Annotated in this window: 95 protein-coding genes, 1 tRNA gene and 3 pseudogenes (1 of these 99 only partly in view); 54 read left to right on the forward strand and 45 right to left on the reverse strand. The window is 71.0% G+C overall.

The genetic code is table 11. The annotated features are described in order from the left end of the window. Positions 1–945: the 5' portion of a M20/M25/M40 family metallo-hydrolase gene (locus tag J2Z30_RS27790; protein WP_044577785.1), read on the reverse strand. Its footprint begins 393 nt before the window's first position; the window shows 945 of its 1,338 coding nt (coding positions 1–945); its start codon is at positions 943–945; its stop codon lies beyond the left edge, outside the window. Positions 946–1,187: 242 nt separating this feature from the next. Between J2Z30_RS27790 and J2Z30_RS27795 the strand changes: the two genes are divergently transcribed. After that, a tRNA-Leu gene (locus tag J2Z30_RS27795) sits at positions 1,188–1,272 on the forward strand. On the opposite strand, the gene J2Z30_RS27800 is transcribed toward J2Z30_RS27795, so the two are convergent. Next, positions 1,254–2,969 (reverse strand): recombinase family protein, encoded by a 1,716-nt coding sequence (locus J2Z30_RS27800; RefSeq protein ID WP_209468868.1) that lies wholly within the window; start codon positions 2,967–2,969, stop codon positions 1,254–1,256. The two genes, J2Z30_RS27795 and J2Z30_RS27800, sit on opposite strands and share 19 nt — an antisense overlap. Positions 2,970–3,111: 142 nt before the next feature. On the opposite strand from J2Z30_RS27800, the gene J2Z30_RS27805 reads away from it, so the two are divergent. Beyond that, positions 3,112–3,501: a hypothetical protein gene (locus tag J2Z30_RS27805; RefSeq protein ID WP_044577778.1), complete on the forward strand. Its 390-nt coding sequence runs from the start codon at positions 3,112–3,114 to the stop codon at positions 3,499–3,501. Here the strand turns inward: J2Z30_RS27805 and J2Z30_RS27810 are convergent. Both J2Z30_RS27810 and J2Z30_RS27815 read right to left on the reverse strand, forming a co-directional pair. Next, positions 3,468–4,430, reverse strand: a complete 963-nt coding sequence (locus J2Z30_RS27810; RefSeq protein ID WP_044577776.1) for a TRM11 family SAM-dependent methyltransferase — start codon at positions 4,428–4,430, stop codon at positions 3,468–3,470. The genes J2Z30_RS27805 and J2Z30_RS27810 overlap by 34 nt on opposite strands. Before the next feature lie 15 nt (positions 4,431–4,445). Continuing rightward, complete coding sequence (locus J2Z30_RS27815; protein WP_308280089.1) at positions 4,446–4,982, reverse strand: hypothetical protein; 537 nt, start codon at positions 4,980–4,982, stop codon at positions 4,446–4,448. Positions 4,983–5,553: 571 nt separating this feature from the next. Between J2Z30_RS27815 and J2Z30_RS27820 the strand changes: the two genes are divergently transcribed. Both J2Z30_RS27820 and J2Z30_RS27825 read left to right on the forward strand, forming a co-directional pair. After that, positions 5,554–5,706: a hypothetical protein gene (locus tag J2Z30_RS27820; RefSeq protein ID WP_209468869.1), complete on the forward strand. Its 153-nt coding sequence runs from the start codon at positions 5,554–5,556 to the stop codon at positions 5,704–5,706. A gap of 320 nt (positions 5,707–6,026) precedes the next feature. Then, complete coding sequence (locus J2Z30_RS27825) at positions 6,027–6,803, forward strand: hypothetical protein (RefSeq protein ID WP_044577772.1); 777 nt, start codon at positions 6,027–6,029, stop codon at positions 6,801–6,803. Positions 6,804–6,859: 56 nt separating this feature from the next. Here the strand turns inward: J2Z30_RS27825 and J2Z30_RS27830 are convergent, their stop codons facing one another. Together J2Z30_RS27830 and J2Z30_RS27835 are read right to left on the reverse strand one after the other, a co-directional pair. After that, the gene (locus J2Z30_RS27830; RefSeq protein WP_245388522.1) at positions 6,860–9,076 is read right to left on the reverse strand and encodes a GmrSD restriction endonuclease domain-containing protein; all 2,217 of its coding nucleotides are present in this window, start codon (positions 9,074–9,076) and stop codon (positions 6,860–6,862) included. A 189-nt stretch (positions 9,077–9,265) separates the two neighbouring features. Further along, a complete protein-coding gene (locus tag J2Z30_RS27835) occupies positions 9,266–9,718 on the reverse strand; it encodes an ASCH domain-containing protein (RefSeq protein WP_044577770.1) in 453 nt (150 codons plus the stop codon). A 523-nt stretch (positions 9,719–10,241) separates the two neighbouring features. Here J2Z30_RS27835 and J2Z30_RS27840 point away from each other — a divergent pair. Further along, positions 10,242–10,754, forward strand: coding sequence for a hypothetical protein (locus J2Z30_RS27840; RefSeq protein ID WP_044577766.1), 513 nt, complete (start codon positions 10,242–10,244; stop codon positions 10,752–10,754). A gap of 463 nt (positions 10,755–11,217) precedes the next feature. On the opposite strand, the gene J2Z30_RS27845 is transcribed toward J2Z30_RS27840, so the two are convergent. Then, positions 11,218–13,746 carry a hypothetical protein gene (locus J2Z30_RS27845; RefSeq protein ID WP_052701656.1) on the reverse strand — a complete coding sequence of 843 codons (2,529 nt, stop codon included), beginning with the start codon at positions 13,744–13,746 and terminating at the stop codon, positions 11,218–11,220. Between the two features lie 568 nt (positions 13,747–14,314). Here J2Z30_RS27845 and J2Z30_RS27850 point away from each other — a divergent pair. Further along, a complete protein-coding gene (locus J2Z30_RS27850; RefSeq protein ID WP_044577765.1) occupies positions 14,315–14,545 on the forward strand; it encodes a hypothetical protein in 231 nt (76 codons plus the stop codon). Positions 14,546–14,551: 6 nt separating this feature from the next. Here J2Z30_RS27850 and J2Z30_RS49915 read toward each other — a convergent pair whose 3' ends face one another. Both J2Z30_RS49915 and J2Z30_RS27865 read right to left on the reverse strand, forming a co-directional pair. Continuing rightward, positions 14,552–15,349 carry a site-specific integrase gene (locus J2Z30_RS49915; RefSeq protein WP_245388523.1) on the reverse strand — a complete coding sequence of 266 codons (798 nt, stop codon included), beginning with the start codon at positions 15,347–15,349 and terminating at the stop codon, positions 14,552–14,554. Positions 15,350–15,681: 332 nt separating this feature from the next. Next, positions 15,682–18,522 carry a CHAT domain-containing protein gene (locus J2Z30_RS27865; RefSeq protein ID WP_209468871.1) on the reverse strand — a complete coding sequence of 947 codons (2,841 nt, stop codon included), beginning with the start codon at positions 18,520–18,522 and terminating at the stop codon, positions 15,682–15,684. Positions 18,523–18,683: 161 nt separating this feature from the next. Here J2Z30_RS27865 and J2Z30_RS27870 point away from each other — a divergent pair, with 161 nt between their 5' ends. Further along, positions 18,684–19,445 (forward strand): DUF6338 family protein, encoded by a 762-nt coding sequence (locus J2Z30_RS27870; protein ID WP_044577762.1) that lies wholly within the window; start codon positions 18,684–18,686, stop codon positions 19,443–19,445. 113 nt (positions 19,446–19,558) lie between these two features. Here the strand turns inward: J2Z30_RS27870 and J2Z30_RS27875 are convergent, their stop codons facing one another. The 3 genes and pseudogenes from J2Z30_RS27875 to J2Z30_RS27885 form a co-directional block, all read right to left on the reverse strand. Beyond that, entirely contained in the window at positions 19,559–21,835 is a 2,277-nt protein-coding gene (locus J2Z30_RS27875; RefSeq protein ID WP_044577761.1) for a GmrSD restriction endonuclease domain-containing protein, read from the reverse strand. Between the two features lie 469 nt (positions 21,836–22,304). After that, a pseudogene (locus J2Z30_RS27880) lies at positions 22,305–23,680 on the reverse strand (IS1380 family transposase). Positions 23,681–23,835: 155 nt separating this feature from the next. Then, positions 23,836–24,450, reverse strand: coding sequence for a serine integrase family protein (locus J2Z30_RS27885; RefSeq protein ID WP_052701655.1), 615 nt, complete (start codon positions 24,448–24,450; stop codon positions 23,836–23,838). Positions 24,451–25,007: 557 nt separating this feature from the next. Between J2Z30_RS27885 and J2Z30_RS27890 the strand changes: the two genes are divergently transcribed. Beyond that, positions 25,008–25,820, forward strand: a complete 813-nt coding sequence (locus J2Z30_RS27890; RefSeq protein ID WP_052701654.1) for a hypothetical protein — start codon at positions 25,008–25,010, stop codon at positions 25,818–25,820. Here the strand turns inward: J2Z30_RS27890 and J2Z30_RS27895 are convergent. Together J2Z30_RS27895 and J2Z30_RS27900 are read right to left on the reverse strand one after the other, a co-directional pair. Further along, positions 25,802–26,344: a hypothetical protein gene (locus J2Z30_RS27895; protein WP_052701653.1), complete on the reverse strand. Its 543-nt coding sequence runs from the start codon at positions 26,342–26,344 to the stop codon at positions 25,802–25,804. The two genes, J2Z30_RS27890 and J2Z30_RS27895, sit on opposite strands and share 19 nt — an antisense overlap. A 176-nt stretch (positions 26,345–26,520) precedes the next feature. Continuing rightward, positions 26,521–27,264, reverse strand: a complete 744-nt coding sequence (locus tag J2Z30_RS27900; RefSeq protein WP_044582146.1) for a UPF0158 family protein — start codon at positions 27,262–27,264, stop codon at positions 26,521–26,523. A gap of 153 nt (positions 27,265–27,417) precedes the next feature. Between J2Z30_RS27900 and J2Z30_RS27905 the strand changes: the two genes are divergently transcribed. Then, on the forward strand, positions 27,418–28,548 hold the full coding sequence (locus J2Z30_RS27905) for a hypothetical protein (RefSeq protein WP_044577759.1): 1,131 nt from the start codon (positions 27,418–27,420) through the stop codon (positions 28,546–28,548). Positions 28,549–28,967: 419 nt separating this feature from the next. Here the strand turns inward: J2Z30_RS27905 and J2Z30_RS27910 are convergent, their stop codons facing one another. Both J2Z30_RS27910 and J2Z30_RS27915 read right to left on the reverse strand, forming a co-directional pair. Further along, the gene (locus J2Z30_RS27910) at positions 28,968–29,879 is read right to left on the reverse strand and encodes an SMP-30/gluconolactonase/LRE family protein (RefSeq protein WP_044577757.1); all 912 of its coding nucleotides are present in this window, start codon (positions 29,877–29,879) and stop codon (positions 28,968–28,970) included. 37 nt (positions 29,880–29,916) lie between these two features. Next, positions 29,917–30,429: a cupin domain-containing protein gene (locus J2Z30_RS27915; RefSeq protein ID WP_044577756.1), complete on the reverse strand. Its 513-nt coding sequence runs from the start codon at positions 30,427–30,429 to the stop codon at positions 29,917–29,919. 194 nt (positions 30,430–30,623) lie between these two features. Here J2Z30_RS27915 and J2Z30_RS27920 point away from each other — a divergent pair, with 194 nt between their 5' ends. The 7 genes from J2Z30_RS27920 (at position 30,624) to J2Z30_RS27950 (ending at position 38,139) form a co-directional block, all read left to right on the forward strand. After that, on the forward strand, positions 30,624–31,643 hold the full coding sequence (locus J2Z30_RS27920) for a helix-turn-helix transcriptional regulator (RefSeq protein WP_044577755.1): 1,020 nt from the start codon (positions 30,624–30,626) through the stop codon (positions 31,641–31,643). 201 nt (positions 31,644–31,844) lie between these two features. Next, positions 31,845–32,894 (forward strand): methyltransferase, encoded by a 1,050-nt coding sequence (locus J2Z30_RS27925; RefSeq protein ID WP_209468872.1) that lies wholly within the window; start codon positions 31,845–31,847, stop codon positions 32,892–32,894. Positions 32,895–33,376: 482 nt separating this feature from the next. After that, entirely contained in the window at positions 33,377–33,574 is a 198-nt protein-coding gene (locus J2Z30_RS27930; RefSeq protein WP_078956987.1) for a hypothetical protein, read from the forward strand. Continuing rightward, complete coding sequence (gene kdpF / locus J2Z30_RS27935; protein WP_010351568.1) at positions 33,571–33,660, forward strand: K(+)-transporting ATPase subunit F; 90 nt, start codon at positions 33,571–33,573, stop codon at positions 33,658–33,660. Before J2Z30_RS27930 ends, kdpF begins: the two co-directional genes overlap by 4 nt. 8 nt (positions 33,661–33,668) lie before the next feature. Further along, a complete protein-coding gene (gene kdpA, locus J2Z30_RS27940; RefSeq protein WP_044577751.1) occupies positions 33,669–35,330 on the forward strand; it encodes a potassium-transporting ATPase subunit KdpA in 1,662 nt (553 codons plus the stop codon). Next, entirely contained in the window at positions 35,330–37,465 is a 2,136-nt protein-coding gene (gene kdpB, locus J2Z30_RS27945; RefSeq protein ID WP_107073392.1) for a potassium-transporting ATPase subunit KdpB, read from the forward strand. Before kdpA ends, kdpB begins: the two co-directional genes overlap by 1 nt. A 5-nt stretch (positions 37,466–37,470) precedes the next feature. Next, complete coding sequence (locus tag J2Z30_RS27950; RefSeq protein WP_044577749.1) at positions 37,471–38,139, forward strand: potassium-transporting ATPase subunit C; 669 nt, start codon at positions 37,471–37,473, stop codon at positions 38,137–38,139. Positions 38,140–38,287: 148 nt separating this feature from the next. Here the strand turns inward: J2Z30_RS27950 and J2Z30_RS27955 are convergent, their stop codons facing one another. Genes J2Z30_RS27955 through J2Z30_RS27965 form a run of 3 tightly spaced genes read right to left on the reverse strand, consistent with a single transcriptional unit; the run spans position 38,288 to position 39,809 of the window. Then, positions 38,288–39,109 carry a hypothetical protein gene (locus tag J2Z30_RS27955; RefSeq protein ID WP_044577747.1) on the reverse strand — a complete coding sequence of 274 codons (822 nt, stop codon included), beginning with the start codon at positions 39,107–39,109 and terminating at the stop codon, positions 38,288–38,290. Beyond that, positions 39,106–39,654, reverse strand: a complete 549-nt coding sequence (locus J2Z30_RS27960; RefSeq protein ID WP_078956986.1) for a sigma-70 family RNA polymerase sigma factor — start codon at positions 39,652–39,654, stop codon at positions 39,106–39,108. The genes J2Z30_RS27955 and J2Z30_RS27960 overlap by 4 nt, the downstream gene beginning before the upstream one ends. Further along, entirely contained in the window at positions 39,651–39,809 is a 159-nt protein-coding gene (locus tag J2Z30_RS27965; protein ID WP_167396636.1) for a hypothetical protein, read from the reverse strand. Before J2Z30_RS27965 ends, J2Z30_RS27960 begins: the two co-directional genes overlap by 4 nt. A 395-nt stretch (positions 39,810–40,204) precedes the next feature. Here J2Z30_RS27965 and J2Z30_RS27970 point away from each other — a divergent pair, with 395 nt between their 5' ends. Next, a complete protein-coding gene (locus J2Z30_RS27970) occupies positions 40,205–40,489 on the forward strand; it encodes a hypothetical protein (RefSeq protein WP_209468873.1) in 285 nt (94 codons plus the stop codon). Between the two features lie 10 nt (positions 40,490–40,499). Here J2Z30_RS27970 and J2Z30_RS27975 read toward each other — a convergent pair whose 3' ends face one another. After that, on the reverse strand, positions 40,500–41,339 hold the full coding sequence (locus tag J2Z30_RS27975; RefSeq protein ID WP_044582143.1) for a helix-turn-helix transcriptional regulator: 840 nt from the start codon (positions 41,337–41,339) through the stop codon (positions 40,500–40,502). A gap of 103 nt (positions 41,340–41,442) precedes the next feature. On the opposite strand from J2Z30_RS27975, the gene J2Z30_RS27980 reads away from it, so the two are divergent. Continuing rightward, the gene (locus J2Z30_RS27980) at positions 41,443–42,150 is read left to right on the forward strand and encodes an SDR family oxidoreductase (protein ID WP_044577745.1); all 708 of its coding nucleotides are present in this window, start codon (positions 41,443–41,445) and stop codon (positions 42,148–42,150) included. 85 nt (positions 42,151–42,235) lie between these two features. On the opposite strand, the gene J2Z30_RS27985 is transcribed toward J2Z30_RS27980, so the two are convergent. After that, on the reverse strand, positions 42,236–42,994 hold the full coding sequence (locus J2Z30_RS27985) for a CDP-alcohol phosphatidyltransferase family protein (protein WP_044577743.1): 759 nt from the start codon (positions 42,992–42,994) through the stop codon (positions 42,236–42,238). A gap of 118 nt (positions 42,995–43,112) precedes the next feature. On the opposite strand from J2Z30_RS27985, the gene J2Z30_RS27990 reads away from it, so the two are divergent. The 5 genes and pseudogenes from J2Z30_RS27990 to J2Z30_RS49920 form a co-directional block, all read left to right on the forward strand. Continuing rightward, positions 43,113–44,111 carry a zinc-dependent alcohol dehydrogenase gene (locus J2Z30_RS27990; protein ID WP_044577741.1) on the forward strand — a complete coding sequence of 333 codons (999 nt, stop codon included), beginning with the start codon at positions 43,113–43,115 and terminating at the stop codon, positions 44,109–44,111. 78 nt (positions 44,112–44,189) lie between these two features. Then, positions 44,190–44,588, forward strand: coding sequence for a 6-pyruvoyl trahydropterin synthase family protein (locus tag J2Z30_RS27995; RefSeq protein WP_044577739.1), 399 nt, complete (start codon positions 44,190–44,192; stop codon positions 44,586–44,588). Then, positions 44,585–45,691 (forward strand): glycosyltransferase family 4 protein, encoded by a 1,107-nt coding sequence (locus J2Z30_RS28000; protein ID WP_052701652.1) that lies wholly within the window; start codon positions 44,585–44,587, stop codon positions 45,689–45,691. Before J2Z30_RS27995 ends, J2Z30_RS28000 begins: the two co-directional genes overlap by 4 nt. Further along, on the forward strand, positions 45,619–46,524 hold the full coding sequence (locus J2Z30_RS28005) for a class I SAM-dependent methyltransferase (protein WP_372453316.1): 906 nt from the start codon (positions 45,619–45,621) through the stop codon (positions 46,522–46,524). Before J2Z30_RS28000 ends, J2Z30_RS28005 begins: the two co-directional genes overlap by 73 nt. Before the next feature lie 56 nt (positions 46,525–46,580). Continuing rightward, a pseudogene (locus J2Z30_RS49920) lies at positions 46,581–47,354 on the forward strand (lysylphosphatidylglycerol synthase transmembrane domain-containing protein); the annotation flags it as partial. Positions 47,355–47,633: 279 nt separating this feature from the next. Here the strand turns inward: J2Z30_RS49920 and J2Z30_RS49925 are convergent. Together J2Z30_RS49925 and J2Z30_RS28015 are read right to left on the reverse strand one after the other, a co-directional pair. After that, positions 47,634–48,269 (reverse strand): annotated as a pseudogene (locus tag J2Z30_RS49925) (RibD family protein); the annotation flags it as partial. Next, positions 48,269–49,018, reverse strand: a complete 750-nt coding sequence (locus J2Z30_RS28015; protein ID WP_044577730.1) for a creatininase family protein — start codon at positions 49,016–49,018, stop codon at positions 48,269–48,271. The pseudogene J2Z30_RS49925 and the gene J2Z30_RS28015, both read right to left, overlap by 1 nt. Positions 49,019–49,115: 97 nt before the next feature. On the opposite strand from J2Z30_RS28015, the gene ribA reads away from it, so the two are divergent. The 7 genes from ribA (at position 49,116) to J2Z30_RS28045 (ending at position 57,312) form a co-directional block, all read left to right on the forward strand. Further along, entirely contained in the window at positions 49,116–49,772 is a 657-nt protein-coding gene (ribA, locus tag J2Z30_RS28020; RefSeq protein WP_037950114.1) for a GTP cyclohydrolase II, read from the forward strand. Positions 49,773–49,952: 180 nt separating this feature from the next. Further along, the gene (locus J2Z30_RS28025; protein WP_020872527.1) at positions 49,953–50,459 is read left to right on the forward strand and encodes a (2Fe-2S)-binding protein; all 507 of its coding nucleotides are present in this window, start codon (positions 49,953–49,955) and stop codon (positions 50,457–50,459) included. Then, positions 50,456–51,445, forward strand: a complete 990-nt coding sequence (locus tag J2Z30_RS28030; RefSeq protein WP_044577724.1) for an FAD binding domain-containing protein — start codon at positions 50,456–50,458, stop codon at positions 51,443–51,445. Before J2Z30_RS28025 ends, J2Z30_RS28030 begins: the two co-directional genes overlap by 4 nt. Further along, complete coding sequence (locus J2Z30_RS28035) at positions 51,442–53,574, forward strand: xanthine dehydrogenase family protein molybdopterin-binding subunit (RefSeq protein ID WP_044577722.1); 2,133 nt, start codon at positions 51,442–51,444, stop codon at positions 53,572–53,574. The genes J2Z30_RS28030 and J2Z30_RS28035 overlap by 4 nt, the downstream gene beginning before the upstream one ends. Before the next feature lie 2 nt (positions 53,575–53,576). Then, positions 53,577–54,491, forward strand: a complete 915-nt coding sequence (locus tag J2Z30_RS28040; protein ID WP_044577720.1) for an NAD(P)H-binding protein — start codon at positions 53,577–53,579, stop codon at positions 54,489–54,491. A 74-nt stretch (positions 54,492–54,565) separates the two neighbouring features. After that, positions 54,566–54,700: a hypothetical protein gene (locus J2Z30_RS51060; RefSeq protein ID WP_281062767.1), complete on the forward strand. Its 135-nt coding sequence runs from the start codon at positions 54,566–54,568 to the stop codon at positions 54,698–54,700. 65 nt (positions 54,701–54,765) lie between these two features. Then, on the forward strand, positions 54,766–57,312 hold the full coding sequence (locus J2Z30_RS28045) for a SpoIIE family protein phosphatase (protein ID WP_044577718.1): 2,547 nt from the start codon (positions 54,766–54,768) through the stop codon (positions 57,310–57,312). 52 nt (positions 57,313–57,364) lie between these two features. Here J2Z30_RS28045 and J2Z30_RS28050 read toward each other — a convergent pair whose 3' ends face one another. Beyond that, positions 57,365–58,237: a Rossmann-fold NAD(P)-binding domain-containing protein gene (locus J2Z30_RS28050; protein ID WP_063790993.1), complete on the reverse strand. Its 873-nt coding sequence runs from the start codon at positions 58,235–58,237 to the stop codon at positions 57,365–57,367. Between the two features lie 81 nt (positions 58,238–58,318). Between J2Z30_RS28050 and J2Z30_RS28055 the strand changes: the two genes are divergently transcribed. Beyond that, complete coding sequence (locus tag J2Z30_RS28055) at positions 58,319–59,260, forward strand: AraC family transcriptional regulator (protein WP_044577714.1); 942 nt, start codon at positions 58,319–58,321, stop codon at positions 59,258–59,260. A 452-nt stretch (positions 59,261–59,712) separates the two neighbouring features. Here J2Z30_RS28055 and J2Z30_RS28060 read toward each other — a convergent pair whose 3' ends face one another. After that, positions 59,713–60,903 (reverse strand): glycosyltransferase, encoded by a 1,191-nt coding sequence (locus J2Z30_RS28060; protein ID WP_044577713.1) that lies wholly within the window; start codon positions 60,901–60,903, stop codon positions 59,713–59,715. A 277-nt stretch (positions 60,904–61,180) separates the two neighbouring features. Here J2Z30_RS28060 and J2Z30_RS28065 point away from each other — a divergent pair, with 277 nt between their 5' ends. Beyond that, entirely contained in the window at positions 61,181–63,070 is a 1,890-nt protein-coding gene (locus J2Z30_RS28065) for a glycosyltransferase family 2 protein (RefSeq protein WP_044577711.1), read from the forward strand. Positions 63,071–63,203: 133 nt separating this feature from the next. Here J2Z30_RS28065 and J2Z30_RS28070 read toward each other — a convergent pair whose 3' ends face one another. From J2Z30_RS28070 to J2Z30_RS28085, 4 genes are all read right to left on the reverse strand, one after another. Further along, the gene (locus J2Z30_RS28070; protein ID WP_044577709.1) at positions 63,204–64,220 is read right to left on the reverse strand and encodes a glycoside hydrolase family 6 protein; all 1,017 of its coding nucleotides are present in this window, start codon (positions 64,218–64,220) and stop codon (positions 63,204–63,206) included. A gap of 31 nt (positions 64,221–64,251) precedes the next feature. Next, positions 64,252–64,935, reverse strand: coding sequence for a cytochrome b/b6 domain-containing protein (locus J2Z30_RS28075; protein WP_372453317.1), 684 nt, complete (start codon positions 64,933–64,935; stop codon positions 64,252–64,254). Next, positions 64,919–65,653 carry a molybdopterin-dependent oxidoreductase gene (locus tag J2Z30_RS28080; protein ID WP_044577707.1) on the reverse strand — a complete coding sequence of 245 codons (735 nt, stop codon included), beginning with the start codon at positions 65,651–65,653 and terminating at the stop codon, positions 64,919–64,921. The genes J2Z30_RS28075 and J2Z30_RS28080 overlap by 17 nt, the downstream gene beginning before the upstream one ends. Before the next feature lie 162 nt (positions 65,654–65,815). After that, the gene (locus J2Z30_RS28085; protein ID WP_044577705.1) at positions 65,816–67,471 is read right to left on the reverse strand and encodes an FAD-binding dehydrogenase; all 1,656 of its coding nucleotides are present in this window, start codon (positions 67,469–67,471) and stop codon (positions 65,816–65,818) included. 323 nt (positions 67,472–67,794) lie between these two features. Between J2Z30_RS28085 and J2Z30_RS28090 the strand changes: the two genes are divergently transcribed. The 4 genes from J2Z30_RS28090 (at position 67,795) to J2Z30_RS28105 (ending at position 69,925) form a co-directional block, all read left to right on the forward strand. Then, positions 67,795–68,547: a hypothetical protein gene (locus tag J2Z30_RS28090; protein WP_209468874.1), complete on the forward strand. Its 753-nt coding sequence runs from the start codon at positions 67,795–67,797 to the stop codon at positions 68,545–68,547. A 29-nt stretch (positions 68,548–68,576) separates the two neighbouring features. After that, a complete protein-coding gene (locus tag J2Z30_RS28095; protein ID WP_044582142.1) occupies positions 68,577–69,113 on the forward strand; it encodes an NUDIX domain-containing protein in 537 nt (178 codons plus the stop codon). A 77-nt stretch (positions 69,114–69,190) separates the two neighbouring features. Then, the gene (locus J2Z30_RS28100; protein ID WP_044582141.1) at positions 69,191–69,562 is read left to right on the forward strand and encodes a YidH family protein; all 372 of its coding nucleotides are present in this window, start codon (positions 69,191–69,193) and stop codon (positions 69,560–69,562) included. Between the two features lie 18 nt (positions 69,563–69,580). Next, positions 69,581–69,925, forward strand: coding sequence for a DUF202 domain-containing protein (locus J2Z30_RS28105; protein WP_044577702.1), 345 nt, complete (start codon positions 69,581–69,583; stop codon positions 69,923–69,925). 434 nt (positions 69,926–70,359) lie between these two features. On the opposite strand, the gene J2Z30_RS28110 is transcribed toward J2Z30_RS28105, so the two are convergent. Further along, positions 70,360–71,286, reverse strand: coding sequence for an NADP-dependent oxidoreductase (locus tag J2Z30_RS28110; RefSeq protein ID WP_044577700.1), 927 nt, complete (start codon positions 71,284–71,286; stop codon positions 70,360–70,362). Between the two features lie 217 nt (positions 71,287–71,503). Further along, positions 71,504–72,157: an NADPH-dependent F420 reductase gene (locus J2Z30_RS28115; RefSeq protein ID WP_044577698.1), complete on the reverse strand. Its 654-nt coding sequence runs from the start codon at positions 72,155–72,157 to the stop codon at positions 71,504–71,506. 119 nt (positions 72,158–72,276) lie between these two features. On the opposite strand from J2Z30_RS28115, the gene J2Z30_RS28120 reads away from it, so the two are divergent. From J2Z30_RS28120 to J2Z30_RS28130, 3 genes are all read left to right on the forward strand, one after another. Then, the gene (locus J2Z30_RS28120; protein ID WP_044577696.1) at positions 72,277–72,669 is read left to right on the forward strand and encodes a winged helix-turn-helix transcriptional regulator; all 393 of its coding nucleotides are present in this window, start codon (positions 72,277–72,279) and stop codon (positions 72,667–72,669) included. Between the two features lie 276 nt (positions 72,670–72,945). Further along, the gene (locus tag J2Z30_RS28125) at positions 72,946–73,968 is read left to right on the forward strand and encodes a phosphotransferase family protein (protein ID WP_044577695.1); all 1,023 of its coding nucleotides are present in this window, start codon (positions 72,946–72,948) and stop codon (positions 73,966–73,968) included. A gap of 7 nt (positions 73,969–73,975) precedes the next feature. After that, complete coding sequence (locus tag J2Z30_RS28130) at positions 73,976–75,190, forward strand: acyl-CoA dehydrogenase family protein (protein WP_044577693.1); 1,215 nt, start codon at positions 73,976–73,978, stop codon at positions 75,188–75,190. A gap of 114 nt (positions 75,191–75,304) precedes the next feature. On the opposite strand, the gene J2Z30_RS28135 is transcribed toward J2Z30_RS28130, so the two are convergent. From J2Z30_RS28135 to J2Z30_RS28150, 4 genes are all read right to left on the reverse strand, one after another. Beyond that, positions 75,305–75,898: a TetR/AcrR family transcriptional regulator gene (locus tag J2Z30_RS28135; RefSeq protein ID WP_044582140.1), complete on the reverse strand. Its 594-nt coding sequence runs from the start codon at positions 75,896–75,898 to the stop codon at positions 75,305–75,307. 30 nt (positions 75,899–75,928) lie between these two features. Then, positions 75,929–77,572 carry a class I adenylate-forming enzyme family protein gene (locus tag J2Z30_RS28140; RefSeq protein ID WP_044577691.1) on the reverse strand — a complete coding sequence of 548 codons (1,644 nt, stop codon included), beginning with the start codon at positions 77,570–77,572 and terminating at the stop codon, positions 75,929–75,931. A 99-nt stretch (positions 77,573–77,671) separates the two neighbouring features. Next, entirely contained in the window at positions 77,672–78,454 is a 783-nt protein-coding gene (locus J2Z30_RS28145) for an SDR family oxidoreductase (RefSeq protein WP_044577690.1), read from the reverse strand. Between the two features lie 175 nt (positions 78,455–78,629). After that, entirely contained in the window at positions 78,630–79,670 is a 1,041-nt protein-coding gene (locus tag J2Z30_RS28150; protein ID WP_044577688.1) for a LysR family transcriptional regulator, read from the reverse strand. A gap of 299 nt (positions 79,671–79,969) precedes the next feature. Between J2Z30_RS28150 and J2Z30_RS28155 the strand changes: the two genes are divergently transcribed. Then, on the forward strand, positions 79,970–81,283 hold the full coding sequence (locus tag J2Z30_RS28155; RefSeq protein ID WP_044577686.1) for a hypothetical protein: 1,314 nt from the start codon (positions 79,970–79,972) through the stop codon (positions 81,281–81,283). A 52-nt stretch (positions 81,284–81,335) separates the two neighbouring features. Here the strand turns inward: J2Z30_RS28155 and J2Z30_RS28160 are convergent, their stop codons facing one another. Beyond that, the gene (locus J2Z30_RS28160) at positions 81,336–84,170 is read right to left on the reverse strand and encodes a penicillin acylase family protein (RefSeq protein WP_044577684.1); all 2,835 of its coding nucleotides are present in this window, start codon (positions 84,168–84,170) and stop codon (positions 81,336–81,338) included. Positions 84,171–84,370: 200 nt separating this feature from the next. Here J2Z30_RS28160 and J2Z30_RS28165 point away from each other — a divergent pair, with 200 nt between their 5' ends. Together J2Z30_RS28165 and J2Z30_RS28170 are read left to right on the forward strand one after the other, a co-directional pair. Beyond that, positions 84,371–84,982, forward strand: coding sequence for a hypothetical protein (locus tag J2Z30_RS28165; RefSeq protein ID WP_044577683.1), 612 nt, complete (start codon positions 84,371–84,373; stop codon positions 84,980–84,982). Positions 84,983–85,355: 373 nt separating this feature from the next. Then, a complete protein-coding gene (locus J2Z30_RS28170) occupies positions 85,356–85,817 on the forward strand; it encodes a MaoC family dehydratase (RefSeq protein ID WP_044577681.1) in 462 nt (153 codons plus the stop codon). On the opposite strand, the gene J2Z30_RS28175 is transcribed toward J2Z30_RS28170, so the two are convergent. From J2Z30_RS28175 to J2Z30_RS28185, 3 genes are all read right to left on the reverse strand, one after another. After that, the gene (locus tag J2Z30_RS28175) at positions 85,808–86,443 is read right to left on the reverse strand and encodes a TetR/AcrR family transcriptional regulator (protein ID WP_044577679.1); all 636 of its coding nucleotides are present in this window, start codon (positions 86,441–86,443) and stop codon (positions 85,808–85,810) included. The genes J2Z30_RS28170 and J2Z30_RS28175 overlap by 10 nt on opposite strands. A 62-nt stretch (positions 86,444–86,505) precedes the next feature. After that, positions 86,506–88,638: an aminodeoxychorismate synthase component I gene (gene pabB / locus J2Z30_RS28180; RefSeq protein WP_044577677.1), complete on the reverse strand. Its 2,133-nt coding sequence runs from the start codon at positions 88,636–88,638 to the stop codon at positions 86,506–86,508. Between the two features lie 44 nt (positions 88,639–88,682). Continuing rightward, positions 88,683–89,867 carry a 3-deoxy-7-phosphoheptulonate synthase gene (locus J2Z30_RS28185; protein WP_044577676.1) on the reverse strand — a complete coding sequence of 395 codons (1,185 nt, stop codon included), beginning with the start codon at positions 89,865–89,867 and terminating at the stop codon, positions 88,683–88,685. Between the two features lie 750 nt (positions 89,868–90,617). On the opposite strand from J2Z30_RS28185, the gene ispH reads away from it, so the two are divergent. The 8 genes from ispH (at position 90,618) to J2Z30_RS28225 (ending at position 101,242) form a co-directional block, all read left to right on the forward strand. Beyond that, positions 90,618–91,679 (forward strand): 4-hydroxy-3-methylbut-2-enyl diphosphate reductase, encoded by a 1,062-nt coding sequence (gene ispH, locus J2Z30_RS28190; protein WP_044577674.1) that lies wholly within the window; start codon positions 90,618–90,620, stop codon positions 91,677–91,679. An 11-nt stretch (positions 91,680–91,690) separates the two neighbouring features. Then, positions 91,691–92,749: a polyprenyl synthetase family protein gene (locus J2Z30_RS28195; protein ID WP_044582139.1), complete on the forward strand. Its 1,059-nt coding sequence runs from the start codon at positions 91,691–91,693 to the stop codon at positions 92,747–92,749. Positions 92,750–92,845: 96 nt separating this feature from the next. Next, positions 92,846–93,997, forward strand: a complete 1,152-nt coding sequence (gene ispG, locus J2Z30_RS28200; RefSeq protein WP_044577672.1) for a flavodoxin-dependent (E)-4-hydroxy-3-methylbut-2-enyl-diphosphate synthase — start codon at positions 92,846–92,848, stop codon at positions 93,995–93,997. A 10-nt stretch (positions 93,998–94,007) separates the two neighbouring features. Further along, entirely contained in the window at positions 94,008–95,216 is a 1,209-nt protein-coding gene (locus J2Z30_RS28205; protein WP_308280093.1) for a 4-hydroxybenzoate 3-monooxygenase, read from the forward strand. Beyond that, positions 95,213–96,181, forward strand: coding sequence for a UbiA family prenyltransferase (locus J2Z30_RS28210; RefSeq protein WP_044577670.1), 969 nt, complete (start codon positions 95,213–95,215; stop codon positions 96,179–96,181). Before J2Z30_RS28205 ends, J2Z30_RS28210 begins: the two co-directional genes overlap by 4 nt. Before the next feature lie 276 nt (positions 96,182–96,457). Then, positions 96,458–98,077, forward strand: a complete 1,620-nt coding sequence (locus J2Z30_RS28215) for a class I adenylate-forming enzyme family protein (RefSeq protein ID WP_044577667.1) — start codon at positions 96,458–96,460, stop codon at positions 98,075–98,077. Positions 98,078–98,151: 74 nt separating this feature from the next. Continuing rightward, positions 98,152–98,907, forward strand: coding sequence for a transmembrane-type terpene cyclase (locus tag J2Z30_RS28220; RefSeq protein ID WP_044577665.1), 756 nt, complete (start codon positions 98,152–98,154; stop codon positions 98,905–98,907). Between the two features lie 97 nt (positions 98,908–99,004). Next, positions 99,005–101,242, forward strand: a complete 2,238-nt coding sequence (locus J2Z30_RS28225; protein WP_052701651.1) for an MMPL family transporter — start codon at positions 99,005–99,007, stop codon at positions 101,240–101,242. 1,043 nt (positions 101,243–102,285) lie between these two features. On the opposite strand, the gene J2Z30_RS28230 is transcribed toward J2Z30_RS28225, so the two are convergent. Together J2Z30_RS28230 and sigJ are read right to left on the reverse strand one after the other, a co-directional pair. Further along, positions 102,286–103,068, reverse strand: coding sequence for an aminotransferase class IV family protein (locus tag J2Z30_RS28230; RefSeq protein WP_044577663.1), 783 nt, complete (start codon positions 103,066–103,068; stop codon positions 102,286–102,288). Continuing rightward, entirely contained in the window at positions 103,065–104,018 is a 954-nt protein-coding gene (gene sigJ, locus J2Z30_RS28235) for an RNA polymerase sigma factor SigJ (protein ID WP_078956981.1), read from the reverse strand. Before sigJ ends, J2Z30_RS28230 begins: the two co-directional genes overlap by 4 nt. Before the next feature lie 51 nt (positions 104,019–104,069). Between sigJ and J2Z30_RS28240 the strand changes: the two genes are divergently transcribed. Further along, positions 104,070–104,588, forward strand: a complete 519-nt coding sequence (locus J2Z30_RS28240; protein ID WP_044577660.1) for a DUF402 domain-containing protein — start codon at positions 104,070–104,072, stop codon at positions 104,586–104,588. Positions 104,589–104,606: 18 nt separating this feature from the next. Here the strand turns inward: J2Z30_RS28240 and J2Z30_RS28245 are convergent, their stop codons facing one another. The 4 genes from J2Z30_RS28245 to J2Z30_RS28260 form a co-directional block, all read right to left on the reverse strand. Then, positions 104,607–105,905 (reverse strand): MFS transporter, encoded by a 1,299-nt coding sequence (locus tag J2Z30_RS28245; RefSeq protein ID WP_044577658.1) that lies wholly within the window; start codon positions 105,903–105,905, stop codon positions 104,607–104,609. A 3-nt stretch (positions 105,906–105,908) separates the two neighbouring features. Beyond that, positions 105,909–107,381: a CitMHS family transporter gene (locus tag J2Z30_RS28250; RefSeq protein WP_044577656.1), complete on the reverse strand. Its 1,473-nt coding sequence runs from the start codon at positions 107,379–107,381 to the stop codon at positions 105,909–105,911. Positions 107,382–107,502: 121 nt separating this feature from the next. Further along, the gene (locus tag J2Z30_RS28255; protein ID WP_044577655.1) at positions 107,503–109,731 is read right to left on the reverse strand and encodes a molybdopterin oxidoreductase family protein; all 2,229 of its coding nucleotides are present in this window, start codon (positions 109,729–109,731) and stop codon (positions 107,503–107,505) included. Between the two features lie 131 nt (positions 109,732–109,862). After that, complete coding sequence (locus J2Z30_RS28260; protein WP_044577653.1) at positions 109,863–110,564, reverse strand: TetR/AcrR family transcriptional regulator; 702 nt, start codon at positions 110,562–110,564, stop codon at positions 109,863–109,865. An 86-nt stretch (positions 110,565–110,650) separates the two neighbouring features. On the opposite strand from J2Z30_RS28260, the gene hmgA reads away from it, so the two are divergent. From hmgA to J2Z30_RS28275, 3 genes are all read left to right on the forward strand, one after another. Continuing rightward, positions 110,651–112,072, forward strand: a complete 1,422-nt coding sequence (gene hmgA, locus J2Z30_RS28265; RefSeq protein WP_245388525.1) for a homogentisate 1,2-dioxygenase — start codon at positions 110,651–110,653, stop codon at positions 112,070–112,072. A 39-nt stretch (positions 112,073–112,111) separates the two neighbouring features. After that, a complete protein-coding gene (locus J2Z30_RS28270) occupies positions 112,112–112,861 on the forward strand; it encodes a GntR family transcriptional regulator (RefSeq protein ID WP_044577651.1) in 750 nt (249 codons plus the stop codon). Positions 112,862–113,211: 350 nt separating this feature from the next. Next, positions 113,212–114,420 (forward strand): type ISP restriction/modification enzyme, encoded by a 1,209-nt coding sequence (locus J2Z30_RS28275; RefSeq protein WP_044577649.1) that lies wholly within the window; start codon positions 113,212–113,214, stop codon positions 114,418–114,420. Positions 114,421–114,626: the final 206 nt, after the last annotated feature.

A 114,626-nucleotide genomic window follows, 5' to 3' on the forward strand; every position in this document is an offset into this window, starting at 1 on the left:
CTGCCCCGGAATGACGTTCACCTTGTAGCCAGCGCCGAGCATGGTCGGGGCGGCGGTGTTCTGGAGCGTGGCCCCGATGATCTTCGCGATGCCGCCCAGCTTGGCGAGCGTTTCGTCCATGTTCTCCGGGTCGAGCGGGGTGCCGAGCGCGTCGGACAGCTCGTCCAGGAAGGACCGTACGGTCTTGGTGACCCGCACCGGGAACTTGTGCCGCCCGAGCCGCCCGACCGCCTCGGTCAGCTCGGTGATGGCGTTGTCGTTGTTGGTCATCGAGCCGTGACCCGCGGTGCCGTCCACCGTGAGCCGCATCCAGTGCATGCCCTTCTGCGCGGTCTCGATCAGATAGAGCCGCAGCTGCTCGTTGACGGTGAAGGAGAAGCCGCCGACCTCGCCGATCGCCTCCGTCACGCCCTCGAAGAGCTCGGGGTGGTTGTTGACCAGGTGCTTGGCCCCGTAGACCCCGCCCGCCTCCTCATCGGCGAGGAAGGCCAGCACGATGTCACGCGGGGGCTTGCGGCCGCTGCGCAGCCGGTCCCGGACGACCGCGAGCGTCATCGCGTCCATGTCCTTCATGTCCACCGCGCCCCGGCCCCAGACGCAGTCGTCCACGATCTCGCCGGAGAAGGGGTGATGGGTCCAGTCCTCGGCGTTGGCCGGTACGACGTCGGTGTGGCCGTGGATGAGCAGCGCGGGACGGGACGGATCCTCCCCCTCGATCCGTGCCACGGTCGACGCCCTGCCCTTGTGCGACTCGAAGATCTTGGGCTCGAGCCCCACCTCGGCCAGCTTCTCGGCAACGTACTCGGCGGCCGCGCGCTCACCGGGGCCGGAGTGGTCGCCATAGTTACTGGTGTCGATCCGGATCAGGTCACGGCAGAGGTCGACCACCTCGTCCTCGCCCTTGACCGTCCCGGTCGTCGTCGCGCCCGAAAGCGACTCACTCACGATGCCTCCTCGTCGTTGCGCTGCCGCGGAACGCCCAGCCACGGACCCCGCGGCAGGGGTCACCCGCCCATCCTCCTCCGCTCGCCCGCCCAGCCCAAGGCGGCAATACCGCCGTCATGCCCCCGTCACACAGCCCGCCCACCCGGCTACCCGGGGGCACGACCGGCCGTGATCGAGCACGTCCCGATGTTTGCTATGGTTTTCCATGTCGGAGCGGCTGCGGGCCGACCGGCAGACACCTGGTCCGGGTGGCGGAATGGCAGACGCGCTAGCTTGAGGTGCTAGTGCCCTTTATCGGGCGTGGGGGTTCAAGTCCCCCCTCGGACACGTACCATTTCCCCACGGTTGTTCGTCGACCGTGGGGAGTTGTCGTTCTTCGGGTCGAGCGTGACCTCGGCGCGCACGGTCGCTTGCGCTGGAGCGTAGGTGAGCCGGAGCCCCAGCAGCCGGTAGATCTCGGCCTTGTCCTCGGCCTCGGCCTGCTGGATGACGGCGGCCAGGTCGCTGATAGACCGGACGAGCCGGGCGATCTCATCGCGGGACATCCGGGCGCCCGCCCCCTTCGACGACGAGTGCAGCTCAGCTTCGGCTCTGACCCGGCGGGCCTGCGTCTCGGCGATCCACTGTGTGACGAGGGTGGGGTCGGCGCCTGCTTCGAGGGCGGCCCGGTGGGTGGCCAGCTTGGCATCGCAGTCGGCGATGACCGCGCGGGCGGCCGTGACAGCGGCGGACTCTGGTTCGGGTGCCGCTGCGGTCGTCGCCATGAGGTCGATCGTGTCGTCGAGCCGGTGCGGCAGGAACACTGTCGCCAGCCAGTTGTCGAGTGGCACGGTGATCCAGCTCTCGCGGAGGTAGATGTTGCGGGGGTGGTGGACGCGGTTGGCCAGGGCGTATTCCTCGGGGAAGCGGCAGCGGTAGTAGGCGTCGCCGTGGGACCACTGTCCTTGCATCCGCCGTGTGCAGATACCGCAGGTGATGCGTCCGCGGTACAGGTAGGGGTTGCGGGTGCGGTGCTTCTGGTGAGTGGTGCCGGGGCGCGAGCGGACCGCGAAAAGGTCCTGGACGCGCGCGAAGACGTCATCGTCGACCAGCGGAGTGTGGACGGTCTTCTTCGAGACGATCCACTTGTCCTGGCTGTTCCAGCGCATGGCGGTGGTGTAGCCGAGGGTGACGTCGTGGATATCGAGCAGTGCCTCGTGCTTGTGCTGACGGTTCCAGACCTGGCGGCCGGTGTAGCGGGGATTGCCGAGGATTGCGCGGACGGCGCTTTTGGCCCAGGCGCGCGTATCGCGGTGGGGATTGCGGGCCCGGTCGTGGGCAGAAGGGCTGGGGATACCGTCGCGGGTCAGATCCTCGGCGATCGCGAAGATGCCATGCCCGCTGAGGAACTCGGTGAAGATCCTGGCCACGACCGGGGCGGTGTCCGGGTCCGGTTCGAGGCCGTGCAGACGTTTGCCATCGGCTGCCTTACCAGGGTTGGGGTGCGGGCCGAGGTCGCTGAGCCGGTATCCGTACGGAGGTCTGCCGCCGAGATAGCGGCCTTCCATCAGGGCCTGGGAGGCCATGGCGGAGTGCACGCGGACCTTGATGCGATTGCGCTCGCCCTTCGACATGCCGCCGAAGACCGACATGATCAGGTCGTGGGCCTCGTTGTCCGGATCGATGGAACCGCCGACCTCCGGCACCCACAGCGGCACGCCATAGTGGACGAAGAGTGGGAAGGTGTTGCCGAATTGACTGCCGTAGAAGGCCCGCTGGGGCTCACCGATGACCACCGCGTCGAACCCACGGCGCATATCGGCGAGTGCGGCCAGCAGCGCTGCCGCCCGGGGGCGGCGTTTCCAGGGCAGAGCACGGGTCTGGCCGACATCGAAGTACTCGGCAACGATCTCCCCACCCGCGGGTTCGATCAGTGCCTGGGCCCGGTTCAGCTGCCATAGGCGCGAGGCTTCCGGCTCTTGCTGGTCCTCAGTGGAGACGCGTCCGCAGAAGGCGAACAGCAGCTTGCGGCCGGCGGTGTGCACGGGTGCTGGCGTGAGTTGGTCTTTTCGGAGCCATGGGAGTGGGCGGTTGTCATCAGCCATCGGGGGACTCTTTCGGTCCTTGGCGGTCCTGGTGGTCCACCACCGATAGCTCGGCCTTCTGAAGAGAGCCAGCCCGCCCGGCGTGTCGGGTGAGCATCCGCAACAGGACCTCAGCGACTGGCCGGGTCAGCGTCGGGCCATCCGGCGGGAGAACCATCTGGAAGGCGTCCGGGGGCGTTTCGCCGCCGTTTTGGGGATCACGATGGCGCGAGCATCGGCGGGCTCGACCGCCGACAATCTGGGAGTCGAGCCCGTGATCTCGCATGCAGGGGCCAGTGCCGCCGCCAGTGCTGGGGTGGGGCGGGGCAATGCGGCCGCCGTGGGCGGCCTGGGCGCCGAGGTCCAGACCGCCCGCCCCGGAACAGACACTGCCGGTCTGGAGGTCGTCATCATGGCAGTGTTCATCACGGTGCGCGTCGCCATCCGGCTCGTACCGGTTCACCCTCTGCTCCGCTTGTCCGTCCGGCGGTAGTGGCAACGACCTGTCGTCTGCCGAGTGGGGCGCTGGGAGCCGCCGGTACACGCTGTCGGCCGGGGCACACCGAGCTGTGCCGCAGAGGGGTCGGGGCGGGTGAAGACCAATACGTCCTCGTGCTGAACGAGGTGGAGAGGGATGCCCTGGCGGCGGGCGTCGCGGACGTTCTTCATTTGAAAGAAGGAGGGACGGGCGATGAGTCGGCTGTCGCGGATGCCGGCCAGGAGGGCGACGCAGCGCTCGGAGGGAATCAGCCCGGCGGCGCCTCCGGCGGCGAGGACTGCGGAGGGAAGATCGATGAGTTCGCCGCGTGCCCGCCAGGGCCGGGTGGTGACGACGGCCGTGCCACCCGGGCGCAGCATGGTGCGACATTGGGTGAGGATCTGAGTGAAGGCATCCAGGAGCTGGTCGGTGGAGACGTGGGCGAGGTTGTGTGGGTCGTGGCTGTAGCGGTAGTCCTTTTTGACCACGCCGTGTTGTCCGGTTTCGCGGCTGGAGCGGACCTGGCCGTGGACGGAGGGTCCGTACGGGGGTGAGGTGACGACCAGCGCGACCGTGCCGTGGTGGTCGGTTTCGATGAGCTGGGTGAGCTGACGGGCGTCACCGCGCACCACGTGGCCGCTGGTCTGTCCGACGTGCCGCGCGGTGCGGGCGACGTTGACGCGAGCGAGCCTGGCCCAGCGGGATTCGTACTCGACTCCGAGGGCGTTGCGCCCGAGGTGGAGGGCTTCGACCAGGGTGGTGCCGATGCCGCACATCGGGTCCAGGACCAGCTCACCGGGTTTGGTGTAGGTGCGGATAGCGTGGGCGGCGATCGCGGGCAGCATCTTGGCGGGGTGCGCGTTCGAGCCGGACACGTAGCGGTCAGCGCGCTGGGCGGGGGCGGAGGTGGGGGCGGTGTTCCACACCGATTTCCGGACAGACATGGCGTACCCCTTTGTCTACGCGCTGGCGATGGCGGACAGGACGAGCAGGTCGGAGTGGACGAGACCGGGCGGAGCGCCCTCGATCGGCGTGGACTCGATGCGGTTGCCGCTGGGGCGTCCGTGGACGATCACGATGTGCTGTAGGTAGCGGAACCCGGCGGTTCGCGCCGAGGCGATCAGAGGTCCGAGGGGGTCGGTCAGGCGTCCGGCGTCGCGCCGCTGGCGTGCGGCGAGCAGCAGGAGTCCGTCGCCGGGGAGGAGGCGGTGGGCACGGTGGAAGAATCCCGGCCAGCCGTTCTCCATCCCTCCGGGCATGTCGTCAGAGCCTCGGAGTGGCTCGTCACCGGGGGCCGGAAGGGCGTCGGGGTGCAGTTCGGCGAGGAGCACCGGCCCCCTGCTCTCGGGAGCGGTGGAGTAGGTGACACATCGGGTGCGGGCGTCCATGCCCGGTCCGGTGTCGTGGACGCGGATCGTGATCAGGGGTGCGGGCGCATGCCCGGGACGGCAGGAGAACTCGGCGCGGATCTTGTCGATCGCCCATGTGGGCAGCACGCCATCCGGGGCAGGGACGTGGCTCGGGTCGTCCGGGGCGGGGAGCCAGATGGTGGTTGGCAGCGGACGAGAGGTGCTGTGGCTACTGGGTGTGCTTCGGCAGTTGTAAGGCTGGCGCATCGGCTGGCGGCACCGGGGATGAGATCCGGCCGTCTGGTGCTGACGTGATCAATAGAGATTCCGGAGATGGCTCTTTGCCATCTCCCGCAGCCTCTTCGGCCTCCTAAGCGCCGTGGCCGTTGCGCCAATGCTGGAGCTTCGAGGGTCGATGGCGCACTTGAAATCCCAGGTCGTTGCAGGTGCGAGCCAGTCACGAGCCATCGGTGAGCCACCTCGACCGGGCTCCATCGCCCCGCGCCGGCGAAGCGTGGGCGTGGGCCATCAGGACAGTGCACGCCGCCTCGGCTGATCCCTCCATCGCCACCTCTGCCCCTGTCGTCGCACATCGCTGTGATGTACACCACAGGGATTGCGTGAGGAACTCGCGTAATGACTCCGGCGCCGCGCTCTCTCCCTGTCAGACACCGCCGAAACCCACGTGCGGACCGCACTGCCGGGAGGGCTATCACTCATGGACGGTCAGATGAACCAGCGGACGGTTCTGTTGCTGCTGGCGGGCGGCGGCTCTGTATACGTCGCATTCGAACATCCTTCCTTCGGCACCGCCCTCTTGGTCGGCGTCGGCGTGGTGACACTGCTGCACCTTCTGCTGAAGGACCACTGACCCGTGTCGCCGGTTGGGCTGATCCTCTGCATCGCCCCACAGGATCAGCCGTCGTGGCCAGGCGGACCGCCGGTGGCTCGCGCTAACGCCTGTACTGGCCAGGAAGACGCCTTCAAGATCTTTTAGTTCGATTCGCACTGAGGTGGCATGGGCGCCGGCCCTGCTCATAGCAGGCGGGCCAGACATGGGCCATCGCACACGGCGGACCATAGGGCTGCTTATTGCTCGGCAGTGACCTGCAGGTGGTCCAGCGATGGCGCGGTGGGGTGAAAGGGCTGGCGGCGGAAGTTGTCCGAACCTCTTCTCGCAGGAGTCGCGCCATGCATCACCGCCCCGTACGCCGTCCGCACACTGTCCGGCTCTCGCCGCTGGAGGAGCTGGAGCAGTCTTTCCTCGCGCTCGCCCGTACCGCCAGGCCACTGACCATGCCCGCACACCTGGTGTGTGACGATCCGTCGGAGGAGGCGTGGCCGGTGGATCAGATCCGTGTCCGGCTGGCTCACCCCAGCACCCGGCCCGAACTGCGGGCACGCACGTGGAGTGAGGTCGTGCGTCGCGCGCACGAGCTCGGTGAGCCATGGCCGGTGGTGGCGGTGGCCATGACGGTTCCGGTGTTGCGCCGGATGCTGTCCCGCCTGGCCCGCCCGGCTCATCTGGAGCGTCAGGAAGTCGAGCAGGAAGCTCTCGCCGCGGTAGCTGTCGCCCTTGCGGGGGTGGATGCAAGTGATCCGGGGGTGGACCGGGAGTTGTTCGCGGCTGCGGACCGCGCGGTTCACCGCCTGGTCTACGCGGCTCGTCGTCGCGGGGAGCGGGAGGCGGGTGAGCCGATGGTCCATCTGGGGCGGCTCCGTGCCCGCGCAACCGTCGAGGACCTGGAGGGCTTGACGGTGTCGGATGAGTACCAGGTGTTGGCTCGTGCCGTGCGGGCCCGGGTGGTGGACGTGGCCGAGGCGCAGCTGATCGCCCGCACACGGCTGCAGGGCGAGTCGATGGGGACGCTTGCCGGTGAGCGTGGGGTGAGCATGCGTCAGCTGTACCGGCATCGCACCGCCGCCGAACAGCGCCTGACTTCTCACTTGCGTCATCGGGCCCGGTAGGGAGCCATGCGGGGGACGTCCGGGGCCGGGGTGTCAATGCTCCGGTCCCGGATTCTCTATCGATGGGCAGACGAGGGGAGGAGCGTGCGTACCGCCTCCACCGTTTCGGGGGAGTCGTCCGCAGTGAGCTGGCGGATGAACCGGTCTGCGCGTGTCTCCTCGCCCTGGCCGGCTGTCGCGGTGTCCTGTGTGGTGTCTTCGCCGTCCGTCTGGTCCTCGTCGGCGCCGGCGATCAGCAGGGCGAGATCGTCGGAGGTGAGGCGCTGCGCCAGATCGGCGGCTCCAGAGATCGTGAAGCGGATGCCGTCGGCGGCCAGTCGGGCGCGGATGTCGCCGCCGGTGTCCTGGGGCGCCCAGCGGAAGCCGTCGGAGACCTTTCCGTCGGAGGTGAGTACCCGGTACGCGTTGGCCACGGCGCACGTGTTGGCCAGATGGGTGCCTACTGCCTGGGCGCCGGAGCCGAGGAACGCGGCGAGGTCGCCGTAGGAGGTCCATGTGCCGTGCGGCAGCGCCGCGAGCACCTGGTGGGCCAGATGCCAGTCCCGGCTGCGCTCGGCTCGGCCGACTCCGCGCAGTGGGGCCGGCCACAGTCCGATCGCGCGCTCGGCGAGCTCGTCGGCGCGGGCCAGGATCTCCGTGGCTCCCCAGCGCTCGGTGGCGGCGATACGGCGGTTCATCTCCAGGTGGCTGCCCTGTAGCAAGCCCTGCTTGCGTTCGAAGGGGTGATTGGACAGCTCGGAGTTGACCGCGGTGAGGGTCAGGTTCCCGAGGATGTGCTGCAGCCGGGCGTGCTGGTCCTCCGTGCTCTCCGAGTCGGCCGCGTCCTCGCGCAGCATGTCCAGCCACTCGTCACCGGGCGACTGCGGCATGACGTGCTCGATGGTGAGCTGAGCGGCGGCGAAGTCCACCGGTTCGGGGTGCTCGTAGCTCTCCTCCAGCCGCTCCAGGACCATCCTGCGCTGGTGCCAGCGCCCGTACTGGTAGAAGGGAGCCGTGCGGACCTTCTCGCGCAGTTCGTCGTCGTCGGGCCAGAAGCGGTTGTCCGCGGAGAGGAGCTGGTGCAGGCCCTGGTCGACCGGCACGTCGAGCGGGAGCTGACCGGGCACGGCCTGGAAGATCCGGTTGAGGTTGTTCGTCGGCACCCGGCAGATCATCCGGCGGACCAGGAAGCTCTCGATGTACGACATGGCGCGGGCCGTGGCGGGGGAGTCGAGCTCCCCGCGCTCGCGCCGGTCGAGCAGCAGCATCAGCGCGGGGTAGGTGACCTGGGCCTGCCAGGCGTCCAGGCGGTGCAGATGGGCGCGGACCGATGCGTCAGGCTCCTCTTCGGGGTGGAGCATCCGGCGGAAGAGAGTGCCGTGGCGGTGCAGTTCCTTGATGTACGCCTCGATCTCCGGCTCGCCCACCTCCCCGTGCTCGAATCGCTGCTGCTGAGCGGTGTACAGGTCCTGGCGGCGGACCCGGTCGTCCCCGTCGAGCACCAGTTGAAGCCACATGAGCTGTTCCAGCTCGTCGTTGCTCAGGCTGTCCTGCAGCGGTAGCCAGTAGGTCTCGTAGACGTGCTCGCCACGAGTGGGCAGCCGCATGAAGAGGTAGTTGCGCAGCAGGTCCGCCTGGCTGAGCTTGAGTCCGGTGTTGTTGAGAGATTCGAAGATGCGGTGCACGTTGTCGCCGCGCTCGGCGGTCACCGCCACCAGTGTGAGCCGGGAGGTGATGGCCTGCTCGATGCGGAACACGTCCTGAGGGGCGGCAGGGTCTTCTGCCTCGACGAGCTTGCGGCGGAAGAAGCCGTACGCCGCCGCGACGCCGCCGCCAGCGACCTGGTCCGTGACCGCACCGCGGATGTGAGCGGCAAACTGTGTCCGGTCGGCCTGGGTCGGCAGCAGCCGGAGGTGGTCGTTGCCATTCTTGCGCTTGTTGATCAGGTATTCCTCATCGATGCGCTCGGCCTCTTCAGGCTGGTCCTTGGCAATGTGGTCACGGATCGCGGCAAGGGCGAGGGCGAGTGTCGTCAGCCGCTGCTGACCGTCGACGACGAGCCAGCGGGGGAACGTGGCCTCGTTCTGCGGGGACGGGGCGAGCACGACCGAGCCGAGGAAGTGCGTGTTGGCCTTCCCACCGGACTCCAGCAGCTCGGCCTGTTCCAGAATGTCGCTCCACAGCTGCCTCAGATGCTTCTCCGTCCAGGAATACGTCCGCTGGTAGAGCGGCACCTGGAACTGCTGGGCGCGTCCCTGCACGAGGTCGGCTAACAGCGTCTCCTTGGCTTGCATAGTGGCCCCCACTGGTGCTCGATGCGGTCGAAGCGTGCGGGAAAACCTTATGGCCTCGCACCGACAGACGTGGAGTTCGAAGCAGCCCGGGGAGTGCGCGGTGGGCGGCCCGGGCGCTCGGCCGTCGGGTCAGCCCTTGTCCAGACACGCGTACACCACAGTGTCCCGGACAGCCCCTTGGCTTCCTGATCAGGCAGAGCCGGAGTCGATGACCCGCTGGAGGAGTTCGGCACCTGCTGCGCCGGCGCTTGCGATGGACTTGAGTTCTTCCACGTTCAGATATCGGTAACTCTGCGGGACGGTAAAGGACGGGCACGCTCGGCGTAGCGTGGTGAGCGGCACGGGAGCGGGCAGTTTGCTCGGGGGATCGAGGAAGAGCGCCGACAATGCGCCGGCCCCGGCCGCGTACTGGTCGTATTCGCGCCGGGTGATTCCGGATCGGGTGGCGACGCTCTTCCAGAGGTGGCCTGGTTCAGCGGTGACGATGGTGTCGACGCGGACGGTGGCGACCAGTGCCATCTCGGGTGCGGAGGCGTAGAGCACCACGAGGGTTCCCGGCGGGAAGGCGACCCGACGCCGACGCAGCTCGACGGTCTTGGTGCCGTCGAGAGTCGCCGAGGCGAAGCGCGGGTGGATCGACATCAGGACCGGTTTCCTCGATGGCGGTGTCACGGTCTGGCGTGCCCTTCCTCATACACGGCGCGGAACAGTCGCGGGCTGATCCGGAAGTTCGACCGCAGGGACAACTTATGCCCCTGCGCCTCGGCGAGGTGCCGGAGACGAGCCAAAGGCACAGGGCGCGACAACAATTGTGTATCGGAGAAGCGGAGTGCCATCACGCGTCCCTCGTGGCGGAGTGCGATGTTCCTGACCTGTGCTCGGTCGAAGACTCCGAGGTGGCGGAAGCGGTCGTACAACGCGTCCGCTTCGTTGACCAAAACCTCATCGAGGCGCGAACAGGCGAAAGCGCGCCAGTTCACAGAATCTGAGACTCGGTAGAGCTCGAACCGGACCGAGCGGCCGCATTGCGTCAGGAGACGCATGGGTTCGGGGCCAACTCGCGTTAGGTTACAGGCAGATCAGCCCAGGGGGTCTGGAGCGATTGGCGGCGTCTGTGGGCCTTTGCCCCCATGGCTGCCCGGCTGAAGTCAAGGGGGTCCGTGGCATGAAGTACAAGAACGAAGCTCAGATCATGAAGGCGCTTGGGATCGAGTCCTGGAGGAACCTCTCCAAAGATAAGATGGTCAGGTTCGCAGCCATGATGCCCAACATGGACACCGAGGTGGCTCTCAAGATCGTCGAACAGTTCCCCGCGTTCAAGAACTTCGCCAAGGATGCTGTGAGTGCCATCGAGAGAGCGCACCAGTCTACGTTCTCAGCCAACAACCAAAGTCAGGAGCGTGTCCACCGGGCCTGGCAGGAGGTCAGGGACATCCTCAAGGGCGAACTCGGCAAAGACGACCTGGGCCGGGAAGAGAAGAAGTTTCTGATCGAGCAGATCCAGGAAACTGCAAGGATGCAATCTCAAAAGGACAGCGAGAACAAGCAGTTCTTGGATGGGGCGCTCAAAAAGGTGCTGGTCGGCGCTACCGCCGCAGTCGCCCTCGGTGTGGCTTTCGTCGGCGGCAGAGTGATGGCCGAGTCCAAGGACAGTACCGAGAGCTCCCAGGACGCCTGAACTGGGCTCGGTCACCGGGGCAGCTTGGCGGTTCGTTCAGGGGGAACCGAATGGGCTTGCCGGCCTCTTCCAGGAGCCCGGCCCGCAGCAGGACCAGGCGCCGCGTCCCCGTTGGTCGGCAGGTCCCGCAGCATGGCCTCGGGCAGCCGCTCAGCTCCCTCGGCCTCGCGCGCGCCAGGGCAAGGCGGGCCATCTCGGCGACCTTGCGGCGCCATCCCGCGGTCATCCCGTGCTCGGCCTCGATCACCTCAAGCACCAGACGGGCCTGTTCCCATCTGTCGACCGGCCGACCGACGATCGCGCTGACCGTGGCGTCGTCCAGCGCTCGGGGCACGGTGAGGAGCGGTATCTGACCGCGGACCTGTGCCTCGAGGCCGTTGCGGGCGGGCGGTGTTCGCGGAGCAGGAACGAGGGGGCGGTCCCTCGACCGTGCCGAGGGCCCGCCCGTACCCGATCTGACCGGTCAGACCTTGAGGATCAGCGCTTCCACCTGTTCGAGCGTCGTCACGCTGGCTTGCGCCGCGGCCCGGGCCTTCGACAGCTTCTCCATCCACTCGATCCGCCGCTCGGCCGGGAGCGACTCCTCCTCAAGCTGGACACGCAGGCGGTGCGCCTCCTCGAAGTCCGTCATCAGGGCGTGGGAGGCGTCCACCGCCTTCTGGTAATTCCCCTCGGCGAGTTCGACCCGCGCCGGCAGTTCCCGGCGCAGCTTGGCGAGCTGGTCGCGCGGGTCGGGGGCCGCCTCGCCGTGCGCGATGGGCGGGGCGTCGGCGTCCGCGGTGTTCCCGGCGCCCGCAGGTGCGTCGGCGGAGTTTGCGGACGCGGTCGGCGCAGGGGTACCGAGGCTCACGGGGAACAGCTCGTCGAACCACGCCTTGTCGGCGACGTAACGGGTGGGCCGGCCCTCGGTGTCAGGGGCGATCACCATCCCCGCAGTGATCGCCGTCCGGTCTGCCTCGGCCCAATGCTGCTCGCCGTAACAGATCAGGGGCGTGCCATCGTCCGGCTCGGGCGGCCGCGGCGCATCCGGGTGCTTCAGCACTGCCTTCGCGAACGCGAGCAGAAGGGCCCGGCTGACACCTGGCGCGCCCACCGTGTACGCCAGTGTCAAGGCGGCGAGGGCGCTCTTGGGGGTGCGGCGCACTCCCTTGCGCCCATCGCTGGCCTCGCTGCCCTGCCCCGGGGTGATGAACGGCTGCGGAGCGTGGATCAGCGCCGGTGTCATCCGCCGGACCAGGGCGGTCCAGGCGGTCGCGTCACCGGCCTCCGCCCCGAGGAGCAGCTCCGTGAGTGGCCTCGGATCTTGTCCGGCGCCCTCCTTGGTCTCCGTGGTGCCGAAGAGGCCGAGAGCGGAGAGGATGTTGCCCCGGTGCACGAACAGCTGCGCGACGGCGGCGGACCACAGACGCATACGCCCTTCGGCTGCCTTCGCCCGGATTTGGCTCCACGCCGGCTCCTGCAGCGTCCCCCTGACGACCGGCCAGAACCGTCCGGTGTCGCGCACGGTGCGCCCGTTCGCCTGCTGCGGCGCCTCGGGCGGAATCCCGGGGAACACCAGGGCGGTGATGGCCTGCACCGCGATGTCACGCAGCACGACCGGGGAGACGTCGGCGCCCGCGGGCACGAGCGGCTCCAGCGGATCGAGCGGCCCGTTGACCGTCAGCGCGTCGCGCACCCCCGTCAGATCGAGGAGGTCCGCCCCGCGCGCGTCGGGGAACGCCTCAGCGAGCGCGTCCGCGAGGAGGGACTCCCTGGCGTAGGCGTCGACCAGCGTCGCGAACAGGGCGATCAGCCGCGCGTCCTCGTCGTAGGGCTGGATGCCGCGCAGGTGGTCGTTGACGTTCAGGGCCCGCAGGACGTGTTCCAGGGCCTCGGGATTCGTGCACCCGATCACGATCTCCGCGGACACCGTGGCGATCTTCGCCGCCCGGAGCGACGGGTCGGTCGCCTCCGTCTCCGGCTTCGCACCATCCCGGTTGAGCCGGGCAGAGAGGCGGTTCAGGATCTCCCGCAGACTCAGCAGCAGGGGCTCGGGGCCGTCCTTCTTGTCCTTCGGCAGGGGCACGAGAGACTGCGGCATGCCCATGACCAGGTGCTCCGGACGTACCCGGAAGACATCCAACCGGGCCAGCGCACGGTTGTTCCCCGTCACCGCAGCCAGCCGCCACGGCTTCGACACCGTGCCGTCGGCGTGGGTGATCTGCCACTGCTGCAGGACGTTCATGCCCTTGGAAAGCTGGCCCGCGTCCGCGAGGGACTCGGCCAGGTCGTACCCGCGCTTCGTGCCGGCGCGCTTCAGGTTATCGGCGGCGTACCGCTGCATGTGCACGGCCACCGCGTACGGCTGCTCGGCGAGGGTGAGCGCCGCCTTCGGCTGCCCGTCCTCATGGACGGCGCGCACCACCGGGCGCGGCCGCCGGTGGCCCAGCGCGGCGAGCAGAGCGTGCTTCTCGGCCTCAAGCTCGTGCAGGTGACGGATGGCGTCCTGATGCTTCTGTGTGGCCGCCGCCAACGCCTGCGACGCGTACGTGTCGTCCCCGGGCGCCCGGCGCAGCGCCTCCCGCTCCTTCTCGGCGGACTTCGCGCCCTTCGCGGCGTCCTGGAGCGCTAGCTCGACGGCGACGAGGTCCTTGACGCGTTGGCTGGCCTCCGGGGCGGGCGACGACCAGCAGCTGGCCGTGCGGTCGTTGAGGTCCCACGGAACCACCGCGGCGCCGTGGACATCGCAGGTCAGCAGGAGCACCTGTTCGTCGCCGGCCTTCGCGGGCCGGCAGACGGTGGGCTTGAGGACCTTCCTGCCGCGCTGGGTGGCGATCAGGGCCTTGATCTCGGTGTCCGGGAGCGCGGCGGCCAGACCCTCGAGGATCGCCTGCCGCGGAGGCGGTACGACCTCGTAGTCCGCGCAGGTGTTCTCGATTGCGTCCGCCAGACGGTCGGCCCAGAGGGCGTTGCCGATCTGCGGGTAGATGTCGTCGGACCGTTTCACGGCCATGGTGTCGTCCTTCCACCCGGGGCATCCCGGGCGAGCACAGAAACTCCCGACCATCGGGAGCGTGTCACGCGCCCGAGTGCCGAAGCCTCGTGCCGACGAGGAATCGGGCCGACACCGTGAGGGTGTGCGGCGGTCCTCGCCCCGTACGGTCCACCGGCCAGCGTCCGAAGAACGATCAGCCCCAACAGCGCCTCGGTGGCGCCTGGACCTCTCGCAGCTTGCTCCTGCTCCGCCGGAGGCGGCATGAGGCGGACGCCGGTGATGAGCCACCGACGTGCAGCACGGAATTTGCCACTGTCCGCGACACAACCACCACCCAGAGCCGTTGAGTTCACCCAATCAGGTGAGCGGCCGCCGCAACCAGACTGCGGGACGCCTGGGTTGAGGTAGCCGTGCGGCGGTGGGCGACGGGGTGCCTGGTTCTGGCCCCGATGTGGTCCGGCCGGCTCTACGGTGCACTGGTGAGCAATGAGACGCCGCTCACGGGTGCGGGCGAACTCCCGAAATCGACGAGGACCTGGGGAAGGCCCTGACCGCGCGGGGCGCGTCGGGCATACGGGCGCTGGGGATGCTGCGGGACGCGTACCGGGTCCTGACCGGCTCGCTGATGGAACGGCCGGACAAGGTTGCCGCAGCGTGTGTGCGCAGTGCGGCGGACGCGCTGCTGAGCCTGCCCGGCGCCCCTGACCCGCCAGACCTGAGGCGCGCGGCGAAGGACCTGCTGGCCGCGGTCGAGGCCTTCCCGCCACCCGCCCTCCACACCCCCAGCTCCGGTGCCCCGGTAGGTCCCGCCCCGTAGCGTGGTCTACCGGGGCAGCTTCGCGGTGCGTTCAGGGTGGGCCGCGGTGATGTACCGCATGGCGGTCTGCGAGAAGATGCCGAACAGGCGCATCAGGTGGAGCGGGTCGTCGACCTCGAACGCCTCATCGCGGATTCGGTCTTGCCGCAGCGCCGGCATCGTGAGTCCGGTGGGCCGGAAGATGTTGGTGAACGTGGTGCCGATGAGCGAGTGAGTGGTGTCTACCGCAGTCCATCGGTTGATCAGCAGATGCGGGTTGGTGGTTACCGGCCAGCGGCGGTGACGTTCACGCAGCCACGCGGAGGCGCAACGGTAGGTGAGTTCGTCCAGGTAGATGATGTGGCGTTTGCCGGGGCGCCGGACGATGAGGCGCTCACGGGACAGGTCGAGGTCGGTGAGTAGCAGGTGGCGCATGTCGGTGCCGCTGAGCGCGTGAACGCAGACCAGCACCATCACGAAGCGTTGGAATTCCCCGTGGCTGAGGACGCTGGCCAGCCGGTCCGAGGGCACGGAAGGTGGGGGCTTGTTGATCCCTGCGAAGACGAGGCCGCGGGTGGGATCGCGGAAGATCACACCTTCTTGCCGAAGGGCCCGGAAGACGTTCCGAAGGACGATGTGGATCGAGCGGGCCGGCGTCCCCTTGCGGGTGGCGATGGCGCGCTTGACGTCGTCCTGAGTGATCTCGCGCAGGCTCTCGGTACCGTCCGCGAGCCACCCCTTGAGGATCGGGTCCAGGACATGCCAGTAGCGGGCGATGCTCCGGTAGCTGCGGCCGGTGTGCTCCCACTTGCCCTCTCCGCGCACGCCCCTGGGGACGCACTACTGGTGATCTCTCCAGGGGAGCGGGCGGACCTGATCGTCGGCTTCCGCGGCCTGCGGGGGTCTCAGCGCACGCTCGCCAACGGCGCCCCGATCCGCTTCTCCGACGGAACCCCGGCCACCCCCACCGCTGACACCATTCCTTCAACTGCGCATCAGCCGACCCCTGGATCAGAACGGAAAGGTCGCCGTACATGGTCGACAAGCCGCCGACGCGCACCCGCGGCCTGCTACCGCTGGCGGGGCGGTTCACATTTCCGGTGTGGGCAGCTCCGAGCTTGACCGCATGCCGAAGGGGAGCGGTATGGAGATGCGGCTCAGGCAACCCCGGTGATCTTGAATGCAGCCCAGAACAGCGGGTTGTCGGCGACCTGTTGGTCAAGGTGGCTTCGCCAGTCCGGAAGCATCGCGTCGATTGCTGATTCGGCGGCGCACACCGGACCTGCCTCCGAGGACACTCGCCACCGGTGCTCACGTAGGTAGCGGATGGTGTCGGCGTAAGCGGTGTTGGAGTCCGAGCCGACGCCGAGGTGTGCGTGAAGCACAGCGGAGAACAGGACGCCTTGCAGGTCAGTGATGTCCCACAGAGTGGAGATCACTGCTCTTGCGCCGCGGGCAAGAAACGCGGACTCGATGCTGCGCAAGGTCTGCACAGTACGACCGGTGCCTTCGTGTGTGCCCGTTCTGCAAGCGTTCAGGATGACCAGGTCGACACTGGAGAAGGCCCCGTCTGCGAGGACCCCGCTGGAAGTAAGCATTGCCGTCCCCAGTGAACCGCCGTGCAGAGCGAGTCCGGCAGCCCAGCGATTCGGATGTGTGAGGCCGTGTGCCGCGATGTGGACGATCCGAGCCATGGGCATCATGTGTAGAGCGCGGTCCGGGGTCGCCTCCTCCTGCGTGAGAACTTCCACTCTGTCGTGGAGACCGGCGATCACGTCGGCTTCGCACAGTGGCCCGCCGATCAGCTCGATGCCGGGGAGGTGACCACCGCCGTGTGCCACCACCAACACCTCGACCACGGCCGCATGCCGCTGGGAACTCTCGATAGCGGACACGAGTCGAGCCGTAGGGGCGTAGACCACCTGCGTGAAAGCATCGAACAAGGTTGAGGTGCGCGCGCTGTCAAGCGGCGCTGCGTGGAGAGGCAGTAGCTCTAGCGGGGCCGTGGGGCTGAGCACCAACCGGCGGACTTCATGGGGCGTAACCGTCTCGATGATGGCTTGTGCCGGCCCACCGCACTCGGCGACCAACTGCTCCAGATAGTCGTGCCACGCACGTCGCGGCTGATCCGGTACTTGCCGTGTCCATTCATCAACCGCGCTGGCAAGAGGTCCGAGGGGGAACTCCTCGCACGTAACCAGATCGAAGTGTGAGTGGCCCGCACTAGTCCGGCAGACCGCGAGCTGAAGTGTTCCGTACCGGTTGATGAGGTGGACGAACGCCGTTTGTTCATCCATCAAGGGCCTGCCGGAATGGCCACTCGACCTCGCCATGCCGTTCCCTCTCCCCGTGGCCGCCCGAAGGAGTTCCAGAGTGCGCTGCCTGCCCTCGACAGCGGCCTTCAACTCCGCGCCCACCTCCAATGAGATTTCCCCGTCGAGCAGACCAGCAGCATGCCGAGCACGTACCCGGGCGAGGTGGCGTGCGGATGTCATGAAGGATTGGTACTCAGCGCCGTCGGACTCCAGGGCTAGCTCGTCATGAATGTCCTCGCCCTTCGCCGTTTCGCAGATCTGGAAGGCGACCTCTGCGGCCTGATCGTGGCCCTCAAAGGCGATCCTCTGGTTTATCATCTGCGTCTCGTCCCCGACCAGTCGGCGGAGCGCCGCTATCGCGGCTTCCTTGGACCGGGCGCGCACCTCTTCCGGCAGACCGAGTCGGATGCTGCCCACGGCCCTGAGCTCACCGTCGCCGACAAGCCGGACGATGCTGAGGCGGGCGTAACCAACGGTCGCAAGATGCAGCAGTTCCCAAGCGTGCTCCACCCAGGAGAGGGAGTAGGTGTACGGAGCCCGGAACGGAGGGTCGGGGTCGGCTGGAAGCGTGGGGAACTCGAACCACAACCTCAGACCGTCACCGTAGTCCTCGACTCCGATGCCATACCGTGTTGGCGGCTTCATCAACTCCCGCACGGCCGCGATATGCGTTTCCGTCTCCACTGTGGCCAGCCAGACGGGGTGAGGACCTGCCTGTCTGTGGAGAAAGCGGGTTCCGCATGTAATGATTTCCTCGGCCATCCAGTCGGGTACCGAGGAGTTCCGGGCGACGGAATCCGGTTGCCACAACAAGGCGTCATCTGATATCAGTTCGGCTCGATGCATGCCCCAGCCCGCCCGAAGGCACTCCCCTCCGTATCGTTCATCCTCTGTCATGGGCACGATCAGCTTGAGCTCATGTGCTGTGAGGTGAGATGCCAGCTGACCCATCTGGGCATCCCACGCGTCGAGGTCCTTGCGTAAACCCGTCAAGAGTTCTGGTGAGAGGTCCCTGACCCGATGCACGGTGTCTTCCAGTCCAACGCGGTGGTGCCAGCGCTTCACGACCTCCGTGAGATCCGGCCTGTCTGCCAGCCCCGGCCTTGTGCTCAGAAAAGCATCAGGGAGGGTGATCTTCATCAAGCCTCTGGTGACGAAGAACTGCGCGCACGCCGTCGCCGTTCCGGTGGCGGACTCGTGCAGGAGATCCGGGGGCAGGAAGGCGAAGGGATCCTCAGCGTTGTCCAGGACGGTGTCGACAAGGCGGTCGTCCTCAAGGGACCAGACCGCCGTGAGTGCGCCGCGGACCTTCTCCGGTGAGTGTGTCGAGAGCCGTCGTCCCGCCCACAACTCGATCAGCAAGGCATGCAGTCCGCCCACGTCCCACCACCGTTCCCACGGCACGCCACCACTGCGAACCGTGTGCAGGACAGGCATGACGAGGTCACGGGCCACCATCGATCCGGGTACCTCTGAGAGGACGAGGCCAGCCGATTGGAGCCGATCACCGATGGTCTGCGGAGAGTTGCATCCGATGTCGTCCGCGGCGATGCGGGACAGTACGGTGGCAAGCGCCAGTTGGTCATCCGCGACCCACGAGGGGAACATGTCGGAACGGCATGTCTCGGGCCTGAGTTTGTGGCAGACCCGCGCTGTGAGGCCGTCGACCCATGTGGTGCGCATGCGAAGCAGATGGTCCCGCATCAGTCGTCCCGGCCTCCCCGACAGTGAGCAATCGCCACGCCAGTATGTCCGGGGTACCCGCAAGTCATCGCAGGATCAGGGGACATCAGGCCATCAGGTCGCCAGGATCCTGCACCCGCTGTTCGGAAGGGCATACGACGATGCCGCACGCGCCTACCACGGTCACCCAGGTCGTGATCGTTCTTCTTCTGGTACTCCCCGGCATGACCTACCAGTTCGTCCGCGAACGCGCCCGTGGGCCGGTCCCGGGCCACAGAGACCTCGGAGAGCGCATACTCCGAGCAGTGACCGCGGGTATCGCTCTCGACACCCTTTACGCCCTGCTCGCCGGCCCGTGGTTGGTGCATCTCGTCTACGACCGCCGCCGGGGCTGGCTGACCGGCACGGCCGACAACCCTCGCATCGCCGCACTGACAGCGACAACCCTGTTGATCGTGGTGCCGGCCGCTGCCGCCTGGCTCACCTCATGGCTGGGCTCGCGAGGAAGCCGGTCCACCTACGACCCGATCCCCACAGCATGGGACAAGGTCTTTCAGCGTCGGAGCCACTGTCTGGTACGTGCCCGTCTGAAGAGTGGCCTCTGGGTGGGCGGGTATTACGGGGAGAAGTCCTATACCTCCGGCTACCCGGAAGCCGCAGACCTGTATCTGCAGACCACATGGGCCGTGTCCAGCGCCGGATTGTTCGAACGTCCGCTGCCGCGTTCCGGCGGGATCTATATTCGGATGGATGACGTGGAGTTCCTCGACTTCGTCGAGGTACCTCCTGCGGCCGAACAGGGAGACACGGCAGGTGACCGAGACACGACCGCAGTTGGACCCCAACGGGAAGAGGGGGTACCGGCCCGTCGGCAGCCGGCCCGAGCCGACGCAGGTTCCGCCGACGCCGCCCCCGGCCGCTGAGCCGGACACCAGCACCGGCACGGCCGACGAAGAGTGACGCGCGCGGACCATTGTGTGTTCAAGCTGGTCGACGAGGAGGCCGGGAAGGCGGACCGGACTTGCCATCAGGAAGCTCATCCCCAGTGTTCCTCCTGATAGCGCAGGAGGTCATCGCCGTGGAGTTGCTTGGTGGCGTTGCCAACCCGGACCCAGAAGTCGGTGGCGTCGTTGCCACCCTTGGCGGGCTTGGCGAACACCGGCCTACCTGCCGCGGCAACGCTGATCTGACAGACGACATTGCCAGAAATTTCGGGGAAGCGTACGCGGACGGTGGTCGCTGTCGGGGTCGACAGGCTGCTGTCGAGGAGTTGGCGTACGAAGAGCTCGTACCCGTCGACGCTGGCCTGTGACTCCAGAGTGGCGAGATCGTTCTCGATGCCGAGGACAGTCCCGTCGTCGGCGACGCCGATATACAGGTTTCCGCCCTCGCCATTCAGGAAGCCGCAGACGGCCTTGACGATATTGTGCCGGAGGGACTTGTCGGCCTGCCGGGTGTGCACGTTCCAGCGGGCGCTTGCCTTGAACTCGGTGCCCTGGGACTCGCCGGCGGCGATCATGTCGGCCGGGGTGGGTGGGACGTACGCAGGGCGTTCTCCCGTGAGGGTTTCGAACGCTTCCCTCACGACCTTGGCGATTAGCTGGCGCCGCCGTTCCAGGAAGGTGAAATAGTCGAGCTGCTCCCAGCCGACCGGAAGCGCGTGCCACCGTACCTGCCGCTCGAGCGCCTCCGGGTCCATCCCGTCCGTGATTCTCGGCCAGTAGTCATGTGGTGCGTCGGTGTTGGACTGCTCGTCTGCTGGCCACGTCACGTAGGCCATGTTGGCGATGGCATTGACTTGGCGCCGGTCGGTGATACCCAGTCTGGCGAGTGTCTTGCGGTGGAACAGGTTGTCCCGGTCGACAGCCTTGGCGGGTTTTACCGAGGGGTCCAGCAGATCACGGATTCGTTGGTCGCCGAGGAGGATTTCGGCGTCAAGGATGTTGAGCGCCGCCTGGTAGGCGAACAGCACCGGTGAGCGCGACGAGGATGTGTCCAACCGGTTCGGCAGGGAGATGTTCCAATAGTCGCCGGTGAAGTTCGCTGCGATGATCCGGTCGAGTTCTACGGTGAAGGCACGGCCGTCACCTGGCGGCAGACTGCCAATGCGTCCCAGGTCGAACTCCATCTGTGACTCTGGTGAGTTGGAGTACCGGCCGGTGGTGTGCGCCATGAAGAACCACCGGCCGATCACGGGACGGAGTTCATCGGCCGTCAGCCCGAAATCGTGGCGTCCGATCAGCCAGATCGTGTAGCTGTACAGCAGGGCGTTGTCGGAGGTGATCATCTTGCGGCTGCGGAAACCAGCCGCCGTGACGCACTGGAAGAACTCGTGCCAGCTGGTCAGGTCCAGGACCTTCGTGTGTGCCTGGGCGAGCCGGTCGAACTGCTCCTGCCGTCGAGCGGCGGTGACCTTGCCGGTTTCGAGGTCCTTTCCTCGCAGGACGCTATAGACGTGCTGCAGCCGGGCGCGCCGGAAAGCGACAGCGACGGCTACGCGCAGCAGTTGGTCCGGGCTGGGATCCAGAAAGGCGTTCCGAGGGCTCGGACCGGGGAGTCCTGCGATCACCGCGCTGCGGCTGAAGTCTTCGAGCTGGCGGCGCCCTTTCTCCCAATGCACTGACATCAGGGTGAGGATGAAGTCGGACTGGTTGAGCTTCACGCCTTCGGAGTTGATGCGTACGAAGATGTCGGCGACCTGCTCCTCGTTGGCCGAAGCGCCCAGCTCCACAACCTGGAAGCGAAACTCGTGCAGGTCCCGGACCCTGTCTATGCGTTCTTCGAGCTCATCCTTGGCAGCGTCCGACAAAGGCTGTCCGCTGGCCTGTTCGAGCCGTTGGAAGAACTGCCGGATGGTGGGCTTGTAACCACCTCGGGCCCAGAGCGCGGTGATGTCCGGAATGAAGTGAGCGTCACGCTCGATCGCCGCGTCCGTGACCTCGAACGTTTGGTCCTCCGGGTGGAACGCGATGCGAACGTTGATCTCGTCGAAAGACTTAGTGACGATCTTACGCCCGGTGAGGACAGCGAACAGGGCGGTGAGTCGCTGCTGCCCGTCAACGACCAACAGCTGGGGTGTTCGACCGCCGGCTTCCGTCCCGATCTGCCGCGTCCCCACCTCAGCGCCGGTCTCCCAGAACATCAGGGTGCCGATTGGGTAACCCCGATACATCGAGTCGAAGAGATCACGGGTCTTCGCTGCGGACCAGACGAACGGGCGTTGGATGTCGGGGAGCCCGATACGGCCGCCTTCGATGTTCTCGATCAGGTGCCGGAGCGTGTAACCAGTGTCTCGATACAAAGTAGGTGGCACAGCCGGGGACTCCTAACGTTCGAGGGCAACTGGTCGGCGGGAGCGGTCAGAGCGTGGGAACGGCATCAGGTTTCTACCACGCGGACACGCTACAACGCAGGGCCAATGACCCTCGCCACAAGAAGGAATGCATGGGGGCGGGACTCAACTAGAGCGTGTTTAAAGTGCCATGGCGATGAGCCTCGCCGGAGGGCATCGTCGTGCCCAACGTGGTTTCGTCGAGAGACCCTCGCACGGCACGTTTCGCGCGGACCGCGGTACCGAAACGACAAACGCAGCAACAAGCGCCTCATGTCGACACCGGTTAACCTCGATCTTTCGTGACGGTCTGCCGACGGAGTTGGCAGACCGTTTCGCGCTCTGTGTCTGATGGTGGGCAGGTCGACTGCCCGTCTGTCGCGTCGGGTGGGCGCCGGGTTCCACGGCTCCGGTTTGGTGTTGCTGTTCGCAGGGGTGGGAAAGGTGCTGGTCAGCCGGGATTCGGGAGGGCGTGGAGCCGGTCCAGGGCATCCGTGATTACGTCGGTCCAGGGCCAGTGCTCCGCGAGGCGGAGGTAGCGGCGGCGGCCGGTGGTGAAGAGCTGGGCGGCGGTGGAGAACAACCGAAGCCGCAGGCGGCGGGGCTCCCAGAGCCGGGCCCTGCCCGTGAGGGTGAGCAGGGGCATCCAGGCGAGCAGGTCGAGGGCGATCTGGACGATCTCCAGCCAGATCTGGTTCTGCGCAGTGTCGTGGAGAGGGAGATTGCGCAGGCCGGTGGCGCGGGCGGCGCGGATGCGGTCCTCGGCCCGGGCCCGCTGCCAGTGGCGCAGTTCGAGGGCGGCGATCGCCTCGCCGGCGGTGTTGGTGGCGAAGCACGTCAGGCGCATGCCGTCGGCGTCGGTGAAGCGCAGTTGGGCGCCGGGGTGGGGCCGTTCCTTGCGCACGATCAGCCGCAGCCCTTTCGGCCAGCCGGTCAGGCAGTCGCCGGCGAGTTCGGCGATCCAGGCGCCCTCGCGGATGTCGCCGTCGGGTTCGGCGGCCGGTGTCCAGGCCGAGGCCGGGACCTTCAGGACGGCCTGGTGGATGGCGTCGGTGATAGTCATGCCGACCGAGTACGACAGCCACCTTCCGCGCCGGGCGAGCCAGGCGACGAACTCGTGGGTGCCGCCGCCGGAGTCGGTGCGGATCAGCGTCTGACGCCCCCGCCGCAACCGTTTCGGCAGCTGGGCCAGGGCCAGTTGTGTGGCTTCGATGTGGTCCGCGGCGGTGTTGGAACCCGCGTTTCCGGGCCGAAGCAGGCCCACGACCGGCTCACCGGACCCGCCCCGGCCGTGGTCGACGAACCCCTCAGCGGGTGGTGCCCGAACGTCTTCTTCCAGGTCGCGGCGGCGTCCTGCTTCTCGGAGTGCGCCAGGACGAGGACGCCGTCGATGTCCACGATCACCTGCCCGTCCGCGTCCGGCGCCCCATCACCGGCCAACTTCCAGACGTGTTGGCGTACTTCGGCGCGTGCGGTGCGCAGCGCGGCCAGGACCCGTTGTCCGCCCGACGCCAGCTTGCTGACCAGCCGGGAGACCGTGGGGTCGGAGGCCACCGGCCCGAACACGGCCGGCTCGGCCCGCAGCATGCCGACATCAGCCAGGCAGTCCCCGCCCAGCGCGACCGCGAGCGCGACGTCCAGCAGGACCTTGCCCGGATCGTGCACCGTCCGCGGTTTGCGCCACGGCACGAGCGCCGCCGATAGCGCCGCGTCCAGACCGGACTTGCGGACCGTCTCGACCAGCAGCACCGCCCCGGCCTGCGAAACCACTCCGCGACCGCCGCCCTCGACGCGGACACGCGGGTAGGACCCGATACGCTTCTTCACCTGGAAAGTGCCTCCGGCGGTGGCGGGAACAAGGACCTCAGCAATCCTCATTCTCGCTGTTCAGAGGCACTTTCCGCTTTCTTGATCACGAGCTGGACAGCCGCCTCGTGAAAGCGCGAGGTTAACGATCACGTGCGATGAGGACTGGAGCGCGCCTAGATACAACTTCCCTTCTGCTGCGGAATGTCGGTAATTTCCGCGAGCCACAGACGGCTCAGAGCACGGGTGATTCGTGCCATGCTGTGCCGGGCCAGGCGCTGAGTGAAGATCCAGGACAGGGCCGGCCCGCAGTATGGGTCGATGTCCAGACTTTGGATGCGCAGGCCGCGGCGAGCGAGTGCTCGGTTGGGGTGCGGGCCGGCGTCCGCCAGCCGGTAGCCATACGGTGGCCGACCGCCGAGGTAACGGCCCTGGTCGCGGGTCTGCACGGTCATCGCGCTGCGCATCCGGACCCGGACCCGGGCGATCTCCCATTTGGACAGGATGTCGAGCAGGATCATCAGCTCCTCCTGCCCGCCCATCTGCGGATCCACCGCGCCGCCCAGCTCCGGCACCCAGACTCCGACACCGTAGTGCTCCTCGAACAGCGGGGCCATGGTCGCGAACTGATGGCCGTAGAAGCCCCGCTCGCTGGAGCCGATGATCACCGCGTCGAACCTCCGGTCCGGGTCGCCCATCGCCGCCAGCAATGCGGCGGCCTCCGGACGACGCACCCAGGGCACGGTCCGGTTATGACCGATGTCGAAGAATTCGGCCACGATCCGCCCCATGCCCGGAAGCAAGGGCCTGGGCGCGCAGCAGCTGCCAGGCCCGCGACGTAGCGGGATCCTGGTGATCCTCGGTGGATGCCCGTCCGTAGAAGGCAAACCGAAGTTCGGGCAGCTCGGGGGCGGGGATCCGAACCGCCGCTGCCAGGGTTCGCCAGCCCAGTCCGCGAGCGAACCTTGCCCGGCCGCGGTATCAGAGGCTGGGACGGCGGGTGGCGCGTCGGCTGGCATCATCGGCACCTCCTGCTTACCGCTGGGCTCGCCCGCATGTCGACCGTGGACCGCTTGCGAGTCGCCGTCAACGGTCCGGGACAAAGGCTGACTCGAACGGGTGAAGATCGGTGTCCGTTGCTTCGGCAGCGGTGTGCTGCCTGGCCGATAGCCTCGGGCGCGCCCCCCGAGTACGGCCAGTTCGAAGTGGCTCCGTTCTTTGCTTGCGTGGCGGCCCGGTGGCTGGATCCGTGCCGGCGGGACGGCAACCGTTGTTGTGGGTGTCCAGTGGCCTATTTTCTGCCGGGTAGCGTGGCCGGGTACCGCTTCGCCGTCTGTGAGGGTGTCTGTTGCCGGTCACGTTGCCGGAGGAGGACGTGCTACGGGAGCGGGCCGCCGCGGTCCCCCTGATCGGGCAGCTGGCGGGACTGGCCGGGTGGGCCGGGAGCGAGGGCCGTGATCTGACGAAGACGGGCCAGCTGCGCCTCGCCGATGCCCGGGACCTCGTCCGCTTCCTGGACACCGGGGACCCGGTCGAGCAGGTGCGTACCAGTGCGGAACTGCCGCGTGTGAACCTGCTGTTCGCCTGGGCGAAGCAGGCCCGGCTGATCCGGGTGGCCAAGGGCCGGGTGTACGCGGTGGCCAAGGCGCGCCCGGTGCTCGCGGATCCGCTCGCGCTGTGGGAGCGGGCCTTCCAGGCGTTCTTCGAGCTGCGGGGCCCACTGCTGGGCGGCCCCGATGGGTACAACGCCACCTCGATGCTGTTCGATGTGTACCAGGATGTGCTGCCCGACATCCTCAACACTCTCTACAGCCTTCCGTACCCGATGCCCTGGCCCCGGCTCCGCGACTCGGTCCACCTCGCCTACCGGATGAGTTTCACCCTCGGCGGGGCGCCGGAACGCGAGCAGCGGGCGTGGACCTGCGCCACGTCCTGGACCTCCTGGAGCGCCTCGGCGCGATCACCCGCGAGCAGGGCATGGCCGACCCCGTCTTCCTGGACACCGCACTCGATGAGCCCCCCAGCCGGTCCGCAACTGCCCACCGGGATGCCCGCGGAACTCGCCCAGTTGCTGGGCTCCCTCCCGGCCGTCCCGGACCCGAGTGCACCGCCCGCGCGAAGGAGTTGCGTGCGGAACTGGCTTCAGGCCCTGTGGAGTTGATCCGCCTCACCGATCTGGGCACCCGCGCCGTCCGGCGGCGGCTGATCGCCCAGGGCCGTAGCGCACCGCTGGTGGGCGAGCTCACCCACGCACCGGCGGCCGGACTGCTGGGCGTGCTGGCCCAGGAGTACGACCCCGAACACGCCGAAGCCGAACTCGCCGCCCGGACCGCCGCCCACGACAGCCCCGGGCACGCCCGGCGACTGCTCCTGGAGGCCGTACGCACTACTCCTTTCCGTACTCGTGCTGCCGCTCTTCTCGACACCCTGGCCACCGCCCTGCCCGATGGCAGGGAACTGCTGCGTTCCCTGCGCGGCGACGCGGACCTGGCCCCCACCGCCCTCACGGTCCTTACCCAGCGCGGCGCCCTCGACCACGAGGACCTGACCGACACCGAGGCCGCGCTGATGGCCGCCGAGAGCCTCCTCCAACTCCTGGACTTGGGCGGCGAGCAGGGCCCTCCCGGAAGCCCTGCTCGTCCAGGGCCGCGCGGAGGCCGAGACGGCGATCGGGGCCGCACTCACCTCCGGCCACCCCGACCGGGCCGGACTCGAGGCGCTGCGCGACCTCGCCGACGGTCCCCTTCACGCCAAAGCGGCTCAGCTCGTACGGCAGAATGCGACCGGCACCCGGGCACGGCGCAGCACGACGAAGAAGCGCAAGCACCGCCGCTGACCTCGACCCGCACCCTCCCCTCTCGTCACGGCTGCCCCGGGGCGTTCGGAGTGGGCCGGGCCCGACTGGAACCCGCAGGTGGTGTGGGCCGGTAGCCGTGATCGGCGAGCCAGGTCCGGGCCCGGCCGTGCCGGCGTTCCGCGCTGAACAACCAGTAACGGCGCTGCTCAGTCGGTGAGGCGGCCAGCGCGTCCTTGAACCGGCGGAACGCTCCCCGGCCCGTGATCGTGGCACCCAAGGCGTCGACGAGGCTCCGGTCGTCGAGTGCGGCGATGAAGTCCTCCATGTCCCGGTAAGCAGCGTGTGACCTCGCGCATGCCACATGCAGCCGCCGCCCGGTGTCCTCCGGCTCTGCTTCACCCCAGGGCGCCCCGAAGTCCGCCGTCGCCGACCGGCACTCGCCGGTGTTCAGATCGACCCAGCCACCGCCCCAGGCCGGATCGCCCTCCAGCAGGCCGAAGAGTTCCTCCAGATCGACAGGCAAGGGACGCAGGAAAGGGGTAGCGCCACCGATCGCGGCGTCAAGCTGATCCGCCAGTACCTCATCGCCTTCCCAACTCCGCACCCGCAGCGCCGCCAAGCACCGGACCGCCGTTTCCACGGCCGCCGGCACACCCCGGACAACGGCGGCGGTCAGCACGTCTCCGCACTGCTGGAGCACCGGCTCCGCATCACGTGTGCGAAGCAGCGCGACAAGGGCCCTGCTGTCCGCCGCGTAGCAGGCGACGCGGAGCGCTGTCACATCGTGGTCACTCCAGGCATCGGTCATGCCCGCGCCCACGCGGCACGCCCCGCGATCCGCTCTGCCGTCGTCCTCATCATCGTCCCGTCACTGGTCATGCCGACTCATCCTACGGACGACCCGACAGCATGCGCCCCCTCTCGAGGGCGACCGCGGGCGGCCGACAGTAGGGTCCTGTGGGTGAGCGAGTACCAGTACTTCGAGTTCCAGGCCCTTGAGCGGCCGTTGAGCCGCGAGGAGCAGAAACAGCTTCGTGATCTGTCCACCCGGGCGCGGATCACCGCGACAAGCTTCACCAACACCTACCACTGGGGAAACTTCCGCGGCGAGCCGCGCCGCATGGTCGAGCGGTACTTCGACGCCCACCTGTACGTCACCAACTGGGGAACGCACCGGCTGATGCTGCGGCTGCCCAAGCAGCGCCTACCGCTGCGCACCGTCCAGCCGTACTGTCTCGACGACCACGTCGAGGGATGGAACACCCGCACGCATATCGTCCTCGACCTGACCAGCGAGGACGAAGGCGGCGACTGGGCGGAGGGCGCCGACGACTCCCTGACCGCGCTCATCGGCGTACGCGACGAACTTGCCGCAGGCGACCTGCGGTCCCTGTATCTCGCCTGGCTGTCCGCCCTCGCCGCGTGGGAACTGCAGGACGACGACGAAGAGGAGTACCAGACCGTCACCGAGCCTCCCGTCCCGGCCGGTCTCGCCGATCTCACCGCCCCGCAGCGCGCACTGGCGGACTACCTGCGCGTCGATACCGACCTGCTCTCCGCCGCCGCACAGTCCAGCCCCGCCGCCCCCGAACCCACGGCCAAGCCCACGAAGAAAGAACTCCAACGCCTGATCGCCGCCCTGCCGGCAAAGGAAAAGGACGGGTTTCTGCTCCGGCTGGCCCTGGGACAGGAACCCCAGTTGCACACCGACCTGCTGCACCGCCTGCACGGCACCGCCACCCCGGCCATCACTCCCGCCAACCGAACCGCCGCCCACCTGCTCGACGCCGCCCACGCTCGCCGCACAGAACGCCGCCGGCGCGAACAACGCCGACAGGCTGAAGCCCGCGCCCAGCACTTGACAGCCCTGGCCCACGATGCGGAGTCCGTGTGGCGACAGGTCGAGGCGCACATCGCCACCAAACAAACCAACGCCTACGACCGGGCGGTCACTCTTCTGCGTGACCTGCGCGACGCCTGCGACCACGTCGGCAGCGGAGCGGACTTCCGGCAGCGCCTCACGCGCCTGCGTGAGACGTACCAGCGCCGCCCCGGCCTCATCCACCGTCTGAACACCCATAACCTCCGATAGCAGACGGCACGGACCCTGAACTCCGGATAACGGCTCGGCACCGCCAGACGATCGCCACGAGCGTGTGCGACCCGGTAGTCTCCGATGCGCAGACGCTTCTGCGGCATCTCCGCCGAGATCGGGCGCCAATACTCCTCACGTTGCCGAGCGCCTTCGCCCGCAGCACGCGCGTGCCGACTCTTCAGGACCACGCCAAACGAGAACGCCCTGACCTGTCCTGCCGGTCTCGGGAGCCGCATCGAGGCCGACAAGGGCCGGCGGCTCTGTCAGGGGTTCGGAACCGCGGCTACGCCAGCGTCAACACCGTCGTGAGGGGGGTGAGCCGTGGGGTATTGGTCCACATACCCCCTCGGACACAGACCATATCCCCAACTTGTGCGGGTCGAGCATTGCCTCGGCCCGCACGAGCTGTTTTGTGTTCAGCGATCCGGCGCCCCAGGGACGGCAGACGGATTGGCCCTCAGCCGGATCAGCCGGGCGGGCTTGCCGTGACCGCCGCTACCGAAGCGCTCGCCCGCGGCGGTCACCCACAGAGCGTCCGGGTCCTCCGGGTCGATCGCCACAGAGGTGCTGGTCTCGACGCCCTGGTCGGCGCGGGCGATATCCGTACGCCGTCCGCCCGGAGCCAGCCGCAGCACGCTGTCGAACATGTGTGTGGCCAGATAGAGGGTTCCGTCGTCGTGCACCGCGAAATCGTCCGCGAACAAGCGCTCGGCCACGATCTCGAGGTGCCTGGTGTCGGTGGCGGCGGCCGGTACGCGCAGCAGCAGCGCACGCGCGCTGTTGGTCAGGAAGACGTAATCCCCGGCGACGGTGATCCCGTTGACGCCGGGGACGCCGACCGCCTGTTCCAGCGGCGTGAAAAGCTCGTGGTGGACCCATTGGGCGGCTCGCCGCGTGTCGAGATCGACGGCCAGTACGATGCCGAGCGCGGAGTCCGCGATCAGCAGCCGCCGGCCGTCCAGGGCCATTCCGTTGCCGAAACGGAGCTGGGGAAGGTCGCAGACGTGCTTCACCTCGCCCTGGCGCACCCGGTTGAGGCACCAGCCGGGCTCGCCTATGGTTCCGGAGATCACCCAGGCGCCGTCTCCGTCCGTGACGATCCCGGTCGGTGACGAGGGAAGTTCCGCGAAGGTGTCGCGTCGGCCGTCGACTGTGACAAGGTCGATCCGGTGGTGGGACGGCACGGTGACCAGCCAGCCGCCGGGCGGAAAGGGTGCGAGGTTCTCCACAAAAGTGCCCGGCTCCCATTCCGTGATCGTTTCGGCCGGCACCGCGGCGAACGGCACCCGTTCATGGTTCAACTGGTCGTGCAGGCTGATGTCGCTCATCGCATTCCGCCCGGCATATCCCTGAACACGTTCCCGGTCACTGATGCGCGCTGAGAAGAGCGGCCGGAATCATCTCGTCGGCGGCCAGTGGAGGCCCGAGTATGACCTGTCCGTTGGCGGCGGCTGACCTGCGCAGGGCCTCGGGGGTCACGGCCCAGCCGGGCGGCTTGGGCCGGGATCGGTCCCAGCCCGCATCGCGGAGGAAACCCTCCATGCCCGAGGGAGTGGCGATCGCGAGCATATCGACGTCATCCGAGGTGAACCGGTACGCGTGAGGGACGGCGCGGGGCAGGAAGGCGACGCCGCCCGCGTGGAGCTCGAAGCGGCGGTCAGCCGCCCAGATCAGGCCGCTGCCGCGCAGCATCACGAAAATCTCGTCTTCGTCGGGGTGCAGATGCACGGGGGAAGCCGTTGCGGTCGGCACGGTCGATCGGAACACGCTCAGATGGCCACCCGTGTGCTCGGCGTCCAGCAGAACCTCCATGGTTCCACCGCCGAGCCACTCCAGTTGGTCATGCTCGCCGACCTGGGCCACATAGGGAGAACTCACTGCGATCCTTTCGCGCTCCGGCTGATCGTCCGATGGACGCTATGCGGGCACTGCGGTTCCTGGAATCCCAGAAATCTGGGAGGCCAGGGACAGGGCCCGGTCAAGCGTCATGTCGCCGCCGCATGCGAGCGGGTGGGCCTCCAGCAGGTCCGTCATGCGGGTCTCATTCGAGGAGCAGCGCTTACACTCTCCCGGTGCGCAGGCTGCAGACCGATATCGAGGGAATATGCCGGCTCGGCCTGGACTCGCAGACGCTGCGTTCCCAGGTGATGGCCCGGCTGCGCCAGGACGTCCGCTACGACGCGTTCTGTTTCGGCACCATCGATCCGTGGACGCTGCTCGTCACCGACGACATCTCCGCAGGAATCCCGCCCGGCAACGCGGCACTCGCGTCGTACAACGAGTACCTCGAGGCCGACGTGGACAAGTTCGCCGATCTGGCGCGGACCGGACGCACGGTCGGAATTCTCAGCCACAGCGCGGGCGGTGATCCGCGCAGGAGCCTCCGCTTCCACACAGTCTTGCCGGTCATCAATGCCGAGCACGAACTGCGTGCCGTCTTCCTGGCGGACGGTGAGTGCTGGGGCGCGGTGTCCTTGTTCCGGCGGGGGGAGCAGACGGACTTCACCCCGCAGGAGGCGGCGCTGGTACGCGCGCTGTCACGGCCGGTCGCGGTAGCCCTGCGCCGCGCCTGCGTCAACACGTCGCCGACCGCGGCGCAGGGCGTGCCCGGCCCAGGCGTACTTGTGCTCGACAAGGTCGGCCGCACCGTGGTCGCCAATGAGACGGCGCGGTACTGGCTGCACGAGCTTGGCACGCTGCCCCTCCACGAGGTGGCGGCGGCGGCCCGAGCCGGGCGAGGCGAAGAGGCGTATCTGCGGGTGCGGGCCCGCACCGGACGTTGGCTGTCGTTGTGGGGTTCGACGCTGAACGGGGAGCCGGACAGTGGTGCCTCGGTCGTCATCCAGCCGACGCCCGTCTCCGACGTCACTCGAACACTGGCCCGTGCCCACGAACTGACGGCGCGGGAGCAGGAGATCCTGGAACAGGTGATCTCCGGTCGGCCGTCGATGGGAATCGCCTCCGTCCTGACGATGTCCCAGTACACCGTGCAGGACCATCTGAAATCAATTTTCGCCAAGTTCGGCGTGCGAAGCCGCGGGCAATTGGTGGCGCGTGCCCTTGGCATTCCGTCCGCAGACGGCACTGCCTGATCCGCCCGGAGGCCCCGTGATGCCCTGGCCGCGGAGGCAGACCCGTCCGGCCGGAATTAATTCCGCAATTTATCCGACCCGATGAGCCTGGCGCTCTCACCCGCCTGCCCCTAGGTTCACCAATCCAAGACTCGTGCAGCGCTCGCCAACTGGCCAGGCGCTGCTTCGCTGTTTCTCGATCGATCGATGGAAAAAATCACGATGCGAAAGACCCAACCGCAATATATGGACGGTGCCCAGGCGCCGCACGAACCGCCGCCTTCGCTGCAGATGCTTCAGTTCCTCGCGGGGTTCCAGATCTCTCAGGCGCTGTATGTGATCGCCAAGTTGGATGTCGCCTCACAACTCGAGGGCGGGCCCAAGGCGGTCGCCGAGCTGGCCGCGCGGTGCGGTGCGCGACCCGAGATGCTGCGCCGGATCGTTCGGAGCCTCGCCCCCCTCGGTGTCTTCCGTCAGCCGAGCGAGGACATGGTGGAGCTGACACCGCTTGGCGCCACTCTGTCCACTCAGCGTCCGGACTCGCTCAGGGAGGTCGCGCTGTACTGGATGGAGACGCACTACCTGCCGTTCAGCGAGATTCTGCACACCGTCCGCACCGGAGAGCCGGCCGCCCAGCATTACTTCGGGAAGCCGTTCTTCGACTGGATCGTCGCGGATCCCCGCATGGCCGAGCTGCAGAACAGGGGCATGGCCGGCCTCGTCGGCGGGATGCGCGACCGGATGTTCGACGGCTACCGGCTTCCCGCGGGTGACGTCGTCGCCGACATCGGTGGCGCCGACGGCACGATTCTGAGCCGTCTCCTTGCTTCCGAGCCCGCACGTCGAGGAATCCTCTTCGATCTACCCGAGATCCTTCCGAGCGCGCGGAAGAAGATCGAGGAGGGCGGGATGGCCGAGCGCATTGACGTCGTCGCAGGTGACTTCTTCGCCTCAGTGCCGTCAGCCGATGTCTATGTGATGGCGGCGATCCTGCACGACTGGGACGACGCCTCCTGCGTACGCATCCTCGAGTCCATCAAGGAGGCGGCGGCGCCCGGTGCACGGCTTGTCGTCATCGAAGGCGTGGTGCCGCCCGGCGACGAACCGCACGCCACCAAACTGATCGACCTGACCATGCTCGCCCTCACCACCGGGAAGGAACGCGACGCAGCCGAGTGGCAGCAGCTGTTCTCCACCGCCGGCTTCGTCCTGGACCGGATCGTTCCCACGGCGGACGACTACTCCTTCATCGAAGCGCGCCTGGGTCGGTGAGGACGACCTCGGCGAGGTCGTCCTCACCGCCTATTGAGATCAACTGAGATCAACAGCCCATAGACCCCGCATCTACGCGTACAGAACACCCACGCTCGCCTGAGCTGTCACCCTGCTCCCGCCCTGGTACTGCCTCACGGAGCCATCAGAGGCGCTACCCATGACCCAGTCGGGCGGGCATGGGCGTTTGCCCGCTCCCTGTCGGTCATCGGAACGCCCCCTTCGGTCGGGCTGGTCCGCCGGGACATTCCGCTGCAGGGTCACCGGGATCCGCGTCAGCACGGCGAACCGGCTTTCCGCCGGGCGCGGGTGTTCGTCGTTTCAGCTCCTTTCCTCTTCTTCCGCCTCTTGCGCGCCGCCCTGCGCTGCCCTGCACCGCTCTGCGCTGCCCTGCGCCGCCTCTCTGCGGCAGAACGATCGGTTCCGGCCAGCCCTTGCGGCAGTGCCCGTAAGAGCCGCGTCAAAGGCGTGCTGATCGCCGTATGGGACCCGTCAACGACGGTCGGATCCGGCCATGGGGCGGGGTTTCCTTCTTGCGTTGTCCGTTCGATCCGCTGTTCGCGGATCTCCCCCGACCTCTTCTCCAGGAGCTCGCGATGGCCGATGTGGCCTTCGTTGTCGCCACGATCGCGGTGTTCGCGCTGGTGGCCTTTGTCGCCAAAGGGGTGACGAAGCTGTGACCGTCGAAAACGTCGTCGGCCTGATCGTGGCCGTCGCCCTGCTGGGCTATCTCGTCCTCGCCCTGATCTTCCCGGAGAGGTTCTGAGAACAAGCATGAGTCCCGTATTCGCCGGCGTGCTACAGCTGCTCGCCCTCATAGGGGCGCTGGCGCTCGCCTACGTCCCCCTCGGCAACTACATGGCCAGGGTCTACGCCTCCGACAAGCACTGGCGGGTGGAGAAGTGGATCTACAAGGGCATCGGTGCCAACCCCGACACCGAGATGCGCTGGACCGCGTATCTGCGCGGGGTGCTGGCCTTCTCGGCGGCCGGGGTGCTCTTCCTCTATCTGCTGCAGCGGCTCCAGGGCAGCCTGCCCGGTTCGCCGGGGTTCTCCTCGATCGAGCCCGCGCAGGCGTTTGACACGGCCGCGTCCTTCGTCACGAACACCAACTGGCAGTCGTACGCCGGTGAGCAGGCCATGGGCCACGTCGTGCAGACCGCCGGTCTGGCCGTGCAGAACTTCGTGTCGGCCGCGGTGGGCATCGCCGTCGCGGTGGCGCTGGTGCGTGGCTTCGCGCGCTCGCGCACCGGTGAGCTCGGGAACTTCTGGGCGGATCTGGTGCGCGGGACGGTCCGCGTCCTGGTGCCGGTGGCGGCGGTCGCCGCTGTGGTGCTGGTCGCCTGCGGGGCGATCCAGAACTTCTCCGGCATTCACGAGGTGGGCCAGTTCATGGGCGGCTCGCAGCAGTGGAACGGCGGGGCCGTGGCCTCGCAGGAGGCCATCAAGGAGCTGGGCACCAACGGTGGCGGGTACTTCAACGCCAACAGCGCCCACCCGTTCGAGAACCCGACCCCGTTCACCAATCTCTTCGAGATCTTCCTGATCCTGGTCATCCCGCTGGCGCTGACCCGCACCTTCGGCGTCATGGTCGGCTCGGTCAAGCAGGGCTACGCGATCCTGGCGACCATGGTCACCATCTGGGTCGGCTTCGTCGCCCTGCTGATGTGGACCGAGTTCGCCCACCACGGCCCGGCGCTGCAGGCCGCCGGTGGTGCGATGGAGGGCAAGGAGACCCGCTTCGGGGTGGGCGCCTCGGCGCTCTTCGGGGTGTCGACCACGCTCACCTCGACCGGGGCGGTGGACTCCTTCCACTCCTCCTTCACCGGCCTGGGCGGCGGCATCACCATGCTCGGCATGATGCTGGGCGAGATCGCGCCCGGTGGTGTGGGCTCCGGCCTCTACGGGATGCTGATCATGGCGATCATCGCGGTGTTCATCGCCGGGCTGATGGTCGGCCGTACCCCCGAGTACCTGGGCAAGAAGATCGGTTCCCGCGAGATCAAGCTGGCGGCCTGCTACATCCTGGTCACCCCGGCGCTGGTGCTGATCTTCACCGCCGCCTCCGTGGCCCTGCCGACGCCGCCGAACTCGATGCGGGGCTCCGGTGCGCACGGCTTCTCCGAGGTGCTGTACGCCTTCACCTCCGCCTCGAACAACAACGGCTCGGCCTTCGCGGGCCTGAACGCGAACACCGACTGGTACAACACCACGACCGGGCTCGCGATGCTGTTCGGCCGCTTCGTGCCCATGGTCTTCGTGCTGGCGCTCGCGGGCTCGCTCGCCGGGCAGCGGCCGGTCCCGGCCACCGCGGGCACTCTGCGCACCGAGAAGCCGCTGTTCACCGGGTTGTTGGTGGGCGCGATCCTGATCATCACCGGTCTGACGTACTTCCCGGCGCTGGCGCTGGGGCCGCTGGCCGAGGGGCTGGCGTGATGACCACCCGCAGAGAAAACCACGAGGACTCCATGTCCACTGCCACTCCGACCAGGGCGCCGCACAGCGGCGCTCCCACCGGGCACGGCTCGGCCGAGGACCGTGTCGGCGCGGGTCTCTTCGACCCCAAGCAGCTGCTGCGGTCGCTGCCGGACGCCTTCCGCAAGCTGGATCCGCGGGTGATGGTGAAGTCGCCCGTGATGTTCGTCGTGCTGGTCGGGTCCGTACTGACCACCGCGTTCTCGTGTCAGGATCCGGGCGACTGGTTCGGCTGGGCGATCAGCGCCTGGCTGTGGCTGACCGTGATCTTCGCCAATCTGGCGGAGGCGGTCGCCGAGGGCCGTGGCAAGGCGCAGGCCGACACCCTGCGCAAGGCCAAGACCGACACCGTCGCGCGACGGCTGCTGGGCGACGGCTCGGAGGAGCGGATTCCGGGGACCGGGCTGACCATCGGGAACCTGGTGGTCTGCGAGGCCGGCGATGTCATCCCCGGCGACGGCGATGTCGTCGAGGGCGTCGCCTCGGTCGACGAGTCGGCGATCACCGGCGAATCGGCGCCGGTCATCCGGGAGTCCGGGGGCGACCGTTCGGCCGTGACCGGCGGGACGAAGGTGCTGTCCGACCGCATCGTCATCAGGATCACCACCAAGCCGGGCGAGACCTTCATCGACCGGATGATCAACCTGGTGGAGGGCGCAGCACGGCAGAAGACGCCCAACGAGATCGCGCTGAACATCCTGCTCGCCTCGCTGACCATCGTCTTCCTGCTCGCCTGCGCCACACTGCCGCCGTTCGCGGATTACGCGGGCACGCATCTGACGATGGTGGTGCTGGTGGCGCTGCTGGTCTGTCTGATCCCGACGACGATCGGCGCGCTGCTGTCGGCCATCGGCATCGCGGGCATGGACCGGCTGGTGCAGCGCAATGTGCTGGCGATGTCGGGCCGGGCGGTGGAGGCCGCCGGTGACGTCTCCACACTGCTGCTGGACAAGACCGGCACCATCACCCTGGGCAACCGGCAGGCGGCGGAGTTCATGCCGGTGCGCGGCACCACCGAGGCCGAGGTCGCGGACGCCGCCCAGCTGTCCTCGCTGGCCGACGAGACCCCCGAGGGCCGGTCCGTCGTCGTCCTGGCGAAGGAGGCGTACGGGCTGCGCGAGCGCCACCAGGGCGAGCTGGTGGGGGCCGAGTGGATCGAGTTCACCGCACAGACCCGGATGTCGGGTGTGGACGTCGGCGAGCGGAAGATCCGCAAGGGGGCGGCCGGTTCGGTCATCGCCTGGGTCCGGGAGCGGGACGGTACGGTCGCCGAGGACGCGGACCGGATCGTCCACCGGATCTCCGCGGCCGGTGGCACCCCGCTGCTGGTGGCGGTGCACGACGCCGAGGGGGCCCGGGTCCTGGGCGTCATCCACCTCAAGGACGTGGTCAAGGAGGGCATGCGGGAGCGGTTCGACGAGCTGCGCCGCATGGGCATCAAGACCGTCATGATCACGGGTGACAACCCGCTGACGGCCAAGGCGATCGCCGAGGAGGCGGGCGTCGACGACTTCCTCGCCGAGGCCACGCCCGAGGACAAGATGGCGCTGATCAAGCGGGAGCAGGCGGGCGGCAAGCTGGTCGCGATGACCGGTGACGGCACCAACGACGCCCCGGCGCTGGCGCAGGCGGACGTCGGGGTGGCCATGAACACCGGTACGTCGGCCGCCAAGGAGGCCGGCAACATGGTCGACCTCGACTCCAACCCGACCAAGCTGATCGAGATCGTGGAGATCGGCAAGCAGTTGCTGATCACCCGGGGCGCGCTGACCACCTTCTCCATCGCCAACGACGTCGCGAAGTACTTCGCGATCATCCCGGCGCTGTTCGCGGCGGTCTACCCGGGCCTGGACAAGCTGAACATCATGCAGCTGTCCTCGCCGGACTCGGCGATCCTGTCCGCGGTCGTCTTCAACGCGCTGATCATCATCGCGCTGGTGCCGCTCGCCCTGCGGGGCGTGCGCTACCGGCCGATGAGCGCGGACCGGATGCTGCGGCGCAACCTCGGGATCTACGGTCTCGGCGGCCTGATCACGCCCTTCGTCGGCATCAAGATCATCGACATCCTCATCTCCCTCATCCCCGGGATCGGCTGATCGCCATGAACCATTCCGTCACGAACACCGTCCGGCTGTTCGGCGCCGGGCTGCGCGCCCTGCTGATGCTGACCCTGGTCACGGGCGTCATCTACCCGCTGCTGGTCACCGGCGTCGCCCAGGGGCTGTTCCACGACAAGGCGAACGGCTCCGAGATCACGGCACACGGCAAGGTCGTCGGCTCCTCGCTGATCGGGCAGTCGTACGACCTGCCGCTGAAGAAGGGCCAGGAGACCCCGGATCCCGATCTGAAGTGGTTCCAGGGACGTCCGGCGAACGGCCTCGGCAGCAACAGCGTCAACACCCAGTACAAGCTGCTGCTGTCCGGAGCCACCAACCTCTCCGCCGACAGCAAGGACCTCCTCCGGCAGGTCCAGGACGCCAAGGCCGCGGTCGTCAGGAACAACTCGGTGCCCGGCTACACCGTCAAGCCGTCCCAGGTTCCCGCCGAGGCGGTGACGTCCTCCGGCTCCGGTCTGGACCCGGACATCTCCCCGCGGTACGCGAAGATCCAGGTCCACCGGGTCGCGGAGCGGAACGGGCTGTCCGTCGGCCAGGTGGAGAAGCTGGTCAAGGACAAGACCGAGGGCCGCACGGTCGGTTTCATCGGCGAGCCGCGGGTGAACGTCCTCGAACTGAACGTCGCGCTCAAGGATCTCGTGGCCCGGCGCTGAGGTTCGGCGCTGAGGTTCGGCGCTGAGGTTCGCGCGCCGGGGAGTTCCGCGGCCGCGGCCTTCCGAGGAGTTCCGCGACGCGGCCTTCGGGAACGGGAGCCGGTGGCCGGAGAATTCTCCGGCCACCGGCTCCCCGTGCCGTGTGCGGCTAGGCGGGGGAACCGCTGCGCGGCCGCTCCGGCAGCACGGCCCGGTCGGCGGGAGGCACGACGTCCGTGGTGGTCGTGGTGGTCGTGGTGGTCGTGAGGTCCTCGATGCGGTCGGCGAACCCCGGCTCCGGCAGCGGGAGGTCGATGTCGGGGTCGTCGGTGAAGTCGACGGCCTCGGCGACGTAGTCGATGACCGCCCTGGTGGCGGGCGGGACCTCCTGTCCCCTCTTCAGGCCGTGCAGGATGCGGAGGGCGGCGGCCATCTCATGGTCGGTGGCGGTCCAGTCCTCCACGGTGTCGGTGACCGGCGGGATGTCGTTGCCCGCCTGCTCATGCCACCACTCGAGCCATGCGTGCGCCTGGCCGTCCTCGCCCAGCGCCATGTGGTGGAGGTAGAGGCAGTACGCGGCGGCGGGGTCGCCGGCCCCGGCGGCGAACTGCCACCAGAACTGGGCGTGGTCCTCATGCCCGGCCAGCTGGAGCACGCATCCCAGGACCCGGGAGCCGGGCGGCTCGAGGATACGGCGGGTGAGGAAGTCCCGCAGCTGGGTCAGGGCGTCGGGCCGGGCGAGGATCGCCTCGCACAGGGTGTGCAGGTCCTGCGCCATCCGCTCGTCCGCGCTCGGCGCCGCGGGTCCGGCGGCCACGGCTCCGGCCGCCGCGGCGGTCCACCGGTCCTGTTGAGGGGGGCGCTCCTGGGGCGGGGTGCCGCCGGGGTTGGCGTGGCGGGCGGCGAGCCGGGCCTCGGCGGCCTCGAAGTCGATGGGAGGGGTGGGGTTGAGCAGGGCCCGCGCGAGGATGCGGTCAATGGGTGGGGTCATCGGTTGTCCTTGGCCAGGAGTTGTTGCAGACGGCGGCGGGCGTAGCGGGCGGTGGAACGGACACCGGCCTCGGTGATGCCGAGGTGGGTGGCGGTCTCGGCGACGCTGTAGCCGCGGCAGTGGAGCAGGATGACCACGTCCTGCTGGCGTTCGGGGAGCTTCTTGATCGCCTGATAGAGGTTCAGGCTCTCCTCCAGGGCGGCGATGGGGTCGACCGCGTCCTTGAGGATCGCGGTTTCGAAGGTCGCGTTGTCCAGGAGGGCGGGGCCCCGGTTGCGGGCCCTGGCGAGGTCGATGACCCGGTTCTTCATGACCTTCCAGGCGTAGGCGGCCGGGTTCTCCATGGTCAGCACCTTGGGCCAGCAGCGCAGGAGTTGTTCGAAGGCGGCGTCGACGGCCTCTTCGGCGTCCGCGTGGTTGCCGAGGTAGACCATGGCCCGGTCGATGTACGCCTTCCGGTGGAGTTGGTGGAAGGCACGGAAATCGGCGGGGAGTCCGGCGGTCATCGAGGTTATCTCGCGCGAGCGCGGGAAGTCGTTGGTCACCGCTCCCCTCCCTCCTGGTTGTTGCGATGCAGTTCCGATACGCCGACGCGGACTCCCATCGCGGCCGCGCGGCGCAGGAGGGCGATGGCGTCACTGCCGAATACCCGGGTGACGAGTACGGCGGTGACGACGTTCACCACGGTTTGAAGATTCACCGGACTTCGCTGTCCTTCTGTTCGTCGTACGAGGGTGGCCCCCACACGCCCCGCGAGTGCGCCGTGTTGCGCCCTCTGTTCAGATAGCGCGCACCAACGCCGGTTCGTGCATCGGATGAGCCTAAAATCTTACGGAACGCAGCGATCCAATTACGCAAATATGAAAATCTCATCGCCAGATTCGGGGGTACGGGGTCGACCCCGTACCACCCGCGCCGCCCTGCGCCGTCGTACGCGAGCGGCGGGCCATGGGGTGCCCGGCGGACCACGCGGCGGAGCCGCATATCGATACTTCCCCCTCCCCGCCCCTTCCCGCAGCATCGATATGCGGCTCCGCCGCGTGGCAGGGGCTCCGCCCCTGGACCCCGGACGTCGGCCAACCGACCGTCGCCGCCGTGAACACCTGCACCGGCGAGCAGATCGCAGTCGGCGCACCGGCACAGCGGATGACCGGCCGGATGACCGCGCACGTCCAGGCCGTCCCGCCGGGGCCCGGGGCTGAGCCCAAGTTCGCTCCGCCCCCGGACCCCAAGCGGCAAGGAGCCCACCGTCGCCGCGACCAGCTCACCGACCAGAACGCCTACCGCACCGCCTCGGACGCGGTCGGGGCTGGGGCGGAGCCTCAGTTGTGGGAAGGGGCGGGGAGGGGAACAGCGCGCCGTAGGCGGCACGGTCCGTAGGACGACACGCCTAGCCGGTGAGCGTCTGGGTGCCCAGCACCGTGAGCAGGGCGAGGCGTTCGGCGTCCTCGGTGTCGGGCTCGGCGGTGTAGACCACGATGCGCAGATCGCTGCCCGCCACGGTGAGCACATCGCAGTCCAGCGTCAGCGGGCCCACCCGTGGATGGTCGATGGTCTTGCGGGACGCCTCGTGGTGGCCGACGGCGCCGGAGTCCCACAGCTCGGCGAACCGCTCGCTGTTCGCGCGCAGCTCCGCGACCAGCCGCCGCAGCCGCTGGTCGGCCGGGTAGCGGGCGGCGGCCGTACGGAGGTCGGCGACCAGCGCGGCCTGGAACTCGCTCCGGGCCTCATGCGTCTGCCGGGAGCTGGTGTCCTCGCTGACGAAATGGCGCCAGACTCCGTTGCGCTCGTTGCCGCGCCACCGGGACGGATCACCCCTCAGGGCCACATACGGCGGATTGGCCATGAGCAGCGTCCAGGACGCGTCGCTCACGGCGACGGGCGTTCCGGTCAGCCGGTCCAGCAGCCGCTGGACGCTCGGGGTGATGTACGCGGGGACCGTCTCGGGCCCCGGTGGGACCAGCCCGGCCAGCCGGAAGAGGTGGGCGCGCTCGGCCGCCGACAGCCGCAGCGCCCTGGCCAGGGCCTCGACGACCTGGGTCGAGGGATGGGAGGCCCGGCCCTGTTCGAGGCGGGTGACGTAGTCGACGGAGATCCCGGCGAGCAGGGCCAGCTCCTCACGGCGCAGCCCGGCCGCGCGCCGCTGCCCACCGGCCGGCAGCCCGGCGGCCTCCGGCGGGACCCGGTCCCGCCACCGCCGTACCGCCTGTCCGAACTCCGTGGTCGCCATGGTCACCAGTCTGCACCCCGGGCCGGGGACGAGCCTGGTACCCGCGGTCCCAGGAAGACGGAGCACCTGGCTGCCCGCCCGGCCCGGACGCAGCCTGGAGGGCATGACGACAACACTCATCACCGGAGCGAACAAGGGTCTCGGCTTCGAGACCGCCCGCCGTCTGATCGCCGCGGGCCACACCGTCTATCTGGGCAGCCGGGACGCCGAGCGCGGACGCCGGGCCGCCGAGCGGCTGGGGGCGCGGCTGGTCGTCCTCGATGTCACCGATGACGCGTCCGTGGCCGCCGCCGCGAAGACCGTCGAGGCGGGCGGCGGACTGGATGTACTGATCAACAACGCCGGTATCGAGGCGCGGACGCCGGACGGCGGGGTGATCGGCGCCGCCGAGGTCACCGCCGACATGATGCGGCAGGTGTTCGAGACGAACGTCTTCGGCGTGGTGCGGGTGACCCATGCCTTCCTGCCGCTGCTGCGGCGGTCCGCCGCGCCGGTCGTGGTCAACGTCAGCAGCGGGCTGGCCTCGCTGGACCGGGTCTCCACCCCGGACACCCCCATGCACGCCTATCCGGGGGTCGCCTATCCGGCGTCGAAGGCCACGGTCAACATGGTCACCGTGCAGTACGCGAAGGCGTTCCCGGAGATGCGGATCAACGCCGTGGAGCCCGGCTACACCGCGACGGACCTCAACGCGCACACCGGTCATCAGACCGTCGAGGAGGGCGCCGAGATCATCGTTCGTATGGCGACGGTGGGCCCGGACGGCCCGACGGGAGGCTACTTCGACATCGAGGGCACCCTCCCCTGGTAGCGGGGCCCTCTCTGGTAGCGGGGTCCTCCCCTGGCAGCGGGGCCCTCCCCGGTAGGGGGCGGCGGGCCCGTCGGCGCCGCCGCGCTCACTGCGCCCGGCCGGCCCGGGTGCGCCACAGCCACCTGATGTCGCGGGCGAAGGACCAGCTGAGCAGGGTCAGGGCGAGCAGGGCGGCACCGAAGGCCACCGGATACGGGAGCACATCGGCGCCGACGACCAGCAGCAGGACGCCCTGGAGCGCGGCCACCGTCTTGCGGGCCGTGCTCGGGGGCAGCCGGCCGTTCAGCCAGGGCAGCACCCAGGCCGCGGCTACGAAGGCGTAACGCATCGCGCCGATCAGCAGCACCCAGGGGCCGAGGAAGGTGGCCACATAGATGCTGAGCACCAGGATGAGGACGGCGTCGACCTCCATGTCGAACCGCGCGCCCAGGGAGGACGAGGTGCCGGTGCGGCGCGCCACCTGTCCGTCGACCGCGTCGAGGATCAGCGCGACCGCGGTGAGCGACACCAGGGCGGTGACCGGCGTCGGGCTCTCGAAGGAGTCGGCGACCAGCGCGGTCACCCCGCCGACGAGCGTGGCCCGCGCCAGGGTGACGCGGTTGGCCGCGCCGAAGGAGGCGAGCCAGGACCGCTGCAGGGCGCGGGTGAGCACCGCCCAGGTGGCGACCGCGAAGGCCAGGCCGGTCAGCCAGCCCGCGGGTCCCAGGTCGATCGCCGTGCCGAGCAGGACGAGCAACAGCAGCTGCGCGGCCGCGCCGACGGCCGTCTCGGTGCGCAACGCGGCCGCGCCCGCGGCTGTCTCGTTGCGCAACAGCGTCGTGTTGTAGGGATTGTTCAGGGCCACCGTGCACCCTCCGGGCTGTGTGGCGGAGTGAATGGGTGCCGCGTACCGTGTTCGCGGCTTCATGGTCATCCGTACGTGGGCCACCGTCCGATTGTTCAGCCCCTCAGGAGAACGTCGTATGACGCGCACCGCCCGTGCCTTCTGGCTCCGCTCCCCCGGCCATGGCGAGATACGGGAGGTGGACCTGGACGAACCCGGGCCCGGGGACGTGGTGGTGCGCACGCTGTGCTCCGGGGTGAGCCGCGGTACGGAGACCCTGGTCTTCCGCGGTGGGGTACCGGAGAGCCAGTACTCCGCGATGCGCGCGCCGTTCCAGGACGGCGAGTTCCCGGGGCCGGTGAAGTACGGCTATCTCAATGTGGGTCTGGTCGAGGAGGGGCCGGCGGCCCTGCGGGGGCGCACCGTCTTCAGCCTGTATCCGCATCAGACCCGCTATGTGGTCCCGGCGAGCGCGGTGACCCCGGTGCCCGAGGGCCTGCCCGCGCCGCGCGCGGTGCTTGCGGGGACGGTGGAGACCGCGGTGAACGCCGCATGGGACGCCGCGCCGCTGCTGGGCGACCGGATCGCGGTGGTGGGGGCGGGGATGGTGGGTGCCTCCGTCGCGGCGGTGCTGTCCCGGTTCCCGGCCGTACGGGTGCAGCTGGTGGACGCCGAGCCGGCGCGCGCGGAGGTCGCGCGGGCGCTCGGGGTGGACTTCGCGCTCCCCGGGGAGGCGGCGGGCGACCTCGATCTGGTGGTGCACGCCAGCGCCACCGAACAGGGGCTCGCGCGCTCGCTGGAGCTCCTCGCCCCGGAGGGCACCGTGCTGGAGCTGAGCTGGTACGGGGACCGGCGGATCGGCCTGCCGCTGGGCGAGGCGTTCCACTCCCGGCGGCTGACGCTGCGCAGCAGCCAGGTGGGGACGGTGTCCCCGGCCCGGGGCGCCCGCCGCTCCTACGGCGACCGGATGGCGCTGGCGCTCGAACTGCTCGCCGACCCCGCCTTCGACGCCCTCGTCACCGGCGAATGCGGTTTCGAGGAGCTTCCCGAGGTGCTTCCGCGGCTCGCCTCGGGCGAGATTCCGGGGCTGTGCCACCGGGTTCGCTACAACGCGGAATCTGCCGTGTCATCCGTCTGAACACGGGGAACGCGACGGCCGTACTAGAAGGCGTGCCCCGGCTGAGGGCCCGACGCGCCGTATCTGGAGGGTCATCCGTTGTTCAGCATCACCGTTCGCGATCACATCATGATCGCTCACAGTTTTCGCGGCGAGGTCTTCGGACCCGCGCAGCGGCTGCACGGGGCGACGTTCCTCGTGGACGCCACCTTCCGCCGTGCCGAGTTGGACGACGACAACATCGTCGTCGACATCGGCCTGGCCACCCGTGAGCTGGGGGAGGTGTGCGGCGCGCTCAGCTATCGCAACCTCGACGACGAACCCGATTTCAAGGGGATCAACACCTCCACCGAGTTCCTCGCCAAGGTGATCGCCGACCGCCTCGCGACGCGGGTGCGCTCGGGGGCGCTGGGCGAGGGCGCCCGGGGCCTGTCCGGGATCGCCATCACACTGCATGAGTCGCATGTCGCCTGGGCGAGTTACGAGCGTGGCCTATGAGCCCGGCCGCACCGCGTACGGTGCACTTCGTGATGCCCGGCGGCGTGGCCGACCCGGCCGCGCCGAGCGGCGGCAACGTCTACGACCGGCGGATCTGCCGGGATCTGCCCGGCTCCGGCTGGCGGGTCGAGGAGCACGCCATCGCGGGCGACTGGCCCCAGCCGGGCCCGGCCGCCCGCGCCGAGCTGGCCCGGCTCCTGACCGCGCTGGCGGACGGCACGCTCGTCCTGCTCGACGGGCTGGTGGCCTGTGCGCTCCCCTACATCGTCGTTCCGCAGGCCCAGCGGCTGCGGCTGTCGGTGCTGGTGCATCTGCCGCTGAGCGACGAGACGGGGCTGGCTCCCGGCCGGGCCGAGGATCTGAGGGCGCTGGAGGGCCGGACGCTGCGCGCCGTGCGGACGGTGGTGGCCACCAGCGCCTGGGCGGCCGGGCGGCTGGTGGATCTGCACGGGCTGGTCCCGGACCGGGTCCATGTGGCGGCGCCCGGCGCCGACATCGCGCCGCTCGCCTCCTCGGGCGGCGACGGCTCGCGGCTGCTGTGCGTGGCCTCGGTGACCCCGCGCAAGGGACAGCTGCGGCTGGTCGAGGCGCTCGCGCGGATCGACGATCTGCCCTGGGCCTGCGACTGTGTGGGCTCCCTCGAACAGGATCCGGAGTACGCCGCCCGGCTCCGGGAGCTGGTCGAGAAGCTGGGCGTGGCCGACCGGGTGCATCTGCTCGGCCCGAGGACCGGCGCCGAGCTGGACGCCGGCTACGCCTCCGCCGACGCGATGGTGCTCGCCTCGTACGCCGAGACCTACGGCATGGCGGTGACCGAGGCGCTGGCCCGGGGGATCCCGGTGCTGGCCACGGCCGTCGGCGGGGTTCCGGAGGCGGTCGGGCAGGCACCCGACGGCAGGGTGCCTGGCATCCTCGTCGACCCGGACGACCCCGACGCGCTCACGGCGGCGCTGCGCCGCTGGCTGGGCGACCCCGGTGCGCGCCGCCGGCTCACCGCCGCCGCGCACGAGCGGCGCACCGCGCTGGCCGGGTGGGAGAACACCACCCGCAATCTGGCCGGTGCGCTGGAACAGCTCCGAGACGAACCGCGGAGGGCCGCGTGAAGACGACCGACGTACCGCGTTACACCCCCGACTGGCTGGAGCTGCGGGAGGGCGCCGACGCGGCGGCCCGCTCCCCCGAACTCCTCGAGGCGCTCGGCCCCCAGCTGTCCGGCCCGCCGCTGGTGATCCACGACCTGGGCTGCGGCACCGGCTCCATGGGGCGCTGGCTGGCGCCCCGGCTGAGCGGCCCGCAGCTGTGGATCCTGCACGACCGCGACCCCGATCTGCTGGACCGGGCGGCGGTGCGGATGCCCCGGGCGGCCACCGACGGCAGCCGTATCACCATCGCGACGGCGCGCGGCGACCTCTCCCGGCTGACCGCGAGCACGCTGGACGGCGCCTCGCTGGTGACGGCGTCCGCACTGCTGGACGTGCTCACCCCCGGGGAGGTGGACGGGATCGCCGCGGCCTGTGCCGAGGCGGAGTGCCCGGCGCTGCTGGCGCTGTCCGTGGTGGGGCGGGTCGAGCTCACCCCGGCCGACCCGATGGACGCGGAGATCACCGAGGCGTTCAACGCCCATCAGCGGCGCGGCGGTCTGGTGGGCCCCGACGCGATGGCGGTGGCCTCCGAGGCGTTCGCCCGGCACGGCGCGACGGTACGGACCCACGCCAGCCCCTGGGTGCTGGGCGCCGAGCACTCCGCGCTGACGGCCGCGTGGCTGCGGGGCTGGGTGGGCGCGGCCGTGGAGCACCGGCCGGAGCTCGGCGCGCACGCCGAGGCGTATCTGCGCCGCAGGCTGGCGATGGCCGCGTCGGGCGCGCTGCGGGTGGTGGTGCACCACCACGATCTGCTGGCGCTGCCCGCGCCCCGCACGCTGGGGGCGGCCGCGTGACCGGCGCGCTGCGGGCCCGGCTCGGGGCGGCCGCGGGCGTCGCCATCCTCGGGGTGGTGCTGTGGCGGCTGGGCACCGGGGCCTTCGTCGAGGGCCTGCGCACCATCGACGGGCTCACCCTGCTGGCGGCGGTCGGCCTCGGCCTGCTCACCACGGTCTTCAGCGCCTGGCGCTGGTGTCTGGTGGCACGGGGGCTGCGGATCCGGCTGCCGCTGGGCCCGGCCGTCGCCGACTACTACCGCGCGCTGTTCCTCAACGCCGCGCTGCCCGGCGGGGTGCTCGGCGATGTGCACCGCGCGGTGCGGCACGGGCGGGACGCGGGGGATGTCGGCCGCGGTGTGCGCGCGGTGGTGCTGGAACGGGTCGCGGGCCAGGTGGTGCTGATCGCGGTCGGGGTGGCGATCCTGCTGGCCCACCCGTCCCTGGCCCTGGAACACGCCGGTCGGCTGATCGGCGGGCCGACCACGGCGTGGGTACTGGCCGCGGCGTGCGTCCTGTCGCTCCTCGCGGTGGTGGCCGTCCGGCGCCGCCGCGCGGCGCCGGTGGCCGGGCGGCGGCGGGGCGCGGTCCGCGGCGCGCTCCTCGAGGCGCGCCGCGGGCTGCTGGCCCGGGGCAGCTGGCCGGGGGTGGTGATCTCCTCGGTGGTGGTGCTGGCCGGGCATCTGACGACGTTCGTCCTGGCCGCGCGGGTGGCGGGGTCAGACGCCCCGCTGACCGAGCTGGTGCCCCTGATAGTGCTCGCCCTGATCGCCATGGCCCTGCCGCTGAACGTCGGCGGCTGGGGCCCCCGCGAGGGCGTGACCGCCTGGGCCTTCGGCGCCGCGGGCCTGGGTGCGAGCCAGGGGCTGACCGTGGCCGTGGTCTACGGGGTGCTCACCTTCGCCGCGAGCCTCCCCGGTGTCGTGGTGCTGGCCGTCCAGTGGTGCGGCCGGCTGCGCGGCCGACAGGTCGAGTTCGAAGAGGGTGTCCTCGCCGAGGGTGCCGCGGCGGACCGGCGGGCGGAGCGCGTCCCGCATGACCGTCGTCCCGTCGAAGCGCAGCCCGGGGATTCCGTCGCCGAGCAGGACGGGGGCCACGGTGACGTAGAGCCGGTGCAGCGCCCCCGCGTGCAGGAAGCGCGAGACGGTGACCCCGCCGCCCTCGACGAGTATCCGGCCGAGTCCGCGCCGCCGAAGCGCCCGCACCAGGTGGTGGGGGGCAAAGGCGTCCGGGTCGTCGAGCGTCAGCACGTCCACGCCGTCCGGCGGCGCCGGCCGGTGCTCACCGGTGGTGCCCACCACCCACAGGGTCGGAGCTGAGCCATCGGTGAACACCCGTCGGTCGAGCGGCACCCGTCCGCGCGGATCGAGAACGACCCGCACCGGGTGGGCGCCCGCGCAGGCGCGCACGGTCAGCTGGGGGTCGTCCGCGACGGCGGTGCCGGCCCCGACGACCACCGCGTCGGCGAGGGCGCGCAGCCGGTGGAGATGGCGGCGGTCCTCCTCGCCGGTGACGTAGTCGGCGTCGCCGGTGCGGGTGGCGATGAAGCCGTCCAGGCTCTGGCCGAGCTGAGCGATGGTCAGCCGCGGCCCGGCCAGGCACAGCGGGAGATAGCGGTCGACCAGGAGCCGGGCCTCCGGCGAGGCGGCCTCGCTCCACCGCCACCGGCCGTCCGGGCCCCGGACCAGACCGGCGGCCCCGGTGTCCGCCTCGGTCCGGACGGAGCGCAGCCGCTCCCAAGCCTCTTCCGTCTCCAGGAAGGTCATCACGCCTCCTTCTCGGCACCGACCAGGGAAAGATACTCGGCGAAGCAGTCGACGAGCCCGGCCAGGAGTTCCTTTCCCTTATCCGCGGATGCCCTGGACGGACGGCCGACGACCCCGGACCCGGTATAGGCGGACATACCGAGGGTGAGCAGATGTTTCCGATCGTCGGATATCCAGTCGGAGGTTTCATGACCGGACCGTACGAGTTCCGGATGGGCATGCAGGAGGATCGATGTCTCCAGTTCGCCCGCGTGCATATCGCTGTTGGCCGGGGTGCGTACTCCGGCGCGTGTCCTTGCGGTCTCCCAGTCGGCCGATCCAGGGAATAGCGCCATGCGGAAGTCAGTGCCCGCGGATTCCTGAACGATGTTGCGCAGCACGTAATTTCCGCCGTGTCCGTTCACCAGAATCAGACCGCGTATACCCGAGCGCCTGAGTGAGTCCGCGATATCGCGGACGACGGCGTAGAGGGTGGCCGCGGATATCGACACCGTCCCTGGCCAGGCGGCGTGTTCATGGGAGCAGGAGACCGTCACCGGGGGCAGTTGGAGCACCGGGTACGCGGCCGCGATCTCGGCCGCGACCGTGCAGGCGATGACCGTGTCGGTCACCAGTGGGAGAAATGCGCCGTGTTGTTCGAAGCTGCCTACGGGAAGAACGGCGACATCGGCCCGGTCGGCCCGCACTTCCTCCGTCGTCCGTGTCGGCAGCACCATGCCAGTCTGCGGGCGCGTTCCCGAACCGCTCATATCTCGTGGACCTTTCATGTGTCGTCCGGACAGCTTGTTGCTGCGGCTTTCTCATTCTCCTGTACAAGGGCGGTGGTTTTCCAGATAAGATCGGGACATGACAGAAAGTGATGGCGTGTTCGATGTCGACACCCGCACCTCGGGTGTCGAACGAGTGGTGAATGTCCGGCTGGCCACGAAGCATGGCGACTTTCTCGCGATCGGCTATCGGGACCTCGTGCGCGGTGATGAACAAATAGCGCTGGTATACGGCGATGTCGGCGGTGAGGAAGCGCTTACCCGGCTGCATTCCGAGTGCCTCACCGGAGACGCGTTCGGCTCCCGTCACTGCGAGTGCGGCGACCAGCTGTCCGCCGCGCTGAAGGCGATCGTGGCCGAAGGCCGGGGCGTTCTGGTGTATCTGAGAGGCCATGAGGGGCGCGGGATCGGGCTGCTCGCCAAGCTCCAGGCGATGAAGCTCCAGTCCGAGGGGCTGGACACCGTCGAGGCCAACCTCGCCCTCGGCCTGCCGGCGGACGCTCGCGACTACAAGGTGGCGGCGGATGTACTGCACGACCTCGAGGTGCGCTCCGTGCGGCTGCTGTCCAACAACCCCCAGAAGCGGGACGCGCTGCTGCGGCACGGCGTCCGGGTCAGCGAGCAGGTGCCGCTGCTGATGACTCCGCACAAGGAGAACCTCCCGTATCTGCTCACCAAGCGGGACCGCATGGACCACTATCTGCCCCATCTGGAAGCCGTGATCCAGCGCACCTGAAGGAGGCCCTGGCCCCGGGCCGCGGCCTGGTCCACCGGTGTCGGCCGGGCGTGGGCCGCGGCCCGTATCGGTACGGAGTTTCGGCGTGACCATACCGCCGAACGGGCGATCAGTACGCATATGTCCGAGAATGGGGGTGCCGCGTGACGTTCCGAAGGACGACGATCAAGGGTAGGGACCATGGACCTCGAGATCGAGCTCCGGGTGGACGGGACCGAGCACCGCCTCACCGTCGACACCCGTACGACGCTGCTGGACGCCCTGCGCGAACAGCTGGGGAACACCAGCCCCAAGAAGGGCTGCGACCACGGACAGTGCGGCGCCTGCACCCTGCTGCTCGACGGCCGCCGGATCCTCGGCTGCCTCGCACTGGCCGTCGCCCACCAGGGCGCGGACATCGTCACGGCGGCCGGGCTCACCGACGGTGAGCTGCATCCGCTCCAGCGGTCGTTCATCGCCCATGACGCCTTCCAGTGCGGCTACTGCACACCCGGTCAGATCGTCTCGGCGGCCGGGATGCTCCAGGAGGCCGGGAACGGCTGGCCCAGCGCCGTGTCCAAGGACCCGGGCGCCACCGACGTGGTGCTCGACGACGAGGAGATCGCCGAGCGGATGAGCGGCAATCTGTGCCGCTGCGCCGCGTACGCGAACATCGTCCCGGCGATCGCGGAGGTGGCGCACCGATGAGGCCCTTTCGCTACGAACGCGCCGATGAGGTGCCGGCGGCCGTCGCCACCCTGGTGAAGGAGCCCGAGGCGGCCTATCTGGCCGGGGGCACCAATCTGGTCGATCTGATGCGTCTTGAGGTGACGACCCCGGAGGTGCTGATCGACGTCCGGCGGCTCACCTCGGACCGGATCGAGGAGCTGCCCGACGGGGGTCTGCGGATCGGGGCGGCGGTGCCCAACAGCGATCTGGCCGCCGACCCGCGGGTCCGGCGGCGCTATCCGGTGCTCTCCCAGGCACTGCTCTCGGGCGCCTCTGGCCAGCTGCGCAACCTCGCCACCACCGGCGGCAATCTGCTGCAGCGCACCCGCTGCCCGTACTTCCAGAACGTCACCACCCCCTGCAACAAGCGCATACCGGGCTCGGGCTGCTCGGCCGTCAATGGCTACCAGCGCGATATGGCGATCCTGGGCGCCTCCCCCGCCTGTGTGGCCACCCACCCCTCCGACATGGCCGTCGCGCTGGCCGCGCTGGACGCGGTGGTGACGGTGGCCGGCCCGGTCGCCGAGCGGCGGATCCCGCTGGCCCAGCTGCACCGGCTGCCGGAGGACGCCCCCGACCGCGACACGGTCCTGGAGCGCGGTGAGCTGATCACCGGGGTGGAGCTGCCGCCCCCGCACGCCGCGACCCGCTCCCGCTACCGCAAGGTGCGCGACCGCGCCTCGTACGCCTTCGCGCTGGTCTCCGTCGCCGCCGCGCTGGAGGTCACCGACGGGACGGTACGGGATGCGCGCATCGCGCTGGGCGGCGTGGCGCACAAGCCCTGGCGTGCCATCACGGCCGAGGCGGTGCTGCGCGGCGCGCCCGCCACGCGGGAGAGCTTCGTGGACGCGGCCGCCGCCGAGCTAGCCGCGGCGCGGCCGCTGCCGGGCAACGCCTTCAAGGTCCCGCTCGCCCGCAACACGATGGTCAGCACCCTGCTGGAACTGCTGGAGCAGGCGCGATGAGCGACGTCACGGCACGCCCCCGCGCCATCGGCGTCCCGATGGACCGTATCGACGGTGTGCAGAAGGTCACCGGCACCGCCACCTACGCCTATGAATGGCCTCTCGACCAGCCCGTCTATCTGTATCCGCTGCAGTCCACGATCGCCGCCGGGCGGGTCACCGGGGTGGACAGCGCGCTCGCGGAGGCGGAGCCGGGGGTGCTGGCGGTGCTCAGCCATCTCAACGCGCCCACGCTGACCCGGCCCGAGGATCCGGAGCTCGCGGTGCTGCAGTCCGACGAGGTCGCCTGGCGCGGCCAGTTCATCGGGGCGGTGGTGGCCGAGAGCCTGGAGACCGCGCGCCGCGCGGCGGGGCTCGTCCGCGTGGACTACGAGGGCCGCGCCCCCGATGTGGAACTGCGCGCCGACCGCGGCGACCTCTACTCCCCGGTGCACGCCGCGACCTTCGGCTCGGGCGGCGGAGAGCTCCAGGACGGCTCGCCCGCCGACAGTGTGCTGGGGGACGTCGATACGGCGCTCGCGGCCTCGCCGACCATGGTGGACGTCACGTACTCCACGCCGATGTACCACAACAACCCGATGGAGCCGCACACCGCCGTGGTCACCTGGCTGGACGGTGAGCTGATCGTGCGCTGCTCCACCCAGGGCGCCTCCATGAGCCAGGCCCTGATCTCCGGGGTGCTGGGTCTCGAGCCGGGACGGGTGCGGGTGATCTCCCCGCATGTCGGGGGCGCGTTCGGCTCGAAGGTCTACCCCCACTCGTACGCCGTGCTCGCCGCGATGGCGGCCCGGATGGTCCGGCGGCCGGTCAAGTTCTCCCTGACCCGGCAGCAGATGTTCGCCCTGGTCGGCTACCGCCCGGCGTCGATCCAGCGGATCCGGCTGGGCGCCGGCCGGGACGGCAGGCTGACCGCGCTCTGCCACGAGGTGATCGAGCAGACCGCCAAGGCCAAGGGGTACGCGGAGCAGGTGGCCGTCTGCTCCCGGTTGATGTACGCGGCGCCGCACCGGCGCACCACCCACCGGCTGGCCCCGCTGGATGTCCCGGTGCCGACGATCATGCGGGCGCCGGGCGAGGCGCAGGGGATGTACGCGCTGGAGTCGGCCATCGACGAGATGGCGATCGCCTGCGGTCTGGACCCGGTGGAGTTCCGGATCCGCAACGAGCCGGAGGTGCATCCGGAGTCCGGGCTGCCGTTCTCCAGCCGCCATCTGACGGCCTGTCTGCGCGAGGGCGCCCGCCGGGCCGGCTGGGACCACCGCGACCCGGTTCCCCGGTCGGGGCGCGAGGGCCGCTGGCTGGTGGGCACCGGCGTGGCCGCCTCGACGTACCCCTCCCCCCGCTTCCCCGGGAACGCGGCCACGATCCGGCTCGCCCCGGACGGCCACTACACGGTCCGGATCGCCGCCGCCGACCTGGGCACCGGCACCTGGACGGCGCTCACCCAGATCGCCGCGGACGCGCTGAGCGTCCCGGTCGGGCAGGTGGAGATGCGGATCGGGGACACGGCGCTGCCGGCCGCGTCGGTCGCCGGGTTCTCGGCGGGCATCAACAGCTGGGGCACCGCGATCTGGGAGGCGGCGGACCGGCTGCGGGCCCGGTTGCAGGCCGAGCACGGCGGTATCGCGCCGCCGGAGGGGCTGGAGGTCACCGCCGAGCTGCCCGGTGGCAATCCGGAGGCCGAGCGCTATGCGATGCACAGCTTCGGCGCCCAGTTCGCCGAGGTACGGGTGGACGAGGACACCGGCGAGGTGCGGGTGGCGCGGCTGCTGGGAATGTTCGACGTGGGCCGGGTCATCAACCCCAAGACGGCCCGCTCCCAGCTGATCGGCGGAATGACCCAGGGCATCTCGATGGCGCTGTACGAACACAGCGTGCTGGACCCGCGGTTCGGCCATGTGGTCAACCAGGACTTCGCCCAGTACCACATCGCCTCCGCCGCCGATGTGCACGCGGTCGAGGCCCACTGGGTGGACGAGTCCGATCCGTACACCAACCCCATGGGGGCCAAGGGCCTCGGCGAGGTGGGCATCACGGGCACCGCGGCGGCCATCGCCAACGCCGTGCACCACGCCACCGGTGTCCGGATCCGCGAACTGCCCATCACTCTCGACAAGTTGGTGTCCTAGCCATGTCCGATCCACCGATCCTGGTGACCGGCGCCGCGGGCAGTGTCGGGGCCGTCGGCCGCACCGTGGTGGAGGAGCTGCGCCGCCGTGAGCTGCCCGTGCGCGCCATGGTCCACCGCGAGGACGAGCGGGCCGAGGCCCTCCGCGCCACGGGCGCGGAGGTGGTGGCGGGCGATCTGACCCGCGCCCCGGACGTGGCCCGCGTGCTGGACGGCTGTGGGCGGATGTACTTCGGCATGAGCGTGTCGCCGAAGTATCTGGAGGCCACGATGACCACGGCGGCGGTCGCCCGCGACTACGCTCGGCTGGACGCGCTGGTCAACATGTCGCAGATGACGGTCTCCCAGATGGACCTCACCAGCACCTCGGAGTCGACGCAGCAGCGGGAGCACTGGCTGGCCGAGCAGGCGCTCAACTGGTCCGGGCTGCCCGTCACCCATCTCCGGCCCACCGTCTTCCTGGAGAACCCGCTCTTCTCGGTCTTCGTCTACCGCTCCATCGCCGAGGAGGGCACGATCCGGCTGCCGTTCGGCACCGGGCGCACCTCCCCGGTCGCGGCGCGGGACGTCGCCGCGGTGGTGGCGGCGATCCTGGTGGCCCCCTCCTCGCACATCGGCAGGACCTACCATCTGACCGGCCCGGCCTCCGTCGACATGACCACCATGGCCGCGGAGTTCGCCGACGCGCTCGGCCGGCCGGTCGCCTATGTGGACGTCTCCTACGAGGCCTGGGTCAACCACGATCTGAAGGCGCTGGGCCTGCCCGACCACCTCTTCGACCACCTCGCCACGATGGCGCGGCTGCACGCGGAGAACCGCTACGACCGCTGGACCGACGACATCGAGACGATCACGGGAAGGCCCGCTACCGGGGTGCGGGAGTACGTCCGCGAGCACCCCGAGATGTTCAAGAGGTGACGTGGGCGGAACGGAAGCGCGGTACGAGTACTGCTGGGCGTCATCGGCGCCGTGATCACCCCGCTGGGCGGGCTGTGAGCGGGCTGAACGTCCTGCCGGCGGTGCTGGACGCGGCGGCGCCGCTGGCGGGCTTCGTCTGTCTGCGCGACATCGCCGATATCCTGGTCGGGTCCGCGCCGCACTACACCTGCCGGTCTGGTCCCCGCTGACCCCGGTCGACCGCCGCCCGACGGGTCAGCACTGCTATGCACCCCTAAGGGAGTAAATTTTCCCCATGGGCATGGACGACGCCATCGCCGCACGGATACGCATGATCACCGAGGCGGGTGACGGGCTGAGCGGCCCCGACCTGCTCGGATTCGTGCTCGATCACGCCGTGACGGAGACCGGCGGTCTCGGCGGCATGGTGCATCTGCGCGGACCCGGCGCCCGGTCGCTGCTGCTCACGGCGGTGCACGGGCTGATCCGTCCGGTCGCCCGGGACTGGGCGGAGGTCGAGCCGGCCGACGCCAGTGCCCCGGCCCGCGCGATGGCCCAGGGCACACCCGTGTGGGCGCCCGCCCTCGGCGCCGGGGACGGCACGGGCCCGGCGCTGCCCGCCGGAAGCGGGCTGCTGGCGGTTCCGCTGATCACTCCGGAGGGGGTCACCGGCGCGGTGTCGGTGCTGATGGTCCCGGCCGAGCGGCCCGCACCGGAGCGGTGGGCGGCCGTCGAGGCGCTCGCCGCGTGGGCCGCCCCACGGCTGCGGGGGGACCCTCCCGACCGGGGCCGGGACCGGGACCGGAACCGGGACGGCACCGGCACCTTGCTGGCGGACGACCAGGTGAGCCAGGCGCTCTGGCATATGAGCGACGCGTTCTTCGCGGTCGACGGCGACTGGCGCATCACCTTCGTCAACGGCGAGGCTGAGCGGCTGCTCGGCGCCGCTCGGACGACTCTCGGCCGGACGCTGTGGGACGCCTTCGCGCGGCTGAGCGTCGACGAGGCCGAGCCGGGCCTGCAAAGCCGCTACCGGCGGGCCGCCGAGAGCGGCACCCCGGTCGGGTTCGAGGTGCGCTGGCCCACCAATCAGCGCTGGTACTCCATGCGGCTGGTCCCGGTGCCGAACGGGCTCACGGTCTACGCCGCCGATATCACCGCGAGCCGGGCGCGGGAGGCGGAGCGGGCCGCGGCCGAGCAAGCGGCGGCCGAGCGCACCGCGCGGATCGGCGAGCTGACCAACGCACTCGCGCAGGCGCTGACGATGCGCGACGTGGTGAACGCCATCGCCGACCGGGTACTGCCGCCGTTCGGCGCCTCGGGGATGGTGGTGCAGCTCATCGAGGGCGACGTGATCCGGATCGCCGGGGCCGTCGGCTATCCGCAGCCCTTCCTGGAGTCGATCGACGGGGCCTCGATCCATGAGGTGTCGCCGGTTTCGGAGGTGTACCAGACCGGGGCGCCGGCCTTCGTCGAGTCGGTCGAGGAGTACACCGCGCGCTATCCCGCCATGGCCGGGCGGCCCGCCGCGGCCGAGAAGCAGGCATGGGCCTTTCTGCCGTTGATCGTCTCCGGCCGGAGCATCGGCTGCTCGGTGGTCGCCTTCGCCGAGCCGCGCCGGCTCGACGCGGAGGAGCGGGCCCTGCTCACCGCGCTCAGCGGACTGATGGGGCAGGCCATCGAGCGCGCGCGGCTGTACGACATGGAGCACACCCGGGCCAAGGAGCTCCAGCGGGGGCTGCTGCCCCGCGCTCTGCCGTCGCTGTCCTCGGTCACCACCGCCGCACGCTATCTGCCCGCCAGCGAGGGCATCGACGTGGGCGGTGACTGGTACGACGTGATCCCGCTGTCCGGCGCCCGGGTGGCCCTGGTCATCGGCGATGTGATGGGTCACGGGCTGTCCGAGGCGGCCACCATGGGCCGGCTGCGCACCGCCGTGAACACCCTGGCCGAATTGGAGTTCCCGCCCGCCGAGTTGCTCACCCGGCTCAACGACGTGGTGAGCGAGCTGGGGGACAACCTCTACGCGACCTGCCTGTACGCCGTGTACGACCCGGTCGGCGCCACCTGCGTCTTCTCCAGCGCCGGACATCCGCCGCCGGCCGTCGTACGCCCCGGCCACCCGGTCCGCTTCGCCGGCGGCGCCCCCGATCCCCCGCTGGGCGCGGCCCAGCCGCCGTTCGAGACCACCGAGGTGAGTCTGGAGGAAGGCAGTCTGCTGGTGCTGTACACCGACGGTCTGGTGGAATCCGCAGCCCGGGACATCGACCGCGGGATGCGGCAGCTGGCGAGCGCGCTGTCCAGCGCGGCCCGCGCGCCCGGCCCGGGGGACACCTGGCCCGACGGAGACCGCGGCGGACACGCGTCGCTGGAGCGGCTGTGCGACGAGGTGCTGGCCGAGTTGCTGCCGGAGAAGCAGCTCACCGCCGATGACGCGGCACTGCTCATCGCCCGCACCCATGCGCTCGCCCCCGACCACATCGCCGCATGGCCACTGTCCGAGGGGCCGATCGCCGCGGGCGAGGCACGCGATCACGTCCGGGACCAGCTGACCCGCTGGGAGCTGGCACCGCTCACCCCCACCGCGGAACTGCTGGTCAGCGAGCTGGTCGCGAACGCGATCCGGCACGGCAGAGGCCCGATCGAGCTACGGCTGCTGCGCGGCGAGGGGCTGATCTGCGAGGTGACCGACGGCTCCTTGACCACCCCCCGGATCCGCCATGCTTCGGAGACCGACGAGGGCGGGCGCGGGCTCCAGCTGGTCTCGGCCCTCTCCCAGCGCTGGGGCACCCGCTACACGCCCACCGGCAAGTGCATCTGGACCGAACAGCCACTCCCCTGACACTCAGACGGAAGACAGACACCCCGCGGAAGGCAGCGGTGTCCACCGCGCTTCAGCCGCCCCAGCCCCCGCCCCGCGCGGCCTGTCGCGCGTAGTCCGCGAAGTCCCGGGGCGCACGGCCCAGGACGCGCCGGACGTCGTCCGTCAGATACGCGTTGCGCCCGTCCAGCAAGGTGGCGAACAGCTCGGTCAGAAACGCCCCCAGCTCGTCCGGCAGCCCGTGGTCGCGCACCAGCGCGGCCCCGTAACTCCCGGCGGAGACCGGCACATAGCGCACCGCGCGGCCCGTCGCCCCGGCGATCTCCGCGGCCGCCTCGGCGAAGGTCAGCAGCCTCGGCCCGGTGATCTCGTACGTCCGGTCTCCGGGTACGTCCCCGGTCAGCGCCGCGACCGCGACCTCGGCGATGTCGTCGGCGTCCACGAAGGGCTCCTTGACGTCCCCGGCCGGGAAGACGATCTCGCCGTCGAGCACCCCGCCGCGCAGAACGCCCTCGTCGAAGTTCTGGAAGAACCAACTCGCCCGCAGCACGGTCGCCGCCACGCCCCGCACCCGCACCGCCTCCTCGGCGGGCAGCGCCGCCTCCACACCCCGGGCGGAGAGCAGCACCAGCCGCCGGGTGCCGCGCTCGGCCGCCAGTTCGGCGAAGGCGCGGAGGGTGGCGGCGGCTCCCGGGTCGCAGACGTCTGGGTAGTAGGCGATGTACGCGGCGGCGGCCCCGCCCAGCACGGGCTCCCAGGTGCGCGGGTCCTCCCAGTCGAACGGAGTCTCGCCGGACCGGGAGCCGATCCGCACCGGGTGCCCGGCCCGGCTCAGCCGGTCCGCGACCCGGCGGCCGGTCTTGCCGGTGCCGCCGAGCACCAGGACGGTCGTACGCTCTGTGGGCTGTGATCGCGCGGCCGGTGCTTGCGTGGGCTGTGTCGTCATACGGCCAGTCAACTCGCGGGCGCTGAGACGGGCCATGGCCGAGAGGCTCCGCCGCATGCGCGAGCGTCTACGCTGTGCGCCATGGACGCGCTGGCGAGTCTGCTGGACGGCCCGCGGGCCCGGGGGGCCTTTCTGCTGCGGGTCGTGATGGAGCCGCCCTGGGCGGTGCGGATCGAGGACCGGGCCCCGCTGTGCGTGATGACCATGGCACGCGGCGAGGCGTGGGTGGTGCCGGACGCGGGCGAGGCGGTGCGGCTGCGCCCGGGGGACGTGGCGATCGCGCGCGGCCCGGACCCGTACACGGTGGCCGACGACCCCGCAACCGCGCCGCAGGCGTGGATCCTCCCCGGTGAGGTGTGCCGCACGGCGGACGGCGCCGATCTGGCCGAGGCGATGGCGCTGGGGGTGCGCACCTGGGGCAACAGCCCGGACGGCTCGGCCATGATGCTCATCGGCAGCTATCTGCTGGACGGAGAGATCAGCGGACGGCTGCTGGACGCGCTGCCCTCGCTGCTGGCCCTGGACGGCGGGGTGTGGGACTGTCCCCTGATGCCCTGGCTCGGCGAGGAGATCGTCAAGGACGAGCCCGGACAGGAGGCGGTCCTGGACCGGCTGCTGGATCTGCTGCTGATCTCGGTGCTGCGGGCCTGGTTCTCCCGGCCGGAGGCCCGGACGCCTGGCTGGTACCGGGCGCTGGGCGACCCGGTGGTGGGCCGCGCCCTGCGGCTGCTGCAGAACAACCCGGCCCATCCGTGGACGGTTGCCGGGCTCGCCGCCGAGACGGGTGTCTCGCGGGCGGCGCTGGCCCGCCGCTTCACCGCGCTGGTGGGTGAGCCGCCCATGGCGTATCTGACCGGCTGGCGGCTGGCGCTCGCGGCGGATCTGCTCCGGGATCCGGAGCACACCCTGGCGGCGGTGGCCCGGCGGGTCGGCTACGGCAGCGCGTTCGCCCTCAGCGCCGCCTTCAAACGCGAGCGCGGCCTGAGCCCGCGGGCACACCGCGATGCGGCCCCCGCCGACTGACCCGCCCCCTCACGGACAGCGGTCCGTCCCACGGACGCCCGGACACGGCCTCGCCCGCGGCGACAGGGGGCACGGCGGCCGACATGGCGCGAACCCGGCATCGCCAAGCCGACCCGCGGCGCCCCCGGCAGACGACCCTCCCTCGAACGCCCGGGCGCGGCCGGACCCGGGCGAGGACCGCCCCGACCACGGCATGTGCGGGAACCACTCCGCGACCTGGCCCCGGCTCCTGCCCATGACCACGGCGATGCGGGCAATGCGCTGGTGGCCCGTCACCGACCCACGCCGGGAACGGCGAGAGGGCGCATGCGGTGGCGGCGCGGCGCGGCCTGCGGGGGTGTTGGCGGGCGACCACCCCGCAGGCCGTGGTGCGACCGGGCGGCGGACAGCCGGCACGGCCGGACGCGAACCGCGAGCGGCGCACGCCGGGGCGGCGGGGCGCGGGGGCCCGCTCAGCTCGCGGGCGCGCCGCGCCGGGGCATGTGGCTGACCGGCGGTACCCGCAGGCAGCCGTCCGGGCCGCAGGTGGTGGTGCGGTCGTAGAGGTCCATCAGGCGGCGGGCGCCGCGGGCGATGTCGTAGCGGTCGACGGCGTCCGGGACCGGGAAGCGCAGCGGGCCCTGGGCGGCCTGTCCGCGCAGGGCGGCGGCGAGGGCGGCCGGGCCGGGGGCGATACGGCGGGCGCCGGGCGCAGCGCCGTCGGGCAGTTCGTCGAGGGCGGGGCAGACGGTGTGCAGCACCGGCAGCCCGGCGGCCAGCCCCTCCAGTGCCGCGAGGCCGAACGCCTCCTCGGCGGACGGCGAGACCAGGACGTCCATGGCGGCCAGCAGCGCGGGCAGCCCCGCGGGCCGGTCGTCGGCCGGGGCCACCGCGCCGTCGCGCTCCCCCAGCAGCCGGACCCGGTCGGCCACGCCGAGCCGGGCGGCCAGGTCCTCCAGGGCGGGGCGCTCTGGGCCCTCGCCGACCAGCAGCAGCCGGGCGTCCGGCACCTCGGCGACGGCCCGCACCGCCGTGTCGAACCGCTTGTCCGGCACCAGCCGGCCCACCCCGCCGACCACGAAGGCCCGGTCGGGGATGCCGAGACGGCCGCGGGCGGCCGCACGGGCGGTCGGCTCGAAGCGGAAGTGGCGGGCGTCGATCCCGTTGGGCACCAGATGGATCCGGCGGTTGGGCACGCCCCAGTCGCGCAGCCGGTCGGCCACGGCGGCCGAGACGGCGACGGTCGCCGAGCCCAGCCGCTCGGCGGCGAGATAGCGGGCGCGGAGGGCGGCGTTGAGCGGACGGCCGTCGATCCGCCGCTCGCCCAGGCTGTGTTCGGTGGCGATGACCGCCCGCACTCCGGCCAGCCGGGCCGCGATCCGGCCGAGCACACACGCCCGGTACAGATGGGTGTGCACCAGGTCGTAACCGCCGGACCGGATGATCCGCACCAGTCTGGGCACGGTGGTGAGCTGCCGCTCGCGCCCGCCGCCCAGGGGCAGCTGGGTGACCGGGACGCCGTCCGCGCGGATGCCGTGCGCGGCGGCGCCGGGGCCCGAGAGGGCGATGACGTCACAGCGCACCGGCACATGGCGCAGCAGCAGCCGCAGTTGCTGTTCGGCTCCTCCGGCCCCGAGGCGGGAGATGATGTGCAGGACTCTCATCGGGCGACTGCGCCCCATCCTCCGTATTCCGATGGGCTTCGATCGGTGCCGACCCTGCCAGACGGCGGGATGTAAATCACGTAAGACGCGCGCCGCTGGGCCGTCGGAGTGGCCCCCTTACGGACCGTCAACAATGGCGCGCCGAATATCCGATGTGCACGCTCGTGCCCCATGGGATTGTTACCTTCTCATCTCGCGCGATGACCTGAAGAATATGGCCCGTATGGGTCATCGTGGCGCGACATTCGGTTCGAGCCAGCCCCGCGGGAGTGCCCAGATGTCTGCACCGACCCCCGTCAGAGATTCCCCCCGGAAAACCACCGCACGCGCGGTAGCCGGGCCGCCGCCCGCGCGTACCGCGTCGGATTCCCGCGTCCCGCACCACCGTCCCACCCCGGTGTACGAGTACAAGCGGTACAGCGAGCTGGCCGGCCCGCTGACCAAGGCCCCCACGGACCGCCCCTACCGGGTGCGCTGCCGGAGCCTGCTGGCGCAGGAGCCGCACCGGATCCGTGCCGCGCTGCTGCTGTGCGCTGCGCCGGTGTGCTCGGCGGTGCTGCTGCTGTGGCTGCTGCACCCGGACCACTGGGTGGAGCGCGCCTACGCGCCGGGGTGGCAGCGGGCGGCGGACCTGGCGATGCTGGTCTCGATCGCGCTGATCGAGGGGTTTCGCCTGTTCACGGTCGTCTCCAACGCCCATGCCACGCTGGTGGCGCGGGATCCGGTGCCGGTGGTGGCCGAGCCGGGGACCCGCGTGGCGTTCCTGACCAGCTTCGTGCCCGGCAAGGAGCCGATCGCGATGGTCCGGGCCACGCTGGAGGGGGCGGTGCGGATCCGGCACACCGGGCCGCTGGACGTCTGGCTGCTCGACGAGGGGGACGACGACGAGGTCAAGGCGCTGTGCAAGCGGCTGGGCGTACGGCACTTCTCGCGCAAGGGCATCGAGAAGTGGAATCAGCCGAAGGGCGCTTTCCGGGCGCGGACCAAGCACGGGAATTACAACGCCTGGCTGGACGCGCACGGCGACGGTTATGAATTCATGGCGTGTGTGGACACCGACCATGTGCCGCTGCCCAACTTCCTGGAGCGCATGCTGGGTTACTTCCGGGATCCGGATATCGCCTTCGTGGTCGGCCCGCAGGTCTACGGGAATTACGACACCCCGGTCACCAAGGCCGCCGAAAGCCAGCAGTTCCTTTTCCACGCGCTGATCCAGCGGGCCGGAAACGCCTATGGCGGCCCGATGTTCGTGGGCACCAACAACGCGGTGCGGATCAGCGCGCTGCGCTCGATCGGCGGGCTGTACGACTCGATCACCGAGGACATGGCCACCGGCTTCGAGCTGCACCGCCACCGCAACCCGGCGACCCGGAAGAAGTGGCGCTCGGTCTACACCCCCGACGTGCTCGCGGTCGGCGAGGGGCCGAGCACCTGGACGGACTTCTTCACCCAGCAGATGCGGTGGAGCCGCGGCACCTACGAGACCGTGCTCAAGCAGTTCTGGAAGGGCCCGTTCACCCTGTCGCCGGGCAAGCTGCTGAACTACTCGCTGATGATCGCGTACTACCCGATGACCGCGGTCAACTGGCTCCTCTCCGCGCTGTCGTGCGCGCTGTTCCTGGTGCTGGGCGCCGCCGGGATCCACATCCCGGCCGAGATGTGGATGATGCTCTACAGCGACGCGGCGATGCTCCAGATCGGGCTGTACATCTGGAACCGGCGGCACAACGTCTCCCCGCACGAGCCGGAGGGCTCCGGCGGGCTGGCCGGGATGCTGCTCTCCGCGCTGTCCGCCCCGATCTACGCCAAGTCGCTGTGCGACGCGGTGCTGCGGCGCACCAGCCGGTTCGTGGTCACGCCCAAGGGCGACTCGTCCAGCCCCGACCGGCTCTCCACGTTCCGTATCCATCTGCTGTGGGCGGCAGTGTTCGGCTCCTCGCTGGTCGGCTCGTTCTTCCTGGGGCACACTCATGCGGTGATGCGGATCTGGGCGGTGCTCGCCCTGGCCCTGTGTCTGACTCCGGTGGCGATCTGGTCGGTGGGGCTGCTGCGCCGCGGCCGGAAGCGTCCGGCGCATGGCACGGTGCCGACGGCGCGCGACGCGGCCAGCCCCTGCGCGCCACCGAAGGACAAGGAGAAGGAGAAGGCGCCGGTCTGCGCGCTGTGACCGGCGGCCGGGGTCCGCGCCCCGAAGGGGCGCGGGGCCGTGTCGATATGCGGCTCCGCCGCGTGGGCGCGACCGGCCACTACGGCGCCGCAGCCGATCGGCGGCAGGTCAGGGGGCACTTCCGGCGAAGCGCTTAGTGGGGGGCGTTACGGGCCAGGTCGAGGGCGTACTTGGTCCACCAGTGTCCCGCCGGAGGGCCACCGTTGCAGGTGCCGTCGGACTCCCCGGGCCGTTTGATCCACAGATAGGCGTCCACGAGGGGGTCCCCGGTGTGGGTGCTGGGCGGCTCGCCCAGCGCCCGTCCCGGCGGGTTGCACCAGGAGTCCCGCGCCCGGATGCCGTGCCGGGCCGCGCCGTGGGCCCGCAGCGGGCCGTTGCCGTTACGGCTGGTGTCGATGATGAAGTGGGCCTTGTCCAGGGCGGTGGAGAGCCGATGGCCGTACGCCTTGGTGCGGCGGGTGGGCTGGAAGTTGGAGACGTTCAGCGCGAAGCCGTCCGCCTGCTCGATACCGGCGTCGCGCAGCGGCCGCGCCAGCCGGGCGGGATTCTTGATCCAGTTCGGGTTCCCCGCGTCCAGGTACACCTGGACGCGGGGCAGCGCGGCGAACAGGGCGACCGCGTCGCGGAGCATCTCCAGCCGGGCCTTGCGCAGCTTGCGCGGCACACAGCCGTCGACCAGTTGGGCCACCGCGTCGGGCTCCAGGACGACGATCGCCCTGCGATCGCCGATGCCGAGCGTGAACTGCTCGATCCACCACCGGTAGGCCGCGCGGTTCCGCGCGCCGCCCGCCGAGTACCGCCCGCAGTCGCGGTACGGGATGTGATAGGCCACCAGAACCGGGGTGGACCCGGTCCGCGCCGCCGATTCGGTGATGGAGCGGGCCCGTTCCCGGGGCGGCGCGGGACCGAACCATTCGGCGACCGGCTGCTGGGCGATCTGCCGGATGAGCGCGGCGTCGCCGTTCTTTCCCTCGTGTTCCCTCTCATGAGCCTGCCGGGCGGCGGGGCTGTCCGGGTTCACCCAGAGCCCGCCCCGCCGCAGCTGGGACTCGAACATGCGGCATCCACTCAGCGGAAGCATCGCCGCGAGGCATACGGCGGCATGCAGCCAAAGCCGCATAACGCTCTTTCTTGCACCTTTCTCTCGCATGCGACGAATCATGGCACCGCGTGTCACGGGTTCAGCGCTCTCGGCGCTCCCGCGCGTCCTCGTCCGTACGCCACAGGGAGTGCTCCCGGGCCGCCCACGCCCGCTCGACCCGGCCCGTGCGCATCCCGCGCCGGGCCTCCGGATCGGCGAGCGCCTTGCCGATATGGCCGAGCAGCACGATGCCGATGGCCAGCGCCAGCCAGTCGTGGACGAAGGTGGCGCTGGTGCGCCACACCAGCGGGGCCAGACCGGTGAACCACATCAGCAGCCCGGTGCCCGCCATCACCAGCACCGCGCCCGCGATGTACCCCGCGTACAGCTTCTGCCCGGCGTTGAACTTCCCCGCCGGGCGCTCCTGGGGCCGGTGGTCGCGCCGCAGCGCCGCGCGCAGCCAGCGGCGGTCGTGCGGGCCGAAGCGGTTGAGGCGGGTGAGATCGGCCCGGAAGGCGCGGGAGACGAGGCCGAGCAGGGCCGGGAGGGGCGTCAGGATGCCGGTCCACTCATGGACGGTGACGACGAGCGCGCGCCGGCCGACGAGTTCGGCGAGCGCGGGCAGATAGAGACAGGCCGCGCTGACCACACACGCCCCCAGCAGGAGGGCTGTGGTGCGGTGGATCCAGCGCTCGGCGGGGCTGAACCGGAGCACCCGGGAGCCGCCGTCCCGCTCCCCGGCCCGGGGCGCAGGGGTCGTCGTCCGCTCAGGCGGTGGGGTCATCGTCGCGTCCGTTCGACCTGCCGACCCAGGCGTCGACGTCATAGCCCCGCTCCTCCCAATAGCCGGGCCGCACCTCATCGGTGACGGTGATACCGGAGAGCCATTTCGCCGACTTGTAGAAGTACATCGGCGCCACATACAGCCGCACCGGTCCGCCGTGGGAGTGGCCGAGCGGTTTGTCCCGCAGCTTCAGCGTGACCAGCACGTCCGGCCGCCGCGCCTGCTCGAGGGTCAGGCTCTCGCTGTACGCGCCGTCGAAGCAGGTGAAGCGGACCGCCTTGGCCCCTCGGCGCACTCCGGCGGCGTCCAGCAGCGCCGACAGCCGCACTCCCTCGAACGGGGTCTCGGGCACCCGCCACCCGGTGACGCACTGGACATCCCGCACCAGCCGGGTCTGCGGCAGCGCGCGCAGATCGGCGAGGCGGTACGCGCCCGGCTTGTCGACGAGCCCGGAGACGGTGAGGCGGTAGCTGTCGGCGTCCTTGTGGGGCACGGAGGAGGTGACGGAGTAGTAGCGGAAGCCGCCGCCGTTGGGGAGGAGTCCGGTCACCCCCGTCGGGTCCTTGTCGGCCACCGCGCCCAGCGCGGTCTCCAGCTTGCCCTGGAGCCAGGGGGCCGCGGCCATCGCGCCCGCGCCGAGGCCCAGCATGCCGAGGACGAGGCGCCGGCCGACGGGCGTGCCGTCGCCGTCCGATCCGGCACCGGTGTTGGGGTCCATGGATTGATGAGAGCACCGGGCGGGGGTGGTACGCCATCTCCTGCCGGGATTCGTCAGACTTCGGTAAGACTCCGGGGGCGGGCGGCGTACCAGGGGGTTACGCCACTACCGTCCACCCCACCCCGCCTACCCGACCACCTACCCGACCGCCTACCCCACCGCCTACCCCACCGCCTCGGCCGCCGCGCGGCCCGCCGTACGGCCCGAGAAGAGGCAGCCGCCCAGGAAGGTGCCCTCCAGGGAGCGGTAGCCGTGCACTCCCCCGCCGCCGAAGCCCGCCGCCTCACCGGCCGCGTAGACACCGGGCAGCGGTTCGCCGCCCTCGGTCAGGACGCGGGAGGAGAGGTCCGTCTCCAGGCCGCCTAGCGTCTTACGGGTCAGGATGTGCAGCCGCACGGCGATCAGCGGGCCCGCCTTGGGGTCGAGGACGCGGTGCGGGGCGGCGGTGCGGATGAGCCGGTCGGCGATGTACTTGCGGGTGCCGCGCAGGGCGGTGACCTGGAGATCCTTGGTGTAGGGGTTGGCGATCTCGCGGTCCCGGGCGACGATCTCCCGCCGCAGTTCGGCCTCGTCGATGAGCGGCTCCTCGGTGAGCTCGTTCATCCGCCGGACCAGCGCCGGCAGCGACCGCTCGACGATGAAGTCCGCGCCGTGGTCCATGAACGCCTGGACCGGGCCCGGGGCCCCGGCCCGCCCGCGGCCGATCACACCGCGGACGCTCTTGCCGGTGAGGTCCGGGTTCTGCTCGGAGCCGGAGAGCGCGAACTCCTTCTCGATGATCTTCTGGGTGAGCACGAACCAGGTGTAGTCATGGCCGGTCCGCATGATGTGCTCGAGCGTGCCGAGGGTGTCGAACCCGGGGAACAGCGGCACCGGCAACCGCTTGCCGCGCGCGTCGAACCACAGGGAGGACGGGCCGGGCAGGATGCGGATGCCGTGCCGGGGCCAGATGGGGTTCCAGTTCTGGATGCCCTCGGTGTAGTGCCACATCCGGTCGCGGTTGATGATCCGTCCGCCGGCTCCCTCGGCGATGCCGAGCATATGGCCGTCCACATGGGCCGGGACCCCGGAGATCATCCGCTCGGGCGGGGAGCCGAGCCGCTCGGGCCAGTTGGCGCGGACGAGATCGTGGTTGCCGCCGATGCCGCCGGAGGTGACGATCACGGCCTGGGCGCGCAGTCCGAAGGTGCCGGTGACCTCGCGGCTGCTGGGGCTGCCGCGCTCGGCCCGGCTGGGCTCCAGGATGTCGCCGGTGACGGTGTCGACCGTGCCCGCGCTGCGGGCCAGCCCCGTCACCCGGTGCCGGAAGCGCAGCTCGACCAGACCGCGGGCGGCGGCCGCCCGCACCCGCCGCTCGAAGGGGGCGACGATGCCGGGTCCTGTGCCCCAGGTGATGTGGAAGCGGGGGACGGAGTTGCCGTGCCCGGTGGCGTCGTAGCCGCCGCGCTCGGCCCAGCCGACCAGCGGGAACAGCCGCAGCCCCTGGGCGTGCAGCCAGGACCGCTTCTCGCCCGCCGCGAAGTCCACGTACGCCTCGGCCCAGCGGCGCGGCCAGTGGTCCTCCTCGCGGTCGAACCCGGCCGTGCCCAGCCAGTCCTGCCAGGCGAGTTCGTGGCTGTCGCGGATGCGCAGACGGCGCTGCTCGGGTGAGTCGACGAGGAAGAGGCCGCCGAAGGACCAGTGGGCCTGGCCGCCGAGCGACTGCTCGGGCTCCTGGTCGAGCAGGATCACCTTACGGCCGGCGTCGGCCAGTTCGGCGGTGGCCGCGAGGCCCGCGAGCCCCGCGCCGACCACGATGACATCCGCGTCGTACGCCATGGTGTGGTGTCCCGTTCTCGTGAGCCCGCCGACGCTCGCCGACGGTGGGCCGGCGGGTGTGCCGGCGGTGTGCCGACGGCGTCATGACCGCGATCCTGCCTACCGGCCAGTACGGCGTCAACCCGGGGTGTGGGAGCGGTTCCCAGCCGCCGCCGTCCCCGTGCCGGACGGCCAACTCCCTCCGCGCAACCCGCGCATGGAACAAAAGGTCACATTCGTTCACCGACATTGGACAGGGTTCGACCAACCGGGCATCATCATCGACCATGGCTGACCGCTCCGTTGAGCACTCAGGGCCGAGGCCCGAAGTCGAACGTCGTGTGGTGAACCCGACGCTCATCACGCCCGGCCCACAGCCCCTCGAAGCCGGGCCGCCCGCGGACGAGGCACAGGTGCTCCGCGGCGAGGTGGTCGGCCCCCGGCACGCCCGCCGCCGCCCGGCGGACAACCGGCGCAAGGCGGCCGCAGGGGCGATTCTGCTGTCGGCCACCGGCGCGGCCACCGCGCTCTTCATGCTCATGGGCAAGGACGCCCGCCAGGCGACGGCCGCCTCTGGCCACGACAGCTCGACGGCCGCGCCGGACGAGCCCGAGAGCCATGCCGTCCCGTACGCCGAGGCGGCGGCGGGCGAGACCCCGCTGCGCGGCGCCCGCGCCGAGAAGCCCAAGCCGCAGCCGCCGGCCGCCGCCCAGCCGACGGCCCAGGCCCCGGCGGGCGACCCCGCACCGGACAAGCCCGCGGCGTCGTCGTCCGGCAAGGGCCGCTCCACCCCGGCCTGGCCCGGCTGGTCGTCCCGGGGACCGGGGCAGTACGACGACTGGCAGGACGCGGTGGAGGCGTTCGACAGCTGGGCCGAGCAGCAGGAGGCCAGGCAGCGCGGCCAGGACGGCGGCTCCGGGCCGTACGGGCCGGGGCAAGGCCAGGGGCAGGGGCAGGGCCAGGGGCAGGATGGCGGTTACGGGGGCGGCTACGGCGGCGGGAACGGCTATGGCGGTGGGAACGGCTATGGCGGTGGGAACGGCTATGGCGGTGGGAACGGCTATGGCGGCGAGTACGGGGGCGGCTACCGGCGCTGACCGCGCCCCCGATCTGCTTGTATGGCGGTATGCCTGATCAGGAACCGCCTTCCGCCAACGAACTGCTGGACATCGTGGACGAGCGGGATCGCGTGGTGGGCCAGGCCCGACGCGGTGACGCCATGGCCCACCGGCTCCGCCACCGCTGCGTCTTCATCCAGGCCCGGGACGCCCAGGGCCGGATCTTCGTCCATCGCCGCACCGCCGAGAAGCTGGTCTTCCCCTCGCTGTACGACATGTTCGTCGGCGGGGTCGTCGGCGCGGGCGAGGGCTACGACGAGGCCGCGCTGCGCGAGGCGGAGGAGGAGCTGGGAGTGCGGGGGCTGCCCGAGCCCGTACCGCTGTTCTCGTTCCTCTACGAGACGCCTGAGCACACATGGTGGAGCCGGGTCTACGAGGTGCGCTGCGAGCTGCCGGTCGATCCGCAGACCGAGGAAGTCGCCTGGCACACGTTCCTCACCGAGGAGGAGCTGACGCGGCGGCTGCCGGAGTGGGAGTGGGTGCCGGACGGGTGGGAGGCGTACCGGCGGCTGGTGGAGTGGCGCCGTGAGAAGGTCGAAAGGTGACGGATTCTTCCGGGCCCTCGGAGCCTTCCCGCCACACCGAGCCGCATGGCGGTGGCCACTTCTCAGCGGTCTCGGACATCCGGCTGTGGTTCACGCCCGAGCGGCTGCGGGAGGAGGGCGACACCCCCGACTATCGCTTCTCGCTCGCCAACGAACGGACCTTTCTGGCGTGGCTGCGCACCGCGATGGCGCTGGTGGGCGGCGGGTTCGCGGTCGACCAGTTCCTCCCGGAGACCGGCCGCCCGTTGCGGCTCACGCTGGCGCTCATGCTGCTGGCGGCCGGCGCGCTGTGCGCCCTGCGGGCCATCAGCCACTGGGTGCGCTGCGAGCGGGCCATGCGACGCGGCGAGGATCTGCCGGTGTCCCGCTTCCCGATCGTGCTGGGGCTCGCGGTCGGGGTGGTCGCACTGCTGATGGTGATCGTGGCCGCCTTCGGGTGGGGCGGGTGAGCCGGGAGGTGTGAGGCGATGCCGGAAGGGAAAGGGACCGACGGGTCCCGAACGCGGGACCGGGACCGGGACCCCGGCCTCCAGCCGGAGCGGACGCGGCTGGCGTGGCGCCGTACGACGCTGGCGTGCGCGGTGGCCGCCTCGCTCGCGGGTCGGCAGACGCTGCACAGCGGTATCGATCCGGCCCCGCTCGTGATCCTGGCCCTGGTCGTGCTGGCCTGGCTGGCCTTCCTGGCCCTGGCCCACCACCGCATCCGGGCCATGCACGCGCCCCGGCCGCCCGCCCTGTCCCCGCGGGCGGCCGCGGCCGCGGTCGCGTGCACGGTCGTGCTGGCTGCGCTGGGGGCGGCGACGCTGCGATAGGGCTGGGCGGGGCGGGTACGGGGTCCGGCGGGCTGGGGCCGGGGGCGTAAGTGCGGCCCGGGGACGCGAGTGCGGCCCGGGGACGCGAGTGCGGCCCGGGGACGCCTGCGGCGGGCGATTCCCCACCCCGCCCCTTCCCGAAACAAGGGGCTCCGCCCCTTGACCCCACCGGGGCTCCGCCCCGGACCCCAGCCGCACCGGTGCACACGCCGGCCCCGTGCTGTCCCACACGCCCCGGGGCGGCGCCACACACCCCACAGAACCCAGGCGGGGCCAAGGGGCGGGGCCCAGCCCGCCGCAGGCGCCCCCACCCCCACCTGAGCTCCCGGCCACGGTCCGGGGCGAAGCCCCGGCGGGGGCCAAGGGGCGGAGCCCCTTGTATCGGGAAGGGGCGGGGTGGGGGCTCAGCCCGCCGTAGGCGGGTCCGCCAGCGCTCAGTCCACCGTGATGGCGATCTTGCCCCTGACGTGACCCTCCATGCTCAGACGCTGCGCGTCCGCCGTCTTCTGGAGGGGGAAGACCGCGGAGACCTCGACGCCGAGGGCGCCGCGTTCGGCGAGGTCGGTGAGGTCCTGGAGGTCGTTGGGGTCGGGGCGGACGAAGACGTAGTGGCCGCCCAGGCCGAGGACCGCGGGGTCGGCGATGGAGGCCAGGCGGCCCTCGGGGGCGAGGAGTTCGGAGGAGACGGTGAGCGCGTCGCCGCCGACGAGGTCGAGCACGGCGTCCACCCCGTTCGGGGCGAGGGCGCGGACCCGGTCGGCGAGCCCGTCCCCGTACGCGGTCGGCTCGGCCCCGAGCGCCCGCAGATACTCGTGGTTGCGCTCCCCCGCCGTGCCGATCACCCGCGCCCCCATGTGCCGGGCCAACTGCACCGCCATCGAGCCGACCCCGCCCGCCCCCGCGTGCACCAGCACCGTGTCGCCCTCGCCGACCCTCAGCGCCCGCACCAGCGTCTGGTACGCCGTCAGGCCCACCAGCGGGATGCCCGCGGCCTGTGTGAAGGAGAGGTTCCGCGGTTTGCGGGCGAGGGTGCGGACGGGCGCGGCCACGTACTCGGCGCAGGTGCCCCGGGAGAGGAAGTCCTCCCGTACGTACCCGATCACCTCGTCACCTGGCTGGAACTCCGTCACCGCCGGGCCCGGCCGCTCCACGACCCCCGCGACGTCCCAGCCGGGGATGACCGGGAAGACCGCGTCCAGGACCGGTTCGAGATATCCGGCCTGCGCCTTCCAGTCGACGGGGTTCACGGCGGCGGCCTTGACCCTGATCAGCACGGAGTCGGGGCCGACCTTGGGCTCCGGCCGCTCCCCGTACTCCAGGATCTCGGGACCGCCGTAGCGGCGGTAGCTGATGGCCTTCATGGTGGCGCTCCTCGCGGTCTTCGCGGCTCGTTCGCGGGTTCGCGGCTTCGTTCACGGTTTCGTTCGCGGCTTCGTTCGCGGCTTCGTTCGCGGCTTCGTTCGTGGCTTCGCGGGTTCCCCGTCCCGGCGGCTTCTTGCCCGCTCCTCCCCTTCGACGCTCCTGCTCGCCCACCGCCACCGCAAATCCGCCCCCATCCGCGCCGCCCACGCCCGCCCGCTACGCCGGGTCCTGCACCGCCAGCGGCGGCAGCGCGGCGCGCGGCTCCACCCCGCCGAACCAGAAGCCCAGCAGAAACGCCACGGTGGACTCCAGCAGACGGGCCCGCTCCAGGCCGCCGCCGTCCAGCGGTACGCAGCCCATGTCGCGGACCAGGGTCCGTACGGCCTCCAGGGCGCCCTCGTCGTCCCCGCACAGCGGAACTCCCAGCGGGCCGTCGGCGAAGACCGGCGGGGTCATCCGCCACACCGCGTCCGCGCAGTGGCAGAACCCCTTCACGACCCGTGCCCCGACGGCCCGCGCCGCGATCCGCTCGGCCATGCCCGGTCCGCCGTCCGTGGCGAGGGTGAAGCGGCCGGGGACGATCGCGTTGGTGCAGTCGATCAGCGCCCGGCCGCTCAGCGTCCCCTCGGCCGCGCCCGCCGCGTCCAGGGCCGCCTCGACGCCCTCGTACGCCACCGCCAGCAGCGTCACCTCGCCGAATCCGGCGGCCTCGCGCGGGCTCCCCGCCCGCGCGCCGTGGCCGATCCGCGCGGCCAGCGCCTCCGCCTTCGGCCGCGAGCGGCCGCCGATCAGCAGCTCATGGCCCGCCCGTGCCCACTGGGTCCCCAGCGCGTCGGCCATATTGCCCGTGCCCAGCACACCGATCCGCATCGCGGTCTCCTCGTTCTCGCCCGTCGTTCTCACTTGCCGAGGGCGACGACACTAGGAAGTCCGTCGCACACCGTGCGGTGTGCGACGGATGCGCTAGGACAGCGGCCAGGAGGTCATGAGTGAGCGAACCGGCGACGACAACACGGCCCACCGCCCCGGACGGATTCATCGCCGACTGCCGGGCGCGGCTGGGTTTCGATCTGCTGGCCCGCACCTGGACCGCCGTGGTGATCTTCGGACTGCGGGAGGGGCCGCGCCGCCCCGGCGAGCTGCGCGAGGCCATCGGCGGCATCAGTGCGAAGGTGCTCAACGACACCCTGCGCCGCCTGGAGGACGACGGGCTGGTGGAGCGGCACCGGTACGCGGAGGCGCCGCCCCGGGTCGAGTACGGGCTGACCCCGCTCGGGGAGTCCCTGCTGGGGCCGATCGAGGCGCTCGGTGCCTGGTCGGTGGAGTACGGGGACGCGGTGGTCGAGGCCCAGGAGCGGGCCGAGCGGCGGCGAGGGCGGTAGGGGCGGTAGGGGCGGTCGGCCCCGCCCGGTGGCCCGCCCCGCCCCGGTTGCCCGACCGGTGGCACTCCCCGCCCTGGTTGCCCGACCGTTGGCACTCCCCGCCCCCGTTGCCCGCCCCGGTGGTTGCCCGTCCCGGGCCCGGTCTCGTAGCCCCCGGAACCGCCATGTCACACGCCTCGCACCCGAGACCCACTGGACTACATACCGACTGGTCGGCATCATGAGGCGGGACGAACGGTCCGCCCGTTCCCCGGATACGAGTACGAGAGAGGTTCGATGAACGCAGGCAATCCCCCAGGGCTCGACCTCGAACGGCTCCGCGCCCACCTCGACCGCGTACGCGCGGGGCTGGTGCGCGGGCCGCTGAGGGCCGAGCTGATCGAAGGCGGCCGCTCGAATCTCACCTACACCGTCACCGACGGCACGTCGCGCTGGGTGGTCCGCCGTCCGCCGCTGGGCCATGTGCTCGCCACCGCCCATGACATGGCGCGGGAGCACCGGGTGATCAGCGCCCTGCACCCGACGGCCGTGCCGGTGCCGGAGCCGGTGCTGCTGTGCGAGGACGAGTCGGTCATCGGATCGCCCTTCTACGTCATGGAGTTCGTGGCGGGCACCCCGTACCGCACCGCCGAGCAGCTCGCCGGCATCGGCCCGGAGCGCACCCGGGAGGTCGTGCTCTCCCTCGTCGACACGCTCGTGACGCTGCACTCCGTCGACCCGGCCGAGGTCGGGCTCGGTGACTTCGGGCGCCCGGAGGGGTTCCTGGAGCGGCAGCTGCGCCGCTGGGGCAAGCAGCTGACCGCCTCGCGCAGCCGTGAGCTGGCCGGGATCGACGAACTGCACACCCGGCTCGCCAAGGCGCTCCCGGCCTCCCCCGCGCCCACGGTCGTGCACGGCGACTACCGCCTCGACAACGTCCTGGTGAACGCCGACGACCGGATCACCGCGATCCTCGACTGGGAGATGTCCACGCTCGGCGATCCGCTGACCGACCTCGGACTGATCGTGATGTACAGCGGTCATCCGAATCTCGCCGACTCCCCCATCTCCTCCACCCAGGGCGCCCCCGGCCACCCCTCCACGGACGAGCTGATCCAGCGCTACGCCGAGGGTTCGGGGCGCGATGTCAGCGGCGTCTCCTGGTACACCGCCTTCGCCTACTTCAAGCTGGCGGTGATCCTCGAGGGCATCCACTACCGCTACACCCTCGGCCAGACCCTCGGCGCGGGCTTCGACCGCATCGGCGACATCGTCCCCGCCTTCATCGACCACGGCCTCACCACCCTCCAGGAGAGCTGATCCCGCCATGGACTTCGCATTCGACGCCCGGACCGAAGAGCTCCGCGCCAAGCTGCTCGCCTTCATGGACGAGCACGTCCATCCCGCGGAGGCGGTCGCCGAGCGGCAGCGCGCCGCCCTCGACTCCCCCTGGCTGATCCCGCCGATCGTCGAGGAGCTCAAGGCCGAGGCCCGCCGCCAGGGCCTGTGGAACCTCTTCCTGCCCGACGCCGAGTACGGCGCGGGGCTGACCAATCTCCAGTACGCCCCGCTCGCGGAGATCACCGGCCGCAGCCCCCACCTGGCCCCCACCGCCCTGAACTGCGCCGCCCCCGACACCGGCAACATGGAGGTGCTCGCCCAGTTCGGCGACGAGCGGCAGCGCAAACAGTGGCTGGAGCCGCTCCTCGCGGGCGAGATCCGGTCGGCCTTCGCGATGACCGAGCCCGAGGTCGCCTCGTCCGACGCGACCAACATCGAGACCCGGATCGAGCGCGACGGCGACGACTACGTCATCACCGGCCGCAAGTGGTACATCTCCGGGGCCATGAACCCCGACTGCAAGATCTTCATCGTGATGGGCAAGACCGACCCGGAGGGCGCCGATGTGCGCCGCCAGCAGTCGATGGTGCTGGTGCCGCGCGACACCCCGGGTGTCGAGGTGCGGCGGGCGATGCGGGTGTACGGCTACGAGGACCACTACCACGGCGGCCACGCCGAGGTGGTCTTCGACCGGGCGCGGGTGCCGGTCGGCAACCTGATCGGCGAGGAGGGCGGCGGCTTCGCCATCGCCCAGGCCCGCCTCGGCCCCGGCCGGATCCACCACTGCATGCGGCTGATCGGCATGGCCGAGCACGGTATCGAGCTGATGTGCCGACGGGCCGTGGACCGTACGGCATTCGGCAAGGCGCTGGCCCAGCAGGGGCAGGTGCACGAGTGGATCGCGGACGCGCGGGTCGCGGTCGAACAGCTGCGGCTGCTGGTGCTGAAGACGGCCTGGCTGATGGACACGGTGGGCAACCGCGAGGCGCACACCGAGATCCAGGCCATCAAGATCGCGACTCCGCGTACGGTGGTGGAGATCCTGGACCGGGCGGTGCAGTTGCATGGCGCGGGTGGGGTGAGCCAGGACTTTCCGCTGGCCGAGCTGTGGGCTGCCGCGCGTACGTTGCGGCTGGCCGATGGGCCGGACGAGGTGCATCAGCGGTCGCTGGCGCGGCGGGAGCTGAAGCGGTACGTGTAGCTGGGGCGGTACGCGTAGGGGCGGGGTGGGGGTTTGTTTCCCCGCCCCGCCCCTTCCCGCATCCGGGGGCTCCGCCCCCGGACCCCCGGTCCTCAATTGCCGGACGGGCTGGATTTACGGCCGCAGCGCGCGCAGCAGGAGGTCGGCCAGGTGGTCGGCGACCTCCTGGGGGGCCCAGCGGCCACCGGGCCGGTACCAGGTGCCCAGGTGGTGGACGGAGCCGAAGTGGTAGTCCACCACCAGGTCCGCCGGGGTCCGGGAGCTGAACACCCCGGCCCGCTGCCCCTCCTCGATCAGCGCGCGGAACCGCTCGTGGTAGCGGCGCCGCTCGGCGCGCACCTGCTTGTGCTTCTCCGGGCTGAGTTGGTGCATCGACCGGAAGAAGATGGTCGCGTCGTCGAGGTTCTCGATGGTCGTCACCACGACGTCGGCCGCCGCCTCCCGCAGCCGCGTCTCCACCGGCGCGTCGGCGCCCGCGAAGGCGTCCAGCCGCTCCTGCTGCAGCCGGAGCACCCGGCCGTAGATCTCATGGAGCAGATCGTCCTTGGAGCCGAAGTAGTGGTAGAGCGCGCCCTTGGTGACGCCCGCCGCCTCGACGATCTCCTGTACGGACGTCCGGTCGTAGCCCCGCTCCGCGAAGAGGCGGGTGGCAGCGGCCAGCAGCCGCTGTGGCACCGGCTGTCCGTCACCGTCCGTCGCTCTGGCCATGGTCGCCACCCGTTCTCTTCCTCTTCTCTCTCATCCTCGCAGTTCCCGCCGGAGGATCTTGCCACTGGTCGTCTTCGGCAGCTCGGGCAGGATCTCCACCTCGCGGGGGTACTTGTACGCGGCAAGCCGCTCCGCACAGTACGCGGACAGCTCGTCCGGTGTGACCTCGGCCCCTGATCGGAGGCTCACATACGCCTTCACCGTCTCGCCGCGGTACTCATCGGGTTTGCCGACGACGGCCGCCTCCCGCACGGCGGGGTGAGTGTAGAGCACGTCCTCGACCTCACGCGGCCACACCTTGAACCCCGAGGCGTTGATCATGTCCTTCTTGCGGTCGACCACGTACAGCCAGCCGCCCTCGTCCATGAAACCGATGTCGCCGGTGCGCAGTTCCCCGTCGGGGAGGGCGGCCGCGGTCGCCTCCGGGCGCCGCCAGTAGCCGGGCACCACCATCGGGCCGCGGACGACGATCTCGCCCTGTTCGCCGAACGGCACGTCCCGCCCCTCGTCGTCCGCGATGCGCACGACGGTGTCGGCGCCGGGGACGCCGACGGCGAGGGTGCCGGAGACCGGGTCGACGGGGGCGCGGAGACCGGGCGGAACGCTGGCGCAGGGCGCGGTGCACTCGGTGAGCCCGTAGCCGTTGTGCAGATACGGGCCGAAACCGGCCTGGAACCGCTCGACCAGCGCGGGCGGCAGCGGGGCGCCACCGGAGGAGATGATGCGGAAGGACGAGAAGTGGTCGCGGGTGGCCCGGGGGTGGGCCATCAGCGCCATGAAGGCGGTGGAGGGGCCCACGGTGTAGAGGGGGCGGTGCTCGGCGAAGGCGTCGAGGACGACGCCGGTCTCGAAGCGGTAGGCGAGGGCCAGGGTGCCGGCTCCGGAGACGCATGCGCACAGCTGGCAGACCATGCCGGTGATGTGGAACAGCGGGGCGAGCGCGAAGAGCGTCGAACCGGTGGGCAGCTCATGGAGGAGGTGCTGCCGGTCGGCGTTGTAGGAGATGTTGCCGTGGGTGTTGGTGGCGCCCTTGGGGGTGCCGCTGGTCCCGGAGGTGTAGCTGATCAGCGCGATGTCATCGGGGCTCGGGGCGGGGACGGACGGCGGGCGGGCCCCGGCGCGGGCGACGGCGAGGAGGTCCTCGGTGTCCTCGGGGACCGGGATGGGCTGGTCGCGCAGCACCCGCTCGTCGTCGCGGGTCTGGAGGTCGCGGGCGTCGGCGGTGAGGGCGATGCGCACCGGGGACGCGGCGGCCGTGTCGCGTATGTAGTCCTCCCAGCCGTGGCGGGAGCAGACCAGGGCGCTCACCTCGGCGTCGGCGAGGATGTGCGCGAGCTCGGCGCCCTTGTACATGGGGTTGACCGGGACGACCGTACCGCCCGCCTTCCACGCCCCCAGCAGCGCGAGCACGAAGTGCGGGGTGTTCTGGAGCATGATCGCGACGCGGTCGCCGGGCCGGAGGCCGCGCTCGGCGAGATGGCCGGCTATGCCGTCGGAGAGCTCGTCGGCCTCCCGGTAGGTCAGCCGTCCGTCGAAGTAGGCGAGCGCCGGATGGTCGGGGTCGGTGCGCACGGCGTCCCGGAACGCGTGCAGCGGACTCGGCCGCGGGACGATCGGCCGGCGCTGCTTCTCGTTGAGCTGAGCGAGCCATGGCTGGTCCTGGTACGTGGTCATGGGTGCGGCCCTGTCTCGACGGGGTGAGGGTGGTGGGGTGGGGAGGTTACGAAAGATACGGGAGCGACCGCGGGGTCAGCCCGAGGTCCCACCGCGGGGTCAGCCCGAGGTCCCGGACGCCGCCTCGAGCTCTTCGAACTTGCGCTGAAGCTTGTTGATGCCGCCCAGCCAGCGGTCGGTGTCACCGGCGCGGGAGGCGTAGTGGCGGGCCACCTCGGGGTGCGGAAGGATCAGGAAGCGCTCCTCGTCGATGCCCGCGAGGACGGCGTCGGCCACCTGCTCGGGCTCGATCGCGGTGGGCGCCAGCACCAGCTCCCCGGCGGTCCCGGAGGCGGTGAGCATGTCGGTGCGCACCCCCTGCGGGCAGACGGCGTGGACGCCGATGCCGCGGTGGCGGTAGGTGGCCGAGAGCCATTCGGCGAAGGCGAGCGCGGCGTGCTTGGAGACGGCGTACGGCGCCGAGCCGATCATGGTGAGGATCCCGGCGGCGGAGACGGTGGCCACGAAGCGGCCGTTGCCGCGCTCCAGCCACTCGGGCAGCAGTTCCCGGGCGGCCCGCACATGGGCCATCACATTGACGTCCCAGGACTGCTGCCACAGCGCCTCGTCGGCCTCGGGGCCGCCGTCGTGGCCGACGCCCGCGTTGGCGCAGAAGATGTCGATGCCGCCGCCCAGCGCCTCGCGCGCCGCGGGTACGACGCCGGATGCGTCACCGGGGACGGGGATCCCGCCGATCTCCCCGGCGACGGAGGCGGCCTTGGCGGCGTCGAGGTCGTTGACCACGACCCGGGCGCCCTCGGCGGCGAAGCGCCGGGCGAGGGCGGCGCCGATGCCGCCGCCCGCTCCGGTGACCACTACACGCGCCCCACGCACGGTACCCACGATTCGCAGCTCCTCGGCTCGGCTCGGCTCGACTCGGATCGGCTTCCGCCGGGCTCGGCTGCTGCCCGGCCCGGCTTCCGTCCAGCGCAGACTAACCAGTCGGTATGTGGAAACGGAAGAGGCACATCTGCCACCCCACGCACGGCCGGGGGGTTACCCACGGACGGCGGGCGGGTTACCGGCCGGGGCGCTCCTTGCGCATCACGCTGCGCCACCGCGCGTTCTCCCCGGCGAGCGCGCTCCACAGCACGTTGAGCGGATGGCCGACGTCCTGCGCGGTGCGCTCCCCGGCCCGTACGAACACCCCGACCAGCACTTCCAGCTCCGGCCCCATGCCATCGGTCAGCTCCAGGGTGCGCAGCCCGGCCCCGGCCCGGATCCGCCCGTCGGCCACCGCGTCGCCGATGCCCTCGGTGACCAGCACACAGCCGCGCAGCACCCCCGAGGAGAGCAGCTCGAGACCGTACTGCACGGTGTCGATCTCGGCGGCGATGTGCAGCTCCTGGCGGTAGCGGGCGCCGAACCAGCCGCGCAGGAAGCCGGGTATGAGGCCGTCGGCCGAGACCGCGAGCGGCAGCCGGGGCAGCTCGCTCACCGGGACCGAGGGCCCGGCGAGCTCCCCGGCGTCGAGGTTGGTGACCAGGGACAGCCCGCTGCGCCGCCACTCCATCACCTGGAAGCCGTCGAGCCGGTCGTCGTGGCCCGCCGTGGTGAGCACGCTGCCGCAGACCAGATCGAGCTCCTTGGCGTCGAGCCGCTGGAGCAGATCCCGGGTGCGCACATGCTCGACCTTGAGCTCGACGCCCCGGCCGTCGAATTCCTCGGTGACCAGCTCCACGGCATTCAGCAGAAAGCCGAGGGTGTAACGGGTGGAGCCGACCACGAGCCGGCTGCCGAGCCGGCGGCGGCAGTCGTGCAGCCCCTCCCGCCAGTCCTCCAGGGTGCCGCGCGCGAGTCCGGCGAGCGACTCCCCGGTCGCGGTGAAGAGCACATTCTGGCTGCGTCCCCGTTTGACCACCAGCGGCTCTCCGCACAGTGCGCCGAAGTTCCGGTTCAGGGTGTCCAGTTGTTTCTGCACACTGGACTGCTCCCGCCCCAGCAGCCGGGCGGCGCCCAGCGCGGTGCCCGCCTCATGGACCGCGAGCAACGTCCTGAGCTGGTCCATCGTGGTGTCCAGCAGCGCCGTCGGGTACTGCCATCGATCCTTTAAGGGCATTCCGGCCTTCCGCTCGAAGAGTATTCGGCACCCCAATGACGTTTCCGTTCGCAGCATAGTGCAGCGCCTTGTCATGTACTGATCCCGAGAACAGCGGCGATATTCTTCCGATGGATATTCGGGAATTCCCTATCGCCGGATGGTGACGGAGCCCGGCATTCCACGTTCCGCCCGCCCCATTCCGGGTAAGTCGAACGGCTGGCCGATTGTCCGACGGCGACCGTACGCGTGTCGTATGGCCAGCCGTCGGGGCAGTTGGGACGATGCACGCACATCGGACCATCCGAGGGGAAAGAACGATGACGGGGATGAGCGTAAGGCCGTACTGGGAGCTGAGATTCGACGCCTACGGGGACGTCGACACCCGGCAGCGGGACCGGCTGCTGGAACAGGCCGCTCAGCAGGAGCTCACCGATCTGGTGGTGTTCTCGCACGGCTGGAACAACACCCGGACGATGGCCACACGACTGTACGACCGCTTCTTCGCGCCCTTTCCAGGGCTGCTCGGCGAGGCGGGCCCGGCGCGGCTGGGCTATGTGGGAGTGGTGTGGCCGTCGATGCGGTTCGCCGACGAGTCGCTCGGGGGGTTACCCCGGGAACAGGCGCCCGGGGCGCCTCCGGGGCTCGACGCGGACACCCACCGGGCGCTGGATGTGGTCTTCCCGGGGCGGCAGCAGATCGTGGCGCGCCTCGCGGAGCTGCTGGCCGAGCGGCCGGAACGGCTGGCGGCGCTGGACGAGTTCGCGGTGCTGGTGCGCGGTCTGGTGCGGGTGCGCGGGATGTCCGGCGGCGCGGGGGACGCGGCGGACACGGAAGCGGAGCCGGACGAGGACGGCGTACCGGCGATGTTCGGGGAGGACGTGACGGAGGTCTGCGAGCGGTTCGCCGCCGCGCTCACCGAGGCGCGCGGGAAGACCGACACGGAGGACCGCGCCCTCTTCGACAGCGGGCTCGGCGGGCTGTGGGACGGGGCGCACGAGCTGCTGCGCCAGGGGACGTACTACGTGATGAAGCGGCGGGCCGGCACGGTCGGACGCGAGGGCCTCGGGCCGGTGCTCGGCGACCTCGCGGCCCTCCGGCCCGCGCCGCGGCTCCATCTGGTCGGCCACAGCTTCGGCGGCCGGCTGGCGTCGTTCGCGCTGACCGGGCTGGAGGAGGGCGTCACCGTGGCGTCGGTGACCCTGCTCCAGGGGGCGTTCTCGCACTACGCCTTCGCCGAGCGGCTGCCGCACGCGGCCGACCGCGGCGGGGTGCTGCACGACGCCCCGCGCCGGGTCGGCGGGCCGGTGGTGTCCTGCCATTCACGCCATGACACGGCGCTCGGGCTGCTGTATCCGGTGGCGTCGCGGGTGTCCTGGGACGATGCCTCGCTGCTGCCGGACGACATCCGCTGGGGGGCGATCGGGTACGACGGCGTCCAGGCCGTGGCGGACTGCCCGCGGCTGGAGCTGGCCGAGGCGCTGGACGGTCCGTTCCCGGCCGGGGGCTGTGTGAGCGTCGATGTCTCGGAGGTGGTCCGGCACGGTGTGCCGCCGGCCGGGGCGCACAGCGACATCTGCCATGAGGAGCTGGCCCGGGTGGTGCTGCGCGCGGGCCGGATCGGAGCGGGGTAGCGGAGACCGGAGGCGGGGCCTCGCCGGGTGCGAGGCCCCGCCCCTCATGGCCTCAGCGGTGGGCCGGGAACTCCACCACCTGCTGGAAGGTGGGCCGGTTCTGCCAGCTGATCTTGTCGTGGGTGAGCCCGCCGACCGGCCGTTGGATGATGGCGTCGGCGCACCACTGGTCGCCCGCGGAGCAGTTGTCGTCCCCCGGATAGACCTGGGCGGCGGTCTTGCCCACGGCGGCCTTCAGGCTGGTCAGCAGGGCGTCACGGCAGGCGGTCAGCTGCCCGCCGCCGCAGTACGGGCGGGCCAGCGGACCCTTGACGTCCTCGCCGAGGACCGTGCGCAGGTCCTTGTCGACATAGGACCACCAGCCGTACTGGAAGGACGACCCGGCGTGCGAGCCGGTGGGGCCGTGCCCGGCCGAGGGCGATTCGTCGACCGACAGATTGGCGCGCAGCGCGTCGTAGAGCCCGTCGCCCAGGCCGGACTTGAACTCGGCCTCGACCAGCAGCGGCCACCAGGCGTCCATGACGCGTACCGCGTCGGCGTGCCCGTAGGTGTGCGATCCGGCGCTGGTCTCATGGCGCTGTGAGCCCGCCGACTGCCAGGAGTCCAGCTGAGTCACGGCCGTCGCCAGCTGGGGGTCGTCGATGGGCCCCGAGCGCACCACCTTCAGCAGCTCCGGCAGCACGTCCTCGCCACGCAGATCGGTGACGGCCGCCTCGGCCATGGCCCGGGTGAGCGCGGAGCGGGTGACACCGCCCTCGCGGACCAGGGCGCGCACCCGGTCGTCGAGGAGGTTGCCGCGGTGCACCGAGCCGTTGCCGAAGCCGGCCGCGCTGTAGTCCTTGGCCAGTTTGTTGTTCCAGCTGATGTAGTAGTCCTGGTCGATGGACTGGGGGTGTTCGGCGGGCGGGGTGGCGGCGGAGGTGTTGTCCTTCGGGTCGAAGTCCCGCCATTCATAGGCGGTTTCGGCCTTCACCGGCAGCGAGGAGTCGACGTCCGCGGCGCGCACCGGGTTGAGCCCGCTGTTGTAATAGCCGGTCTGCCGGGAGTCGGCGTAGAACCAGTTGAAGGTGTAGTTGATGTGCTGCGCCGCGCTCTGGAAGGACTTGGCGTCGGTCACATAGCCGGGATCGTTGAGCATCTGGAAGCCGATGATGGAGTCGGCCTCGTGGCGGTAGGTGGAGCGCAGCATGGTGTAGGCCACCGGTTTGCCGCCGACGGTCGCGCGATGGGTGACCAGCCCGTACTTGGTGCGGTAGACCTGCATCCGGTACGAGCCGGCGGCGGTGGAGTCGGCGAGGGTGGGCTTCCAGGCGTTGCGCCGCTCCAGCTTGTCCATCGGCACACAGTCGCCGCGATAGCGGTAGTACGTGGAGTCCTTGGACGGCGCGGAGCCGTCCGGGGAGCACAGCTCGACCGCGTAGGTGTCGGTGATGTCCTGGGCGGAGGTGGTGGCGCTCCAGGCGTAGTCCTGGCCCCGGCCGAGCTGGATGTACATCCCGACCCCCGCGAAGGAGGCGCCGCGGGCGCTGATCCCCGGGCCCTGGATCTCCTGGAGCATCAGCAGCTGCGGGGCGAAGTAGCCGGTCTGGGGGCCGAAGACGGCCACCGGGTGGCCGCTCCGGGTGTACTTGCCGGAGACCACGAGCGCGTTGGACATGCCCTTCTTGCGGCTGAACAGATCGCGGGGCAGCACTCCGTCGTCGTAGATGCCGCGCAGCGGCTCCAGCGCCGACTTGGGGGCCTTGACCTGGGTGCGGGCCTTGGTGGCGGCGCCGCCCTCGCGGTCGTGGACGAGCTGTTCGGGGGTGACCGAGCCGCTGTCGGGCAGCGCGGTGCCCTTGGGCGCGGCGGGCTTCCCGGCGTACGGGAAGCTGCCGTCCCGTACGGTCAGTACCGCCTCGGGGTCGTTGCGTTCCCGGAAGGACTCCCACACCTTGGTGCCCTCGGCGAGGCCGTACTTCTGCTGGGCGGCGAGCAGCGAGAGCGCGCCCTCCACCTCGCCGCCCCCGCCGTTGCCGAAGAGCGCGCCGACGACGGAGGCGAGCGCGATCAGGTCGGTGAGCTTGAACGGCTGGATCTCACCGGCGTTGGTGATCGCGTCGATATGCCCGGTGAGCACGTACTCACCGGGGAAGTACCGGCCGTCCTTGGACTTCTTGGCGTAGGCGTTGATGCCGTCGACGTACGCCTGGGCATCGGCCAGCGCCTGGCGGCCGCGCTCTCCGCCGTGGCTGAGGATGTAGTCGATCTGCGCCTGGTAGTCCTCTTCGGTGTACGGCGCCTGGCGGAAGAAGTCCTGCTCCAGGCCCTGGTTGGCGGGGGCGCCGCCGGCGAAGGGGGTCAGCTCGCCGCGGCCCACATGGCGGAAGAGGTCCATCAGCCACAGCCGGTCCTGGGCGGCGGCGTATCCGGCGCCGAACTCGGTGCCCTCGCGGGTGGTGCCCTGGATGTGCGGGACGCCGGTCTTCTTGTCGCGGGTGATCGTGACGTCGTCGCGCGGATTGGTCACCGAGGCGACCTGGTCGGCGGGGACTCCGAAGGAGGAGTCGTTGAAGAAGCCGTTCAGCTTGTCGTCGGTGAGGGTGGGGTAGCCGCTCGCCAGATTGCCGTACGGGCCGAGCTGGTCGGTGCTGTGCTCGGGGTGGGTGCCCAGCACCCGGTTGGCGAGGATGTCGGCGAGGGTGGCGTTGCCGGTGGCGCCCGGCGGGAGGATGTCGGAGCACTGGCCCCGGCAGTAGTCGGTGGCGGCCGCCGCCGGGGGCTCCGCTCGGGCCGGCTGGGGCACCGGGGCCGCGAGGGCGATGCCGAGGCCGAGCGCGGCGGCCGCGGCGAGCACGGTACTGGTGAGCTTGCGGGTTCTGGTGGGCCTGGGGGTTCGTCGTCGCATGTGCGCTCCTCCCGATTGCCGTCGGACGGAGGTTACCGGCGGTATTAGCGGCCCGGAAGATGAGCGGGCGTCAACTTCTTTCCGCTTGGGGACCAATGAGGACTGCCCGCGAAGATCCAGGGAATTCGATGGATCCGGATCGCGCTGAGTTACGTCCATTCGACAACGAGTCGGGTCCGCAATCGCGGAGGTGGTAGGAAGTGGCCGGTTTCAGAGCACTCGCACGAGAGGTTCGCAATCCACGCAGACACATCACCGCTCGGCGCACATCGCTGCGCAAATGCCTGGAACGGTTCGCGCCGTACGGGCACCGGGCGACCTGGCACCATCTGTGCACCCGCTCCGGGATCACCCCGGAGGATCGCAGGCCGGACCCCCTAGGACTGCTCACCGCCCTTGAGGAGCTCGAGGAGGCCCGCACACTGTGGCTCGCGTACGAGGCGGACTTCGCCGCCCGGCGCAGGCAGGAGAAACTTCTCGGCATCCGGCAGCCGAGCGCTGTCGACGACTGGCATCTGCGCACCTGGGGCGGAAGCGACATCATTCCCTGCGAGAGCCCCTCGACCCACCCCGACGACCGCCTCGCGGATGTGCTGCGACGGCTGATCGCGGCGATGGAGTCGGGCCCGGGGGCGGCCTGCCCGGTATGCATCCGACCGGGCCTGGTCTGGCGCGAGGACCTGGACCGCTATCCCTCGGCCGGGCCGGTCTGCGCGGACTGCGGCATCGTGGTGCCGCTGCCGCTGCTGACCACCGAGGCCCTGACGGCGGCCCGGCGCGTGGTCCGGATGAGCCGGTACGCCACCGTATGACACCCGGCCGCCCCGGCCGGGAGCGCGCTCGTCGGAACCTTTGAGCACCGGACGACCGGCGAGCGCGCCGGAATCCACTGAGACTGCCGTCGATCACCGTCGACAGTGACACTCGCCCTCGACCGCTGACGCACGCTGTCGACCGCTGACACCCGCCGTCGACCGCTGACGCACGCCGTCGATCGCTGACGCACGCCGATGTCCGCCTACGGGGTGTCCGGCGGACCACGCGGCGGAGCCGCATATCGACGCTTCCCCGGCGCAGGCGCGAAGATCCGCCGGACACCCCCTGGGCGCGGGCCGCGTTGACAGGGCCCTGGTCAGCCGACCATGCTGAGCAGTCGCTTAGTGAGTGGTTGCCCGGGAGGCACGCATGACAGAGCCCAGGATCTTCACCTCGCCCGATGAACTGCGGTCCGCGGTCGGCGAGGAACTCGGCCCCAGCGACTGGCTGGAGATCGACCAGAAGCGCATCGATCTGTTCGCCGACGCGACCGGCGACCACCAGTGGATCCATGTGGACCCGGAGAAGGCGGCCGCCGGTCCGTTCGGCACCACGATCGCGCACGGCTATCTGACGCTGTCCCTGCTGCCGTCGTTCACCCCGCAGCTGCTGCGGGTCGAGGGCGTGCGCATGGGCATCAACTACGGGGTCAACAAGGTCCGTTTCCCCTCCCCCGTCCCGGTCGGCTCCCGGCTGCGCGCCACCAGCCGGATCGTGGAGGTGGCCGAGGTCAAGGACGGTCTCCAGATGACGCTGACGGTGACCCTGGAGCGGGAGGGCGGCGACAAGCCGGCGTGCGTGGCGGAATCCGTCGTCCGCTTCTACCTCTGACCGCCGCCGGCGCCCACCATGCGCAGCACCAGCCCCGCGTAGAGGTCGCCGACCTCGTCGGGGGTGCTGCGCCCGGCGGCGTTGAACCAGCGGGCGACATCGATGCACAGGGACAGCACCGCGACCGTGGTGCCGCGGACGTCGGGGACGTCGAAGACGCCCGCCTTCACCCCGTCCTCGATGATCGAGCGCACCGCCCCGTCCGTGGCCTTGCGGACCGCGATGACCTCGGCGTGGTGCTCCTCCGCGAGCGCGCCGAGCTCGTACTGCACCACGCGCGCGGTCGTGTGGTGCTCCGCGTGCCAGCGGACGAAGGAGCGGACGGCGTCGGCCAGCCGCTCGGCGGGGGTGCCCGCGCTGTCCCGCGCCCGCTCCACAATCGTCAGGGCCCGCTCATGGCCGACCTTGCTGATCTGGTAGAGCAGCTCTTCCTTGGTCTTGTAGTGGATGTAGAGCGCGGCCGGGCTCATTCCGGCGCGGCTGGCGATGTCCCGGGTGGTGGTGGCGTGGTAGCCACGCTCCGCGAAGGCGTGCACGGCGGCGCTCACCAGCCGCCGGGCGGCGTCGGGAGTGATGTCCCCCCAGGGCTCGACCTTGGCTCCGGTGTTCTTGGGCTCCGCGTCCATGGCGCACACCCTACACGGAGAGTGAGCAAGCGCTTAGGGGTGTCCGGGGCCACGGTGGACGCTCAGCGGGCCGCCGCCGTCTCGGTGCCCACCCGGCCGGGGAACTCCGCGCCCAGCAGCCGCAGCAGCGGGGTCGCCTTCACGGCCGTCTCCTCGAACTCCTCGTCCGGGTCGGACAGTGCCACGATCGCCCCGCCCACCCCGTACCGGACCCGGTCCGGGGTCACCACCAGGGTGCGGATCACGATGCTCAGATCGCATGCCCCGGAGAGTGAGAAGTAGCCGATGGCGCCGGAGTACACCCCGCGCGGCCCGGCCTCCAGATCGTCGATGATCTGCATGGTGCGGATCTTGGGCGCGCCGGTCATCGACCCGCCGGGGAAGGCGGCGCGCACGCTCTCGACCGCGGAGGTGGCCGGCCGCAGTGTGGCACGTACCGTGCTGACCAGCTGATGGACCGTCGCATAGGTCTCGACGTCGAATATCTTGGGCACCCGCACCGAGCCGATCTCCGCGGTGCGGCCGAGGTCGTTGCGCACCAGATCGACGATCATCAGGTTCTCGGAGCGGTCCTTCTCGCTGGTCGCGAGGTCCACCCGCAGCAGCTCGTCCTCGGCCGGGGAGCCGCCGCGCGGCCGGGTGCCCTTGATCGGCTGGGACTCCACGGTGCCGTCCCGGAAGACCCGCAGAAAGCGCTCGGGCGAGGTGCTCAGCACGGACAGCGGCCCGAAGCGGAGCAGGGCGGCGAACGGCGCCGGGCTGAGCCGGCGCAGACGCTGGTACGCGGCCCACGGGTCCACCGGTCCTTCGGCCTCGGCCATGTTCGTCAGGCACACCTCATAGGTCTCCCCCGCGGTGATCAGCTCCTGGCAGGTGGCGATCATCTCCAGGTAACGCTCGCGGTCATGGCGCAGCCGTACCTCGTCCGGAGCGGTGGTGAGCGGGGTGGGGCGGGGCTCCCGCCCGGCCAGCTCCGCCAGCCGGTCGGCGGTCCCGCGCAGCCATGTCCGGGCCTGTTGCTCGCCGCCCCGCCGCTCGCCCTCCTCCGCCAGGGCGAGGAGGTAGGTGGTCGAGGTCTGGTGGTCGAACACCACGGCGCGGTCCGCGAAGACCATCGCGGCGTCGGGCTCCGGGGAGCGGTGGGTGCGCTCACCGCCGCATTCGGCCTTGAGCTCGTACCCGAGGTACCCCGTCCAGCCGAGGGCGAAGTCGAAGGGCAGCGCGGGCAGTTGGACCCGGGCGGCGCGCAGGTCGCGCTCGATCCAGGTCAGGAACTCCTCGTGCAGCACCTCGCGGGAGCCGCCCGCGGTGACGGTGACCGTGCCCGCCCAGGTGTCGGCGGTGGCCACCCGGGCGAGCGGCCCGGAGGCGTCCCCCATCACCGAGAACCGTCCGCGCTCGCCCCCGGTGGCGCTGCTGTCCAGCCAGAAGGCGTGTCCGTCGGCGCGGAAGAGCCGGTCGAAGACGACCTCGTCGGACCAGCGGGTGGGCAGGGTCTCCACCAGCACCCGCAGGGACCGCGGGGTGGCGCGCGGCGCGGCGGTGGGCTCCGCGCCGCCGCGGAGGGAGGAGCGTGCGCCGCGCCGCCGCGCCGCCGGTTCCACTCCCTCGCGGGTCTGCCAGGACCGGGTGAGGTCGGCGAAGTTGCCCAGCAGCAGCCGGCCGTGCTCGGTGCAGATGGACTCGGGGTGGAACTGCACGCCCCACAGGGGCCGTTCGCGGTGGGCGATCCCCATCAGCACACCGTCCTCGGTCCAGGCGGTGGCCCGCAGCTCCTCGGGCAGGTCGGTGACGGTGAGCGAGTGGTAGCGGACGACGTCGAAGGGGCTGGGCAGTCCGGTGAAGAGGCCGGTGCCGTCGTGCGTCACCCGGGACAGCCGCCCGTGCCGGGGCTCGGGGGCCCGGACCACCCGGGCGCCGCTCAGCAGGCCCACTCCCTGGTGGCCCAGGCAGACGCCGAGCAGCGGCAGGGCGCCTTCGAGGACGATGTCGCGGCAGACGCCGAAGTCGGCCGCGCGCTCGGGGCTGCCGGGTCCGGGGGAGATGACGACGTTGTCGAAGTCCCGCAGCATCTCGGGCTTCCAGCCGGGGTCGTCGTGCCGGATCACCTCGGGCTCCCGGCCGCCCACCTCGGCCAGGTAGTGGAACAGGTTGTAGGTGAACGAGTCGTAGTTGTCTACCAGCAGCGTGCGCATCGAAACCTCGAACCTAATCGGAACTTAAGGATGACCGGCACGGCTCACCCCGCGCGGAGCAGCGAGGTGAACGCGTGGACCGTTTCGGCGGCCTGCTCGGGGTTCAGCCGGGGGTCACAGGGGGACCGGAACCGGGGGAACGCGGCGGCCCCGGCGTCCCCGGCCTCCGCGACGCACTCGGTGACCGGTTCCGGCGTCATCTCCAGGTGCAGCCCGCCGGGCCACTGACGGCGGTCCCGCAGGATCCGGTGGAACGCGGCGATCTCGTCGCGGATCGCCCACAGGGTTCTGGTCTTGTGACCGCTTCCGGAGCGGATCGTGTTGCCGTGCATGGGGTCGCTCAGCCAGACCACCGGGATCCCGGTCTCCGCGACCGCCTCTACCAGCGGCGGCAGCAGCCAGCCGATCCGGTCCGCGCCCATGCGCACGATGAAGGCCAGCCGGCCGGGCCGGCGCTCGGGGTTGAGCAGACGGGCCAGCTCCACGAGGTCCGCCGGGGTCGCGGACGGCCCCACCTTGACGCCGACGGGGTTGCGGATCGAGGCGGCCAGCCGGATATGCGGCCCCTCGGGGTCCGCTGTCCGCTCGCCGATCCAGCCGAAGTGGAGGGAGGAGGCGAAGCCGGCGCCGTCGGCGGCCGCCCGGATCAGGGGCAACTCGTAGGGGAGCAGCAGCAGTTCATGGGAGGCGTAGATCCGCTCGGCGTCGTCGTGCGCCATCTGTTCGTCTCGCATCGTGGACAGTACGGCGGCCGCGCGGTCGTAGGCGGTGAGCAGCCGGTCCGGGTCGGGGATCCGGGCGCGCGGATCGGCGGCGGCGCCGTTGACCGCGTCTCCCCGGTAGACGGGTAACCGGCCGCCGCCCGCAAGCCCGTCGTACGGCGCCGATCTGGGCTTGGCGTACTGGCCCGCGATCCGGCCCATCGTCACCACCGGGAGGCCAAGACCGGTGCGGATCGCCGTGGACAGCTCGCGCAGCTGCCCCAGTTTGCGCCGTACCACCCGCGGCGCGGCGTCGGCGAACAGCTCGGCGCAGTCCCCGCCCTGGAGGACGGCGGCCTCGCCGCGCTGCACCGCGGCCATCCGCCGGGTGAGCCGCTCGGCCTCCTCCGGGGGGATCAGCGCGGGACGGCCGCTCAGGGCGTGCCGGATCTCCTCGAGCCGGTCCGGGTCGGGCCACGGCGGCTGCTGAGCGGTCACCTTCTCCGCGGTCGGGCCGGGAGCGGTCATGTAGGAAGCCTCCACTGGTCGGGCCGGACACATCCCGCTGAAGCGCCGAGGCGGCGCGGGGCACCCGTGAGGCCCCCGAACCGGCGGGCCGGACGGGTCGACGGAACCGAGGAAACAGACGCATCCACTCCCGGTCGCAATACCGCGACCGGCGGAGATAGAAATGGTGGATATACGTCCGTCACTCCTTCGAGTGAATTCCTTCATCACCCGGAAGGGATTACCAGCGGTTACTACCGGAATTTCCGGCTCAGAGCCCCCGTTGCGCAGCCGACGACACGGTCGATTCAACGCGGCAGGGAGCTTAGCAATAGGGTGTAACCGTAAGCGACAGTTCCGCCGATATTTCGGAATGTGACGAAGGTCACATGCGTAAGACTTGCACTCAGACCCGCCTTCTATAGTGTTTTCGACCTGCGCTTATCCAATGGGGGCACCGCAACGGATGGCGCAGAAATCACATGAGACTTACGGGGGTAAGTGAATGTCTCTTCCATCGCATCGTCTCCGCGCGCCGGCTTCCGGAGACCGCCCTTAACGCCCTGCCGCCCGGTAGTGGCTCTCTTGGCATTTTCCCAGGTCAGACCGGCTTTCATGACTGTGTGAGCCCTTGCTGACCGCTGGGCCGCCGGTCCCTCGACAGCCATCCGCAAACGCCAGGACAAAGCCATGACCGCCTTAGGCGGCATGGCCGCACAGCGACGCGCCCATTCTCATCCGAGCCGCAAGCCGGCGTTGGAGCAATACGTCATGCACTTAAGCACGAAGACCTCCCAGCCCGATACGAGAGCGCCCCGCAAACGCGTCATCCTCGCCGAGCCCCGCGGTTTCTGCGCGGGCGTCCGCCGTGCCATTGCCATGGTCGAGCGGGCGCTCGAGGTATACGGCCCGCCTATTTATGTTCGAAAACAGATCGTCCACAACCACTACGTCGTCGGCCTCCTGGAGCGCAAGGGCGCACGCTTTGTGGAATCGGAATACGACGTTCCCGAAGGGGCCGTGTGCCTCTTTTCCGCACACGGTGTCCCACCCGCCGTCCGCACCGCAGCGTCCACAAGAGATCTGCAGGTCATCGACGCCACCTGCCCTCTGGTGGCCAAGGTGCACCAACAGGCGCGCCGGGTGGTCGGGGACGGCCGGTTACTGCTGCTCGTAGGGCATGCGGAACACGAGGAAACGGAAGGGACTCGCGGGGAGGCACCGCGGGAAACCCTGGTCGTGGAAACCGTCGAGGACGTCGAACGGCTGGACCTGCCCCGGGACACCCCGGTGGCCTATCTGACCCAGACCACCCTGTCGGTGGACGAGACCGCCGGCATCGTCCGCGCGCTCACCGAGCGGTTCGACGACATCGCCGGCCCCGGGACCGACACCATCTGCTACGCCAGCCAGAACCGGCAGAACGGCATCAAGTCCCTCGCCCAGCAAGCGGATCTGGTGCTGGTGGTCGGCTCGGAGAACTCCAGCAACTCCCAGCGGATGGTCGATGTCGCCCGCGACACCGGAACCCCCGCCCACCTGGTCCCGGACGTCTCCCGGCTGGACAGCCGCTGGCTGGAGGGCGTGACCACCGTCGGCGTCAGCTCCGGCGCCAGCGTCCCGGACGCCCTCGTCCACCAACTCCTCGACCAGCTGGCCGAGTTCGGCCATGACCAGATCGACATCGAGTCCACGGCCGTCGAGGACGTGGTCTTCTCCATGCCCCTGCAGCTCACCGACGGCATCCGGTCCGACGACCGGGAACGGCTCGACGACGCCTGGTCGAAGGTCCCATCGGACGCACCGGCCGGAACCCCCAGGAGGACGAAGTGACGGTCCATACGATGGCGACCCCCCGCCCCGCCTCGGCCCCGGCCACCACCGCCCGCCGGACGCTGATGAGCCTGCTGCCCCGGGTCGAGGAGCGGCTGCACGCCTTCCTGTCCGCGGAGTACGAGCGGTGGCACGGTCTCGACCCCCGCTCCAGCGCCCCCATCGACGCGATCGCCGACCTGGTCGACGCGGGCGGCAAGCGCATGCGCCCGGCGTTCTGCCTGAGCGGCTATCTGGCCGCCGGCGGCGACCCGGAGGACGGCCGGGTCATCCCCGTCGCCGCCGCGCTGGAGCTGCTCCACGCCTGTGCGCTGATCCACGACGATGTGATGGACGAGTCCGCGGTGCGCCGCGGCGCGCCGACCGTGCACACCAGCCAGGCCGCGCTGCACCGCGAGCGCGGATGGCAGGGCACGGCGGAGCGCTTCGGGGAGAACGTGGCGATCCTCGCGGGCGATCTGGCCCTGGTCTACTCCGACGAGATCATGGCCGAGGTGGGGCCCGCGGTGGCCGCCGAGTGGCATCTGCTGCGCTCGGAGCTGATCATCGGCCAGTACATGGACGTCGCGGCGTCCGTGGAGTTCGAGCCGGACCCGGAAACCTCGCGGTGGATCGCCATCGCCAAATCCGGCCGCTACACCATTCACCGCCCGCTGGTCCTGGGCGCCGCCGTGGCAGGCCGCGCCGACGCGGCGCCGGCCTTCGAGGAGTACGGGGCGGCGCTCGGCGAGGCGTTCCAGCTGCGCGACGACCTGCTGGACGCCTTCGGGGACTCCGAGGTCACCGGCAAGCCGAGCGGTCTGGACTTCGAGCAGCACAAGATGACGCTGCTGATGGCCCTGGCCATCCAGCGCAACGCGCACATCCGCGAGCTGGTGCCCGCTCAGCTGCGGGGCGCCGACCACCTGCGGCGGCTGCTGATCGAGACGGGTGTGCGCGACGACGTCGAGAAGCACATCGACGGGCTCGTCGAGCGGGCCTGCCGCGCCATCGCCGAGGCCCCGCTGGAGCCGGAGTGGCGGGAGGAACTGGCCGCCATGGCCCACGAGGTCGCCTACCGGAGCGCCTGAGACCACCGATAGCCCCGAAGACCTGGCCCGCTCGATCCGGAAGCGGATCGCGGCCGACCGTGCGCCGGGCGTCCGGCGCCTTGAGGAGGATTCCCGATGACCGTCGATCTCGGCCTGCCCGCCGCGCCGCCACCGGTGCTCGGCAAGCGCCGTGTCACCCGTCAGCTCCGCGTCGGCGCGGTGGGGGTCGGCAGCGACTTCCCGGTCTCCGTGCAGTCCATGACGACCACCGTCACCGCCGATGTCAACGCCACCCTCCAGCAGATCGCCGAGCTGACCGCGACCGGCTGTGACATCGTCCGGGTGGCCTGCCCCAGCCAGGACGACGCCGACGCGCTGCCGCAGATCGCCCGCAAGTCCAAGATCCCGGTGATCGCCGACATCCACTTCCAGCCCAAGTACGTGTTCGCCGCCATCGAGGCGGGGTGCGCGGCGGTGCGGGTGAACCCGGGGAACATCAAGAAGTTCGACGACAAGGTCAAGGAGATCGCCCGCGCCGCGAAGGACCACGGCACCCCGATCCGCATCGGAGTGAACGCCGGCTCGCTGGACGCGCGGCTGATGGCCAAGCACGGCAAGGCCACCCCCGAGGCGCTGGTGGAGTCGGCGCTGTGGGAGGCGGAGCTCTTCGCCGAGCACGACTTCCACGATCTGAAGATCTCGGTGAAGCACAACGACCCGGTGGTCATGGTGCGCGCCTATGAGCTGCTCGCCGAGTCCTGCGACTATCCGCTGCACCTGGGGGTGACCGAGGCGGGCCCCGCCTTCCAGGGCACCGTCAAGTCCGCGGTGGCCTTCGGCGCGCTGCTGCGGCAGGGCATCGGCGACACCATCCGGGTGTCGCTGTCGGCGCCTCCGATGGAGGAGGTGAAGGTCGGCACCCAGATCCTGCAGTCGCTCAATCTGCGGCCGCGCAAGCTGGAGATCGTCTCCTGCCCCTCCTGCGGCCGGGCCCAGGTGGATGTGTACAAGCTGGCCGACCAGGTCACCGCCGGCCTCGAGGGCATGGAAGTGCCGCTGCGGGTCGCGGTGATGGGGTGTGTGGTCAACGGCCCGGGTGAGGCGCGGGAGGCCGATCTCGGTGTCGCGTCCGGCAACGGCAAGGGCCAGATCTTCGTCAAGGGGAAGGTCATCAAGACCGTCCCCGAGAGCAAGATCGTTGAGACCCTGATCGAGGAGGCCATGCGCCTGGCCGACGAGGCGGGCCCGCAGGACGCCCCCGAGTCCCCCACCGTCAGCGTGGGATGAGGGGGCATCCGTGAAGCGCCTGACAACGCGGGTGGCGATCGTCGGGGCGGGCCCCGGCGGTCTGCTGCTCTCCCATCTGCTCCGGCTCTCCGGGGTGGACTCGATCGTGCTGGAGCGGCGGAGCCGGGCCTACGTGGAGAAGCGGGTGCGGGCCGGGCTGCTGGAGGGCGGCACCGTGGACTTCCTGCGCGCGGCCGGTCTGACCGACCGGCTGGACCGCGAGGGGCTGGTCCACGAGGGCTTCGTCTTCCGGTTCGGCTCGCGCGCCCACCGGATGCCCTTCACCGAGCTGACCGGCCGGACCGTCCATATGTACGGCCAGCAGGAGCTGGTGAAGGATCTGATCCGGGCCCGGACCGAGGCCGGGGCGCGGCTGTGGTTCGACGTGCCCGACATCGAGCTGCGGGGCCTGGAGACGGACACACCGGCCGTGCGCTGCACGGTGGCGGGCGAACCGGTGGAGATCGCCTGTGACTTCGTCGCGGGCTGCGACGGATTCCACGGGGTCTCCCGCCGCTCCGTGCCGCCCGGCGCGCTGACGACCTACGAGCGCGCGTATCCGTACGCCTGGCTCGGGGTGCTGGCCCAGGCCCCGCCCGCCGCCGAGGAGCTGATCTACGCGGTGCACGGCCGCGGCTTCGCGCTGCACAGCATGCGCTCCCCCGCGGTGAGCCGGCTCTATCTCCAGGTGGAGGCCGGTGAGCCGGTGGAGAACTGGCCCGATGAGCGGATCTGGAAGGAGCTGCACACCCGGCTGGACATCGACGGCGCCCCTGAGCTGGCCGAGGGGCCGGTCCTGGAGAAGAGCTGTGTGGCGCTGCGTGGCTTCGTCACCGAGCCGATGAGCTACGGGCGGCTGTTCCTGGCCGGAGACGCCGCGCATATCGTGCCGCCGACCGCGGCCAAGGGGCTCAACCTCGCCGTGGCGGACATCAAGGTGCTCGCCGCGGCCTTCCGGGAGTTCTACGAAACCGGCGACCGCGGCCCGCTGGACGGCTATTCGGCCGCCTGTCTGCCCGGGGTCTGGCAGGCGCAGGAGTTCTCCGACTGGATGTCGCGGCTGCTGCACCGGCCGACGGAGGGCCGGGTGTTCGACGAGCGGCTGCAGCACGCCCGGCTCGAGGCCGTGGTGCACTCCCCCGCCGCCGCGCGGGACTTCGCCGAGAACTATGTGGGCCTGGCGCGGGAGCGGACCCCGGCCCGGGGAGGACGGCCGTGACCTCGCTGACGAGCGAGAGCCGGACGACGGCGCGCACCCGCCGCGGCGGGGACGTGGCGCGCGGTCTGTTCCGGCTGTCGAAGATCTTCGTGTATCAGAACTACTTCGGCTGGGGCATGGCGTGGCTCGCCTTGAGCCCGCAGGCGCGCGACCGCCCGGGGACCACCGCCGCGATGCTGCTGTTCCTGCTCGGCTCCATGGGCATCGTCACCTGCACCTGTGCCACCGACGACCTGGTGGGCTTCCGCAACGGCAGCGACGCCCGCAACTACAGGGCCGGTGACACCAAGCGCGACATCCGGGGCAAGCCGCTGCTCAGCGGGGCGGTCACCGAGCGCGAGGCGGTGCGGTTCATCGCCTGCGCGGCCTCGGTCGCGGTGCTCGCGGGGATCGGCGCGTTCTGGGCGCTGGACTGGCGGGCTCCGGCCGTGGCCTACCTCCTCTACGGGGTCGGGTTCTTCTTCAGCGTGCAGTACTCGGCCGGGCTGCGGCTGAGCTACCACCGGGGCGGTGCGGAGACGCTGCTGTGCCTGGCCACCACGGCCGGGCTGCTGGCCCCGTACCTGGCGGTGGAGCGGCACTGGTCCTCCCCCGCGGTGCTGGTGGGCCTGTTGCTGGGGCTCTGGCTGGTCATGGTGAGCAGCTACTCCAACGTCAACGACGCGGACGGGGACCGCTCGGTGGGCCGCCGCACGCTGGCCGCGTCGACCGGGCCGCGGGTCTACAAGACCGCCATGGCCGTCTTCTTCCTGGCCTCGGCCACGCTGATCTGCGTCCTGGGCCTGACCACCCGGTGGCCGTGGTGGACCCTGCTGACCCTGCTGCCCGCCACCGCCCTCCACGCGGCCCAGCTGCGCGAGGGCCCGCTGCGGGGGCGCTGGCTGAGCGCCCGCAAGCTCGGGCTGTACGCCTACGACCTGGGCTTCCTGGGTCTGCTGGCGCCCGCGCTGTATGTCCTGACGTAAGGGGTGTCCGACGGTACGCGTACGCCTGCGGCGAGCTGTTCCCCTACCCGCCCCTTCCCACAACTGGGGCTCCGCCCCAGACCCCGCTCCTCAATCGCCGGAGGGGCTGATTTCAGCCCGTCCGGCGATTGAGGACACGCCCGAAGGGCGTCCGGGGTCCAGGGGCGGAACCCCTGCCACGCGGCGGAGCCGCAAATGGATGCCGCGGGAAGGGGCGGGCCACCTAGCCGTACCCCTGTCCCACCCCCGTTCGCACCCCTATACAAGGAGATGAGCATGGCGGCGCGTTCTCAACGGCCTGTCAACGTAGGCCGGTTGTTCCACTGGGCCGCCGAACGGGGCAGGCCGACGGTCATGCATCTGGACCGGCCCTTCGACATCGCCCCGGACTCCGGAACCCGCTTCGACGTGCCCGCCCTGGCGGCGACGGTGGAGGACGCCGCGGGGTGGCTGCACGGGGCGGGGCTGCGCCACGGCGACCGGCTCGCCATCGTCAAGGAGAACCACTACGACTTCATCCTGCTCGCCGCGGCCGCCGCCCGGCTCGGGGCGCTGCCGGTGATGATCGCGCCCATCCGGTCGGAGGCGCATATCCGCACCCTGCTCACCAGGATCTCCCCGAAGGTGCTGGTGATGGGCACCACGGTGCTGGCGCGGATGACCGCCGCCGGGATCGCGCTCGACGACCCGGGGATGACGCTGGTGGCCGTCGGCGAGGACCGCCCGGGGCTGCCCGGGGAGACGCTGCGCATCGACGATGTGCGCGGCGGCGCCCGGCCACCGGTGCGGTTCCGCGGCCGCCATGAGCCCATGCTGGTCACCCACACCTCGGGCACCACGGGCGTGCCGAAGCTGGTGGTGCACTCGCCCGCCACCACGCTCGCGGCGGTGCCGTTCCGCATCGAGTCCTACCGGCTGCCGCTGATGACCTCCCGGCCGGAGGACGTGGTGGCCAGCGGGATCTCCTTCGCCCACAACCGCAATCTGTCGTGGACCAACGGGACGCTGTTCCGCGGGCCGCGGAAGATGGTGATCCTCTCAGAGCCGGGGCTGGAGAACGTGGCGCGCATGCTGGCCGCGCACCCGCCCACCTCGCTGGAGGCCTGTCCGAACGTCTTCCAGTACTGGGAGGAGCTGGCCGACACCCGGCCCGAACTGTTCGCGGGCGTACGGCGGTTCATCAGCACCTTCGACGCGGTGCACCCCAGGACGGTCCGCAAGTTCCTCGGCGCCTCCCGGGTCCGGCTGCCGCTGTGGGCCTGGGGCGTGGGGCAGTCGGAGATCGCGGGCATCGCCGCCGGGGTGGCCACCCGCTCCATGGTCCGCGCGGACAGGCCCCGGGCGCACGACGCCACCAACGTCGGGTTCCCGCCGCTGGTCCGGGTCAAGGTCGTGGACCCGGAGACCGGCCGCAAACGGCCCCGGGGGAAGCCGGGGCTGCTGATGGTGAGGACCAAGTCGCGCTGTCTGACCTATCTGGGCGAGGACGACCGGCACCGCGCCAAGGACCAGGGCCGCTGGTGGAACACCGGCGACCTGGGCGAATACGCGGGCTACGGCCGCATCCGGCTGATCGACCGCGAGGTCGACATGATCCCCGGGATGAGCAGCATCGAGCTGGAGTCCACTCTGCTCGACCGGCTGGACCGGGCCTCCGAGGTGATCGTGCTCGGGGTCCCCGGGCAGCTGCCGATCCCGGTCCTGTGCATGCGCGACGACGCCCTGGACCCCCAGGAGTGGGACCGCGCCTGCCGTGGCCTGCCCGAGATGGGCAAGCCCCGGCTCGTGCCCTGGGACGAGATGCCGCGCACCGCCACCTGGAAGGTGCGCCGGGGGGAGCTGCGCGAACAGCTGCTGGGTTCCAGCGACACCTACGGCACCGGCCAGTGGACGTGACCCGCGCCATGCGAGCAACGCCACGCAATCGCAGCGAGACGAATCCATCCACCGTGAACGAGGGGTAATTAGCCGTGTGGTTCCCGCCCGCTCTCATCGACCTCCCGAACGTCGCCCCGGTGACGCTGCCGGAGGCGGACCGGCCGAGTTGGCTGTTCTGGATCCTGATGGGCCCGTGCGCATCGGGCTGGCTGGTGGCGTACGGACTCGCCATCTACCGCGCCAAACTGGACAAGCGGGTGGGGATTCCCGTCTTCGTGGTCGAGGTCAACCTCGCCTGGGAGTTCACCCTCTCCCTCATCCTGGACCAGGCCGATGTGCAACGCCCGATCAACCTCAGCTGGTTCCTGGTCGACTGCTTCATCCTCCGGCAGACGCTGGCCTACGGATGGAAGGACTATCCCGGTATGAGCCGGCGGGCCTTCCGGTGGATGGTCTTCGGCGTCATCGCCTGGTCCGCGGTCTTCCACATCATGACGACCTATGAGCTCAAGGACGCCACCGGCATCTACACCGGCACCGGGCTGAACGTGTTCCTGAGCCTGTCCTTCATCTTCATGCTGAGCCGCCGCGGCTCCTCGCTCGGGCAGTCGATGTACGTGGCCCTCGCCAAGGGCATCGGATCGTTCTTCGCGGGCTGGACGGTGCTGGTGATGTACCCGGGCCACCACCTGTTCATCTTCCTCTTCCTGACCGTCTGGACCATCGACGCGACCTACTGCGTGCTGCTGTACCGCAAGGTCCGCGAGGAGGGCCGCTCGCCGTGGGCCTGGAACCGGGGCCCGGCCGAGGTCCCCGACGACCCCGGCGTTCTGACAGCCGTTCGGTGAGCGACGCGGCCCGGGGATGTCACATCCGGGAGGGGCTCGGCGTCTGGGATGCCGTGACGGGATTCCGGACGCGGTGCGCTTGAGGAAGGAAGAGGGAATGCTGGACAGACTGGCCGGTTTCGTCGTGCGGAGGCGCCTGGCGGTGTTGGTCGTCGGCCTGCTGCTCGCCGTGGTCGGCGGGGTGGCGAGTACGACGTTGTTCGACAAGCTGACGGCGGGCGGTTTCGACGATCCGAAATCGGAGTCATCGCGGGCGATCACCGCGCTGGACAAGAGGTTCGGGCAGGGGCTGCCCAATCTCACGCTGCTGGTGACGTCGAAGGGGCGGGTGGACGACCCGTCCGTGACGGCGGCGGGCACCGAGCTCACCCGGAAGCTGGGCAAGGAACCCGGAGTGGCGAACGTCAGCTCCTACTGGACCACAGGGAAGGCCCCGCAGCTGCGCGGCAAGAGCGGTCACAAGGCCCTGATCATGGGTACGGTCACCGGGGACGACACCACGTCGCAGAAGCGCGTCGCCGAGCTGGCCGACCGTTACGAGGGCTCGCGGGGCGGGCTGGAGGTGAAGTTCGGCGGCTATACGAAGTTCCAGCGGGAGCTGCTGGAACAGGGCCAGAAGGACGCCACCACCGGTGAGACGGTCGCCATCCCGATCACCCTCGTCGCGCTGGTGTTCATCTTCGGCAGCGCGGTGGCCGCGGCGCTGCCGCTGGCCGTCGCCCTGGTGGCGATGATGCTGACGATGGGTCTGACGTGGATCCTGGCGAGCGTCACGACGGTCGGCTCGCTCGCGGCGAGCGTGGTGACCCTGCTGGGTCTGGGCCTGGCCATCGACTACAGCCTGCTGATGGTCAGCCGCTACCGGGAGGAGCTGCGGTCGGGGCTCGCCCCGCCGGACGCCATCCGGGCGACGCTGACCTCCGCCGGGCGCACCGTGACCTTCTCGGCGCTGACCGTGGCCGTCTCATCCCTGGCCATGGCCTGGTTCCCGCTCCAGGCGGTGCGGTCCATGGGCTATGCGGGGGCGCTCACGGCGCTGCTGTCCGGGGCGTCCTCGCTCATCGTGCTGCCGGCTCTGCTCGCGCTGCTCGGTGACCGCATCGAGAAGGGCCGGGTGTTCCGCAAGCGGCGCGGGGTTGGCCCCGAGGCGGCCGCCCGGAACGTGGAGAGCGGCTTCTGGCACCGGCTGGCCACCACCGTGATGCGGCGCCCGGTGCCGATCGTGACCATCGTGACCGCGTTCCTGCTGCTGCTCGGCGCGCCGTTCCTCGGCATCAACCTCGGCATGCCGGACGAGCGGGTGATGCCCGCGTCCTCGTCGGCACGTCAGGTGGCCGACACCGTACGCGCCGAGTTCGACAGCAGTGAGCAGAACGCGCTGCAGGTCGTGGCGCCCGAGGGCGGCTCCGACCGGGCGGCCGTCGGCGCGTACGCGAAGCGGCTGTCCCAGCTGCCGCACGTGGCCGCGGTGCGCACCGCCACCGGCGCCTACGCCGAGGGCCGCCAGGCCGCCCCGCCCGACCAGCGGTACGCGCGCTACGCCTCCGGTGACGCCGTCTACTTCTCCGTGGTGCCGGAGACGGCCAGCGCGGACGACGCGGACCGGCTGGTCGGCGAGATCCGCTCGCAGAAGGCCCCGTTCGAGGCACTGGTGGGCGGGGCCGCGGCCACCAACCACGACGCCGCGGCGGCGCTGGAGAAGTGGCTTCCGTACGCCCTGGGCACCGTGCTGCTGACCATGCTGGTGCTGCTGTTCCTGGTGACCGGAAGCGTGATGCTGCCGTTCCTCGCGCTGGTGCTCAGCGCGCTGAGCCTGACGGCCACCTTCGGCGCGCTGGTGTGGGTCTTCCAGGACGGCCATCTCGCGGGGCTGTTCGGCGACTTCACCCCGACCGGCAACATCGCCGCGACGATCCCGGTGATGCTCTTCGGCCTCGCCTTCGGGCTCGCGATGGACTACCAGGTCTTCCTGCTGTCCCGGATGCGCGAGGAGTACGAGCTGACCGGCTCGCCCACGGCCGCCGTCGCCCAGGGGCTGGAACGCACCGGCCGCATCGTGACCGCGGCGGCGGTGGCGATCTCGGTGGTCTTCCTTGCCTTCACCGTCTCCGGCATCTCGCTGGTGAAGGCGTACGGGGTCGGGCTGCCGCTGGCCGTGCTGATGGACGCGACACTCATCCGGGGAGCCGTGCTGCCCGCCGCGATGCGGCTGGGCGGGCGCGCCACCTGGTGGGCCCCGGCGCCGCTGCGGCGGCTGCACAGCCGGTACGGCCTGCGCGAGGAGCCCTCGGCCCCGGCGCCCCGGCGCGACGGCGACCGGGCCCTGACCGGCTGACGGCCCACCACGCAGGCGGCTCACGGGTCCGCCGCCCGGCACCCCGGGCGGCGGACCCGCCGCACGCGGGCGGCCTGGCGGGCCGTTTCACGCCGTCGCCCCCTCACGGGCCGTCACACGCGGGCCGCCTCCGGGAGGTCCGGCGGATCTGTCCCCTCCCCGCCCCTTCCCGATACCAGGGGCTTCGCCCCTGGACCCCGAGGCCCGAGCCGGACCCGCCGCCGCGCGGCGGAGCCGCGGATCGACGCTCCGGAAAGGGCGAAGCCCCGGCCCGACGTCTGGGACGAAACCCCGCTCCGGCGTCCGGGGCGAAGCCCCAGTTTCGGGCCCCGGGGCGGAGCCCCACCGGGGTCTGGAGCGGAGCCCCACCGGGGCCCGGGGCGGAGCCGCACCGGGGTCCGGAGCGGAACCCAGCTGGGGCCCGGGACGGAACCCCACCGAGGTCCGGGGCGGAACCCCGCCGGGGTCCGGAGCGGAGCCCAGCTGAGGCCCAGGGCGGAGCCCCACCGGGGCCCGGGGCGGAGCCGCACCGGGGTCCGGGGCGGAGCCGCACCGGGGTCCGGGGCGGAACCCAGCTGGGGCCCGGGACGGAACCCCACCGAGGTCCGGGGCGGAACCCCGCCGGGGTCCGGAGCGGAGCCCAGCTGAGGCCCAGGGCGGAGTCCCACCGGGGCCCGGGGCGGAACCCCGCCGGGGCCCGGGACGGAACCCCACCGGGGCCCGGGACGGAACCCCGCTGGGGGCCGGGGCGGAGGCTCGCTGGGGCCTGGGGCGGAGCCCCGCTGGGGCCTGGGGCGGAGCCCCGCTGGGGGCCGGGGCGGAGGCTCGCTGGGGTCTGGGGCGGAGCCCCGCTGGGGGCCGGGGCGGAGCCCCGCGGGGGCCTGGGGCGGAGCCCCGCTGGGGCCTGGGGCGGAGCCCCGCTGGGGGCCGGGGCGGAGGCTCGCTGGGGTCTGGGGCGGAGCCCCAGTTTTGGGGAGGGGCGGGGAGGGGGAGGGCCCGCCGCAGGCGGTGCGGTCCGCCGGGCGCCCCTCATGCGCCCCGGGCTACAGCGGTTCCGCTTCCGTCGTGGCGTACTCCTTGCGCAGCGTGGCCAGGACGGGATGCTCCGGGTCGAACTCCACCCCGTCGATCGACCGGATCGGCCGTACGCCCACCCCCGCGTTGAGGGCGAAGGCCGCGCGCAGTTCGCCGAGCCGCTCGCGGTCGATCCGCGCGGTGTGCTGCGGGCCGCCGTGGCCGCGGCGGAGCAGTTCCTGGGTGACGCCGGGCAGGCATACGGCGTCCGGCCAGAGCAGGCGATCGCCGTCGAAGAACCCCACGTTCCAGGTCGCGCCCTCGGACACCGCGCCCCGCTCGTCCGTGAGCAGTACGTCGTCGTAGCCGTCGAGCTGGGCCAGGCGGCGCAGCCGCAACAGTCCGAACAGCCCGACGTGTTTGACCTCCGGCAGGTCGCGGTGGTGCGGTGCGGTGCGCACGCTCAGCGGCGGCAGCGAGGGTGCGGCGGCGGGCCGGGTGGTGACCAGGATCCGCGGTGTGGCCTCGGCTCCCGGCCGCTCCAGCCCGAGGTCGGGGTCGTACACGGTGACCCGGACCGTGAGCGGTCCCGCGGTGTCCGCGACGGCGCGCCGGGCCAGTTCGCGGACGCGGTCGCGGTCCGGGTCGGTGCCGAACAGCACACCGCAGTCCCGTACCAGCCGGTCCAGATGGAGGGACAGCCCGCGTACCCGCCCGTCCTCCACCCGCATGGTGGTGAAGTGGCCGTAGTTGGTCATGGCCAGCGCCGTCAGCTCGCGGATGCCCGCCGGTTCCCCGTTCAGCTCTGTCATGGGGGCAGTCTTCCAGCCGGGGGGTGGACGGACTCGGCGAGTCGGCCGAGCTTGTCGGGATTGATCAGACCGTAGATGCCGCGCACCCGCTCGCCGTCGGGCGCGGGGTCGAACACCGCGGCCGCGTACAGCGTCCCGCCGATGAACAGGACCACCCCCGGGCCGCCGTTGATCTGCACCGGGCGCGCGTTGAAGGTGGGCAGCTGGGCGCTGACGGCGGCCACCAGGCGGGCCACCTTCTCCCGGCCCTCGATCACGCGGAGCGCGGCGCGGCGCTTGCCGCCGCCGTCGCTCCACATGACCACCTCCGGGGCCAGGACGTCCATCAGGGCGTCGAGGTCGCCGCCGATGGCCGCGTCGAGGAACCGCTCGGTGACGATGCGCTGGGTGGAGCGGTCGAGGTCGTAGCGCGGCCGGCGGGCCTCGACGCGTTCCTTGGCGCGGTGGGCGAGCTGGCGGACGGCGGCCGGGCTGCGGCCCAGGATCGCGGCGATCTCCGCGTGGTCGTACGCGAACGCCTCGCGCAGCACGAACACCGCGCGCTGCAAGGGGGTCAGGGTCTCCAGGACCACCAGCATCGCCAGGGACACCGATTCGGTGCGGATCGCGGTGTCGGGGGTGTCCGGCTCGGTCAGCACGGGCTCGGGCAGCCAGGGGCCGATATAGCTCTCCCGGCTGCGGCGGGCACGGCGCATCTGGCTGAGCGCGTGGTTGACGGCGATCCGCACCAGATAGGCCCGGGGGTTGGCGATCTCCTTGTCCTGGACCGACGCCCAGGACAGCCAGGTCTCCTGCACCACGTCCTCGGTGTCGGCGACCGTGCCGAGCATGTTGTAGACGATGGAGAAGAGCAGCTCACGGTGGTGGAGGAAGTCCTCGCTCCCCGCATCCGGCACCGGCCTGTCCTGCGGTCCCGCGCGGTCCTTCCACGGTGATACGGGGGTGTCCATTACACCGATGGTAGGCGGCACGCCGCTCCGGCCAGCGCATAGGATCGGCTCATGCCAGATCTCGTATCCGTCAACTACCGCAAGTACGACGGCACTCTGCACTGGAACCTGCGGATGCGCAGGCTGGGCGAGGACGACCACGGCGTCTGGCTGGGGCTGCCCGGCGGCGCCGTCATGCGCAAGGGGTACGGCCCGATGGTGCCGATCCCCTGCGCGCATGTGATCCTCTTCCCGCGCGACGCGTGGTGGACGGCGGTGTTCAACGCCCCGCCCCGGGAGACCGAGATCTACTGCGACATCGCCACGCCTCCCGAGTGGCTCTCTTCGCACGAGGTGTCGATGGTGGACCTGGACCTCGATGTCATCCGCAAGCGGACGGACGGCTCGACCCTGATGGACGACGAGGACGAGTTCGCCGAGCACCAGGTGCGGTACGGCTACCCGGCGGACGTCATAGCGGAGGCCGAGGCGGCGGGGCGGTGGCTGATGGACGCGGTCGACGGGCGCGCCGAGCCGTTCGGGGACGCCTCCAGGGCGTGGCTGGCCATGGTCGACGGCGAGCGCCCCTGAGACCGTCTCGCGGTCGCCTCACCGGGGTGGCCGTCCCGTGGACCGCGAGGCCGGGGAAGACTCCTCCGTACGCCCCTTGGCACGCGGCTCCTCCGGCACCGGCCGGTCCCCGGCGGGATCCGCGGCCGGGCGGCCGCGCAGCGGCCGGACGGCTATCGCCGCCGATATCAGGAGCAGTCCGCCCAGCATGACGAAGGGTGCGGCGGTGCCCGCGAGCCCCGCGAGCACACCGGCGGAGGCGGGCGCGGCCACCTGGCCGAGCCGGTTGCCGGTGAGCCGCAGCGCGAGGGCCGTGCTGCGCGCCGCCTCGGGGGCCGCCTGGACGACGGTCGTCATCGACAGCGGCTGGCCCACGCCGAGGCAGAAGCCGAGCCCGGCCAGCAGCACCCCGAGCGCCCAGGCGGGCACCGGCAGGGCGATGCCCGCGCACAGCAGCGCGGCGCCCAGACAGCTGACGGCCATCAGTACGGTGCGGCCCATCAGCCGGATCATCGGGGTCATGGCGAGCCGGCAGGCCACGGTGGCGGCGGCGCGCAGGCTGAGCAGCACACCGACGACCGCGGGCGAGATACCGCGCTGTTCGCCGACGACCGGCAGATAGGCGGTGAGGATGTCGGTGGCGGAGAGCACCGCGAGGCTGATGAACATGCCGGAGGCGACCCCGCGGGTGGTCAGGATGGACCGTACGGAGACCTTGCGGGCCGGGGCCCCCTTGGCGGGCCCGGCCGCCGTACCGTCGGGGCGGCGCTCGATGCGCCACAGCGAGGTGACGGAGAAGGCCGCGAGGGCGGCGGAGACGAACAGCGCGGCGGCGCTGGTGCGGCCCATCGCCCCGTCGTGTTCGGAGACCACCAGACCGGCCGCGATGGGCCCGATGAGCTGGCCGAGCGAGGCGCCGATGGTGAAGTGGCCGAAATTGCGGTCCTGGTCCTCGGGCGCGCTCTGGCGGGCCACGATGGACTGGGCGCCGATGACGAACGACAGATGGCCGAGGCCCATCACCCCGCTCCACGCGGCCATCGCGGGCAGCGATCCGGCCGTGCCGCTGAACGCGCATCCGGTGGCGATGAGGGCGACCCCGACGGGCAGCAGCGGCGCGCACCGCCCGTGATCGGTGCGCCGCCCCAGCGGTACGGCGGCGAACAGCGGCAGCAGGGCGTAGATACCGGCGATCACACCGATGGCACGGGCGTCGGCGCCGAGCGCCAGCGCCCGGTAGGAGACGGCCGGCCGCGCCATGCTCACCGCCCCCTGGGTGAACGAGAAGGCGATGACCAGGCGCAGCAGCCAGCCCCTGGCGGGCTTTGAGATCTTCACGGGTCAGATGATGCCGAAGGCGAGACCCGCGGCGAGCACCACCAGGGAGGTGAGCGCCGCCCATTTAACGGTGAACCGGGTGTGGTCGCCGAATTCGACCTTCGCCATGCCGACGAGCACGTAGACGGCGGGGACCAGCGGGCTCGACATGTGCAGGGCCTGTCCGACGAGCGAGGCGCGGGCGATCTCCAGCGCGGAGACCCCGTGGGCGGCCCCGGCCTCGGCGAGGATCGGCACGATGCCGAAGTAGAAGCCGTCGTTGGACATGAAGTAGGTGAGCGGGAGGGACAGCACACCGGTGACGATGGCCATATGCGGGCCCATGCCCTCGGGGACGCCGTCGACCAGCCAGCGGGCCATGTGCTCGACCATGCCGGTGCCGGTGAGGACGCCGGTGAAGACGGCCGCGGCGAAGACCATGCCGGAGACGTTGACGACGTTCTCGGCGTGTGCGGCTATACGGGCCTTCTGGTCGCTCATCTGCGGGAAGTTGACGGTGAGCGCGACGGCGGCGGCGAGCAGGAAGAGGACCGGGATCGGCATGGTCTCGGTCACCATCAGGGCGAGCAGCGCGACGGTCAGGGCCGCGTTGAACCAGTAGAGCTTGGGGCGCAGGGTGGCGCGGTGGGGGTCGAGCCCCTTCAACTCGTCGTCGTCCTCGTCGGCGGCGTCCGAGGAAGCGGAGCCGTCCGAGGAGCCGGAGCCGTTCGAGGACCGGGCCTCCGCGTCGGTGCCGGAGCCCGCGCCGCCGCCGGTCAGCGCGCCCTTGCCGCCCTTACGGCCCTTGGCCCCCGTGCCGCCGGAGCCCGCGCCGACCAGCACCTGCTCGGGGTCGCCCGCGGTGACCTCGTCCAGCGTCAGCACGCCGAGCCGCTTGCGCTCCCGCAGGCCAAGGCCGTAGGCGAGGGCGATGACGAAGAGCAGACCGACCGCGAGGGCCGGGATCATCGGCACGAAGATGTCGCTGGCGTCGACCTTGAGCGCGGCGGCGGCGCGGGCGGTCGGGCCGCCCCAGGGCAGCGTGTTCATCACGCCGTTGGCCATGGCCGCGACACCGGTCATCACCACGAGGCTCATCTTCAGCCGCCGGTAGAGCGGCACCATGGCCGACACAGTGATCATGAAGGTGGTGGAGCCGTCTCCGTCGAGCGAGACGATCGCCGCGAGGATCGCCGTGCCGACCACCACCCGCATCGGATCCGCCTTGCAGAACCGCAGGATGAGCCGGACGATCGGGTCGAAGAGGCCGACGTCGATCATCACCCCGAAGTAGATGATCGCGAACATCAGCATGGCGGCCGTGGGTGCCAGATCGCCGACGCCCTTGAGGACGTAGTCCCCGAGGTGCGCCCCCTTCCCGACAAGCACACAGAACAGCGCGGGGATGAGCACCAGGGCACCCATCGGGGACATCTTCTTCATCATGATCAGGACAAGGAATGTCGCGATCATGACGAAGCCGAGGATGGTCAGCATAGTTGGCTACCTCACGTTCGCCTTTGAACTCCCCCAGATTTGGCGGTCGAGGCGACGTTAGGTGCCGCAACTTTCCGTTAACAAGGTCTTGACGCGTGAGCAATAAGCGCAAAACCCCAGGTCAGTGCCGTAGCGAGGGTGATACGCGCACCGGGTGGCCATTGAGCACCGCCGTCCCCGAGAGCGGATCCAGCCGTGAGCCGTCGAAGAGCTGGTTGACATTGACCCCGGGTCGGGCCCCGGCCACGGACAGCCGGACGCCGGGGCGGGCATGGCCCCAGCCGTGCGGCAGGCTCACCACTCCGGCCCGTACCGCGTCCGTCACCTCGACCGGCACCTCCAGTTCCCCGCCCTCGCCCTTGACCCGGGCCAGACCGCCGTCCGCCAGCCCCAGCCGGGTGGCGTCCTCGGGGTGCACCTGGAGCGTGCAGCGGTTGCTGCCGCCCATCAGGGCCGGGACGTTGTGCATCCAGCTGTTGTTGGAACGCAGATGGCGGCGGCCGACCAGCAGCAGCCCCGAGGGCCGGTCGGCCTGCGACCGGCGCAGCCGCTCCACATCGGCGGCCAGCGGCTCCGGGCACAGCTCCACCGTGCCGCTACGGGTCTTCAGCAGCCCCGGAAGGCGCGGCCGCAGCGGACCCAGGTCGATGCCGTGCGGATGGGCGAGCAGCTTCTCCAGGCTCAGCCCCTCGGGGTCGGCGCCGAAGCCGTCGCCGTACGGGCCCAGCCGCAGCATCATGTCCAGCCGGCGCTCGGGGCCGTCCACCCCGGTCAGCAGCGCGGCCAGCTCGCCGGGCTCGCGTCCGTGCACCGGCGAGTACGGGTCGGCGACCTCCTTGCCGAGGGTCCCCTGGATCGCCATGGCGTCCACCGCCTCCGGGTCCGCGCCGCCGTTCCCGCTCACGCACAGCACCAGCCGCGCCAGGATGGCGCTCTCGCTCAGCCGGTCCGCCTCCAGGGGGAGGGCGGGGCGGGTGTAGCGGACCTGGTTGCGCACGGCCAGGCTGTTGAAGGCGTAGTCGAAGTGGGGGCTGCGGCTGGGCGGCGGCGGGGGCAGCACCACATGGGCGTGGCGCGAGGTCTCGTTGAGGTACGGATCGACGCTGACCATGAAGTCGAGCCCGGCCAGCGCCCGGTCCAGGCGGTCGCCGTCCGGCGCGGAGAGCACGGGGTTGGCCGCGAGCGCCAGCACCGCCCGTATCCGCCCCTCGCCCGGGGTCTCGATCTCCTCGGCGAGCGCGACGGTGGGCAGTTCGCCCTTGGCCTCGGGGTATCCGCTGACCCGGCTGTGCCAGCGGCCGAGCGCGAACCCCTTCCCGGGCCGCGCCGGGCGCTCCCGGCGACCGGTCGCGGCGAGCGGGAACATCATGCCGCCGGGCCGGTCCAGCTGTCCGATGAGCACGTTGACCACATCGACCAGCCAGCTGGTGAGGGTGCCGAACTCGACGGTGGTCGAGCCCACCCGCCCGTACACCACGCCCTGGGACGCGGCGGCCAGCTCACGGGTGAGGGTGCGGATCTCCTCGGCGGGCACATCGCACGCCTCGGCCACCGCCTCCGGCGGGAAGTCCGCGGCCAGCCGCCGCACCTCCGCCACGCCGCTGACATGCTCGGCGAGCGGGCCGGGCGCCACCAGGTCCTCGGCGAACAGCACCTGCACCATGGCGAAGAGCAGCAGGGCGTCGGTGCCGGGCCGGATCGCCACATGGCGGTCGGCCAGCGCAGCCGTACGGGTGCGCCGGGGGTCGACCACCACCAGCCGGCCGCCGCGCCGCCGCAGCGCCCGCAGCCGCCCGGGGAAGTCGGGGGCGGTGCACAGACTGCCGTTGGAGTCCAGCGGGTTGGCGCCGAGCATCAGCAGATGGTCCGTACGGTCCAGGTCGGGCACCGGAAGCGCGTTGGCGTCCCCGTACAGCAGCCCGCTGGAGACATGCTTGGGCATCTGGTCGAGGGTGCTGGCGCTGAAGACGTTACGGGTGCGCAGCGCGCCGAGCAGCAGTGGCGGATAGAGCCCTCCGGCCACGGTGTGCACATTGGGGTTGCCGAGCACGACGCCCACGGACTGCGGCCCGTGCTCGCGCAGCAGCGGGGCCAGCCCCTCCGCCACGGCCGCGAACGCCTCGTCCCAGCCGGTTTCCACCAGCCGCCCGGCACGGCGGACGAGGGGGCGCCGCAGCCGGTCGGGGTCGGCGTCGAGCTGCCCGAACGCCGCACCCTTGGGGCAGATGAAGCCACGGCTGAAGACGTCCTCACGATCGCCGCGCGCCCCGGTCACCCTCCCCTCGTCGATGGTGAGGGTCAGCCCGCAGGTGGCCTCGCAGAGCGGGCAGATACGCGGGGCAGTGCTCATCGGTCTCTCCCAGGGAACGGCGGCGAGGCCGCGATGACGCGCCGGACCCGCTCACCATACCGACTGGTAGGCATGTCGGGGAGGGATCGGCGGGAACCCCCGGCCGACCGGACCTCCGCGTGGACCCCGGATCAGTCCAGGACCCGGGCCAGATAGGCGCGCAGCAGCTCCTTCGTCTCCGCCACGATCGCCGGATCGCCCTCCGGGTCCATCCGGAACGCCAGCCGCAGCAGCGCGTCCGCCGTCTCGACCGCGAGCAGGAAGGCCACCCGAAGCCGCTCCTCGGTCGCCTCGTCCCCGCCCGTCCGGAGCCGGTCGGCGAGCAGCGTCCGCAGCCGGTCGGCGACCAGATGGTTGGGCTGCTCCGGCGGCGCGGTGGCCGGGACCGGATGGCCGAACTCGATGAGCGCGAAGCCCGGGGCCCCGCGCTTCATCGCCAGATACTCGTCCACGACGACGTCCATCGCCTCCCGCCAGCCGCCGCCCCCGTCCGGCCCGGAGCCGGAGGCGGAGACGGAGGCTGAACCGGAGGCGGAGGCGGAGGCGGCGTCCGAGGCGGCCAGCCGCCGGGTGATCCGCTCGGCGTACTCGTCCAGATTGCGGTGGGCCAGGGCCTCGGCCATCGCCCGCTTGTTGGAGAAGAAGCGGTAGACGGAGCCGATGGGCACGTTGGCGCGCTCGGCGACGGCCCGGGTGCTCAGCTCTTCGTAGCTGATCTCGTCGAGGAGCTCGGCACACGCGTCGAGGATCCGGCCGAGGCGCTCGGCGCTGCGGCGCTGGACCGGATGGCGGCGGAGGGGCGGTATGGGCACGCCACCATCCTGCCCGATCATTGACGAGCCCGGGTTTCGATTCCTATCGTCTGACAGAGGAATCAAGTGGAATCTAGTGGTGTGCGGCGGAGCGGTGGGAGCGCGCGATGGGCGACGGCACGGGGATCCAGCACGGCAAACAGCACAGCAAGCAGCACGGCAAGCAGCACGGCGATCAGCACGGCAGTCAGCGAGGACACGAACAGGGGATCGAGCGGGCGCGCAAGACGGCCGAAGAGCTGGTCTACGCCTCCGGTTTCGGCAATGAGCACAGCAGTGAGGCCGTGCCCGGCGCACTGCCCATCGGCCGCAACTCCCCCCAGCGCGCCCCGCTCGGGCTCTACGCGGAGCAGCTGAGCGGCAGCGCCTTCACCGAGCCGCGCGCCACCAACCGCCGCTCCTGGCTGTACCGCATCCGGCCCTCCGCCGCGCATCCGCCGTTCACCCGCATCGCGGGCGGCGCGCTGCGCGGGGCACCCTTCACCGAGGCCGTGCCCGACCCCAACCGGCTGCGCTGGGACCCGCTGCCGGAGCCGCCGAAGGGCACCGACTTCCTGGCCGGGCTGTGGACGCTGGGCGGCAACGGCGACGCCACCCAGCGCGCGGGGATGGCCATCCACCTCTACGCCGCCAACGCCCCCATGACCGACCGGGTGTTCAGCGACGCGGACGGCGAGCTGCTGATCGTCCCCGAGCGGGGCGGGCTGCTGCTGCACACCGAGTTCGGCCTGCTGCGCGCCGAGCCGGGGCATATGGCGCTGATCCCGCGCGGGGTGCGGTTCCGGGTGGAGCCGCTGGAGCCGTCGGTGCGCGGCTATGTGTGCGAGAACTACGGCCGCCCCTTCACCCTCCCCGACCTCGGCCCGATCGGCGCCAACGGGCTGGCGAACCCCCGGGACTTCCTCGCCCCGGTCGCCGCGTACGAGGACGTGGAGCGCCCGGTGGAGGTGGTCAACAAGTTCTGCGGCAATCTGTGGGCCGCCACCTACGACCACTCGCCGCTGGACGTGGTCGCCTGGCACGGCACCCATGTGCCGTACGTGTACGACCTGCGCCGCTTCAATGTGCTCGGCACCATCAGCTACGACCACCCGGACCCGTCCATCTTCACGGTGCTCACCTCGCCCTCCGACACCCCCGGGCTCGCGGGCGTGGACTTCGTGGTCTTCGCCCCGCGCTGGCTGGTCGGGGAGGACACCTTCCGGCCGCCGTACTTCCACCGCAATGTGATGAGCGAGTACATGGGGCTGATCGAGGGCGCGTACGACGCGAAGACCGGCGGCGCGGGGGGCTTCGTACCGGGCGGTGGCTCACTGCACAACATGATGTCCGCGCACGGCCCGGACCATGAGACATTTCTGCGGGCGAGCGCGGCCGAGCTGGCGCCGCACAAGCTGGACGACGGGCTGGCCTTCATGTTCGAGACGCGCTGGCCGGTCACGGCCACCCGGCAGGCGCTGGAGGCGGACCACCTCCAGGGGCGCTATGACGACGTATGGCAGGGTCTGGAACGCCATTTCCGTCCCTGAACGCCGCCGCCGTTGCCGCCCGCGTCGACCGGAGACCGTGTGACCACCTTCGCCCCCGACTCCCTCGCCCTCAACCGCAAGTTGCCGCTGTGGTACCAGGTGTCGCAGTCGCTGCGGGCCTCGATACTCGGGCGGGCCCCGCACGATCCGCTGCGGCTGCCGACCGAGGACCGGCTGGCCGAGCACTACGGGGTCAGCGTGCTCACCATGCGGCAGGCGCTGAAGGAGCTGGAGACCGAGGGGCTCATCAGCCGCCACCGGCGGCGCGGCACCTTCATCGAGCCGAACGCCCGGCGGGCCGCGCCGGTGCGGCTGCTGGGGTCGGTGGACGCGATCGTGGCCCAGCAGTCGGGTGAGCGGACGACGGTGCTGGAGCACGGCCCGGCACCGGTGCCGGCGGCGCTCGCGGAGTACTTCCCGGGCCTGGACGAGGCGACCGCCTACCGCAGGCTGCGCCGGGACGGCCACAGCGGCGAGCCCACCAACTGGGCGGAGAACCTGGTCCGCCCCGAGCTGGCCGACCGCATCGACCTCGCGGACCTCGCCCGATGGCCGATGACGAAGGTGCTGCGGGACGCGGTGGGGGTGCGGATCAGCCGGATCACGGACACGGTGGAGGCCCGCCTCGCCGACCCCGAGACCTCCCGGCTGCTCCAGGTCCCGCTGCTCAGCCCGATCCTGCACTACACGGGGGTGACCTACGACGAGAGCGGCCGCGTGGTGGACGTGGCCCGCATCCACTACCGGGGCGACCGGTTCTCCTTCTCGGTCACGGTCGAGGCGGACTGAGCGGCACCCGCCGGGTCGTGACGCCTGCGGCGTGGCTGCTCCCCTCCCCGCCCCTTCCCGACACCTGACGATATGCGGCTCCGCCGCGTGCGGGGCTCCGCCCCAGACCCCGCTCCTCAAACTCCCCCAGCTACCGCTGGGGGAGCTTGAGGACACGCCCGAAGCGCGTCCGGGGGCTGGGGCAGGGCCCCAGTTTCGGGAAGGGGCGGGGAGGGGAAAGACCAGCCGGGCCGCACAGTCCCAGGTGCCGTGGCCACGGCGGCCGGAGCCACCGGAGCGGCGGCGGACGACGTCGGGCAGCCCCCTGGACGTCGGGCAGCCCCCTGGAAGGACAGGGCGGCATCGATACCATGCCGGGCGTGGGAGAACGTGAGGCGCCGCCGCTGGGTGACCTGATGCCGTGGGCCGTGGGGCCGCTGCGGCTCGGGCGGGCCTGGGTCATGGGACCGGACGCGGCCTCGCTCGGGGCGCGCTGGGAACGGCTGACGCGGGCCGAGGACGAGGCGGCGCGGGCCGCGCTGTTCCGGCCGACCCGCGCCCGTACGCCGCACAGCTCCGTACCGCAGCTGCCCGGCCAGGCCACCTCCACGGCCCGGCTGGCGCGCGAGGACGGGCCGTGCCCCGAGCCGGTGCGGATCGCGCACGGCCCCTTCGACCAGCAGTGGCTGATACCGGATCACCGGCTGATCGACGCGGCCCGCCCCGAGCTGTGGCGGGTGGCGGACGACCGGCAGATCCATGTCGTCGAGGCCGCGGGACCGGACCCGGACCCGGTGCTCACCTTCTCCGCGCTGCTGCCGGACGGCCACTCCCCCGCGGGCCGCCCCGGCCGGATCCGTCCGCTCTACCGCCGCCCCGACGGACGGGAGCCCAATCTCGCCCCCGGGCTGCTGGACCACCTCACCACGCGGCTCGGCCGCCCGGTGACCGCCGAGGACTTCCTGGCCTGGACCGCCGCCACGGCGCGCGGCGCGCCATGCGCCGTACCCCTGACCGCCGACCCGGAGCTGTGGGGATCGGGCGTGGAGCTGGGCCGCCGCGCGCTGTGGCTGCATACGCGCGGGGCGCGCAGTGGTGAACGCCCGCGCATGCCGGGTGGCCGGCGCCCCTATGTCCGCGCCGCGCTTCCGTCGAGCGGGCTGCCGGGCTCGCTGGACTACGACCCGGACGAGGAGGCCCTGCTGCTGGGCGAGGGCCGCATCTCGCCCGTCCCGCAGGCCGCATGGGACTTCCAGGCGGGCGGGGTGCGGGTGCTGGAGACCTGGTTCGAGCAGCGCACCGCCGCGCGGGAGCCGGGCACGCTGGAGGCGATCGGCCCGGCGGGCTGGCCGTCCGCGTGGACCTCGGAGCTGCTGGAGCTGATCACCGTGCTGGCGCTGCTCGCCGAGCTGCGACCGGAGCTGCGGGCGCTCGCCGACCGGGTGGCGGACGGCGCGCTGATCGACACGGCGGAGCTGCGGGGGGCGGGGGTGCTGCCGGTGCCCGGCGCGGCGCGGCGCCCGGCGTCCGTACTGGATCACCACGAAGAGGGCCCGGAGGGGCAATTCGCCCTGCTCTGAGCCCGCTATGTGCCCGCCTTGCGGACTGGGGCTCTGAGCCCGCCTCGTGGGGCTGTGCGCCCATCCCCCGGGCGCGCCGATCTCTCAGATCTCTCACCAAAGCCACGGCCGCACCGCGGCCACGGCGGCCGGTCGTGGCCTCTCGTCGGCATCCCACGGCGACAACGGCGTGGGGTGGATCACAGCACGGAACTCACCGGCTGGAG

Source organism: Streptomyces iranensis, assembly GCF_017874715.1.
Lineage (GTDB): Bacteria > Actinomycetota > Actinomycetes > Streptomycetales > Streptomycetaceae > Streptomyces > Streptomyces iranensis.

Bases quoted from the DNA above. Each gene is read 5' to 3' on its own strand.
- ispG (WP_044577672.1), top strand. From the start codon at position 92,846: ATGACCGTCGATCTCGGCCTGCCCGCCGCGCCGCCACCGGTGCTCGGC.
- J2Z30_RS28215 (WP_044577667.1), top strand. From the start codon at position 96,458: ATGGCGGCGCGTTCTCAACGGCCTGTCAACGTAGGCCGGTTGTTCCAC.
- J2Z30_RS27910 (WP_044577757.1), bottom strand. From the start codon at position 29,879: ATGAGCGACATCAGCCTGCACGACCAGTTGAACCATGAACGGGTGCCG.
- J2Z30_RS28185 (WP_044577676.1), bottom strand. From the start codon at position 89,867: ATGACCGCTCCCGGCCCGACCGCGGAGAAGGTGACCGCTCAGCAGCCG.
- J2Z30_RS27840 (WP_044577766.1), top strand. From the start codon at position 10,242: ATGAAGTACAAGAACGAAGCTCAGATCATGAAGGCGCTTGGGATCGAG.
- pabB (WP_044577677.1), bottom strand. From the start codon at position 88,638: ATGCGCACGCTGCTGGTAGACAACTACGACTCGTTCACCTACAACCTG.
- J2Z30_RS28115 (WP_044577698.1), bottom strand. From the start codon at position 72,157: ATGCGGATCGGTGTGCTGGGCACGGGCAATATGGCCGACGCGCTGGGG.
- J2Z30_RS27990 (WP_044577741.1), top strand. From the start codon at position 43,113: ATGACGCGCACCGCCCGTGCCTTCTGGCTCCGCTCCCCCGGCCATGGC.
- J2Z30_RS27885 (WP_052701655.1), bottom strand. From the start codon at position 24,450: ATGGGGCGGATCGTGGCCGAATTCTTCGACATCGGTCATAACCGGACC.
- ispH (WP_044577674.1), top strand. From the start codon at position 90,618: ATGCACTTAAGCACGAAGACCTCCCAGCCCGATACGAGAGCGCCCCGC.
- J2Z30_RS28080 (WP_044577707.1), bottom strand. From the start codon at position 65,653: ATGGACCCCAACACCGGTGCCGGATCGGACGGCGACGGCACGCCCGTC.
- J2Z30_RS28275 (WP_044577649.1), top strand. From the start codon at position 113,212: ATGCCGGGCGTGGGAGAACGTGAGGCGCCGCCGCTGGGTGACCTGATG.
- J2Z30_RS27900 (WP_044582146.1), bottom strand. From the start codon at position 27,264: ATGACCGATGCCTGGAGTGACCACGATGTGACAGCGCTCCGCGTCGCC.
- J2Z30_RS28015 (WP_044577730.1), bottom strand. From the start codon at position 49,018: ATGAGCGGTTCGGGAACGCGCCCGCAGACTGGCATGGTGCTGCCGACA.
- J2Z30_RS28230 (WP_044577663.1), bottom strand. From the start codon at position 103,068: ATGACAGAGCTGAACGGGGAACCGGCGGGCATCCGCGAGCTGACGGCG.
- J2Z30_RS28260 (WP_044577653.1), bottom strand. From the start codon at position 110,564: ATGATCGGGCAGGATGGTGGCGTGCCCATACCGCCCCTCCGCCGCCAT.
- J2Z30_RS28030 (WP_044577724.1), top strand. From the start codon at position 50,456: ATGAGGCCCTTTCGCTACGAACGCGCCGATGAGGTGCCGGCGGCCGTC.
- J2Z30_RS27925 (WP_209468872.1), top strand. From the start codon at position 31,845: ATGCGAAAGACCCAACCGCAATATATGGACGGTGCCCAGGCGCCGCAC.
- J2Z30_RS28060 (WP_044577713.1), bottom strand. From the start codon at position 60,903: ATGAGAGTCCTGCACATCATCTCCCGCCTCGGGGCCGGAGGAGCCGAA.
- kdpB (WP_107073392.1), top strand. From the start codon at position 35,330: ATGACCACCCGCAGAGAAAACCACGAGGACTCCATGTCCACTGCCACT.
- J2Z30_RS27830 (WP_245388522.1), bottom strand. From the start codon at position 9,076: ATGCAAGCCAAGGAGACGCTGTTAGCCGACCTCGTGCAGGGACGCGCC.
- J2Z30_RS28070 (WP_044577709.1), bottom strand. From the start codon at position 64,220: ATGCGAGAGAAAGGTGCAAGAAAGAGCGTTATGCGGCTTTGGCTGCAT.
- J2Z30_RS28000 (WP_052701652.1), top strand. From the start codon at position 44,585: ATGAGCCCGGCCGCACCGCGTACGGTGCACTTCGTGATGCCCGGCGGC.
- J2Z30_RS28150 (WP_044577688.1), bottom strand. From the start codon at position 79,670: ATGCCCTTAAAGGATCGATGGCAGTACCCGACGGCGCTGCTGGACACC.
- J2Z30_RS28065 (WP_044577711.1), top strand. From the start codon at position 61,181: ATGTCTGCACCGACCCCCGTCAGAGATTCCCCCCGGAAAACCACCGCA.
- J2Z30_RS28075 (WP_372453317.1), bottom strand. From the start codon at position 64,935: ATGACCCCACCGCCTGAGCGGACGACGACCCCTGCGCCCCGGGCCGGG.
- J2Z30_RS28175 (WP_044577679.1), bottom strand. From the start codon at position 86,443: ATGGACGCGGAGCCCAAGAACACCGGAGCCAAGGTCGAGCCCTGGGGG.
- J2Z30_RS28195 (WP_044582139.1), top strand. From the start codon at position 91,691: ATGGCGACCCCCCGCCCCGCCTCGGCCCCGGCCACCACCGCCCGCCGG.
- hmgA (WP_245388525.1), top strand. From the start codon at position 110,651: ATGGGCGACGGCACGGGGATCCAGCACGGCAAACAGCACAGCAAGCAG.
- J2Z30_RS27865 (WP_209468871.1), bottom strand. From the start codon at position 18,522: ATGCGCACCACATGGGTCGACGGCCTCACAGCGCGGGTCTGCCACAAA.
- J2Z30_RS27810 (WP_044577776.1), bottom strand. From the start codon at position 4,430: ATGTCTGTCCGGAAATCGGTGTGGAACACCGCCCCCACCTCCGCCCCC.
- J2Z30_RS27825 (WP_044577772.1), top strand. From the start codon at position 6,027: ATGCATCACCGCCCCGTACGCCGTCCGCACACTGTCCGGCTCTCGCCG.
- J2Z30_RS27850 (WP_044577765.1), top strand. From the start codon at position 14,315: ATGCTGCGGGACGCGTACCGGGTCCTGACCGGCTCGCTGATGGAACGG.
- J2Z30_RS28140 (WP_044577691.1), bottom strand. From the start codon at position 77,572: ATGACCACGTACCAGGACCAGCCATGGCTCGCTCAGCTCAACGAGAAG.
- J2Z30_RS28085 (WP_044577705.1), bottom strand. From the start codon at position 67,471: ATGGCGTACGACGCGGATGTCATCGTGGTCGGCGCGGGGCTCGCGGGC.
- J2Z30_RS28160 (WP_044577684.1), bottom strand. From the start codon at position 84,170: ATGCGACGACGAACCCCCAGGCCCACCAGAACCCGCAAGCTCACCAGT.
- ribA (WP_037950114.1), top strand. From the start codon at position 49,116: ATGACAGAAAGTGATGGCGTGTTCGATGTCGACACCCGCACCTCGGGT.
- J2Z30_RS27930 (WP_078956987.1), top strand. From the start codon at position 33,377: ATGGGACCCGTCAACGACGGTCGGATCCGGCCATGGGGCGGGGTTTCC.
- J2Z30_RS27835 (WP_044577770.1), bottom strand. From the start codon at position 9,718: ATGTCGATCCACCCGCGCTTCGCCTCGGCGACTCTCGACGGCACCAAG.
- J2Z30_RS28250 (WP_044577656.1), bottom strand. From the start codon at position 107,381: ATGCTGACCATCCTCGGCTTCGTCATGATCGCGACATTCCTTGTCCTG.
- J2Z30_RS28240 (WP_044577660.1), top strand. From the start codon at position 104,070: ATGCCAGATCTCGTATCCGTCAACTACCGCAAGTACGACGGCACTCTG.
- J2Z30_RS28255 (WP_044577655.1), bottom strand. From the start codon at position 109,731: ATGAGCACTGCCCCGCGTATCTGCCCGCTCTGCGAGGCCACCTGCGGG.
- sigJ (WP_078956981.1), bottom strand. From the start codon at position 104,018: ATGGACACCCCCGTATCACCGTGGAAGGACCGCGCGGGACCGCAGGAC.
- J2Z30_RS28225 (WP_052701651.1), top strand. From the start codon at position 99,005: ATGCTGGACAGACTGGCCGGTTTCGTCGTGCGGAGGCGCCTGGCGGTG.
- J2Z30_RS28130 (WP_044577693.1), top strand. From the start codon at position 73,976: ATGGACTTCGCATTCGACGCCCGGACCGAAGAGCTCCGCGCCAAGCTG.
- J2Z30_RS28110 (WP_044577700.1), bottom strand. From the start codon at position 71,286: ATGAAGGCCATCAGCTACCGCCGCTACGGCGGTCCCGAGATCCTGGAG.
- J2Z30_RS27870 (WP_044577762.1), top strand. From the start codon at position 18,684: ATGCCGCACGCGCCTACCACGGTCACCCAGGTCGTGATCGTTCTTCTT.
- J2Z30_RS28045 (WP_044577718.1), top strand. From the start codon at position 54,766: ATGGGCATGGACGACGCCATCGCCGCACGGATACGCATGATCACCGAG.
- J2Z30_RS28170 (WP_044577681.1), top strand. From the start codon at position 85,356: ATGACAGAGCCCAGGATCTTCACCTCGCCCGATGAACTGCGGTCCGCG.
- kdpA (WP_044577751.1), top strand. From the start codon at position 33,669: ATGAGTCCCGTATTCGCCGGCGTGCTACAGCTGCTCGCCCTCATAGGG.
- J2Z30_RS28050 (WP_063790993.1), bottom strand. From the start codon at position 58,237: ATGACGACACAGCCCACGCAAGCACCGGCCGCGCGATCACAGCCCACA.
- J2Z30_RS28155 (WP_044577686.1), top strand. From the start codon at position 79,970: ATGACGGGGATGAGCGTAAGGCCGTACTGGGAGCTGAGATTCGACGCC.
- J2Z30_RS27955 (WP_044577747.1), bottom strand. From the start codon at position 39,109: ATGACCCCACCCATTGACCGCATCCTCGCGCGGGCCCTGCTCAACCCC.
- J2Z30_RS27980 (WP_044577745.1), top strand. From the start codon at position 41,443: ATGACGACAACACTCATCACCGGAGCGAACAAGGGTCTCGGCTTCGAG.
- J2Z30_RS28095 (WP_044582142.1), top strand. From the start codon at position 68,577: ATGCCTGATCAGGAACCGCCTTCCGCCAACGAACTGCTGGACATCGTG.
- J2Z30_RS27975 (WP_044582143.1), bottom strand. From the start codon at position 41,339: ATGGCGACCACGGAGTTCGGACAGGCGGTACGGCGGTGGCGGGACCGG.
- J2Z30_RS28105 (WP_044577702.1), top strand. From the start codon at position 69,581: ATGCCGGAAGGGAAAGGGACCGACGGGTCCCGAACGCGGGACCGGGAC.
- J2Z30_RS28125 (WP_044577695.1), top strand. From the start codon at position 72,946: ATGAACGCAGGCAATCCCCCAGGGCTCGACCTCGAACGGCTCCGCGCC.
- J2Z30_RS27845 (WP_052701656.1), bottom strand. From the start codon at position 13,746: ATGGCCGTGAAACGGTCCGACGACATCTACCCGCAGATCGGCAACGCC.
- J2Z30_RS27820 (WP_209468869.1), top strand. From the start codon at position 5,554: ATGGACGGTCAGATGAACCAGCGGACGGTTCTGTTGCTGCTGGCGGGC.
- J2Z30_RS28035 (WP_044577722.1), top strand. From the start codon at position 51,442: ATGAGCGACGTCACGGCACGCCCCCGCGCCATCGGCGTCCCGATGGAC.
- J2Z30_RS28040 (WP_044577720.1), top strand. From the start codon at position 53,577: ATGTCCGATCCACCGATCCTGGTGACCGGCGCCGCGGGCAGTGTCGGG.
- J2Z30_RS28135 (WP_044582140.1), bottom strand. From the start codon at position 75,898: ATGGCCAGAGCGACGGACGGTGACGGACAGCCGGTGCCACAGCGGCTG.
- J2Z30_RS28055 (WP_044577714.1), top strand. From the start codon at position 58,319: ATGGACGCGCTGGCGAGTCTGCTGGACGGCCCGCGGGCCCGGGGGGCC.
- J2Z30_RS27950 (WP_044577749.1), top strand. From the start codon at position 37,471: ATGAACCATTCCGTCACGAACACCGTCCGGCTGTTCGGCGCCGGGCTG.
- J2Z30_RS28025 (WP_020872527.1), top strand. From the start codon at position 49,953: ATGGACCTCGAGATCGAGCTCCGGGTGGACGGGACCGAGCACCGCCTC.